This window comes from Candidatus Xiphinematobacter sp. Idaho Grape (assembly GCF_001318295.1).
Lineage (GTDB): Bacteria > Verrucomicrobiota > Verrucomicrobiia > Chthoniobacterales > Xiphinematobacteraceae > Xiphinematobacter.
Map to the genome: position 1 here is coordinate 173,014 of NZ_CP012665.1, position 115,343 is coordinate 288,356.

Genomic DNA, 115,343 nt, shown 5'->3' on the forward strand with positions numbered 1-115,343 from the left:
CTGTCAGTTGGCTGAGCAAAGCATTGGCCATAAGGCGCGCAGCTATTGGCAGCGCCTGACGCTCCTGAGAAATGAGGTCTGTCCCTACGAGGTAGCTGGTAGCTCCGGCCACAGTACCTTGTTGAAGAATTTTACCAGTAGTCCTGTCGAGGACGTGATAAGCCACTAGGATCCGCAGTTGAAGTCTTCTGGTAGTCATCCAATCGGTGGGAGAAACAAGAACGGCTACCCGGGAAACATCGGTGAGCTTACACCGAAGGACAGCGTCCGCTTTGCTTTCATTTATAATTTCGTAGGTGCCATCTACCTGAAACACACGCGTAGTAATATCTGCCAGGAGAGCTTCTGTCCGCGGGAGTAAAGTGTTATTTTGGAACACAGGAATTGCTAGCGTTCGAATACCGCGCATCGAGCTGGGATAAACTTTTCCCAGCCGGTAACAACCTGTAGACATCACTGGTAGGGAGAAAAGTAGAATGGAAAATATGCGTTTTCTAGACAAAAACAACAGCATAGCCCTTCCTGGAGAAGTGGACACAGCCAGCGTCCCACATTCACACGTACATCACACTAATCTAAGAGTCGCTGATTTGCTGCAGGGCAGGACATAGCATAAATCGAGAGAGCAGGTTCCATGCTTTGGGCCCGCGAATTTGCGTGAAAGCCGTCTTCACTCCATTCTTCTGGACTCAGTGCGGCCCCCCCACTCATACCCCAACTTTATTACGTATCACTTCAATCCTTGCCTTAGCTAACATGGCCTCCTGGGAGGCCTTTTGACACTGGAGCACTTCATTATAGTAAATGTAGGCAGACTTGTAACTCCGGCGGCGATCATAGAATTTAGCGATGCGGTAAATCATAGAAGATTCTTTGGAGTTGATCTTCCCTATATTTTCTAGAATTTGAGCCCTACGCTCGGTTTCCGGACATTGCAACAGATAGTCTTGAAAAGCATCCCTTGCCCGCGATAAAGTCATGAGGTCTTGTGAGTGCTTGCTGAGCCCAACACGCATGTAGACGTGGGCAATTTGGTATTGCGCATCACTCGCTAGTCTACTATCAGGATACCTCTCGAGTAAGGCCTGGTAGGCCTGAGTGGCATTGCGGGCGTGTCCCTGTCTCTCATGTGCAAGGCATAGATTAAACTGTGCAAGGGGAGCGTAGTATCCAAAGGGGGCAGAGGTAAGAACTTTCTCATACATTCCTTGGGCGGTTTCTGCATTTGACATTAGAATGCGTGTGAAGGCACTGTCAGGCTTTTCTAGATAGAAGTTAGCGATACGGATCTGCTCTGCTATCGAGTCGTTGAAGCGTTTGGCCCTGGGATAGCGCTTGATGAGGGTTTGATAGGCGATGAAGGCCTTTTGCAGTTGGTTCCTCTTCTGAAGGAGCTTAGCGAGGCGAAAGTAGGCCTCCGGTGCGTCCTGTTTGGAGAGAACAGGCTGCCTGACAAGCAAGCGGTATTTGCGAATGGCCTGATTCAGTTTTCCAGATTTTTCATCCTGGTCCGCTCGCTCCAGCAAAAGGTGGGCCATGGCTTTCTTGCTAAGTGACCTTGCTGGCAGTTTTGGATGAGTCGCCTTTTCCTTTTTTCTGCCCTCCATGGCATGCGATGATAGTACCCCGAGGGGGAAGCACATAAAAAGGAAGATTGAAAAAAATAGTGGGTTCTTCCGCATGGAAAACACGAGTGGGAAACTTTCTCTTTTTCTTTTATGTCTGGAATGTAAAAGCTAGAAGCCGCTCTTTACTGTTTCCTATACAAGACATGCGCCTGCTCCTTATCGACGGTCACTATTATCTTTATCGCTCCTTCCATGCAATTGGAAATCTTCGTAATTCACGAGGTGAACCTACTAACGCCATTTATGGATTTATCCAGGCAGTACGACGTATGATGACGGACCTGTGTCCGGATCTAGGGGCGATAATTTGGGATGCGGGGCTATCCACACGCAGGGTAGCATTGCAATCCAGTTATAAGAAAAACCGGCCGGCAATGCCTCAGCCGCTTCTAAAACAAGAGCTACTCCTTAAGGAACTGTGTCCGCATCTAGGTTTTGCCAGTTTAAGCCTTCCTCAAGTGGAGGCAGACGACCTTTTGGCCTCCTACACTGAGGCTGCAGTGAGCGATGGAATAGAAGTGAACATTGCCACTAGCGACAAAGATCTCTTTCAGCTGGTTCGCCCAGGAGTTTTTATTTATACCACTAACAAGGCAGATTTGGCCGATAAAGGCTTCTCCCTTTTGGGAGAGGAAGCCGTTCGCAGAAAGTGGGGGGTTGCTCCTAGCTTGATAGGAGAGATACTAGCACTAACAGGGGATGCGGTGGATAACATTCCAGGAATAAATGGGGTGGGACCCAAAACGGCAGCGTTTTTGGTACAAGCTTATGGGGGAATAGCAGGACTTTTAGAAAATTTGGATCAGGTAAAGAATAAAATACTGCGAGCAAAGCTGGAGGCGAACCAGTCCCAGATCTTGAAAAATTTAGGAATGGTTCATCTAGACCCCCACATTCCCTTACCCTTTCCTCTGGAGGAGCTGCGCATTCAACCACGTTACGCTGAGTTAATCCATATATTGGAGAGATATGAATTGAAGTTCCTCTCTAAAGCAATGGAGAGAGAAGCATCAAAAGAAAAGGAGAAGACAGAAGTTATTGCTCTTGCACAAGGGTGGCTTTTCAAGAATGCATAGAGCGTGCAGCCGGTGCTTGGCAAGAAACGAAAGTTTGGTACACTCCGTTAGCCTTTATGCCGCTTGATTTGCACTCTCTTGAAATAGCAGCCAGAGACGCCCGTGGCTTAGCTATTGATGCAGTGGTCACTTGTAGGTCCGGTCACCTCGGCCTCCCTCTTGGCGCCGCAGAGATAGGAGCAGTACTTTTTGGTTATGCACTCTCTATCTGTCCAGAGGAACCCAAATGGATTAACCGCGATAGGTTTATTCTCTCCGCCGGGCATGGAAGCATGTTTCTCTATAGTTGGTTGCACCTGTGTGGGTTCGCCATCTCCCTAGAGGACTTAAAGAAATTCCGCTCCCTACGTAGTGTTACGCCGGGACATCCCGAATTTCGTGACACTCCCGGTGTAGAAGCTACGACAGGCCCACTAGGGCAGGGGGTGGCCAATGCACTCGGGTATGCCATTTCGGCAAAAATGGCCGAGGCGCGATTTAACACGCGCCGGCACTGTATCTTTAATCACCACATTATCGTTTTAGCAGGAGATGGCTGCCTTCAAGAGGGAGTCACACAGGAATCTTCTGCACTGGCTGGTCACCTAGGCCTTGATAATCTGATTCTCATCTACGATTCTAATGATGTTACCTTAGACTCTCTGGCATCTGTCACTCAAAGTGAGGATACAGAGGCCCGTTACCGTGCTTTGGGATGGGAAGTCTACAGGACTAATGGCCACGATTTACAGGAGTTTTTTTCTGCTTTCGAAAAAGCGAAAGCAACTAGTTCAGGAAAGCCTCAACTGATTATCGCGAGGACGTTAATCGGGAAGGGTATACCAGAGGTGAGTGGCAGTTCTAAGGCTCATGGAGAAGGTGGGGCAAGGTTTAGTAGGGAAGCCCGAAGAAGGCTCGGGTTACCAGAGGAAACTTTTTACGTTTCTGTGGAAACCCGCACGTATTTTGCTCGACATAAGGAAAGACTGCGCTGCAACTATGAAAAATGGGTGGAAACTTATAAAGCTTGGAGGAGTACTAACCATGGTTTAGCCACTGTGCTAGATAGTAGCGCAAAGGCGGTATCTGGTGATGATCTACTGGCAAGCGTTCCGACCTTTGATTCCAATGCTGTCCTAGCCACTCGTAAAGCCGGCTCTACAGTTCTCCAGCCAGTTGCAAAGGAGCTCCCTCTACTTGTTAGTGGCAGTGCCGATCTACACGGCTCCACGCTAAACTATATACAGGGCGGAGGGGACTTTAGCCGTGAAAACCGGTTGGGACGTAACCTCTATTTTGGAATCCGTGAGCACGCTATGTGCGGCGCTCTCAACGGAATTGCCTACGACGGAATTTTTCATGCCAGCGGGGCCACATTTTTGGTTTTTAGTGACTATGGAAGGCCCTCCATCCGCCTCGCCGCAATATCGCAAGTTCCAGTAGTATATCTCTTTACTCACGACTCTATTGGGGTCGGTGAGGACGGTCCTACACATCAACCTGTAGAGACGCTTGCGGCTCTCCGCTGTATTCCAAATCTAGACGTTATTCGCCCTGCTGACCCAGAGGAAACTGCAGGAGCCTTTGCGGCAGCTTTTTCCAGAAGAGACGGCCCTACCCTTTTGGCACTATCTCGCCAGAATGTTCCCAACCTTCATAACGTCCCAGTCCAAGACCGCAGAGATGGTCCCTTCCTTGGTGGATACGTCGCAAAGAGGGAAACGACATCCCTCGATCTCATCCTGCTTGCGTCTGGAAGCGAGCTCCAACTTGCGTTGCAGGCGGCAGAGCAATTAGGCAGAGGGACGCGAGTAGTTTCCATGCCATGTTTTGAGCGGTTTGAACGCCAGTTGCCCGATTATCAGGAGGAAGTGCTGCCTAAATCGGTCCGTCAGAGGCTTTCCGTCGAAGCTGGCGTTTCAGATCCTTGGTTTAGGTATATTGGACTAGATGGGAAGGCAATCTCCGTCAGGCAGTTTGGACTGAGCGCTCCTGGTGCTGTAGTGCTTCAAGAACTGGGTATCACGACAGCAGCAGTAATAGAAGCAGCGCAGTCGCTGGCATCATCTGTATTGAACACACATTAATTAGCCTGGAAAGTTCCTTTGAGCCTGTGCTTTTAAACACAGACAGTAGGCAAGATATAATAAGAGAATGGGGGAATGTGCCACAAGTAAGTGGTATCCTTAGCGGCTAAGCATTATGTAATAGCGTACAGCCCATTTTGCCATGACTTGGATTCTCTCTTTCACTCTTGTTTTTCTTCTCGTAAGTGGCGTAGCGTTCTGTACCTGGTCCATCTGTAGAGAGCGCTTTCTGGAGGAAACTCGCCGGTTAGACATAGAGCTTGCTCAATTGCGCAAGACACTGGAGTGTGAACGTAGTACTGCTACCGAAGGTGCATCCCTTCTGGGGGATGCTCGTAAAATGTTGTCGGACGAGTTTAAAGCGCTTTCTCGTCAAGCACTGGTGGAGAATAACAGATCGTTTTTAGAAATTGCTGATCGGGACTTGGCCGAGCACCATAGACGCATCGAGGAATCTGTAAAGCCTATGCGTGAAACGCTGGATAAATTCCAAGCTGAAGTCCACAGTGTTGAAAAACAACGTGTCGGTGCTTACGAAAAGTTGGTTGAACAGCTACGTAGTTTGGGAGAAAGTCAACTCCGCCTTCAAGGGGAGACTGCTAATCTGGTTCGAGCCTTGCGTGAACCACAAGCCCGTGGTCGATGGGGGGAGATGCAACTGCGTCGCGTTGTTGAACTGGCAGGCATGCTTGATAAATGTGACTTTACTGAACAGAAAAGTGTTCAAGCTGAAGAGAAACAGTTTCGACCAGATTTGGTGGTTCATCTTCCTGGGAACCGGCAAGTAGTAGTAGACTCTAAGGTACCTTTGGCAGCTTATCTGGACTCCTTGAATCTACAAGAGGGAGAGGCCCGGCAAGCAGCCTTGCGTCGACATGCCAACCAGTTAAGGACGCACATCCAGCAACTTACGCGCAAAGCATATTGGCAGCAATTTGAAAACACACCGGAATTTGTCGTACTCTTCTTACCTATGGAAGCCGTCTTTGGCGCCGCTTTGCAAATTTACCCGGAACTTATTGAGGAGGCAGCAAGTGGTTGCGTCATTCTGACCACCCCTACCACTCTCATTGCCTTGCTGCGAGCAGTCTACTATAGCTGGCAACAGGAAAAAACTGCGGATAATGCCCGCTCCATTGGTGAATTGGGCCGCGAATTATACAGCCGGTTGACGGTCTTTGCTTCACACATGGATAAGACAGCTACAGGGCTTGCCTCAGCTGTCCGTTCTTTTAATGAAGCCTCACGCAGTTTGGAGAGCCGTGTATTAGTGAGTGCACGTAAATTTCGCACTTTGGGAGTTGTGAGTGGTGACAAAACCCTTGGCTCACCAAAGCAGGTTGAAGATACACCCTGTTTAGCAGCTCCGGGAGTTATAATAGACCGAGATCTTGCAGAGAAAAGGTAAAACCGTAGAGAGGCTGACTAGCCTAGAGTGAACAGTGCATCTCTGTGGTCTCAGCATATTATCATTTTCCGTCCACCATAGTTCTCCCCAATTTTCTTGGTACACAGCAGCTACTAGAGCTGACAAGCTCTCTTATGCTTGTCTTTGGTCTCACTATGCTAAAGTTTCTGGTAGCCTTAATTCCATGGCGATGGCTACAACTTTGTTGCTCTCCCTCCCGAAACCGCTCTCTCTTTCTTAGAGGTGGCATAGGAGTCAGCATTTATAACCCCCGTGGAATGAGCTCCTCCTACATACAATGCACACTCACCAGAGATAGGCATAAATCTAATAGAGGTAGTTTGTGCAATGAGCTCACAACTAGGCAGGGAATGATTGCGATGTAGAAGACCCCCTGCAGAGAGGTATACTGGGAATACAGATAAATATTGTGTGGCTCCCAAGGATATTTTTTGCAAACAGCAGGAGTCCGCACAGTCTTAGCTGACGGTCGTTTTAATCAAGAGCCCGCTTTTATTACGGCGCCCCAGTACACCCCTCGATAAGAGGGTTTTGTAAACCGGAGTGCCAAGATACCACGGAAGGATGGCTGCGTGCACATGAAGCCAGAAAGCACAAGGAACTCTCGACCGTCTCACCCCATGCGGAGCCTACGGGGCTCGAACCCGCAACCTCTGCCGTGACAGGGCAGCGCTCTTACCAGTTGAGCTAAGGCTCCCTCGACCCTGAGCAAGCTATGCTTCCCATGCCATAGATAGCAAGTTTTTTTACGGCGGATCAAAAGTGTACAATGAGGAAGCGTGTGCATAAAAAAGTCTATCTGTCTGCTTAGAAGGCGAAATCCCTTATGGGTAGGGGAAGTCGTTCCACTCGGAAAGCTTGATGGGCTATGCTAACTCAGTCGGTAGTTGTCACCTTTCAGGATTGGTTCTGCGGAGATTTTAGCAAACATTCTGCAAGGAAGTGACACGCCCCTTCTCCCCTCTAAGGGGAACGCCAAAGTTCAGTAGACCTGGACGGATAGAGATTTCGGATGAAGAAGTTTTGCTGCCCTGAAAAAATTGCCCTTCCTTTAGGCTTGTTGGGACGGTACAAGTGTCACGTGTCGTGTAGACTATTATCATACACATCCTTTTCTAGGTTCTTGCAGACTTTGGAGGCTGCCGGTGAGCTTAAACGCATTGTGACACCGGTGGATACCAATCTACAAATCACTGAATTAGCAGATAGGGAAATGAAGGCCTCGGAAGGGGGAAAAGCCCTGCTGTTTGACAAGCCTCTTATTGATGGAAAACTATCCACCTTTCCGCTAGCAATTAACACAATGGGCTCGTATCGACGCATAGCTTTAGCGCTGGGCAGGAGCTCTGTGGAGGAATTGGCTGAGCAGATACGTTCTCTCCTTAAGGTTAAACCCCCAAGGGGATTACGCGAGGCCGTTGCAGTACTACTGCGCAAGGGATGCAGCTTGATCCGTGCCCATCCTAAGCGTGTCTCAGGAGGCCCATGCAAAGAGGTAATCCATCGCTTTGATGGACTCACGAACGTGCAGGCACTGCCTTTCTCACTTAAGGCCTTACCAATCTTAAAGTGCTGGCCCCAGGATGGGGGTCGGTTTATTACCCTTCCAACAGTATACACACAGGACCCGGACAGCGGGGCGAGAAACATAGGTATATACCGGATGCAAGTGTACGATGGTGTTACAACCGGCATGCATTGGCAAGTTCATAAGGTTGCAGCTCGCCATGGAAAACGCTACCTCGAGAGAAAGGAACGTATGCCAGTAGCCGTAGCATTAGGTGGAGATCCTGCTCTTACTTTGGCAGCAACTGCACCTCTGCCAGACGGCTTAGATGAGCTGCTCTTTGCTGGATTGATTCGAAGGCATCCTATAGATCTCGTGAGATGTGAAACAGTGGACATCGACGTACCAGCCCATTCTGATTTCGTCTTGGAGGGCTATATAGAACCGGGAGAGCTACGTCCAGAGGGCCCCTTTGGGGATCACACTGGGTTTTATACCCCAGTAGATGACTATCCTGTCTTTCACCTGCAAGCAATTACACATCAGCGAGAGGCGGTATATCCAACAACTATTGTCGGAATGCCTCCCATGGAGGACTTCTACGTAGGTAGCGCCATTCTACGTATTTTTCTACCAATTCTCCAGATGCACTTTCCTGAGATTATAGATGTTGCTCTTCCTGCAGAAGGCGTGTTCCACAACCTTCTCTTTGTGAGTATCCGCAAACAGTATGCCTGGCAGGCATATAAGATTATGCACGGTCTATGGGGAATGGGACAAATGATGTTCAGCAAGTATGTCGTAATAGTAGATGAGGACTGCGATGTTCACAATACAAGTGAGGTGCTTTTTCGCCTCTGTGCTAATACAGATCCCCAAAGGGATACAAGTCTTGTCAAAAATCCGAGTGATGCCTTAGATCATGCACCAACAGCTGCTACACTTGGAACACACATGGGGTTTGATGCAACACGCAAATTTCCTACTGAAGGGTACACACGTGGATGGCCGAACCCTGTCTGTATGTCGCCAGAAATTCGACTTTGGGCAGACAAATTCATGGAAACCCCATGCAAAATAATGTGAGAGTTTTTCCTGGTCTAGCCAATAGCAGCGCCCCAGAGTACAGCGTAGTCCTTACATGAGCGCACAGCGCATATGCATATATACTTGTGTGATTGAAGCTAGGTTTATAGCCGGTGTGGCGGAATTGGCAGACGCGCCAGACTCAAAATCTGGTGTCTATAAAAGGATGTGTGGGTTCGAGTCCCTCCGCCGGCAAAGCCTAACGGCGTCCGGGTTTATGTATTAGTGCGATCCAAAAAACCCCTCATGAGTTAAAAGAATGGCGCTCTCTCTTTCCCGATGCCTCTCAGAGGCTATAGGGAAAAGAGGACGAGGCAGACCAGCATTCCTCCTGTCTAACTGATATGACGTGACAACGCTAAGCCTATTGGGTTTGTTATGCGACCGTACTCTTTATAGGTTGTGTAGATTCCAAAATCCGTGTTTCCTAGTGTTCAGTAGGCAGGATTAGAGGGGGGGTTGCAGCAGAGTAACGAGGTGTTGCTTATAATTTATTGTCCGAGTCGCCCCAGAAATTGGGAGGGTACGGCGTGTCGATATGAAGAAGATTGAGGTCATTATTAAGCCCTTCAAGTTGGAAGAGGTAAGGGATGCATTGTCCAGCCTAGGGATTGAAGGAATGACCATTACTGAGGTGAAAGGATTTGGACGTCAGAAGGGTAGTACAGAGATTTATGGGAGAACTGAGTACACAGTGGAATTTCTGCCAAAAATTAAAGTTGAAGTAGTTTTGTCCGACTCCGCGTTGGAATCTGCTGTATATGCTGTGACGAAAGCTGCTCAGACAGGAAAAATTGGGGACGGTAAAATATTTGTCTCTCCTATCGAGGAGGTTATCCGCATCCGGACAGAAGAAGTAGGAGAGAGAGCTCTCTAACTACCCTTCAAGAAAGCTTGCGAGCAAGAATTTCTCCAACAAGGCTTGGATTAGCTTTTCCTTTAGAAAGCTGTATTACCTGGCCCTTAAGGAAGTTAAGAGCTGTAGCTTTTCCAGCTTGAAAATCAGCCACAGGGTTCGGATTTTGAGCAATTATCTCCTCGCACAGCATCTCAATGACGGCAGTGTCACTAACTTGCCGGAGTCCCCTTTCCCTAACGATGGTGTGAGGGGATTTGCCTGATTCAAACATTTCTGCAAACACTTCCTTGGCCTGTCGACTGCTGACAGTTCCTGCTTCGATTAAGTCAACGAGTTCAGCAAGTGATGAGGGCGGGAATTTACAATCAGACACTTTTGATGATGCCGCAGAGAGGGCACTGAGGAAGTCATTAAGTATCCAATTGGCGACAACCTTCGGTTTTGTAACTGTTCTTGCTGCCTCCTCGAAGAACCTGGAAAGTGCTAGGTCGCTTGCAAGTACTCCAGCATCATAGGAGCCGAGGTTGTATTGCTGGAGAAATCGAGAACGCTTGGCTTCTGGTAATTCAGGCAGTTGGTGAAGGACTTGCTCAATCAACTGAGTTGTCTGGACAGGCATTAGGTCTGGATCCGGAAAATAGCAGTAATCATGTGCTTGTTCTTTAGCGCGCATGAGCTGAGTTTCCTCTCGCACATCATCCCACCTCCGTGTCTCCTGCTGTAAGATGCCACCGCTGGCTAAAATTTCTGTCTGTCTCCGAATTTCAAAGGCCAGAGCGCGGCGGACTCCACTAATAGAATTAAGGTTCTTAATCTCCACTTTAGTCCCAAACACACCGGAATTTTCGTGGCATAAAGAGACATTAATGTCACAACGCAACTGGCCCTTTTCCATATCTGCGCTGCTTACATTTCCATAGAGAAGAACTTGTTTAAGAGCTGTAAGGCAGGCAAAAGCCTCCTCAGGAGAGGTAATGTCCGGTTCAGAGACGATTTCTAGCAGAGGAGTTCCAGATCGGTTAAAGTCTATGCCGGTAGATGTCTCTAGGTGAAAGCTCCTAGCTACGTCTTCCTCAAGGTGAATACGAGAAAGTCGGATGTGTTTATTAGGAGCAGTAACAAATTTTTGTACATCCTTGGGATACGCTTGCTCGTGAAGAAGAACACTACCTCCACGACAGAAAGGTTGTGTATATTGGGAAATTTGGTAGTTCTTGGAGCTGTCCGGGTAGAAATAATTCTTTCGATCAAACCTGCAGATGGGGGCGATTGTGCATCCAAACATAAGACCAGTGAGCACAGCCATCCTAAGGGCTTCCTCATTCATTACAGGGAGAGCACCCGGCAGACCAAGACACACAGAACAAAGGTTGGTGTTTGGCTCGGCTCCAAATCGTACCGGGCACGAGCAAAACATCTTTGAGCACGTTTTGAGTTGGACGTGGACTTCAAGTCCAATCGTAGCGATGTATGGAAAGGGCATGTACGGCTCGTCACTGTGAAGCAGGCTGTGTTTTATTGGAAGAGAATTTCATTAGAAACGCTAAAGAGCTCTTGCAACAATCCGCGTTGCGTTAGTTCCCCCCCCTCCCGTCCTGGGTCCCTCTTCGCATCTTCCCCTGCTCATTTTTGCACCTGCTTAAAGAGCCCCCTCCCTAAGGGGAGGTAACTTGGCGCAGTGGCCCTACACAACTCTTCCCAGAGAGTTAACAAAGGACTTTGGCTATGTGGGGAGCTGGTGTAGGTCTCCTAATATGGGTCTCCATAGAGAAGGAAGAAGGCCTAGAGACTCACTATCTCCTTATGGCAAGGGGGGTTTCGCACTATTTAATCCAGTAAGCAACTCACGCCTTGCATTCGTGCAAGATGTTTTGTGCCTTCTGACGCATAAGATGATCGCAAAGTACCAATGCTGTCATTGCCTCTACCAGAGGAACAGCACGTGGGAGAACACACGGATCGTGGCGACCATGCACAGCTAAGAGTGTATTTTCTCCAGAGACAGACACGGTATTTTGCTCACGTGCAATGGTAGCGGTAGGTTTAAAGGCAACACGAAAGAAAATCGGCTCTCCGTTAGAGATGCCTCCCTGCACTCCACCAGAACGGTTGGTAAGGGTACGTATCGTTGCCCCTTCCATCTGAAAGGGATCGTTATGGCTTGACCCCTTAAGCTGGGTTCCAGCAAATCCAGATCCGATTTCAAACCCCTTAGTAGCCGGCAAACTAAGCATAGCTTTGGCTAGGTCAGCTTCCAATTTGTCAAAGACTGGTTCTCCTAACCCCTGTGGAGTTCCGCGTACAATGCACTCAAGAATGCCACCCACAGAATCCCCTTCCAGACGAACTTCACGGATTCGTGTCTCCATAGCGGAGGAGATCATCATATCTGGACATCGAACCATGCTTTTCTCTATGGATTCTCGCTGAACAGAGTGTATATCCACCTGGGCATGAATGTCGTGAATGGATGCCACGTAAGCTAAAACTTCCCAATGGGGATACAGGGTTTGAAGAACCTTCTTTGCTACTGCCCCTGCTGCTACACGGCCAATAGTTTCCCTCGCAGATGCACGCCCTCCCCCTTGCCAGTTGCGGATACCATATTTCGCTTGGTAGGTGTAGTCAGCATGGGAAGGACGATAAACAGTTTCCATCTCGCAGTATGCCTCAGGGCGTGCGTCTGTATTCGGCACTAAAATGGAAATAGGTGTACCCAACGTTTTCCCCCGAAAAACGCCAGAGAGAATGGAGCATCTGTCTTCTTCTTTGCGGGGGGTCACAATGTCACTTTGACCAGGGCGCCGACGATCCAACTCTATCTGGATATCCTCCTCAACAAGAGGAAGGCGAGGAGGGCAGCCATCAATAACGACTCCTACACCACCTCCGTGGGATTCGCCCCAAGTGCCAACCCGAAACGCCTCTCCGAACCAGCTACCCATCTTAGGGAGTGTATACAGAGACTTCCTTTATTGAAAGTCCACAATTTTCTCTTTTTTAGGGGAAGGTTTTTCTAGATGAAGGAATACGACATATCCAAGCAAGGGAAACTGTGTCTCTCCGGTAACTTACACTCGCTTTTCATATTTCGATCACATTTTTTTTGGGGAATTGATTCCCAACAAGGAAAGCCCTTTACCCAATATCTGCTTGGAAAGTCGGCAGAGAACCAGGCGAGATTGACGGAGCTTCTCTTCCACATTTAGCACGGGACACGCTTCGTAGAAGCTGTGGAAGGCATTTGCAAGCTCAAAGAGATAATTTGCTAAAATATTAGGCCGAAAGTCTTCTAGTACTCTCGGGACTGTTTCTCCAAATTGAAGAAGCCTGAGAGCAAGGATGCGCTCTTCAGGAACATGGAGACAGAAGGCAGGAGTTTCCGGTAAGGTACCTTGTAATTTTCTAAAAATCGACCGGACGCGCACATAAGCATTCTGGAGATACGGAGCGGTATTGCCCTGGAAAGAAAGCATTTTTTCCCAAGAGAAGACGTAGTCGGTAAGACGATTTTGGGAAAGCTCAGCGTACTTTACTGCGCCGATACCAATTGTACAGGCTACTTCTGCCTTCTCTTCAATAGAAAGTGAGGGATTTTTTTGTCCTATGACCTGAGTAGCTCTAGTAATAGCCTCCTGTAGGAGATTTGCTAGCGGGACATTATCACCAGCTCGAGTTTTCATCATCTTGCGATCCTTTCCAAGAATGCTGCCAAAAGCGACATGAGTTAGTTCAGCCCGAATACCTAACCGGCGTGCTATCTCAAAAACCTGTTGGAAATGAAGGGATTGTGGAGCACCTGCTACATACCAAATGGCATCCGGATTCCAGGCTTTGATGCGGTACTCCAGCGTGGCGAGATCCGTCGTAGCATACAAGAACCCTCCGTCGCTTTTTCTAACCATGCACGGCTTATCTGTCAGCTTAGGAGTCTCTGGGAAAAAGACGCAGACAGCCCCTTGGCTTAACCGAGCAATACCAGCGGCTAGCAGACGCTCTACCAGGGGGGAAAGCGCATGGTTATAGAAGCTTTCCCCCAACTGATGGTCAAAACGAATACCGAGAACCCTATAGACATCCTCAAATTCTTTCCATGAAAACTCTACAATTTTACCCCAAATGGAAAGATTTTCAGGGTCGCCTTGCTGTAACAGGACTAGCTCCTCACGTATTTTATCAGAAACATTTGGGTTTTCCTCCTCTAGACGACTAACCTCTCGATAGAGACGTACTAACTCAGCTATTGGCTTGCAAGCTAAGCGGTCCGAATCCAAGAGGTGCTTCCAGCCGTAAATCACCTTGCCAAACTGAGTACCCCAGTCTCCAACGTGGTTATCAGTAATGACTTTATGTCCGAGAAATTGAGCAATACGAGCAAGAGCATCACCTAGGACCGTAGTTCGGATGTGTCCAACATGCATAGGTTTGGCTACGTTAGGGGAACTAAAATCGATCACGATACGTCTAGGGGAAGATGTACAAGGAACACCAAGGCGGGGATCGTAGGAAAGCTGTACCAGATGTTGAACAAGGTGACTATTCAAGATGCGAAAGTTCAGAAATCCTGCTCCAGCGATTCTCGGCCGGAGGCTAAGGTCAGAAACGTCTATCTGGGAGAGAATTTGTGCAGCAACTGTTTTTGGGTCTTCCCGGAGGGACTTGGCTAACACCATAGCAGTATTTGACTGATAGTCCCCAAAGTGAGATGCTGCGGTCGGGGAGATTTCAGCAGAATTCTCCGGGAGCCCAAGTTTTGTAAGAGCTTTACTAAGCCGAGCTATCAGCTCCTTGCGTAAGGAGAGGTTCATAGAGAGAGCAGTCAACGGGACTTATGCACGGTTTGTAAACACGCCCAAAACTTGTTGTACATCTTTAGCCTTAGCTAGACCATCCCGCACGGTTTTGTCGTTCAGAAACTTAGCAATGGCTGCAAGAGTACGAAGATGAGTCTGGAACTGGCTACTTGGCACAATAAAAAGGACAACGAAATATACTGGAGCATTGTCCAAAGCATCAAAAGAGATGCCTTTAGAGGATCTTCCGAAACCAGCGACTACACTAGAGACACACTCCAACGAAGCATGAGGGATAGCGATACCATAACCGATCCCAGTGCTCATCGTTTCTTCCCTTCGCCGCAAAGCCTCCAAGACGTTTTGCTTGTCTTTTTTCTCAATCTTGCCTTGCTGGATTAAAAGGGACGCTAATTCTGTAATGGCGTCCCACCGCTTAGTGGATTTCATCTCCAGGATGATCTGCTGGGCAGATAAAAGATTAGCTAACATCATTGCTCGGAAAACATCTGCAGGTTACTAGTGGCCTCCTTGATTACAAGCATGGATTCTCTCCACAGTCAGTGCAGACTCAACAAGCTATACTCAGGTTAATTGGGACTCTCCAAGAAATATCCATTGATCTTCTCGTAATAGGAAGAAGGCAATAGAGAAACTGGGCCCAAGTAAACCCAGTGTGGGATCGCCGGACATTTTTGGGAATGACATGATGGCTGGTCGCCTTCGTCTGCTGAAGGAAGGGTATAAAAATTGCTTCCTCCCTTTTAGTTTAGGTATCGTAGCCGGAAGAGTTCCGGGCAGTAACTGATACTCTCCTAACTGGATAGTAAAACATTAAGGAAAAATCCCTCCCATAAGGGACTGCTATTGCATAATAGTAACCATCTCCTACGGCTTTCCGATGAGAGCTTCTTGCAAACACCCTCGCACTTCCCGCGCCTACAACCAGATATAACACGCTACGCCATCAGACCGAGAGGGACACTGTAGGGGGGATAAAGCATCTTAGGGGAACGCGCCCCAACCAACCTCGGGGCCCCCTACGGTAAGCAGCAGGTAGAAGAGGAACAAAGAATATCCAAGCGATAACTGTTGCATCCCCTGCTGAGGAAGAGTCATTCGTGCACCAGTAAACAAAGTAGTTGTGCGTACCCGCACGGAAAAGGAAAAGGGATTCTAGCCCCAGCAAAGACAGCGCATGGGAACGGCCCCTTATGGCAGAAGGACATCTCTCTCTTGCCAAGCGGATACTTCTGGAGACAGGAAGAGGGAATATCCGTCTGCTAAAGATAGCACGCCTGGACTTACACCTACAGTGGTAGATGCACGGAGAGAGAAGGGTAGAAAGTCATCTCTCTGGAAGGAAATTTTTATGGAGCCCTACGTAGCGCACTCGCATGGAACGAAGCCTCCCTCTAACGAAATAGGCGAATTCCTGCCCTTACGTTGTGGTGTCTTATGCTTCAGCCAAGCTCTTAAGCTTAGAGAGAACGGAATGCCTCCATAACACGCAAAGGATCACCAACAAGGGGGTAGTATGTAATAGCCTATCTATTAAATTAACATTTAGATAGAATTCTAAACGATTGAAGAAAGCTTGGTTTTACTATCCTAACATCACCGGCCGTCTGTCATATGACGGGCAATTGATAAACACCATGTCTAATATAAGTGTTTTTGGTCCTAAGGAGACACCATGTGACTTTGTTTGTGGTAGTGTGTGACATCGGCACACTTTACTCCCTTATAGAGAGGGGATTTGCCTAACTATCCAAGGAACTGGACCGCCTCTTTCTTAGTCTCTCTCATTGGAATTCTTCTTTAGTTTCTCAGTCCTTAGCATTACGCGTCGTTGCATAACCCTGCCTGGTCTAAATTTTACCGTCGCTCGGGCTGGGATAACCACATCTATTTCTGGCTTGTTAGGGTTGCGACCGATCCTTGCTTTTGTCAGCTTGACCTCGAATACGCCAAAGTTGCGTAGTTCTACGTCTTGCCCCTTAGCCAGAGATTCAACGATGTAGTCCAGAGTCTTTTGTATCACTTGGGAAACATCCTGCTGTACCAGATTAAGTTCTTCACTGACGCTCAGTACCAGACTGCGCTTAGTAAGGTTACCTAGTTTCATTACCTCAATTGCTAATTCAATAGTTCACTTTGTTGTCGTCTGTGAGCGTTGAGTATAAGTCACATGATATGACGTTGCAACACTGGGACTATACCCGCATCCAATCTGGTATAGGGAGCGAGCTTGGTCCGCTCTGACACAAGAAAAGATGGAATCTAAAATGTCAAGACTGCTTGTCGATACGCCACCCGGTAAAACTGGTGACAGGGAAAGAATAACTAGACCATTGGTAGCAAAAAGACCTTTTCAGATAGAACGAATGCGTTGCCCTGTAATTTCTAGGGACCTGCATGCTTAACTCGGCCAAGCATAATACCGTAGAAGTTCAGCAGGTCCATCCCTGGTGGAACCACCAGGCTAGTTACTCTTCTATTCCGTATTGGCCCACACATGGAAGGGACACTCCGAGTGCATAAGAAGTCTACCACAATAATTCTATCTGTTGCCTCCCCTCAGGCACTTTGGTTTATTGAATATGCAATCTTTTTTTAGACGAAAGAGCCGAAAGTAAAATCGCCCGAGGTGAGAACACCTCAAATGGAGTAGAGCCGTCTCGCTTTCAATGAAAATTAGCCCTTGAGTTTCAGCTCTTTCCACAGTATCTTTGCTATTAGATGGGAGGCTTCTCCCCTTCCCCTTTCTGCAAGAAAGTTAGGAGTACAAGTTTTCGGGGAAAAGGAGGAAGCGCTCGCTTGCCCCTTCACAGCACTCGATGCTGCCTAACCTGCCGTAACTTCAGAAGGGGAGAAGCCTTCCACTCGTCTTGCTTGATGGATCCAGTTTGCAATTCCTCAGCAAAAAGTGGCCACCCAGTGGTGCACAATGTTGTCCAACGGCGTTTCTTGCTCCATACTGCTATTTTTTTCTGAGAGAGCCCTCTTTCCCCTATTGCAAAAGGAAAAAGTGTTGTCTTTCCTTTGTGCTCCCGCGTAATGACTTGAGGATGGAGGTTATCGAGGGTACGGTCACGCAGTGATGCAGGCGATGTTTTGCAAATGCCGCGTGGTACTCACTGCTCTCCTACTTACCTGGACACTTTGGATTCCTAGGCTGGCTATGTCCGAGGTCAATACAGTTCCGAGTAGTTTTCACCCATGTTCTGTGCCTGCACGCGCCATTTACGAGCTCTCCGTACTGGTGTTAGCAATTTGCTCTGGGATTTTTGTGGTGGTTACAGCGATGCTTCTATTTGTAGTGGTACGTTACCGTAGACGTCCTACGGATAGTGCGCAGGAGCCTCCTCAAATTTACGGCAGTTCACAAATTGAATTAGCTTGGACAGTAGTTCCTATTATAATTACACTCGTGCTGATCTTAGTGACGGCCCGCACTATTGGAGAAATCCAGAACAAAAATCTTCCAGAAGATGCATTGATGGTAGAGGTGATAGGACATCAGTGGTGGTGGGAGGTGGGCTATCCCCAGTACGGAGTGAGGACAGCAAATGAAATTCACGTGCCGGTCAGTTCTTCTGCTCATCCAGCACCCACTCGAATCATATTGAAATCTGCAGATGTACTTCATAGCTTTTGGGTGCCGCAGCTTGCTGGGAAGATGCAATTGGTCCCCAACAAAATCAACATGACCTGGATTGAACCTCTGCAAACGGGAGTGTACTTGGGCAGCTGTGCCCAGTACTGTGGAGCCCAGCACGCTTTCATGCTACTGCGTGTGATAGTACATACCCCAGAGGGATTCCAGCGTTGGGTCGCCAGTCAAAAGGGACTTTTTGCTGGGTCATTGGCTACGGCAGCCGCAACTACTTCGCGTAGAGTCTCGAGCAAAAATAGTACAGACCTAGCAGCTAATGGGAGGAAGACGTTCTTTTCAACTGCTTGCGTAAGCTGTCATCGAATTGATGGGACCACTGCGCAGGGTACCTTTGGACCGGATTTAACACACTTAATGAGTCGACATACTATCGGGGCAGGAGTGGCTAAAAATACACACCAAAACCTTGCCACCTGGGTACGTGACCCACAGCTCCTAAAGCCAGGTTGCTTTATGCCAGACATGCACTTAACTCCATCCCAAATCCACGAAGTTGTAACCTATTTGGAGACCTTGCAATAGGGAACAGCCGTAGAAAATAGAGTGAGTACCCATACTAATACTATTCCTACAAAGATGGGGGCGGGGAGGAAAGCCCTTCCTGGTTTAGTTCAGGAGCTTGTTTATACAGTTGACCATAAGAAACTAGGGATGATGTACCTAGGATCAGGCCTAGTATTTTTTATGCTAGCAGGGATAATGGCGGTCGCCATTCGTGTTCAGTTGGCTGTGCCCAATAACCATTTTCTCAATCCGAGTGCGTTCAATCAGTTCTTTACTATGCACGGCACTACTATGGTCTTCCTGGTCGGTATGCCACTAATACTAGGACTAGCAAATTACCTTGTCCCCATCATGATAGGCACAAGAGATATGGCTTTCCCACGATTGAATGCATTCGGTTTTTGGATATTTTTATTCAGTGGATTTTTACTTTACTTTAGCTACCTGGGGGGTTCTGGAGTTTACGGTATAGGATCTGCCCCGGATGTTGGTTGGTTTGCCTACTCACCTCTAACGGCTAAAGCATTCTCTAAAGGACACAGTACAGATTATTGGACTCTTTCCCTATTGGCTGGTGGTATTGGGAGTATAGCTACAGCTATTAATCTGATAGCCACCATTTTTTGTTTGCGCTGTAGGGGAATGACGCTTAACCGTATGCCCCTTTTTGTGTGGCTTAATGCGGTTGTGGCATTTCTCATCATTCTCGCGATGCCTCCGCTTTCCGCCTGCCAGATCATGTTATGCCTAGACCGTTACCTAGGAGCCAAGTTTTTCGACACTCAAGCAGGAGGCTCTGCCATTCTCTGGCAGCATTTTTTCTGGATCTTTGGGCATCCAGAGGTCTATATTCTGATCCTTCCCGCGTTTGCTATTATCTCAGAGGTCATCCCGGTATTTTCGCGTAAGCCCATTTTCGGCTACCCAATTATGGTAATGGCAAGTGTGATGATCGCATTTATCAGCCTTGGGGTTTGGGCGCATCACATGTTCACTGTGGGGATGAGCTCCGTTAGCAACACCTTCTTTTCAGCCTCTACCTTTGTCATAGCTGTCCCGACTGGCATTAAGATTTTTAATTGGATTGGCACAATGTACGGGGGTAAGCTCCGCATGGAGCTTCCGTTACTATTTTCCATTGCATTCCTGTTCCAGTTTCTCATTGCTGGCTTAACAGGGGTCATGCTTGCTACCACACCCTTCGATTGGCAGCTTAATGATTCTTATTTCGTAGTTGCCCATTTCCATTACGTTCTTGTTGGAGGACTACTTTTTTCCATCTTTGCAGCCTTTTATTATTGGTATCCGAAAATGATTGGCCGCATGTTGGATGGGGCGATGGGGCGTTGGCATTTTTGGCTATTCCTCGTTGGCTTCCACCTGACTTTCTTCCCCCAACATATCATGGGTATTCTAGGGATGCCCCGGCGTATTTATAGCTATCCTGCGGATCGTGGATGGGAGATCGGGAACCTACTTTCCAGTATAGGTGTCATCTTTCAGGCTACAGGGATCCTGATTTTTTTAATTAACCTGCTTTATTCCTACTACAGGGGAAGAAGGGCTGGAGACGATCCTTGGGATGCATGGACACTAGAGTGGGCGACCACCTCTCCGCCTGCTGAGTATAATTTTGAAAAGCTGCCAGAAGTCCATAGTGCACGTCCACTCTGGGATTTAAAGCATCCAGATGAGCCGGATTGGAAACATAACTGAAAAAACGCAGCTTATCCATTTTTGTGTTATATCCATGAGTGACGACGGACCAGGTGGAGCATCATCTCCTGCCACTGAGTGGAAGCTACCCTCTGTCAGAAAGGTAGCTATGATTTCTCTTATCACTGCGGAGAGTGCTTTATTTTGCATCTTTCTCGTTGCCTATGCGTTCTACATTGGCAAAAGCCTGAACCCACCTTCTCCAAAAGAAATCCTTGAGTGGCCTATCCTCGCTTCTATAGCTTTGTTGTCAAGTAGTGGGACTATCGTTTTCGCTGAAAAGGCACTTTATGGAGGTCGATTAGCAAGGTTCCATTGCTGGTGGCTAGTTACTATCCTCCTTGGAATGACTTTTCTAGGATACACGGCTCGTGAGTGGTATGAGTTCATCCACCATCGCCACTTTACGCTTGCTACGAACGTTTTTGGCTCCACCTTCTATTCACTGATAGGGCTTCATGTTAGCCATGTTATTGCCGGTTTGGTCCTGCTTTTGCTTGTTTTCGCCATGAGCCTTGTAGGAAAGGTCAGGGCGGAGCATCATGAGCATGTGGAAATGGTGTCTTGGTATTGGCACTTTGTAGATATAGTCTGGGTAGTTGTCTTTGTTGTTGTCTATGTAATTGGCCGTTAAAGCTAGGGTTTTCTATGTCGAAACTACGTGATTCTCAAGAGCTAGATTGCATTCAGCTGCCTGTACCGACGCCGTGGCCTATGGCAGCTGCATTTGCCATGGTCCTTATCTTTGCTGGGTTGGTAACCAGCCTAGCAGTCTCCTTTACCGGACTCCTTTGTGCAATAGTAGCATTCGTTGGTTGGTTCTTGGACGTTTTTCCACATCCACAACATGGAGCGGTAGAATTGAAACCTCTGGAGGAACGAGCTGCACCAGTGCTGATGACAGAACGCACTATCTCTTACCTGCAAGGAGGTAGTTATCGAGTTCATGTTCCGGTGCATGTACACAGCTATTCTTCCGGAATTCTCGGCGGAATATCTGGCGGGATTGCCATGGCAATTGTAGCTCTGACCTTCGGGTGTCTGGAGGGAAGTGTTTGGTATCCAATCAATCTGGTCGCTACGGCCGGTTTGCCCAATCTAGGAGCCATGGATAAGGAGGGTCTTAAGCAATTCCACTTCTGGGCGCTTTTGGTGGGCTTTATAGTCCATGTTTCTTTTTCCGTCTTAGTCGGGCTTTTGTATGTGGCCTTGCTACCAACCTTACCAGCAAAGTTTGGATGGCTTTGGGGGAGTATTGCAGCACCTCTTATTTGGACCTCTCTAGTCTATTCCTTTCTAAGTGCTATCAATCCTGCACTTGCAGCGCACGTCTCTTGGCCCTGGTTCATTCTTAGCCAGGTAATGTTTGGTTTGGTGGCAGGGATTGTAGTATATAGAACTGCCAGAATCAGCATCATGCAGACCTGGTCTCTCGTAGATAGGATGGGTGTAGGAGGGATGCGAAAGAGGTAAGTGAGACACCTCTACTGGAAAGCTGTGGATACTAGTAGGTTGCTTAAGTTGTCAGTAATGGCGTCGTGGCTATGTGTTACGATAGGTGAGACTTTCTTCCTAGGTGGATGTAGGTTACCTGGCAAGCCGGCCGTTACCGACTTATGGCGACCACCAGAATCCAATTTAGACTTCCATAGCCTCTACACAACTAACTGTATCGCCTGCCATGCAGATCAGCGGGGAATAATTTCCCCTTCCATCAATCTGAACAATAGTGTGTACCTCTCTTTGATTACTCCGGAGAAAATGCGCCAAATTATTTCCGATGGAGTCCCTGGGACAGCTATGCCAGCTTTTTCGGAAAAAAGCGGAGGCCGGTTGACCGAAGCACAGATCAATGTGCTCGTAAAGGGGGTTTATGCATGGAGGCTTCCTGGAGAAACGTTCCCCTCGTCACTACCTGCGTACACCGCTCCTTTAGGAGATGCCAAGCACGGAGCAGCCGTGTTCTCTACATATTGTGCTGGTTGTCACGCAGAAGACATAAAAGCCAAAGTAGAGGGATCGATTATAGGATCTTCCTATCTTGGGTTGGTATCTAATCAGTATCTACGGACAGTAATTATTTCTGGTCGGCCAGAGATTGGCCAGCCAAATTGGAAAGAATTATCACCAATGTCCGATCAAGACGTATCGGACGTAGTAGCCTGGATGTCTGCACAACGTTGTAACGGTAGACAAAAGAGTTCTTTCCTAAATGGGATAGATTACACGTCAGGGCGTACCTCCCGGCTAAGAAACAAGAATGTAACAGAGAAGTGAAAACGAATAACAGCAAGACCACTGAGATAGAGAGAGATACTAGGCTCTGTAAGGGGGGTAACCAGTCATCTCGGCGTGACTTCCTATTAAAGGTGGGTATTGGACTAAATATCGCTGCCGGAGTTATGGTAGGTATTCCAGTAATAGGATATGTTTTTTCTAGCCTTATCAGGAGGCCCAAACTCCATTGGATCGCACTTGGAGAGACCGATTCTTTCCCAGAGGAAGAAACACGCTTATCAAAGTATAGAAACCCAAGCCATCGCCCCTGGGATGGGGCAATTACGGACATTCCTTGCTGGGTCCGCCGGCTAAAGGGGGATGTTTTTCAGGTTTTTGCCATTAACTGCACCCACTTAGGCTGCCCCGTGCGTTGGTTTGCCGAATCCAAGCTCTTCTTTTGTCCGTGTCATGGAGGAGTTTACTACCAAGATGGTTCCAGGGCGGCTGGCCCTCCTCCACGGGGCTTGTTTGAGTATGAAACCAAGATTGAGGAAAAGAAGCTTTGGATTAAGGGCGGAATCCTGCCGACTCTAGCGAATACTCCTCAGAAGGTTTACTTGAATGACTTCACTAAGGAACAAGGAGAAGAAACAGCGAGTGTAAAGTAAGATTAAACACTTTTAAACATTGGCTAGTTGATGCGAATACTGCGAAATGTAGCTTTTTGGCTTGATGATCGCCTGCATATTACCCACCTTTTTAAGGAAACGGCAGGACATCCTATCCCTAAAACTTCTGCAAGTTGGTTCTACGTTTTTGGCAGCGCAACGCTCCTATGTTTGGGTGTCCAGATTGTGAGCGGCATCTGTCTGGCCTTAGTTTACATACCCTCCGGTTCAGAATCTTATTCTACGCTACGTTATCTAACCCTCTATCAAGAGTTGGGATGGCTCTTGCGAGGTATGCACTGTTGGGGATCCAACTTCATGGTTGTTATCATGGCATTGCACATGACTCAAGTGTTTCTCTGGGGTGCCTATAAATATCCTAGAGAGATGACATGGATTTCTGGGTGTGCTCTACTGGTTATCACTCTTGGACTGGCATTTACAGGGCAGATCCTCCGTTTTGATGAGGATGCCTATTGGGGGCTAGGTATCGGTGCTTCCATCCTTGCACGCGTGCCCCTTGTGGGGGACCAGCTTGTCCATCTTGTGTTGGGGGGAGCCATTATTTCAGCGGACACTCTTTCACGCTTCTTTGCTTTGCATGTGTTTGTACTACCAGGATTAGCGTTGGCTATCGTCGGGCTCCACTTATATCTGGTAGTTTTGAAGGGGATCAACGAGTACCCTCAACCGGGAATACAAGTTAGAAAGGATACCTATGATGCTGAGTACCGCACCATTTTGGCAAAGGAGAGTATTCCATTTGTTCCAAAAGCGATTGGTAAGGACTTAATAGCTGCTGCAATTGTCCTTTTTGGTATTGTCAGCTGTGCAGCAATCTTTGGGCCTAAGGGTCCAATGGGACCGCCTGTCCCAACGCAGATTGATTCCGTACCACGTCCAGATGCTCCTTTTATGTGGATTTTTGCTTTGGCAGCATTACTGCCAGACTATATGGAGGATGTAGTCATTTTGGGTGCGCCCCTGCTTTTTGGAGGCCTGTTACTGTCGCTTCCATTCCTTTCGAATGAGGGAGAAAAGAGTTGGAGAAGACGTCCTATTGCCATCTTAGCTGTAATTCTTCTTTATCTCTCTGTTGGACTATTGACTTACTTAGGATACACTGCTCCATGGTCACCAGATATGAATGCTTGGACAGCTGCACCTATTCCCCAAAAGTTTTTGGAGGGCCGTACTCCTCTTGAGCTTGCCGGTGCTTCCATTCTACAGTTCAAGCAGTGTCGTAATTGTCACGCTCTTGGTAGCGTAGGAGGTTGTCGTGGACCAGATCTATCAGATGTGGGAACTCGCTTGACAGCACCACAGCTAGCCCGCCAAATCCTTCAGGGAGGCGGAAATATGCCCGCCTATGGAAAAAACCTTAGCCCTTACGAAATAAAGGCACTGGTGGACTATATGGTTACCCTGCGTCCAAAACATATTCCAGCTACACGTGGATCTATTGCATCCCCGTAAGGCTTCTCAAAAAGCCTGTGTTACAGTTGTTCTCCACTAGAAAATGAGGTTGCAGAGCAGTGTGCCTGGTTTTTTAGAGGAAATGATTTTTTCATCTGCTGACTTTAGTTGTGTGGAGTCTATTGCTCAACACGAAGGGCCGTGTGTTCCATGGAACAGGTAGCAGAAGCCGCAATATTTTCCTGGAATTGGGAGCCAGCGGTTCTGCTTCCCCTCTCCTTCTCCCTGTGGGTTTACAGACGTGGGTGGAAGAAGCTACGTACCTTGGCTCCCTCTCGCTTCCCACTCTGGCGTTTCCTCTGCTTCCTGGGAGGCTCAGTGGTCCTGTTTTTAGCTATTTGTTCGCCACTAGATACTTTTGGGAACCTTCTATTGCAGGTGCACATGGTGCAGCACCTGCTGCTTACGATGATAGTACCCCCGCTCTTACTTCTCGGGTTTCCCTATCTACCTATTCTTCTTGGGCTGCCTCGTGGGTTGGTTGCCAATGTGCTGGGGCCGTTCCTTTCCTGGAAGATATTAAAGATACTTGGAAAATTTCTGACCCATCCAGCAATATGCTGTGGCTTGTTTCTTTTCTCCAATATCCTTTGGCATGTACCTTTCTTCTACGAAGCGGCACTTAAGTTTCCCGTTTGGCACAAAACAGAACACGCTTGTTTTGTGTGGACCTCTTTACTCTTCTGGTGGCCAGTTATCCAGCCATGGCCCAGTCGTGCTTGTTGGCCTCGCTGGACGATGGTTCCCTATTTACTCATAGCAGACCTTCAAAACACCATCCTCTCTGCCTTTCTCTCCTTTTGTGATCACGCCCTTTACCAAACATACGCCATAGCTCCACGCATAGGCGGGATTAGCACATTGGAGGACCAAGCAGCCGCTGGAGCCATTATGTGGGTGCCTGGATCCATTGTTTTTCTGGCACCTGTCAGTCTGATTGTCTTCCAGTTTCTAAGTCCACAAAGATCGGTGATTTACCAACCTGCGATAGTTATTCATAAACCTTTGCCCAATAGTCCTTTTGACCTTCTAAGAGCTCCACTAGTTGGCAGCCTCCTGCGCAGAAAGGCCGTTCGCCGATTTCTGCAGGTGACTCTATTAATGCTAGCAATCTTAGTCATGATAGAAGGATGGTGGGGACCCCAGTTTGGTCCAATGAATCTTGCTGGAATTTTGCCTTGGACACACTGGAGGGGATTAACTGTGATGGGACTATTGATTGCTGGAAATTTTTTTTGCATGGCTTGTCCTTTCACCCTAACACGCGACTTGGCACGGAGGATTCTGCCATTCCAGCGTTGGAGCTGGCCAAAGTGGCTGCGCACCAAGTGGATTGCAGTAGGACTCCTGGTTCTTTTTTTCTGGGCCTATGAAGCCTTCAGCCTATGGAACTCCCCCAGGCTAACGGCAGGGATAATAGCGGGATATTTTTCGTTAGTGGTGCTGATAGATGTTCTCTTCAAGAATGCGGCTTTTTGCAAGTACGTTTGCCCAATTGGGCAGTTCCATTTTGTGCAATCCCTTAATTCTCCCCTACAAGTACAGGCACGAGACGCAACTGTGTGCGCATCATGTCGCACTTATGATTGCATTCGGGGAAGCACCATAGAAAAAAAGAGAAAAAATCGTGGCTGTGAGCTACACCTTTTTCAGCCGCACAAGCATGGGAATATGGATTGTACATTCTGCCTGGACTGCGTGTACGCGTGTCCCAAGGACAACGTCGGTTTAGTTATGTCACCTCCATGGAAAGAATTAGCGCTAGACCATAAACGCTCTGGAGTAGGCAGATATTCACATCGCTTTGACCTAGCAGTACTCGTTGTGGTTTTAACATTTGGAGCATTTGCGAATGCCATGGGCATGGTAACGCCGGTCCTCCAATTGGAAAATACGATAAAAACCCTGTGTGGGATTACTTCTACACTTCCAATAGTTACAGCGTTCTATATCTTGGCACTTCTCGTTTTACCGGCAATCACAGTAAGCCTAGCAGGCTGGTTAAGTCTACGCTTAGGTAAACCCCAAGCAGGCTGGAAGCAAATTTTCTCACAACTCTCCATGAGTTTAGTTCCTGTGGGGTTTGGGATGTGGCTCTCCCATTTTCTTTTCCACTTCTTTACAGCCTCTCACACATTTATCCCGGCCTTTCAGAGATTTTTTTCTGATATAGGACTTCCTCTGCTGGGAACACCGGATTGGTCCATACGTTCCTGGGCCTTTCCGGGGTTATTAGGCTGGGAACTGCTTCTACTTGATCTTGGACTTTTAATGGGACTCTTTGTGGCATGGGAACGTGCAGGCCTTTTAGGTTTAAGTACTTCTCGGTTGGGAATATTTCTTCCATGGGGAACACTCATCTTACTGCTTTACTCAGTCGGTGCATGGATTCTCCTTCAGCCTATGGACATGCGCGGCACTATCTGACAAACCGAAACGCAAGCAAGAGCTCTCCTGGCATCTGTCTCTATACGCCTCGCTGTCTTAGTTTACTCTCCTTCGATAGACACTCCAAATTTTGATTCAAGATTGACCGGCATTCAGTTTTTGTAGAGCTGGTAAAACAAATAAGCCATCTTTGCGAACAAGTTTGTCGTCAAACCATACCTCCCCTCCGCCATAATCTGTCCTTTGGATGGATATCATATCCCAGTGGATACGACTCTTGTTACCGTTTCCTCCTACAGAATAGGCCTGACCTGGAGTAAAGTGAAAAGAGCCTGCGATCTTTTCATCGAAAAGGATGTCACGGATAGGATGAAGAATGTAAGGATTAAACCCTAGCGAGAATTCCCCGATATAGCGGGCACCAGTATCAGAATCCAAAATTTCATTGAGCTTCCTTGTATTGTTAGAGGCAGCCCTTACTATTTTGCCTGCTCTAAATTCTAGATGAATATTGTCAAATGGAGCGCCCTGATAGATCGTTGGCACATTAAAATGCACGTATCCTTCCACGCTACGCTTTATTGGACAGGAAAAAACTTCTCCGTCTGGAATATTCCTCTCCCCGCCGCATATCACAGCCCCAATCCCTTTTATACTGAAGCGGAGATCAGTTTCCGGTCCAACTAGGTTTACCTTGTCAGTTTTCTCCATTAGGCCCTTCAGGGCCCCCATAGCAGGCAGCATGCTCGAGTAGTCAAGCGTACAAACTCGAAAATAGAAATCTTCGAAAGCCTCGGTGCTCATCTGAGCCTGTTGAGCAAACGAGGATGTAGGGCAGCGGAGCACTACCCACTTAGTCTTGTTAATCCGGCAGTCTAGGACAGGGCGCATCATTCCGGCGGTAAGTGCCATATTGGCTTCTGGAACGTCTATCAGTTCTGTCATATTATGCCCCCCTCGTAAAGCGACATACGCTTGCATTTTTTTCATGCGAACCAGCGCCACAGCCCGGCAAACATCTAGCTGTGACTGGCTGACGCCAAGAGCCAATTCGCGAGCAATTTTTGCGCGATGTAGTTGGACAAAAGGAACACCCTCTTTAGAGCGCACTGCGCGAATAAGTGCAATAACTGCTTCATCCGAAACGTCAAAAGCATCTATTAGCACCCGCTCTCCCGCTTTTAAGCGTATGGAGTGTTCAACAAGATGTTTAGCTAATTGGTCATAGCGAGGATCACTCATATGCGCGGCACAGCTTTCAAACTGCTGTACCCCTATCACAAAGGGGCTTACTGCGGGAAACTTTTTCTTCAGTATAAGAACTCTGTGTACAACAGACTCGAGATTTAATGGTTCCTCATGCTCGTCATACTTCGCATGACATCCCAATGTGTCCTGCGAGGGCAATCCTGCAAACGACTATCTCTCCGGGATTCTCCGGACAGAAAAGAGGGGATGCTCCGTCGTTGCGGTAGTTTGTGACCTCCGATGTGTAACCGAGGTAAAACCTAGCAACTTGGCACAGGCCCCCTCCCTGAGGGCATTATGTTCGCGGGGAGACGCTGCGAGACGAGCTAACAGGGGAGACCAAGTAAATCTGAAAGTAAACTTGAAGTGCAGTTTTAAGAAACCTTGCACCAAGAGATACAAGAGGCGGCCAGTATATTACAGGATATCGATGTTTTTAAAGGATATTGACGCCAAAGCATGTTGTGTTTCCTCAAGGGAGATGTCATTGCCACAAAATAGGTCACTCATTCTGGCTTAAGTGCCGTTGCAATAATAGTCTGGAAGTGAGGGGCCTGTCTCTCCCTAGAGACAACGGAGATTTCTGTCTTTATGAACGCAGCTCTCTCCAAGAATTGGTGCAACTCGATTTCAGAAAATCCTAACCAGACATGTGCATATAACTCACGTGCCTGTTCATAGGTGTGGCTCACTAAGTCCAAAATCAAAACCCTCCCACCAGGTCGGAGAATACGTGCTGCCTCGTAGAGGGCGCGCTGCGGGCTGGAGGTGTGATGCAAGGCTTGGCTGAAAAGTGCCAGATCAACCTCTCCATCCTTTATGGGGAGGTTTTCAATATCTCCCAGGCGATATTCTAGATTTTGGCATCCATGGCTACGAGCCAAAGAAGAACCAAATTTTACCATAGCTGCAGAATTATCTACGGCAATTACCCTTTGAGCAGTACGTGCGAGTAGTTGCGAGAGGGTGCCTTCTCCTGCACCTAAATCTGCAATTACTCCTGGAGGAAGAATCCTTAAAAGAGCGTGTGCTAGTGCCTGCCAAGACCTTCCAGGAATATATGCACGGTCAAATTTTCCGGCTAATTTGCTAAAGTACTCCGTCGCCCTATCCTTCCTTTTTTGGAGGGCAAGGAGTAAAGCATTTTTATCGCGGTTAATATCTGGTAAGTCCTCAACAACTCTTCGCAGCAAAAAGTTCAGGGGCTCCAGCCTACCGTGCACGGCGGAGTAAAAAACGTTTTTTCCGACTCGACGCTGAGCAACCAAGGCTTCTCGGTGAAGCAATGCAAGATTAGCCGAAATCCTGGACTGGCCCATGCCAAGGATTTCTTGAAGCTCTGCTACAGTAAGTTCCTCTTCTAACAATAAGGAGAGAAGTCGGAGGCGAGTAGGCTCGGTAAGTACTTTAAGCACTTGAAGGAGGGAACCCATACTTAAGTTTATGAAGTTATTGACATGTTTTGATATGTAGATTTATCTGTTTAAGGACAATGCCCCGCCAATTCGTTTTTGCCTCCGAGTCTGTAGGAGAGGGACATCCCGACAAGGTATGTGACACAATTTCCGATGCCATCTTAGATGCGTGTTTGGTTCAAGATGAAGATAGCCGCGTTGCTTGTGAAATTTATGCCAAGAGCAACCTATTAGTAATAGGAGGAGAAATCACGACGCGGGCCAAGGTGGCTTACAACGACATTGCTAGGAGAGCAATCCGGGAAATTGGGTATGTAGATGACGATGACGTTTTCCATGCTGATAAAATCCTCATTCTCAATGCCATCACAAAGCAAAGTGAGGATATTGCCAGAGGGATAACCAAAAAGGCTAGCAGAAGGAGAGTTGCTGAACAATGCGCTGGTGATCAGGGCTTAATGTTTGGGTATGCTTGTATCGAGACCCCGGAACTAATGCCAGCACCCATTATGTTTGCACATCGTCTCGGCTACGAATTGACTCGTCTACGCAAGCAAGGTGGAATCGGCTGGCTGCGGCCCGATACCAAAAGTCAAGTCTCCGTCGTTTACACCGGAAATAAACCCACTGCTATTTCTAGCGTAGTAGTTTCCACTCAGCACACTCCGGATATCTCACAGAAAGAGATTAAGTCCTTTGTTACTGAGGAGGTGGTTTGGAAGGTACTACCTCTAGAATTGCTTAACAGCGAAACACGTCTTCTAGTTAATCCTACTGGGAACTTTGTGGTGGGAGGGCCTCAAGGCGATGCAGGACTCACAGGGAGGAAAATTATTGTGGATACTTATGGTGGTATGGGGCGGCATGGTGGCGGAGCCTTTTCCGGAAAAGATCCCTCCAAAGTAGACCGTTCTGCGGCCTATATGGGGCGATACGTAGCAAAAAACGTGGTAGCAGCTCAAATAGCAGATCAGTGTGAAGTCCAACTTGCTTATGCCATTGGATGTGCCGAGCCTGTTAGTCTACACGTCAATACTTTTGGAACATCAAAGATAGATGAAGCGCGTATTGAAGCCGCTGTAAAAGCTGTTTTTGGGTTTAGGCCAGCCGAAATTACTAAACAGTTAGGCTTGCTCAGACCTATCTATTCTAAAACCACCAACTATGGGCACTTTGGTAAAGTAGGTGGGGAATTTTCCTGGGAGAGGACTGATAAAATAGAGGCCCTCCGGGAAGCCATAAAATAAGAACTTGAATCCTATGAATACTGCAAACCTAATTTCCCATCAGGCGGACCATCAAGTAGCGAACCTTGCACTTGCCAATTGGGGGCGCAAGGAAATTACCATGGCCGAGCATGAAATGCCCGGACTCATGGCACTTCGGACAAAGTGGAGTAAAGAAAAACCCCTGCAAAACGTGCGGATTACTGGTTTGGTTCATATGACCGTCCAAACAGCGGTACTTATCGAGACTCTCTGCAGACTAGGTGCTTCTGTACGTTGGGCAAGCTGCAATGTTTTCTCCACGCAAGACCACGCCGCGGCTGCTATTGCTAAGGCGGGAGTGGCTATCTTTGCATGGAAGGGGGAGACGCTGGGAGAGTACTGGCAATGTATCTATCGGGCTCTCTGTTTCCCAGGGGGGCAAGGGCCCCACCTTATCATAGATGATGGTGGAGACGCTACCTTTCTTGTTCATAAAGGCTACGAGCTAGAAGAAGGCAGCGACTGGGTGAATGCTTCGTCTATAACCTCTGAAGAGAACATCATCAAAAATCTTCTGAAGCGAGTCCATATGGAAATCCCCTTCCACTGGCATGAGATTACCAAGGAGTGGTGCGGAGTTGCTGAAGAAACCACTACCGGTATACGCCGCCTTTATAAGATGTTAGAACAAGGAAGACTCTTGGTACCCGCCATCAATGTCAATGACTCCGTTACTAAGTCAAAGTTCGACAATTTGTATGGTTGCCGCGAGTCTATAGTGGACGGAATTAAGCGTGCCACTGATGTGATGATTGCTGGAAAGGTCGCAGTTGTTTGTGGATATGGGCCTGTAGGTAAAGGGTGTGCACACGCACTTTGTAGGTTCGGTGCACGTGTGATTGTCACAGAGATTGATCCTATTAATGCTCTGCAAGCAGCAATGGAGGGGTTTGAGGTTACTTGTGTGGAGCAATCGCTTGGAAAAGCCGATATCTATGTGACTGCCACTGGCAATTGTGATGTTCTAACCCTAGAGCATGTCTTTGAAATGAAGGATCAGGCCATTGTTTGCAACATTGGACATTTTGATAACGAGATCCAAGTGGACCGTTTGAACCGACACCCTAGGGTTACTAAGTTAAACATTAAGCCGCAACTAGACTGTTATGAACTCCCTAATGGCCACCAGATTTACCTGCTAGCAGAAGGGCGTCTAGTTAATTTAGGGTGTGCCACCGGACATCCTAGCTTTGTGATGTCTAATTCCTTTACTAACCAGGTGCTTGCACAAATTGATCTGTGGGAGAACCGCAAGCAATACAAAGCTGGGATTTATCGCCTGCCTAAGCATTTAGATGAAGAAGTAGCTCGTCTGCATCTGGGAAAAATTGGGGTCCGACTTACACGACTAACGCCTATTCAAGCAGACTATCTCGGTGTGCCTGTAGAAGGACCATATAAGCCTGAACGCTACCACTATTGAACTAATCCCTGAATTTCTGCCATCCGCTGATTGTGCAAGTTGCCCAATGGAATTTTCATCCATGGAGCCAGTTTGGTTCCTTGGAGAAGGGAGGCCACTTCAGACCAATTTTCATAGGGAAGGGAAGGCCAGTTTTTTCCTACTTAGGATTTTTATAACCAACGTGAGAATCCTAGTGAGGAGCCAGTTTGGAAGTGGCTTCACCAGAAGCTGGCAAAACGACACAACGCCAGTACAGAAGCATGCTACACTCGTCGTTCCATTTTCAATGGAGGCAGAGAGTTAAGCTGAGGAGTTATCGGAGTGCAAATTCTTAGAAGCCCGCTCCGTTCTTAGAGGGCAGAGACACATCCCCGCTGCCAGGCTTTTACAGTGCTTTACAAGTTACAGGTACCTACTTTGTCTGCCATATCATCCTAGGAAGAAGTGCCGAATTTGGCTGCAGACAAACTCAATTTGCTCTCCCGTCAACTCAGGATAGATCGGAAGGCTGAGACATTCGACTGAAGCACGCTCGGCTACCGGAAAATCGCCAACTCGATACCCAAGGGGAGTATAGCATTGCTGTAGATGCAGAGGCCGTGGATAGTGTATGGAACACTCTATTCCTTGCTGCAACAGAAATTTCTTAAGTTGATCACGTTTTGGGTGTCGTATGGTGTATAGGTGCCATGCGCTTCTGCAGCCTTGTGGTTCAATGGGAAGACGCAGCGGTACATCCGCCAGCATTTGGGAGTACAGTTCCGCTACCCGGCGTCTACCTTTGATCCAGGCTGTTAGATGCTTTAGCTTAACACAAAGCACCGCAGCTTGGAGCCCTTCCATCCGGTAATTATAACCGATTTCGTTGTGATAGTAACGTTGTTTTGTCCCATGCTCGCGGAGCGAACGAGCGCGAGCTGCGAGGGTAGCATCGTTAGTGAGAATAGCTCCTCCCTCCCCAAAAGCCCCAAGATTCTTTGCAGGATGGAAACTAAAGCAGGACAGCGTGCCAAATGAGCCTACCTTACGTCCACGATAGATGCCCCCATGTGCTTGGGCTGCATCTTCTACTAAAGGCAGTGAATGGGCACTGGCAACTTTTAGAAGATGAGAAAGGCTACAGGGTAGGCCATAAAGATGTACGGGAAGAATGGCCTTGGTTTTCGGGGTGATGGCCTTTTCCACTTGCGCAGCGTCAATGTTAAAAGTGGAGTCCTCAATATCTACATATACTGGTCTTGCACCCATATAGGAGATGGCCCAACTTGTGGACGCGAATGTGTATGGTGTAGTAATGACCTCATCCCCAGGTCCTATACAGAGGAGACGAAGAGCGAGATGTAAGGCAGAGGTCCCACTATTGACCGCCACAGCATGTTGTACGTTGCAGAACCTGGCAAATTGCTGCTCGAAATCTATGACGTCAGGCCCCAGGCAGAAGGTGCAGTGTTCTATAGTTTTCCCCATTGCCTTCTCAAGTTCCTGGCGTATAGAGGCAATTTGCAAAGAAAGGTTTAAACAGGTTATTTTCATGAAGTTCTCTTGTCTACGCCTGGAAGAAAAAGAGGCTCAATAAGCAAAAGATTGTTTTCATTTTTGATTATTTTAATAATCCACTTATTATGTCGTGCATGGTAAGATACGGGGCTCCGGTTTTAAACCGGCGCTACCGGACACTGTTGGTCAGCGTTGATTGTGCGATCTAAGTGTTCGTAAAAGGAATAAGGATGTGGGGTTTCCTAGAGGGGGGCCTTACTGGTAGACGGCTTTAGGTGTCTCGTATGCCTCTCCCCCTTCCAGGAGGGGGATCTCCGGCTTCACTCCAAAAGGGGATAATGGCATCCTAACATCCTCCCGTTTTTGAAACAAATCCTGTCGTTATTTCCTTCTTAATCCTGAGCAGTGCCTCAAGAGGTGATGATGCAGTAGTGATTGGACGCCCGATAACTAACCAATTAGCTCCTAATTGAGCTGCCTGTAGGGGGCTAAGAGTGCGCTTTTGGTCGTCCCCGAGAGCCCAAGTTGGCCGAATGCCCGGTGTTACGATTTGAAGAGAGTTCCCAAAGAAGTTCCTTAGGGGAAGAATTTCCAGCGGGCTTGCAACGACCCCTCCTCCCAGATATTGCACGGCGAGACCGGCAAGCCGGAGTACCTGTTCTTCCACAGTCGACGAAACTCCAGTGACGGCAAGAGTATTTGCGTCACAGCTTGTAAGGACACTTACTCCTACCAAAAGAGTAGAAGTTCCTTTCACACTTTGAGCGGCTGCTTCCAGCATGTCAGCCCCCCCACAAAGATGAACAGTTATCAGATCCGCTCCAAGGGAGCACGCAAGCGCTACAGCTTGAGCCACTGTATTAGGAATGTCGTGAAATTTTAGGTCTAAAAAGACCTGCACTCCTATAGCTTTCAATCTTCGCACTATTTCTGGCCCCTCACGCACAAAGAGCTGCGGACCTACCTTGAAGGCATCGGCTTCGGATCTAAGAATTTCTACGATTCGCACAGCGTCATGTAATGTATGTACGTCTAGGGCTACAACAATTTTTGTTTTTGTCAGGCTGTGCATATTTTTTTATATGAAACCGAGGAAAATAAAACTGCACCCTCCGGCTAAGATCAATCTCTTCTTGAAGATTATCGGACAAAGGACGGACGGATATCATGAGATTAAGACGCTAGTTACTCTCTTAACACTGGAGGATACCCTCCATATAGGGCTGACTCCAGGTCGGGGGATTGTTCTAGCATGCAATGATCCCGCCCTTCCATGTGGCAGAACCAACTTAGCTTTTATTGCTGCTAAATCCTATCTGGAAGCAGTCGGTTCCAGCCTTGGCGTCCGCATTACTTTGGAAAAACGTATTCCAATAGCTTCCGGGTTAGGTGGAGGTAGCAGCGACGCGGCTTTTGTACTGCTTGCCCTTGATATTTTGCATAGTCACTCATTGAGAGGAGAGGTTCTTCATTCCATTGCTGCGAGCATTGGCTCAGATGTCCCCTTTTTTTTAAGGCGGAGAACGGCTTGGTGTCATGGGCGGGGAGAAATTTTGGAAGCTGAAAATTTCCGTTGCTTCGAAAACCGTACGGCGGTGCTAGTAAAGCCTCCATTTCCAGTGGAAACCTCATGGGCCTATCAAAGCTGGGCCAATGCAAGGAAAATACCAGGCTTCCTTTACTGCCAGCAACCTTCGCCATGGAGTGAACTCTACAATGACTTAGAGGTGCCAGTTTTTGAAAAATTCCCTCTTCTAGGCCTTATTAAACAATGGCTCCTCAGTCGCCAAGAGACAGAGTTTGCCTTAATGTCTGGCTCAGGCCCGACACTCTTTGCAATTCTACGGCAAGGAGCTTCCTCACATGAGTTAGAGACCGCAGCTGCCTCAGAGCTTGGGGACGATCTTTGGGTGCACACTTGCAAAGTCCAGTTACCAAAATCTTAGGAGGGGAATCCACCATGTCACCCCCCCTTCTGGTAGTGGAGATCAGGCGCGATCTTTTCCCGCGTTGCAGGGTGTTACAACCAATAGCAAAAATGGGGCCTCCCTTGGCTAAGGGCTATCCTACCATCCAACAGGAGAACAACAAAAGGCCTGCGCCTTGACTGGGGATCCATGAAAATATTGCCTTGTTTCTCCTGTAATTTTTCCTTATCCCCCCGTTTTTTTACAAAAAAGAAGGTAAGTCATACATCAAATCGAGTGGCCGTGTTTGTGATGGGCCGTAGGTGGCGCGTTGTGCCTCCTAGCAGTGCAAGACGGCAAACCGACACACCCAAGGTGTGTCTAGGATCTAGGTCAGCTCGCTTCCAGAAGTCACCCTAGGATTGGTTTGATTTTCACGCTTGCGAATTAACCCAGAATGTCATGGAGGGCTTGGAGGAGACACAGGACCATACTGCTACTTCTCAGACGATCAAGTTTTGATAGTAAGTTGTCGATGGCGTTAGGCGATCCCTTCCGCACAGGGGGCGTTTTCGCTGAGCTTTTCTAGAATAAGCTCCTCCAAGAATGGGGGTTCTGGCAATGCGGCCGCTTGCTATGAGCCCACATAGATTCATTGTTTGATTCATTATTTTTTAGGTGCCGCTAAAATGAGAGATGCTAGGACGGAACCTGACAAAAGGGCGAGAATAACAGTGAGAGACCGCACTGCATTTATACACAGTGATGTGTGGCTGAGCATCATCTTTAATCCAATGAACACTAGAGCGGCGGAAAGCCCTAAGTGCAAGAAGCGAAACCGATCCACGCATCCTGCTAGAGCAAAGTACATTGCTCGCAGCCCTAAGATTGCAAGGGCATTCGACGTTAGCAAAATGAACGTGTCACGGGTTACCCCGAACACAGCAGGAATGGAGTCGACCGCAAAGATTAGGTCCGTCGCCTCGATGATCAATAATATGACGAACAAGGGGGTTACCAAGATTCTATCGTTTTCTCGGATAAAAAAAGAGCTTTTATGGAAGTCTTTTGAAACTGGAAAGCATTGTCTTGCCCACCTTTCCACCAGAAAAGCAAATGAATGTTCGTTCGGCCGCACAAGCATGCGTATTCCCGCTACTATCAGCACCCCGCCGAAAAGATAAGTAGCCCATTGGAAGAAATACAGAATCTGGAGTCCAGCGAGGATAAAAATACCTCGCATTCCTAGCGCTCCAAGCACCCCCCAGAGCAGGACACGGTGCTGCGCGGCACCTTCTACCCGGAAATGACGAAAAATGAGAGCGAATACAAACATGTTGTCTAGGCTTAAGACTATCTCTACTAGATAAGCAGCCAAAAATTCTAGTCCAGCAGACTGCTGTAGTTTTGGTGTCTCATATCCGCCAACCCATCCCATATAAATTCCTGCATTGAAGATTGCCGCCAATCCAACGCGGAGTGCTATAGCGGACAGAGCTGAATGAAAATCGATAGCACCTTTACATCGACCTAGCGCCCCTAGATCCGAGGCAAATAGAACTGCAACAAACCCTCCGAAGACTACCCACCAATACCAAGACACCACCATAGTGCATTTTATTGTGTAAGCCCTCTACCTACTACTTTCCAGCCAATTTCTGAGAGGCGATTCACACGACTCACAAAATTCCTCTTGCGGATACTGAGCTACTTGATCTACTCTAGCCTGGTGAATCGCGGGGTGGAGCAGTCTGGTAGCTCGTCAGGCTCATAACCTGAAGGTCGGAGGTTCAAATCCTCTCCCCGCAAATATGCCTCTTGTTTCTGCTTTCCCAATTCGGCTGCCGTGGGTCTTTCTTGGATGCAGTTGGATAGGGGGCACTTTGCCGCTCTGTTCCGGCTTGTAGTCACGAAGTTTTTCTAAAGTGGAATGTAGAGGTCCTCCTAATAGGAGTCATGCCTCTGTGTCCCTTTCATAGAGAGAAATTTGGAAAGGGCACAGCCCACTCGAGGCGCACAATGGCTGCAGATCACCAGAGACTCAAATCTATTGTGGGCTACTTTGCCTATTGTCCCTATTCTATGCTGTCATCGCGTCTATTTTGAACTTTATTTTATCCAGCTCCTAGTGGTTCCTCTATACCAAGGCAGGTTAGTTGTCCTCCCACTCCTTGCTAGTAGAATCTGCGCTTTTAACGTCATTTAGCTGCCTACTTTTCAGGAAAAAGTCAGGCTCAACAGAAAAAACGTTAAACGTTATTAGACAAATAAGTAGTGATCCTTCTGATTTCTGTCTCGATAGAAGATATTTATTGGTACGAAAGGGCTGCTTTCTATGATGGAATCTATGATGGAAGTAAGGCAAGGACAGAAAGCTCCTCCTTCAAAACTTTCGTTCCACCTTAAAAGAAGGACTACACTGTCAATTTTCCTCTTCCGGCGCCGCCGATGTCGACTGCCCATGTATCATAATATATTGATCCCTCTAGAAAACAGTATAGCAGACTCCACAATTTTAGAGCACGTTTGTCGGTTAGCTCACTCAATCGGTGGATACCTGCACCTTCTCCATGTAGCAAGTGGATGGGTAGCTAGAAACTATGATCAGCTAAATCTTACTGAGAGTGAAGAAATGAAAAACGATCTGAGGTACCTCGAGTCCGTGGCACAGGCTCTTCGAAAGGGGGGCCTCGAATGCAGTTATGAGCTTGCCATGGGAGAGCCCTCCAACGAGATTATCCGGATTGCCAAAGAGCGCGAGGTAGATCTAATTGCCATGTCTACCCATGGACACCGCTTTCTGGGAGATTTTATTTACGGAAATACTGTCGACCGTGTTCGCCATCTGGTGGGGGTTCCCGTACTGCTCCTCAAGGCCGCAGGTAAGGGGAAAGATTAGACTACACTTGTGAAAAAGGCCGTCCCATTTGGACAGATAACTATTGGTGTTACCGTGATTGTAATCCATCTCTTAAGGAGAGACCTAACTACTCTAACATCCTTCCAATATTTGTCCCCCAACCGTCAGAACTGGATGAGGGGTTTAAGCCGCTTAAGTCGCCAGTCCGGTCGCGAGAGCGTGCCCCTTGATTCGAATTCCAGCAGCTTACTTACTGGAAGAAGCACCATTCCAGGAACCCCTTGTGCATTGACTCGAACGGTCATGTTCATTTTTCCAGTAAAAAAGTCAACATCTCCGCAACCTAGAAGGTTAAATCCTGGCCCAGCTATCTGTAGATTCTTGGTACTTACTTTCCGATTTTCGACTTGAAAAGCTACGCAGGCCTTCCTTGCGGGTTCATACCCAATACCGGGAATAATCTGATTCAAGATAATAGAAAGAGGTCTAAGAAATGGGATTGAGAGAACACTGCCTTCCTCAATTCGAATATAACCACTTCCCAGCATGCCTTCTTCCCTATCTGTACAAGCCCGAAAACGATAGTTTCCAGTTAAAAACCCATTAGACCTGGTATAGCCGAAAAAGAGTTCTGTAAGACGCGAACACTCGATGTGGGAAAGACGAACATCTAGTTCGAAAGTTGGCGGAAGGGTGTCAGGATGAATACTGGCCTGGAGGGCTATCGAGCCCTGGAAGAGGGCAGCAGACGGGATCCGTATTTTTACTTGAGTCCCCTCTATGCACACTGTTGCTCGAGTTGGTCCGAAGCACAGTGTTCGCCCAAATAGATCATAGTCTAAACCAGACCGAGAATAGATTTGTACTGAAAGTGCATTAAGCTGAGGATCGGAAGGGTATAGGCACCCGTCTACTTGAACAATGGGAGGGGAGCGAAATCTGTAAGGAGAAACGACCTGCGCGAGTTGTGGGCTTATCCAAAGCATAACGTCCTGCGGCATCAGTGTGGAGACAACATTATATAGCTGTATCTGCCCCTTCCCAAAATTATAGGAAAGGGTTCCGGATCCTCTCCCTCTTTTGCATCTCACCTCAAAATCGCGACAGGTGACGGATTGGGGAGAAATTTCAATCTTGGAGGAGCCGTAATCTGCCCACGCGCCCCGCACAGCAGTGCGGCCAATGCTCAATTCCCCTTGACCGTGGAGAAAGTCTAGTGTGCGACCACTAAGCCGGAGAGTAAGCCTGGGTGAATCCAGAAATTGCGTCTGATCCAGAAGTTTGCGAACCTTTAAGCCGAAGAGGTCAGAGAACTCCTTAGGATTTAGCGTGCTACCCAGCCGGATTTGAAGAAGCTCCTTGATCTTTCTGACATCCGCACGGAGCACGCCAGAGCGACACTGAATGGATAGATCTTGTATAAACCACTGCCTATCCTCAAACAGAAAACCCAACTCTAGGCGTTGTAAGAATGACTTTCCATAAAAGAACTTGCACACGGCTGCAGAACCGAGAACTTTGTACCGTAGGTGATCTCCTTTCCAGGAGAGATGCGTTGTCAAGTCAATTTGTGAAGAAGCTCCTGTTTGCAGTTTGTGCACGACAAGCTTCTGGAGCCTATTGCGGGGGAAGAATTCTGTGAAGAACGGTTGTAGATTAAGAGAGCTACTTATTGCAAACTTCCCCTCTGAGGCAAGGAAATCTACCGTTCCAGATCCATCGAGGTTACCTTCTGTATCCCTCATATATAGTTTATAGATTTCTAAAACTCCGTTGGTACAACGAGCCCCTAATTCCATCTCCCGAAGAAAAATACTGCAATATTGAATATTCTTTGCATGAAGGGTTATCTTGTGCGCCCGGAACGTCTGAAAAGCAATAGGATCTCCCTCCACGACTATGTCTACTTGGGCTGGCTTATCTAAATATCGGATTTTTCCTAGCTCTCTGACTATACGCTCTATCATTTTCCAGTTAGTCCAGTCAGGCTGCCTTTTCAAAGTGCTTGCGAGAGGCTGGAGGAGTGGATTGCGAATGGAGCCACTGACCACAAAGCGGATGTTTCCAAAAGTAAACTCTGCGATAGAAAGTCTTAGATAATGGGATTGCAGGAGCATTCTAGCACTTAGGTCTTGAATAGATAAATGACTCTCCATTTCATTCAGTGGGGAAACATCCAACGAGGCTCCATCCAGTTGCACCTCATTGATAAGGATCTTTCCCCAAAGGAATTGGCTGATACTGAATGAGAAGGTAAGACGTTGAGCATGAATGCATACCCTTGCAGATTTTAGAACAGTATTTTTCGCAATAAAGCCCTGAAAGGGACTAAAAGAAAGGCGCTCGATCTGAGCCTGAAGGCCATCTCTTTTCAGAGCAAGCTCAACGCGACGTTTTATAATCTCTCCAAACCCAACACTCCAGAAGAAAGTTAGGCCTATTGGTAGACTAACAAGTAGAATAAGCAAAAGAGAAAGCACTAGCTTGACCATGGGTAAGCGCAGGAGGGAACTCCACAAGCCAAGGGGTCTGTGAGACAGAGGATTAAAAGGTCCCCCCTTAGTCGAGCTTTTAAAGAAGTTGATAAGGATCTACGTCTACAGAAAGAGCCACATCTGATGGAATGGGTAATTTACCCAAAGCAATCCGTAGAGCATGTACAACTGCGGAAACTCCTTTAGTGCGAATTGCAAGGTGGAAGCGAAATTTTCCCCTCGCCCTTTGTAGGGGAGCTGGTACAGCGTCGCCTATCCTAACTGTAGGCGGCAGTATCGCGGCTAATTTATGAGCTATTCTCTTGGCAATGGACTCAGCATGTTCTCGAATGCTGGAACGTAATGTGAGGAGAACGAGATGGGAAAATGGAGGGTGTCCGCAGTATCGTCTGAATTGTATTTCTTGCTCAAAAAAACCCTCGTAATTGCGGTGACAGGCGAATTGGATATAAGGACTAGAGGGGGTAAATGTTTGTACGAGGACCTCTCCCTGTGTTGCTCCTCGCCTAGCCCTGCTAGCTATCTGGGTGAGAAGCTGGAAAGTTCGTTCTCCCGCACGGAAGTCCGTTATATGAAGACTAAGATCGGCATTTACGATGCCAATGAGAGTTACATTGGGGAAATGGAGGCCCTTAGTAAGTATCTGTGTGCCAATCAAGAGGTCAATCTGGCCAAGTTTAAGGAGCCCTAACACTTCCTCGTAAGCATTCTTACGCTTCATAGAATCGGCATCTACTCTAACAATACGAGCAGTAGGAAAGAGTTGTTTGGAAATTTCCTCGATCTTTTGTGTACCCATTCCTGTATAACGAATGGAGAAATCTTCACAAGAGGGACACCTTAAAGGGGCTAAAGCTATGTAGCCACAAAGGTGACAGATTAGCCGAACCCCTATGTGATGATAAGTCATAGAGAGACTACAATCGGGGCACCGGCAGACGTGGCCGCAAATGGTACAAATCATTGCGGTAGAAAACCCCCGACGATTGAGAAAGAGAATGGTCTGCTCATGGCGATTCAGGCGTTCTTGAATGGCTGAGCATAGCGGTTCACTTAGAATAGACTGTAGCCTCCCTAAGCGTCTCAGTTGGCGGAGATCTAAAATACGCATGGTAGGCAGAGAACGGTTTTCTACATGGTTCTTCAACCGAAGGAGACGGTACTTGCCTTTACGCGTATTGAGAAAGCTTTCTAGTGAAGGAGTGGCACTGCCCAACAGAATGGCACATTTCTCCCGGGTAGCTCTCAGAACGGCCATATCTCTTGCGTGATATTTAGGAGATTCCTCCTGTTTATAAGAACCTTCGTGTTCATCATCCACGATGATGAGACCAAGATCGTTTAGCGGGGAAAAGACAGCACTGCGCGCCCCAATCACCACTAGAGCCTGTTTGGAATGGATTCTCTGCCATGCATCAACGCGGCTACCTCTAGAAAGGTGACTGTGTACCACTATTACTTGATCCTGAATAGAGGGGAGACGAGATCTAAGACATTCCGTTATTTGGGGAGTTAATGAAATTTCTGGTACAAGTATGATTGCAGTGCGACCGAGGCGCAGGGTTTCTTCAATTGCACCCAGATAAACCTCGGTTTTGCCACCTCCAGTTGCCTCATACAAAAGTATTGGCCTGGAGTTTTCAGGATCTCGAATGTATGTAACTACCTCTTGTAAGGCTATCTCTTGTTCTGCACTTAACGCAGATGTCCTGCTTTGTAAGTGCACCTTTCCACTGCAGGAATGTCGCCGGTGTGCTTGTGCCCTCTCAATACAAAGAAGACCACGCTGCTCCAAGCTGCGAGCCAGAGAACCAGCCCGCTTCAATTTTTTTTCTACGTCAGCAAGTGCTAGTTTCCCCTCCGGATCCTTTAAAAGACTGAGTAATAGTTGTGCTTGACAAGGGGCCTTCTCCCTCAAGAGCGAGAGTTCGTCGGCGTCTATCTTGCGTGCTAGTTTGAAAATATAGCGTTCTTTGGAGGGCGCCTGCACCTTGCGCATGATAGCCGGCAACATACATCGCAGCGCTGCCCCCAAGGGGCAATAGTAGTACTCAGCCATCCAATGCGCCAAGCTGATCAGTACAGGCTGAACTGAGAGGGTCTCACTTACTATTTCATAAATGGCACGCAATTTCCCCCCCAACTCATTTCCGACAGACTCAGAAACATCGATGACAACCCCTTGGGCAACACGTGTGCGAAGGGGGACAAGGACGCACATTCCTACCTTTACCTGATTTTGAAGCAGTTCCGGGACGAGGTAGCTTAGTATCTTTCCCGTAGACTGGCCCACTATAACTTTGGCAACAACTATGGGCATCCCAACTGGCTAACCCTGGTTAGCTATGCACGGAAAAGAGAAACGACACATAAGCCCTCTACGGATGTGGAACCCAGTCCGGCCTCTTCTAGAGCTAACTATCCCTCATTCGGTTAAGACATCCTTGTAGGTCATACCTGCAGGAATCATTGGGAGCACATGCTCTGTATACGGTACCATGACATCCAATACATAAGCCTCCTTACTGTCCAGCAAGCGTTGGATGGCAGCACAAAGATCTCTTTTATGACAAACACGCTCCGCCTGTACCCCAAATCCTTTACAAATTGTCACATAGTCGGGATAAATACGCTCGGGATCTCTGGGGTCACCAAGGAAAGTATGGGCGCGGTTGCTGCTGTGGAAGCGATCCTCCCACTGGACTACCATACCAAGATGCTGGTTATTGAGGATGATAATTTTAGCGGCGATGCCTTCGATGTGGGCAGTAGCTAATTCCTGGATGTTCATCAGAACTGACCCATCACCGTCGATGTCAATTACCTGTTTGTCCGGGCAGGCAATTTTGGCACCCATAGCAGCCGGATATCCAAATCCCATGGCACCGAGACCAGCTGAGGTCAGGAAGGTGCGTGGATGGGTAAATTGATAGTATTGAGCAGCCCACATCTGGTGTTGTCCCACTCCAGTAGTCAGGATGACCTCACCACAAGTTAGTTCATCAAGCAGACGGATGACGTACTGAGGCTGGATCAGATCGTCTGTATCCTTGAAAGCGAGCGGATGCTGCTTCTTCCATGCCCCAATCCGTTCGTACCACTGTGTGAAGCGGTCGAATCCTTTAGTAATTCGGCTTCTTCCCATCTGAGACAAGAGGTGGTTTGTTCTGGACAGGGCATATTTTAAATCGCTAAGGACAGCAACCTGTACTGTCCGATTTTTATTGATTTCAGAGCGGTCAATGTCAACGTGGACGATGGTGCCGTGCTTACAGAACTCTTCAAACTTGCCTGTAACGCGGTCGTCGAAGCGCACCCCGATTGCCAGGAGGAGATCAGCCTCATTTACCGCATTGTTAGCATAAACCGTACCGTGCATACCAAGCCACTTGAGGGAAAGAGGATGGGTTTCTGGGAAGCAGCCAATGCCCATAAGAGTGGTCGCAACAGGGATCTGCGTACGCTCGACAAATTCAAACAATTCCTGACTAGCGTTGCTAGAAACCACTCCGCCTCCACAGTAGATCATGGGGCATTGGGCCTTCTCAATTAGTTGGATCACCCTGTAGAGAACCTGGTCCTCGATTTGCGTAATCGGGTTATACCCGCGAAGATGAATCTCTTCCGGATGCTTCGGAGAGACTCTTTGAGTCTGAATGTTTTTGGGGATATCGATTAGCACTGGCCCGGGGCGTCCGGATTGGGCAATATAGAAAGCCTCTTTCACCACTCTAGGAATGTCTTGGATGTCGCATAACAAATAGCTATGCTTCACCACTGGTAGTGTCATTCCAACGATATCCGTTTCCTGAAAAGCGCCACGTCCAATCATTGATTGAGGGACTTGACCTGTGATAGCCACCAGTGGGATTGAATCCATGAATGCGTCAGCAATGCCAGTGACTAGATTTGTAGCTCCAGGACCAGAAGTAGCCATACAAACTCCCACGCGTCCACTTGCCCTAGCATATCCCTCCGCTGCAAATATGCCCCCCTGTTCATGACGTGGGAGGACTACGCGAATCTTTCGGGATTGGGTAAGCGCCTGGTGAATCACCATGGAAGCACCACCTGGGTAGGCGAAAATAACTTCCACTCCCTCCTTCTCTAAGCAGTCGACAAGTATTTCGGCTCCATTTGCCTCCCCATTGGGAGATGGGCTTTTGCATGCAGACTTGTTAGAGGCATCATGGGAAACGCAGAAATTCATAACGGTCTTTATAAGGATTTCTCACCGAAACTAGAACAACACTGTCCACGGTGCTAGGCGACAGCATAATGTGCAAACATCAGTAAGGGCAAGAGCTAAAGGTCTCGGGGCTAATCTGGTTCTAGCATTTATTTATTGCTATTGAGTCTAGATAAGAGGGGCTCATCTGCTAAAAATAGCACGCCAGAACCCGAAGCGTGGAGCTGTACAGAAGAAAGCCTGAACCCTAGTGACGCACGCTTTAAGTCTAGGGGGCTGACTAATTTTTCAATTTCCACGGCATCCAGGAACTCTACCAGCGGAATAATCGCTAGATACTTATCTCCACGAAGTAAACTTTTTTCAAAAAGGTTGACTATTCTAGCCTATTGGGCCATCCAATGGAGGCTTCTTGTGCGGGTATAGCTTAGTGGCAAAGTTCCAGCCTTCCAAGCTGGCCAGGAGGGTTCGATTCCCTCTACCCGCTCTCCCTTATATACTGTATCTTGCACAGCACAACTAGGCCCATGGAACGATGAGGCGCCTGCAAGTATGTGCGGGAGTTTACAAGAGTAGCGTGTAAATCACTCATGCAGCAGCCGACAGGGTCCCCTTTCCCAGGGGCTATAAAAAGTCCTGGCTGTATCTATATATTTCCCGTCAGACGTTCTTGTAAGAAGACTCCAACGATATCGACCCTATACCAGTCTCTCAACGCAAAAAAGCAGTGGATTCTGGAATTTAATTTCCAGTCTCAAGTTCCATTCTCTACTTATGGCCGGCAGTCATTAGTGGCTTATTTCACGCGATGCGTACCGTACCTACTGTTGCCATTACTGGAGGAATCGCTTCAGGAAAAACCTCTTTCTGTCGGCATCTCTCTGTCTTTTTGGAGAATACCGAGTGGTTTGATGCGGATGCTTGTGTCTCAAGGTTGTTAGATGGATCAGAGGAAGTACGGGTGGAAACCGCAAAAGTACTTGGGAAGGGGGTATACGTGGGAGGAAAATTGGACCGCGCGCAGGTACGTTCTCGCATTTTTTCTGACCCTCGTCGTCGGGTGCAATTGGAGCGTGTTCTACATCCTCGTGTGAGGAAAATATGGATGGCGCAGGCAGTCCGTTCTAAGGCAGTTGGACGTAAATTTGTAGCAGATGTTCCTCTGCTCTATGAAGCAGGTTGGGAAACGGCTTGTGACTTTATTGCAGTGATAGCCTGTTCCTCTGCTAAACAACTGCAACGCCTGACTTCACGAGGTGTTTGCGAGTCGCTTGCCCGCAAAATGATCGCTGTACAACTTCCAATGGAAGAAAAGATGCGCCGCGCACATGAGGTGGTATGGAACAATGGTCCGCTCCAACTGCTTACCGAGCAAGCCCGTATAACAGCTGACTACTTGAACGAGCACTATGGATAAAGCAAAGCTTCCCCCGGGATACGGGTCTTCATGCTCACCTCACTGGAAACAAGAAGTCTTTTCGCTAGATTTTCTGCAGAAAAAGTCCCTCCGGGAATTAGTAGATTTAGCAAAAAAGAAAAACATTCGCATGCGGCCAGAAGTATCCAGACACTATCTGGTTTTGGATCTCGCCCGTTCCGCCCTTACTGTTCAAGAAGTGTCAGGGGGAGGGATGTTAGAAATGAGTGGAAACCACGGTGTTTTGCGGTCATCGTTTTTTAACTTTAAACCTAGCGTAGAAGACATCCAAATTCCTGCTCCAATTATTCGGCAATTTTCACTCAAGCCCGGCTTGGAAATTCGCGGTAGCGTTTGTATGGCGATGGAAAGAGGATGTGGTTTCATCCTTAAAACTGTGCATACTATCGAGGGGGTTAAAGCTGCCAATTGGATGGCTGCAAAGGACTTTGAGAAGTTAACCCCTATTTTCCCACAACGGCGTCTCATTCTAGAGAACAGAGTGTATCCCTCCATCTCTGTCCGCGCTATGGATATTGTTGCCCCACTGGGGATGGGGCAGCGTGGGTTGATCGTTGCCCCACCAAGAGCAGGGAAAACCATGCTTATGAGAGACATTGCACGAGCAATTATTGCCAACCACTACGATGTCCACCTCATTCTCCTTCTTGTTGACGAGCGACCAGAGGAAGTTACCGACCTAAGAAGAGATGTTCAGGCTGAAGTCATCAGTTCCACTTTTGACGAACCGATTACTCGCCATATTCAGGTTTGTGAACTGGTTGCTGAGAGAGCCAAGCGGCTTGTGGAACTAGGCAAGAACGTAGTGATTCTCCTAGACAGCATTACACGGATGGCTCGCGGATACAACAATCTGCGACCAAAGAAAGACCGCACAATGAGTGGCGGCGTCGCTTCTCAAGCTCTCACCCGACCCAGAAAGTTTTTTAGTGCTGCAAGAAATATCGAAGAAGGAGGAAGCCTAACCATTCTTGCTACAGCCCTTGTCGACACCCAAAGCCGCATGGATGACCTCATTTTCGAGGAATTTAAGGGCACCGGGAATATGGAAGTACACTTAGATCGTACTATTGCCGAACAGCGCATCTTTCCCGCTCTCCATATTGTTAAGTCAGGTACTCGCAGGGAGGAGCTACTATATCATCCAGATGAGTATCAACGTGTGCTTCTCCTTAGGAGGCAGCTCTCTAGCCTACCTGCAATGGAAGCCATGGAAATTCTTGCTGCTAATCTCGAGACCACACGTACAAATGCCGAATTATTACTAGTCGGGCTGCGCGGAATTTAGGAGTCCGCGCGAGAGATTCATTCCCCTCTTCTCCCAACTCCCCCGAAAATTAAGATCAATTATCCCTCCGGGGTGAGGGATTCCTTTCATTGCCAGGAGCAGATGGTAGATGCTTTAAACAGTATTCCCGACCGTTAGAAGAAGAAACTCGGAAGTCCATATCTGGAGCAGAAATTTCTGTCGCGCCACAAGTGTAACAATAGTGCAGGGTTTCCTCTAAGTGCGAGTACGGAAAAAGTCGTACTCGGCGTTTGTAAGTCTTTCTCCCGTAAAGAGCTTCTTGCAGAACGGCGGGAACAAAGAAAACAAGGTAGTTTCCAAAAGAAAGGATCATAGCTATTTTACCTAAGATAGAAGAGAGACAGAAAGGGTAGGCGAGAATAGCAATGCTAATCCATGCCAGCCACTTGACTTTGCAAGGTAGAAAAAAGAAATAGACTGGATACTCTGGATCTAGAGTGGCAAATGCAAACAAGATTGAAAGATTGAGGTACCAATTGAACATGCTTCCACCATTCCCGGTTAAAAATGCAGCAGATACACCGCCTAACACGCCTAACCAAAAAAACATGTTTGTACGCAATGTACCCCAGCTGGATTCCAAAAAGTCTCCCAGAAACCAGAGCCACAGGATGGAAAACAGGATCCAAAGATAGCTCGTAGTTTGTGGGATAAACGTCCAAGAGACAATCCTCCACAGCTGGCCGCGCAGAACAGCAGAAGGATCTAAAGCTAGGTATTCCAAATATCCTGGTACTAGCTTAGCAAGGATAAACACTAGAAATTGGGCCGCCGATACATGTCGCAGTAATCTTGGGATAGCGATCCAACTTATTTTTTCCTCAATTTTATCTTTCCAATTCACGTAGGTTCTGCTAGCGAGACGGCTGCGCTCGGCTGTATATGACGAGTATACCCCCTCCCATTTTATCTAAGTAACTTGAGGTGTCCACCTCCTTGACAATTCTTCCATATCCCCTCTTGATTTTCGACGGTGACTGTCGCTTTTGCCAGCGGCAGGTGTTGCGTTGGCGTAGAGTTACTGGTGACAGAGTTTTCTATATACCTTATCAGTCCATCATCGTAGATCGGGAATATTTGGGGGTTTCTAGACAAGAATTTGAGAGTTCGATTCAGCTCCTGGAGAGCAAGAGAAAGCACCGTAGACAGGGAGCGGATGCTGTACTCCATGCGCTCGCTTGTGGGGATAGAATATGGAGAGGCTTCGCTACTCTCTATGATCGATGCCCGGCTTTTGCCTCAGCAAGCGAGCTCCTTTATCGTGTAGTTGCGCGTGCTAGGGGGGTCTTGCTGTAGGAAACCCCCCTTACTTCTTGCTTTGTAGGTACAACCCCCCCTTACTGTGTGACCTTCCTATGGCTTGTAGAGCTTCGCAAAGGACAAAAAGGATGGTAGAGCCAAAACTCCCTAGTGGCTCTCGCGTTTGTTAGTTCAAACATAGTTTTTAGATTCTTTGTGTCTATCGCAGGTTGAAGGTTGGCAGCAAGGTTAAGGAAAACCGGTCAGATAATGTCCTCGCAGTCTGCGCCTACGGATTCCCTCCCTACGTGGGCCCCACTCAAGGAGTGGGAACCAGACGGCGATTCTACCCAGAAACTCACAGAAGAAACTACACTCGTCGGGATTTGAACCCGAAGCCTTCGGCTCCGGAGGCCGATGCTCTGTCCAATTTGAGCTACGAGTGCATGCGAGGCTGCAACTCTGCTGGGTTAGGTACAATAAATTAAAGAGTCAAGTCACAGAGAAGAGAACACTGCCATTTTTAGTAGCAGTTTAGCGATTTTGCGAGAGGCTGAGGGGTAGCTCACCTTAACTATGTTTTTCTTCCAAAATTTCCATAGGATCGCGTCTTCAGAAAATGCTCTGACTACCGCATTGCCTATATTAGTAACAGATCCTGCAGCGAGAATTCCAATTTTAGCTTCCTCAATCAGTTGAATGTTACCTTCTTCTTGTCCTGGAACAAAATGACTCACGACCATCGGGCACTGAGCAGCTATGGCTTCCTGAGTTATTGCACCCCCCGCTTTACCAATGAAAAGATGGTGGGAAGCAAGTAACTGTGGTACTTGTTTTGTCCAGCTGAAAGTCCTTAGTCTTTCTGAATTAAGTCTAGCTCGGATGGTTTCTGCCACATGGGGGTGTTTACCCGAGAGAATTGTCAGGTAAATATCTGGCAACGCTAGGAGTAGCCTTGCAACACGAAGAGAGTGTGTCACTCGGGTTGATGGCAAAAAGAGGATTTTCCATGGAGGAGGCGTTGACTGTGGCAGGGGCACAATATTTTCAAAATCCAAACTAACGGGGAACCCAAGCACGTGTATCCTCCTGATCGCCACGCCATGCGATGAAAGAACCCTAGCCGTGGAAGCATCAGCGACGACAAAAGCGTCAGACGGATAACGATACCACACTGAGTTAATCATTGTTGAGTCTGTCACAACTGTAACAAATGGTACTTGAGCGGCTTCGGAGTGCTTACGCACTCCCCTAATAAGGAAGCTATAAAGAGGGTATGTGGAGATGATAATATCCGGGCCGAGTTTCTCTATCTGTCTATTGAGCTCACGCTTAACAAGCCCCAAAAAAGGAAGTGTGGCTTCTACGGTTCCCTCTCGGTCAAAAGCAAGAAATGCTACTTTCCACAAGAAAGTAAACTGATTGATAGCTAGAGAATAACAGCGTTGTATCCAGTGATTAAGATGAGGGAGGGCAATGCCAAAAAGGTCCATAACATGGACCTCAGCATATGGAGACTCACTCAGAATGGCATCACGAACATTCCTAGCAGCTGTATTATGACCCTCTCCATGGCTAGCGGAAAGAATGAGGAATTTCACGATATCGGAAGAACCAAAAAGAAAAAAGCGTAGAAGGTGAAAAGATGCGGGCTTACATGATAGCAGATTAATGTTAGGATTCCCATCCATCTTCCCCATTAACATCAGCTGAAGTTATGCGATGTCTGCCGCTTACGAAGAGAATTGAGGAAATAAATTACATCTGTGCAGCACGAAGCGAGTCAGACTGTGTGATCTCATTCTAATGAAATTCCTATATCGAGCCAATGTGGCCCTCATTTTAGAAAACACTGATGGAAAAATCCTCATCGGCGAGCGAAGTGATATAGCCGGAAGTTGGCAATTCCCCCAGGGTGGGGTTCGGCATGGGGAAAGCCTGGAAGAGGCACTCTATCGCGAGGTCGAAGAGGAAGTTCTTCTCCTCCCTTATCTTTACCGCATCCATCAGTCAAAAGGACCCTACCACTATCGCTTCCCAAAAACATGGAGGAAGGGCAAGATTATTGGTCAGCGACAGCACTACTTCCACGCCCTACTCCTCTCGGAGAGGACCTCTCTGAAGATGGGGGACACCTCAGGTGAATTCCGTTCCTTACGTTGGATTGATCCAGACGAATTTCAACTAAAGTGGCTACATCCCATGAAATGGGAGGTGTATATCCGGGTCTTCCGGGACTTCTTTAATATGAAACTTTCCTGATGTCACTTTCTTTTTGCATTGATCCAGGTCTTGTGGATGTTCTCAGGCTATGGAGCCATGGGGACTCGAACCCCAAACCACCTCAATGCCATCGAGGTGCTCTACCAGTTGAGCTATGGCCCCAATTACCCTTTTGGAGAAAAGTGGCACTCTTGCAGACAACTCCCTATAGAGATAGGCCTGCAGTTTCGTGGACCGGAAGGTGTCTACGAAAAAGCTAAAACCGCCTCCTTTTTCTCCAAAAGAAGCATCCCAGTAGGGATAAGTACACATCCCAAGCGAAGATCACAATTCCTATTTGGAATAAGGAAGGGCATCCGACTACAAGAAAAAAGGGCGATAAGGCACGTAAATCTAGGGTGAAATGCAAGAAAGAAATACGTAGGGTGGATCCTTGTTGGCATTTACAGCACTTCTTTCTCTTCCGCTGGCCGCCCAGCCTTTGGAAAGGGTATTACAGGATCAAAATGAGATCGATATGAGAAAGAAACTAGTGTAGAATGGGCAGGGGACAGTAAACAAATCATATTTCCTAAACACCGTGGCTCTCAGGTGTCCAACTACAAGTTGCGTAGCGATCATGCGGCAGGTGCCGCAGTAGTCTTATGCAAGAAGTTCGCTGTAGTGGAACTTGGCAATAGAAAGACATTTTTCTAAAATTGCAGCGCTTGAATGAGCTTGTACGGAAGCTTTGGCAAGGCTGATACATGTCCCCATGTCCAGACTTTGCACAGCTTTTTTAATACGGGGTATAAGTGAGGTGCCGACGCTTAGTTCGTCAAGGCCCAGACCAAGAAGAAGAGGAGTGAGGCGGATATCGCTAGCTATCTCTCCGCAAAGACCTATCCAGATGCCCCGTGCATGCGCAGCTTCGACCACCATTTGGATGAGACGGATAAGTGCAGGATGCGTGGGATCGTAAAGGTGCGCGATTTGTTCATTGACCCGGTCTACTGCTACTGTATACTGGATCAAGTCGTTGGTTCCTATGCTGAAGAAGTCTACCTCTTCAGCGAGGGTGTGAGCAGTCAGCGCAGCGCTGGGAACCTCGATCATTATTCCCACTTCTAGGTTTTGTTGGAATGGTATGCCCTCTTCTTGGAGTTCGGTTTGGGATTCTTTGAGTAGAGCGTTTGCTCTGCGAAGTTCGGTGATACCGGAGATCATTGGATAGAGCAGACGGATGTTTGTTTCGACGGCGGCGCGCAGAATGGCCCGAAGCTGTTTTTTAAAAAAATTTGGGTGCTGGAGACAGAAACGGATGGCTCGGCAGCCTAGGGAGGGGTTCTGTTCCTTTTCCGGATGCAAACTCTCGACGGTTTTGTCACCTCCGGCATCTACAGTACGGATGATAACTCCGTACGGTTTTGTGCGCTGCGCAACAAGGCGGTAGTTTTGGTATTGTTCTTCCTCAGATGGTGGGATAGATCGATTGAGAAAAAGAAATTCTGTCCGATAAAGACCAACCCCCTCAGCTCCGTTTTTATGGACGTCCTCTACTTCTGCCAATAGCCCAATATTGGCAGAGAGGATAATATGGAAGCCGTCTCTAGTGATAGAAAGTGTGTTGCGGATAGACTCTAGGCGCTCCTCCACTGCTTCTTTCTGGTTGGCAAGCTTTCCGTAATGGTCAAGCGTCTCTACTGCAGGATTATGGATGAGGCTGCCTCTGTAGCCATCTAGTAAAATTTCATCACCTGTTCTAACCCTGCTGCAAATACCTATTATCCCAAAAATGGAAGGAATATTAAGCGAACGGATAATGATTGCCGTGTGGGAATTTCTACTACCAACCTCTGTTGCGCAGCCTAATACGGCTTTCGTATAAAGGAGAACAGTATCGGCTGGAGAGAGACTATGGGCAATCACAATGTAAGAGCCTTTCGAAATCTCATCAAGCTTGTGGAGGTGAAACTTACCCAGCATATGCCGAAGCATCCGCCTGCGAACGTCTTCAATGTCTGCCACTCGTTCGCGGAGAAATGGATCACCGATGTCATGCAGGGTTCTGCAGTAACGTTCTACCACTCGATCGAAAACATGCTCAACGTTCTTCAGCTCGCGCTCTAACGTTTTTAGGACCTCATCAACAAGCGTGTGATCTTCTACTACAAGAAGATGAGCTTCAAAGATACTGGCATCCTTCGCGCCAATAGCGCTAGCAATTTTCCGTTGGATTCCCAAGATCTCAGCTCTGGTAGCAATACGAGCCATCTCGAATTTTTCAATCTCCTGTGGAAGATCCTCCAACGCAATTTGCCGAATCGGGGTTTGTTCATCCTCGTGTCGGTAAATGAAGGCTTTCCCATGGCAGATTCCTTCTGCGATGGGGATCCCATGAAAAGAATACTCCCCCACACCTCCACTCTGCATACTAGAGTGTTGTGTCACATTTTCTACCAGGTAAGTAAGTACTCTAACGCCATTCTACCAGTCATTCTTCACCGAAACGGCTTTCTATAAGCTCTTGGATCTCAGAAATAGCTTTTTCAGAGTCCGCTCCTTCTGCAAGGAGTTTCAACTTGGTCCCCTTACAAGCAGCAAGCATCATAAGACCCATAATTGACTTCCCATTGACCCGCTCCCCGTCCCTTTCTACCCAGAGGTCCACGTGGTGTTTGCTGGCAAGTTTAACAAAGAGGGCAGCTGGACGCACATGTAGTCCGTTCTGATTCTGGATAATGACCTCCTTTTCTAGCCGCGGAGAAACTACTATGTTAACCTTCTTTTGACGTGCGGGTGGTCTCATTTTACTTTGCTCGGTGAACGCTCATAATCTGTAGTAACCGCTGATTAAATTCCACTGCGCTGTTTGAACCCATGCTTTTTAGTTTCTGGTCCAGAGCAGCGACTTCCACTAATCTGCCCATATCGCGCCCCATTTTTACTGGCAGTATGACATGGGGAATTTTGACCCCCAAAATATCATAAAAATCTGTGTCTAGCCCAATTCTATCTACATCTTCTAGTTCGCGCCAGTCCTTCAGCGTAACAACAAGATCGACTCTTTTTTCAATGCGGACGCTACCGATCCCAAAAACTGCGGCTACGTTGATAATTCCAATCCCTCGAACTTCCATATGGAATTTGGTGATATCAGAGGCCATTCCAACTAGCTCACGTCCTTCTACAAAACGGATTCTTGTAATATCATCGCTGACCAAGCTGTATCCGCGTTCGATAAGGCCGAGCACACATTCACTTTTTCCAATTCCGCTTGCTCCACGTATAAGCACTCCAACACCCAAAATGTCCACCATGCTACCATGCTCGGTTAACGTTGGGGCAAATTCAAACTCGAGTGCAATGGTAGCCGCATTAATAAACCGCATGGTAACCATATTGGTACGGAAAACAGGTGTTCCATGGTGCTGTGCCTCTTCCAGTAGCAGCGAAGAAACGCTGAACCCTCGCGCCACTATTAAGCAAGGGATGTTATTGGCAAACAGACCGCGCAAGCGGCAAGCAAGAAGTTTTATTTCTAGGCTGCGCAAATAGCTCTGTTCGGCTGCGCCAATTACTTGTATTCGCTTGGAGGCAAAGTAATTATAGAATCCACTGAGAGCTAAACCGGGGCGGTTGATAGTAGGTTCCATGATCCGACGTTCCATCCCTTGTGAAACATTACCTTCCAAGGAGAGTCCCAAACGCTTCAGATGTGTAGCATAGAAATGCCCAACGGTTATAAAATGGGATCGATCTGTCACATGGTGAATGTCTCTCCAAGGTAAAGCTTTCGACTAATGGGATCATTGAGGAGAAAATCTTTGTTTCCCTCACTTTCTACCCGTCCTTCGTAGAGGAGATAAGCGCGGTCCACGATGTTAAGGGTTTCGCGTACGTTGTGGTCGGTAATCAGGATGGCCAGTCCAGAAGTGCGCAAGTTGGTAATAATCTGTTGGATATCATGAACTGCGATGGGATCCACTCCACTAAATGGTTCATCTAGCAGAAGGAGAGAAGGATTGGTAACCAGGGACCTGGCGATAGTAAGGCGCCGTTTCTCCCCTCCACTTAGCGTCAGGGCATAGTTTTTAGCAAGGTGTCCAATACCAAACTGATTGAGGAGTTGTTCACAGCGCTGTCTGCGCTCCTCAGCTCTCATGGAAGTTATCTCCAAAATAGCCAAGATATTCTCCTCCACTGTAAGCTTTCGGAAGATACTTTCCTCCTGAGGTAAATATCCCATACCCTGCCGAGCCCGACGGTACATAGGCATATTAGTGACATCTTTACCTCCGAGAAACACTCTTCCTCCATCTGGACGAGTCAACCCTACAACCATGTAAAACGTGGTAGTTTTTCCAGCCCCGTTGGGACCCAGCAGACCTACAATCTCTCCTGCCCGCACGCCAATGTCTACCCCATTGACCACAGTACGTCTGCCATATACCTTAACCAACCTCTCGGCATAAAGGATGTGCTGGTCAGAGACTAGATTGTCAATAGCAGTTGCTTGAGCAAGAGGAAAGGCGGTACCCATTTTTCATTTCTTAGTCAAAGGAAATTCTAGCTATCTTGCAACCCTTCAACAACTACTGTCTTACTTTGTCCAATGGTGCTGCTATGTCCGTCCTTATTAAGGATCATTCTAGTTTTTTTGCCCATAGCGATGTGGTTATTAGCCCCCTGCCGAAGTTGCGGCCACTCAGTAAGGAAAAGATTCCCAGTAAGGGAATCATAGTGAGCTCGCCCAGCACGGCCAATAGAGCGGACAGTTTGTCCCTCAGAGTTAGCATTTTCTTGGATGACAACTACATTACCAATTGCCTCAGCATGTTGGATACCTTGATGGTCCCTTCTCAAGGTAAGAATCAGGTGATCACAACAAAGTGCAAATTGAGGGCCCCTGACAATGACTCGACCAAAGAACTCGGCTATGTTGGTCTTATCTCTAAAAGTAGCCTCCCTTGTACAAGCGATCTCGATACTGTCTTTCGTTGCAGAACAACAACTGTCTTCCGGGTTCAGTTGGCTAGATACAGCACTCAAATGTGTGGTGGGAGTGATGAAAGTGTCACAATCGTTATCGACTAAAGTGTAGGCAGAGTGGCACTGAGAAGTGTAGGAAAGAAGGAACAGGAGGAACTGAGGGAAGGTCATTTCCAAGTTTGCAAAATTCCGGTTGGTTGACCACTATTGTGAATAGTTATCTTCACGTCTCCTTTGAGACTAACAAGGCGTTCCCTTGCCAGGAATACGACACTTTGGGCAACGGCACATATGCCGCGGCGATGGAGGATGATGCCGCCGCAGCCAGAAAGAATATGGGTGTAAAGGTCGAGGGTGCCTGAAGGTATGTCGATGTGGAAGGGATGGTTGTTTTCTTCAAGTAAATAGACTACCAAATCCGTAAAAATGGCATGGGTTTCATCTGTTTTACGAACAAGGTGGGCGTCAAACTGTGCCTCCAACCTTCCCATTTCATTGTAGTAGGGAACCCGGATACCAATAACGTCTTCATTTAGCGGGACAGGGAGATCCAGTTTACCGTTTGGAACAAGACGGGACGACTCTTCAAAAGGGAAGAGAGTAGAACAGAGGAAATTTGCCAGCAACAAAACTCTAGGCATTACATAAATGAATAGCCTGGAGAGTTCGGAGGAGAGAAGCCAGTCCCGAAAGGGGTAACTGGCTGAGACCATCGGAGAGGGCGCGTTCGGGATTAGGATGCGTTTCCAGAAAAACGCCGTCACAACCAGCGGCTACTGCTGCTCGAGCTAATACGGGGACTAGATGCCTATCTCCTGAGCTACTTGTTCCTGCACCACCTGGGCGCTGCACTGCGTGGGTGGCGTCAAACATTACATGGTAGTTCATTTCGCGTATCCAAAAAATGGAACGCATATCTGCAACCAAGTTGTTGTAACCAAAAGTAGTTCCTCTTTCGGTAAAGAGGTACCTTTTGCAGCCGCCTTTCTCCAATTTCTCAGCAATGTTTCGAATTTCCCAAGGGGAAAGAAACTGACCTTTTTTAACGTTTATGACACGCCCAGTAGAGGCAGCAGCAAGGATGAGATCTGTCTGCCGACAGAGAAAAGCAGGGATTTGAAGCATGTCAATGTAAGGAGCCGCAGTTTCAACCTCTGCTGGGGAGTGGACATCTGTAGTGACAGGTGCTCCAATGTCTCGTCCAACCTCTTGGAGAAGCTTACAACCTTCTTCTATGCCAATGCCTCGAAAGGATTGGAGAGAAGAGCGATTTGCCTTGTCGTAAGAAGCCTTAAAAATAAACGGGGCTCCTTCCCTGTCACAAATCTCACGGATCCTTTGGGCTACTTGGATGAGAAATGGGCGTGATTCAATTACACATGGACCAAGTATAAAAAGAAGTCTACCGCCGCCCAGCTGTCTATTACCGATAGAAATGACAGGCGCATTCACCGCAAATGAAGCAAAAGTACAGGGAGCCTCTCTTTGTTATTTTTACTACGTTGGACTAGCGGAGGGATGAAGTTTTCACTCGCTCGATGTGGGCTCCTAGGCCATTGAACTTCTCGTCAATCCTTTCATAGCCACGGTCAATGTGATAGACCCGGTGAACTTCGGTAATCCCTTCTGCTTGAAGTCCTGCCAGGATAAGAGCAGCAGAAGCCCGCAGGTCACTGGCCATAACTGGAGCTGCTCCTAGAATAGGTACACCCCGTATAGTAGCAGTAGCTCCTTCTAGTTCTATGTTAGCTCCCATGCGTTTTAATTCTGCAAGATGCATGAAGCGCCGTGGAAAAATATGATCCGTTACAGTACTTAGGCCCTCAGTGGTACTTAGAAGGGCGCACATCTGAGCCTGCATGTCCGTGGGAAATCCAGGATGTGGCTTGGCATCAACCTTAAGGGGTTGGCTTTTCCCCCTCTTATGAAGGGTGATGGAGTTTGTACCTATTTCTATCCGTAGCCCAGTCTTTCTTAGTGTTTCAGTGACACTTTGCAAGTGTTGAGGAGCAACATGCTGAACTGTGACCCCTTCTCCACAAATGGCGGCAGCTACAAGAAAAGTTCCAGCTTCAATCCGATCGGGAATAATTTCATGTTCTGCCCCATATAGCTCTTTGACACCTTCAATCACAATGCGAGAAGTTCCAGCACCTTCAATACAGGCACCCATTTTTACAAGAAAACTTGCTAGATCAACAACCTCTGGCTCTTCAGCAGCGCCCTCGATTACTGTAATACCGTCAGCTAACGCAGCTGCCATCATAACATTGTCTGTACCTAGAACTGTGGATCCGTGCTTACCGCGCAAAAAAATGGTGTTGCCCTTAAGTCGAGGAGCTAGGGCTTTTATGTTGCCTCCTTGCATTCGGATAGCTGTACCCAGTTTTTCAAATCCCCTCAGATGAAGGTCAATGGGGCGGTCCCCGATTACACATCCTCCTGGTAATGAAACCGTGGCTTCGCCCTCCCGCCCTAACAGGGGCCCTATGATGCAAATAGAGGCTCTCATTTTTCGAACAGTATCATAGAGTGCCTGAGTGCATATTTTTTGAGCGCAAACCCGAACAATTCCGCTGGCTCTTTCTACTTCACAACCCAGTGTACTTAGAATGGTAAGCATATAGTGGATATCGCTTAAATCCGGCACACGACTAATGGTACACTTACCCCGAGTCAGCAAGGTAGCTGCCAGGATAGGCAATGCTGAGTTCTTAGAACCTCCAATTTTTACTGTCCCTCGGAGAGGACGACCGCCATGGATAAAGATCCTGTCCATAGGGACATTATTTTCTCGCAGAAACGAACCGTGGAAACTTGTTGTAGTCCCTATGAACATTAATTTCGCCGAACCCACTTTTTCTTAGGAAGGATATAGTGACTTCTTTTTGTCGGCTGCCGATTTCCAGCCAAAGCCATCCTCCTGGGTGGAGACAGGTTGCTGCAGCTTCGATTAAGCGCTCGATCGTAGCTATTCCTCTTGGACCTCCATCTAGGGCCTCTACAGGTTCATGTTGGACCTCCAGAGGAAGCGTAGCAATTTCTTCAGTTGGAATATATGGGAGATTAGCGAAAACTGCCTCATAACGACGAATTCTATGCATTGGGAGAAGGTCTACTTGTTGAAGTTGAACACGTTCTGCAAGACGGTGTTTTTCTAAATTTTCTGCAGCAAGCATTAAGGCGTTAGGGGAAATATCTGTGGCATCTACGGAGGCCCATGGCAACTCCATAGCCAAAGTTGCAGCAATAACTCCAGAACCGGTCCCAACATCCAAGAGGGCAATTGGCCTATCCAAGTAGAGAAGAGATGGAAGGGCCAATTCTACAAGAAGCTCTGTCTCCTGACGGGGAATCATGGCCCGGCAGTCACAGAAGAACTGACGTCCATAAAACTCCGAGGTGCCCAGGAGATACTGAAGAGGACAGTGTTCTGCTCGAGAATGCACTAGCTCCCACAGGAGCCTGCATTCTGCTTCCTTCATGTGCTGACTAAATTCCAGATAGAGCTCAAGGCGTTTTTTTCCGAGGATATAGGCAAGAAGATATTCTGCATTGAGCTGAGGATCTTCCACTCCGTACTTGGCCAAATAGCGCGAACTAGAGGTAAGCGTGTCCAAAATGGTCATCTAATTGTGGTGAAGAATTGGTCCAAAGCTCTGCTTAACTCTTTCCTCAAGGTCTCGATTCTGGAGTGCTTCAATAAGCTCATGAATTTCCCCTTCGATAAAGCGGTCGAGACTATAGAGAGTGAGGCCGATGCGATGGTCAGTGACGCGATTTTGAGGAAAGTTATAAGTGCGTATTTTTTCCCCACGACCTCCACTACCAATGAGGTTTTTACGATGGGCGGAGTACTTTTTTTCCTCTTCTCGCCGCTTTTCTTCCAGGAGGCGGCTACGGAGAATTTGGAGTGCTCGTTCCTTATTCTGTTGTTGGCTGCGGCCATCTTGACAGCGGACAATTTTTCCGGTAGGGACGTGGAGTACTTGGACGGCAGAATCGGTGGTGTTCACACCTTGTCCTCCAGGACCGCCTGCCCGGCAGACCTCAATGCGTAGGTCTTGAGGGAAAATATCAATGTCGATTTCTTGTGCCTCTGGAAGTACTGCTACTGTCGCTGTGGAAGTGTGGATGCGTCCTTGGGTTTCAGTGGCAGGCACACGCTGCACACGATGAACCCCACTTTCATAGCGCAATCGGCGAAAGACTACCTCACCTGACATTTTAAAGGTAACCTCCTTGAGGCCACCTAGTTCGCTCTCGCTGACGTCCATAGTTTCTGTCTTTAGCTCATTGGCTTCAGAGTATCGACAGTACATACGGTATAGGTCGGCAGCGAAAAGAGTAGCCTCTAACCCGCCGGTTCCAGCACGGATCTCTATGATGGCGTCACGGCCTTCACCAACAGCTGGTGGAAGAAGACCGATCCGGACTTCCCGTTCGAGGTATTCCTTGTCGGATTCTAATACAGCAATTTCAGCAAGCGCTAGTTCAGCTATTTCTCGATCAGTGCCATCCGCAAATTCCCGATCTTCTGCAATGCGCCTGCGGGTATCCAGCAAGGCTTTCCAGGTCTTTACAAGATGCTTAGTGCAGGCGTGTTCACGCAAAATCTGACGTGCGTAGGCAACATTACTGAAAAATCCCGACTTTCCCAATTCATGTTCCAATTCAGTAAGTCGGGAGATTTTTTTTTCAATTAGCTGGGAAAGATCCATTAATTAAGTGCAGCGCGCGGGTGGAGAAGCGCCACGCTGGAGAAGCTGAGGGGAGAGTTTTCCCTACACACCGCAGCAAAAGCTGCTTCAGAGATGGATTTGAGCTAAGCCGAAACCCTCTTAGGTCTAGCAGGGCGAGAAGTGTGCAGGCTGCCATAACGGCGAGCAAATCTTTCCACACGCCCCGCGGTGTCTACAAACCTCTGTTCTCCGGTAAAGAGTGGGTGACATGCAGCACAGATCCCAACTTTAACATTCCTCCTGGTGGAGCGGGTGCGATACACTGCTCCACAGGCGCAGGAAATTTCTGTCATTTCATATCCAGGGTGAGTATCTTTCTTCATAGCTGAAGGGGGAAGTCCATAGGCCAATTTGGGATATACGTCAAAGCAAATTGGACAATTAATCTGGAGTTCAGGTGCACTGCTCATTCCACTCATTCCAGTGGTAAGAGAGTGCCGTACCGTAAAATTGTACATATCGCCGCAGACAGTAGGTAGAAAACGGACCCCACATGGCTCCGCGCAGACTGCTGGACTTTCGTTTGAGGAAAGAGGTCTTTTTTCAACTTAGAATTGTCCCTCCAGCCAAAACACAGGTGTTCCAGGAGAACAGATTCACCAGATCAGGAATGGAACTTTTTGCAACCGGGAGGTCCTCCCTACTCCCTAGAACGGAGAAAGATTGGAGGATAAGAACAATCAGCAGAAATTGCTATAGAGGCCCGCAGGTAAGGGAGGTAGGCTTATAGGTCGTCGCGGTAAGGTTTATATTCCCTCCTAGGCAAAATTCCAGCTGCTGGCCTTTCCTTATTTGATGCTTTGGATAAACGGAAGGGTTTTCTAGAAGCAAGAAAGGAAACGTTAGTGGTTACTCCAGCCGAAGTCGCTGAGATTTGTGGTGGGAAAAACATACACAGATGAAACGCGCTTTACTGCCCTGCCTATTTCTGACACATTCCGGGGATGGGGTGCAAGGGGCCAGGCCGTGTCTGTCTCGGTGCTCCTCATGTAAAGCTTTCTATCTCTGGGTCTCTGTATGTCATGGTTCGTTGTTTTATCCATCGACGCCGACGCTTTTCCTTCGTTTCCACATATCATATTGACTGAAAGATCCTCCGATAAATGGGAAAGAGCCTCGTTATTGCAGAAAAACCCAGCGTTGCAACTAGCCTAGCACGTGTACTTGGGAAGTTATCTAAAAAAGGCGATTACTTTGAGAACGAGCAGTATGTGATTACATCTGCTATCGGCCATCTTGTTGAGCTTTGTTTACCAAATGAGACAGACAAAAAAAACAGGAAATGGGATTTTTCTAACCTTCCTATTATTCCCTCCAGCTTTGGGCTGAAGCCGATTAAAAAGACGGTAGGCCGTTTTCAACTAATTTGTAAATTACTTCATCGCCAAGACGTTGTAGAAGTTATCAATGCCTGTGATGCTGGACGTGAAGGGGAGCTCGTTTTTCGCTACCTCATGCGGCTTGCTAAAAATCACAAGCCAACTCGCAGACTTTGGCTACAATCCATGACCGGTGAGGCAATTCGTGCAGGATTCCAAAACTTACGGCGGGAAAAGGATGTCTTTCCGCTAGGAGAGGCAGCTATTTGCCGTTCTGAGGGCGATTGGCTAGTGGGCATTAACGGAACACGTGCAATGACAGTCTTTAACTCCGGATCTGGGAGGTTTCGACTTACACCAGTAGGGCGTGTACAAACACCTACGCTTAGCATTCTGGTAGAGCGAGAGGAAAAAATCCACTCCTTTACACCGCGTGCCTATTTTGAAATCCTGGCCAATTTCAGTTGTAAAGAGGAAGAATACTGGGGACGATGGTTCGATCCCCTCTTTCAAAGAGGCGGCGATGAAGACGATCGCGCAGAGAGACTGTGGGACAGAAAAAAGGCGGAGGCTATTCAGGCTAAGTGTCAAGGCGGACAAGGAATTGCAGTTGAGGAAAAAAAGGAATCTTCGCAAAGTGCTCCCCTACTCTATGATCTCACCTCCCTTCAAAAAGAAGCAAATATCCGCCATTCTCTTAGTGCGCGTAGAACGCTTCAAATTGTGCAGACACTTTACGAGCGCCATAAGGCTTTGACTTACCCAAGGACAGATTCTAGGTACTTGCCGGAAGACTATCTTCCAGTCGTACGTTCCGCTTTAGAGTCTATCAAGGAAGGAAAGTTACACGTTTATGCTAAAAAAGCGTTGGCCCAAGATTGGGTCAAACCAATTAAGCGTGTCTTTGATAATGCAAAAGTGACCGACCACCACGCTATTATCCCTACTGGGGTAACACCTAGAAATTTAGACGAGATGGAAACAAGAGTTTATGACATGATTAGACGTCGGTTGGTTGCAGCTTTTTATCCTGCTGCCCAGTTCCAATTAACTACTCGTACTACCACCGTGGAAGGGGAAAGTTTTCAGAGCGAAGGAAAAACCCCCATCGATTTGGGATGGCTTTCTGTCTATGGCAAACAGCTCCCTAGCCAGGAAGTGCTTGCGCCGATACATGCAGGAACGCTTTTAGCTACGAAAATGGAAGTGGTTGAACACCAAACCAAACCGCCAGCTCGTTATTCGGAAGCCACATTGCTCTCCGCCATGGAAGGCGCCGGAAAATTGCTTGAGGAAGAGGCATTACGAGAGGCCATGCATCAACGTGGTTTGGGAACTCCTGCTACACGAGCACAGATTATTGAAGGATTGGTGACTGATGGCTACGTAACGCGCCAGGGACGCAGGCTGATAGCTACTGCTAAAGGTATAATGCTGATGACCTTATTACGCGATATTGGAATCCAGGACCTATGTTTCCCAGAACTTACAGGAGAATGGGAGTATAAGCTCAAACGCATAGAAGCGGACCAATTTGATCGTGACGCCTTCATGGGGGAGATACGCCGATTTGCAGAAAAAATTGTGGAGAAGACGAGAAGATTTTTTGAACTTTCTTCGAAAAAAAACTGTCAAGATCTAGAAGCTCGATGCCCCAAATGCCACGCTACGAGTTTTTCGGAATCCTTTCACACTTACGAGTGCAAAAGCTGCGGGCTTTTGTTCTGGAAAAACGTTGCTGGAAGACAATTCACTCCTGAAGAAATCCGTGGCCTACTTGAAACAGGATCCATTGGTCCCCTGGAGGGATTTCGCAGCAAAAATGGGAATTCCTTCGTAGCTAAAATCAAGCTAGATAACGCCTTCAAGGTAAGTTTTGATTTTGGAGATTCCTATTCGGAAATGGAAAGAAAACAGGCAATCCTCTCCTCAACCTCTATCGTTGGTTCTTGCCCAGTTTGCCATGAGGGGAAGGTTTATGACACTGGATTTTCCTATTGCTGTAATAGGATGCTCGCAAAAGAGTGCACCCTAAACATCGGGAAGGTCATCCTGCAGAAGGAAATTCCACAAGATCAAATGATCAAAGTCCTACAGACCGGCAAGACCGACCTTATTTCTCAATTTGTCTCTAGGAAAGGCCGTCGTTTTTCTGCCTACCTCATCCTAAAAAATGGGAAAGTGAAGTTCGAGTTCCTGGAACGCCAGAGGGATGCCTAGACCCCCTTCAGGCTGTCGCTCGTCAAGCAAAGCCTTCTGTCTCAACGCTGAAGCACTAAGAAAGAAGCAGGGAACCAGAGACGTCCTTTTAGGACCCCGAGAAGATGTCGATAAGGCCCAGCTTTCTGCCACATACCTTAATTCAGAGGCGGGGGGCGGAATCGAACCGTCGTATAGGAGTTTTGCAGACTCCGGCCTTACCACTTGGCTACCCCGCCACTGCTAGTCTTAAATACCTAAGATACACTTCACTGCAAGCATAACTTTGGGTTTCCCCCTGGCAACAAGACTCCGTAGCCAACTTGTTTATTAACTTTTACCCTCTCCTGCGATCAGACAGCCAAGTAGTCAATAGATCCTCGTGGCTCGCATGCGTTCAACATATTTTGCTACCATGTCAAACTCTAAATTAATATGCATTCCCGCGCGTAGACTGCCCAAGTTGGTACATTTATGTGTGTAGGGGGTGATGCAGACTGCAAAAGACCGCTCTTTCAGCTTGGCTACCGTTAGACTCACCCCATTCACCGCTATAGATCCTTTGAAGATCAGGTAGTGAGCAGCTGCCAGAGGAATTTCTATCTCAGCCCAGAAATCTTGGCCAAGGTAACGGGAGGAAAGCACGCGTGCAGTACAGTCAATGTGTCCCTGCACAAGATGGCCGCCTAGCCGTCCATTTGCAAGAAGAGGAAGTTCGCAATTAATGTGATCCCCCACTTGCAAATCCCCGAGGTTGGTACGGAAAAGAGTTTCTTGAAGCAAGTGAAACTCTATCTGATTTTCAGAAATTGCTACTGCCGTCAGGCAACAGCCATTAACAGCAACGCTGCTCCCGATTGGGCAAGAAGCTGCTGTTTTTGGAGCGTAAGCACTCAAGAGGGAGGCCTCAGCTTGTTTTTCTAAACCTATCACCCGTCCTACTTCTTCGATAAGGCCTGTAAACATACATTATCCCTCCTGAGAGGAACAGACCATCCCCTCTACTGTTGGATGGTAGACACTTTGCTGGAATCTTGTTGCAATAGCCTAACAAAGACATTTTGGAGGCAAATAGCTAATACTGACATACCTCCTACAGCGGCAGGGCCGCAATTTCCAGTAAGAGGAGAGTTCTTAGGGATCAAAAAGAAAGAAGAAATTCGTTCACTATCACTATGGAAATGCCGGCAGAAACAATACTAAGCTGGAAAGATACTTCTAGGGTTATCGCCTTTTTGCATGCATTTCAAGCGCCATATAATGTCCCCACCCCACCCCCCCGAATGGGCCTAGGGAGGCCCATGGATGAATTTTTATGATAGGGGGATTAGAAGAGCGCAGGACCTCGCTTCTTCAAATAGGGGTACAATCCATCCTCTTGCCTTTCCTGCCTTCTCTGAAGCGGTCTCCGATTTTCCGCCAAGGGACACAGAATTTTGTTGTACAGCGAAAGATGATTGCAAGCACACCATAGGGCATGGCCTGTGCAGGGGCAAAAGGTAACTACTTAGGAATATCCTGGTGAATTTCCATCACAACGCTACTTATGCTTTTCCGACTCTCCCACTCGGAACTATGGTGAGGCGATGATGATAGACATTCATCCGAGGGCAGGAATGTTGCGCTGCTGGACAGAAATACAACTAGACTTATTGACGCTTAATCTAAGAGAACTACGTTCACAACTACCCTGCAAATGTGGTGTTATTAGTGTCTTAAAGGCAGACGCTTATGGCCACGGGTTAGTTGAAGTCGCCCTGGCTCTAAGAAGTGAGTCTACAGCTTTCGCTGTTGCCTGTCTTCCAGAGGCCATCAAACTTCAGACGGGCATTCCTGACCGTGATATCATCATCCTCGGGTCTACTCTTCCCGAAGAGCGTCAGCGAGTGGTAGAATGCGGGTTTATCGCTACTGTCTCAAGCGTGGAAGAAGTAGTAGGATATGCAAAATATGCTAGAGTGCGTCCCGCGCGTATCTGCATAAAAATCGATACTGGTATGGGGAGGATTGGGATTTGGAAAGAAGAGGCAGGACGCTGCCTACAAGCACTTGCACGGATTCCTGGGATATCGGTTCATTCCATTGCGACTCATCTTCCAGTTTGGGAAGAAGACCTGGTGTTTAGCTGGCAGCAGCTGCAATGGATGAGGAACTATAGTGCTTTTTTTCGAAAACTCTTTCCGGGAGCCTACTTACATGTGCTCAGTAGCACAGGAATTTTGGAATTTCCAAGCAGTGCATTCGATTTAGTGCGACCTGGGTTGGCTCTCTATGGAATTGCCATACCTCGTCAGCATCAACACCGCCTAAAACCTGTTCTCGCATGGAAAACTCGCGTGGTAAGTGTGCGACAAGTTGAAAAAGGACGCAGCGTCGGTTATGGGAGAACATACATCACTTCAAAGGTGTCGCGTCTGGCCACTCTAGCTGTAGGCTACGCCGATGGTTATCCCTATTCCCTCTCTGGAAGTTCTGCTTCCGTGTTAATCCGCGGGCGCCACTGTCCCGTAGTAGGACGCGTGACTATGGACTCCACGGTTGTGGATGTTTCTGAGCTACCTGACATCCACTACGGAGAGGAGGTAGTTTTAATTGGGAGAGATAGGGAGGAAGAAATCCTCGCTTCCGATATGGCAGGTTGGGCGAGTACTATTGCATGGGAGATCTTAACCCGTATACATCCTGGGAGGATGACACGTTTATTTCTCGGCAGTTCAACAATTCAGTAGGCAAAAAGACAGGTACCCTTGTGAATGGCGGTACTTCATGAACTCAGGAGAACCCTTAACCTTCAAGCCGCTTCCAGTAAAACGCATATGGGGAGGGAGGAAGCTTAATTCCTACGGCAAAACCATTCCCTATGGGATTTCTGTTGGAGAACTATGGGAGGTGGCAGATCGTAAAGAGGTCCAAAGTACAGTACGTTATGGTCTACTGAAAGGGAAAACACTCAATGCCCTTTGGAGGGGTTACAGAGAGGAGATTTTCGGAGCACATCTTGTGACTTCTTCTTCTCCTCGCTTTCCAATTCTTTGCAAACTACTAGATGTGCGGGAATGCCTTTCTGTGCAGGTGCATCCTCCAGAAAGGGTTGCTAAAGCACTGAATGGGGAACCTAAGGCTGAAGTTTGGTATTTTCTAGACACCACTCCTGGAGCGAAAATCTATGCAGGACTTAAAAATGGTATATCGAAACGGTCTTTCAAAGCGCTTTTGGCTACGGGGCGTATAGAAGAAGCCTTACATAAACTCCCCGTAGAGGCAGGGGATTCGCTTTTTATCCCCAGCGGGAGACTACACGCTATAGGGGAAGGAAATGTCATTGTAGAAATTCAGCAGAATAGCGACACGACCTTTCGGCTCCACGATTGGGACCGGCTTGGATTTGATGGTCGTCCGCGCCGTTTGCACATCCGAGAGTCACTTGCATCGATCAATTTCTCTGATTTCGAGCCCAGGCTGCAACCACCAGGCCAGGCTATTATCGCTAGTTGCCCATTCTTCCGGGTCGACTTTCTAGAGATTGCTCGCCCAACACAGGCTCACTACGAAAAAAAGTTTTCTATTTACGTAGTAGTCAGGGGGTGCATCTCCTGTGGAGGAAACAGCTTTACTACTGGTCAATTTTTCTTTGTGCCCGCCCAGGCTTTCGAGATATCCATTCTTCCCCTTGATAGGAAGTCCTGCGTCCTGAAAACTACTCTCCCATAAATGTTGGAAAATATGCTTGCAGCCACTACACATAAAACCAGCACAGCGCATAGGCTGCGTGGCGAGAGAATAAGTGTATTGGAGGGCCATTCTGTCTGCTCCCAACATTTCTTTTCTAGTCTCTCCAGGCACCGCCGAGTCGCTTTCTAAGGAGCTAGATGGTGATTGACTCCTCGCATGCTCGTAAACGAATCGGTTCTCTGTCGATGTAAGTTTAGTTCCATCCCAACTGGGTATTCATAGGGATCGAACGGTTGCTTGAGATCCGGGTGGAGACATTGGAGCTGCTCTCTGACACGCCGGCGGATTGCTTGAATTCCTACATCTTGGTAAACCTGCTTTCCCTTCCGAAAAATGGGAACTAATAAGTCACTTATGATAGCATTGACCGGCATTAGCCTAGTTCGAGTCGTATCCGTAGGGTCAACAATAATATGTTCGCTGGCCTTCAAGATCGTCTCGTCATAGATCATATCTCCAACAAACTCTCGACCCATCTGAAAACGGCGAACTTGGAGAATTCCCGGAATTGACATCTTTTCTAAGTGCTCCGAAATCTTAATACAAGGGCGCCAAGTTCCGTCCTGCTTCTTGATAGCTCCTAATTTATAAACACTCCCCAATGCAGGCTGATCATAACCAGAAACCAGTTTAGTCCCAATGCACCAAACATGGATAGGCACCCTCTGACGCTTCAGCCTGGCAATGATGTTTTCATCCAGTTCGTTACTGGCAATGATCGCCATGTCAGCACATCCTGCTTGGTCAAGAATTTTCTGCGCTTCCGTACTGAAGTAGGCGAGATCTCCCGAGTCCAGTCGAATCCCTACGGCAGCATGGCCTTGCTCCCGCAATCTCTGGGCCATCCATACCGCATTCCGCACCCCCTCTAGGGTATTGTAAGTATCAACCAAAAAAACACAATTATTGGGTATGGCCTCCGCATAAGCTTGGAAGGCCTCTCTTTCTGTCTCAAATGCCATAACCCAGCTGTGTGCCTGTGTCCCTTTGACGGGAATATCGTAGTGCATACCAGCAAGAACATTGGAAGTGGCTACACAGCCGCCAATATATGCAGCTCTAGTAGCCGCCATCCCGCCATTAATTCCCTGGGCATGGCGCAATCCAAATTCAATAACTGGATCTCCCTCAGCAGCTAAACAAATTCTAGCTGCTTTCGTAGCAATAAGGCTCTGGGAGGCAATAAGATTGAGCAACACTGTTTCCAAAATCTGAGCTTGGAGAATTGGACCACGGACACGGAGCACAGGCTCATGGGGAAATACAATAGTTCCCTCCGGAACGGCATCTACATCGCAGGAAAAATTCATCTTTCTCAAATAGTCTAAAAAATCCTTCTCAAAAAGAGGTCGCTTGTCATTACCAACAAGACTCTGTAGGTAACAGCATTGTGCACCATCTATAGAAAGATGGCGAAGATGGTCAACGGCATCAGCCAAACCACAGGCTACACTATAGTTCCCCCGGAATGGATTTCTACGAAAAGAGAGGTGAAAAACCGCTTCACGTTCATGTATACGATGCTTCCAGTACCCGTAGGCCATGGTAAGTTCGTAGAGGTCCGTTAGCAGCAAGGAATGACTTCCACATTCAACTCTCTTCATGTCTTGGTATGTTCACGTTGAACTGCCCGGGCCAGCAGACTTTGGACTTCTTCATCTGTTATTTGCCTAAAGTCCCTATAGAACTGACTGACACTATAGAATGGGCTGGGTGTGGCTGGGCAAATGACCTCGTCGGTCTCCTCATCTTGAAATGAAGAACAGGCCTCTGAGGAACCTACAGGGGCTGCCACAATACAACCACTTGCCTTCATAGTGAAGCCTAATTACTCGTATAGCTGCATGCATGGTTGTACCTGTAGCAAGGCCATCGTCAGTTAAAATGGCCTTCTTCCCCCTAAAAGGCATGGAGGATACAGAGGAAAGAATCTGGTGCTGTTTTTCACACCGTCTCAGTTCTCGCTCTGCGACCTTCTTTAAAAGTTCTGTTTGTGGAGCAAGTACAGAACTAATAGCTGGATTAAGGACATACACACCACCTGAAGCAACTGCTCCTATAGCAAGCTCTGGGTGTTCCGGCGCGCAGAGTTTGCGCACAAAGCAGACTGCTAGAGGGATGTTAAGGGCAAGAGCAACTTCGTAGGCCACCGGAACTCCACCCCTGAAAAGACCAAAAGTAACTACATCTGGTCGGTTTCTATACTGGCTGAGACACTGAGCAAGTATACAACCAGCCGCTCGGCGATTATGATAGGGAAGCTGAAGATACATTCTTTATGATACTAGCTGCAGCCAATTCCAGCTAGGAAGTATTTATTTGAATGGAGTAATAGTGCGAGTCCTGAGCTAAGGAGAATCTTTATTCAAGGTGCTAAAATAGGAGGTACTTTTACTGAAGGGACTCTGCTAAACACCTCTGCATCCATAGATAAATAGTGGATAGTATCATGCGCCCTTTTTCAATGTTTCTACCGACTCTACTGCGTGTTTAATATCTTTCGTAAAAGACAATGTATCCTTGTAATAAGTGTGTCCATTTCAGCTATTTTTGTTTGCGTCTTTTACTTTCATACCTATGCAAATTCTATCATTGATCCCGGGTTGAAGGTAGCTTCCATCTACGGTCGGGACATTACTCAAGCGGAGGTCAACCACCTCGCGGAAAATTATTCACTCGCTGTTATGCTTGGACTCTACGACTTCTTAGAAACGCTCGGAGGAAGCGGTCCAGTTGTGGATGAGTGGGCTGCTCTGAATGAATTTGTGCTTAATCAGCTTGTTATGCAGCACGAGAGTAAGGCGTTAGCAGTTACTGTTCTAGATCGTCAGATAGCCCAGGCCATTGCAAAATGTCCCCTCTTTCGACAGAGAGGGGGATTCAGCGTAGCTAAATATCGAGAGTTTATACAGAAGCGGCTAGCTATACGAGGGCTGAACGGACGTCTTCTAGAGAACTTGTTTCGCGATTCTTTACAAGCCGCTCGTGTTCGTCAGATTGTCTCTGGATCCGTCGCGATATCCGACCAAGAGGTCCTTAGGGCTTTTCGCGCTTATCAGAAGGAGGATCTCCAGATAATAAAGTTTAACCTTTCTAAGTATGCTGCTCAAGCCCACGTTACGGTTGATCAGATGTGGAAGCTCTACACAAAGGAATTGGGAAACTTAAGAACTCCAGAAACCCGCTCAGTGCGCTATGTGGTATTTAAAATGTCGGAGGAAAAGAGATTGCCAAGGGATAAGGCACGAATTAGCACCCTACAAGACGCAGCTGATCGAGCAGCTACCTTCATAGAAACCCTTGCTGGAGGAAAGGTTTCTTTCGAGAAGGCCGCCGAGCAAGCCAGCGTTCCCATAAACTTACTGCCTCCATTTAGTGATGGATTCAGTGATAGCAAGGTGTTCAAGGAACTAAAAAGAGAACTTCCAGGACTAGTATATGTTACCTCTCGTCTTACCAAGGAACACCCCTACAGTGATGCACTAGAGGGAATAGATAAAGATCGGTTTTACGTACTGGAATTGCTTTCTGTCCAGCCCTCTCGTCCCCTCACATTTGAAGAAGCACGACCTCGGCTACAAGAAATATTGTGTGTTCGAGCTGCATCTAGAATGCTCCATGAGGAAGGAAGAGCCGTCGCGGCTTCTATTGCAAAACAGCTGCAAGAAGGAAAGTCATTTAAAGAAGCCGCCGCCCTAGAAGGGGTGAAACCCCAGAAGATTTTGGGTGTAACCCCATTCTCTAGAGTATCTCCTGAGCATTCTCTCTATGCTGAAGTAGCACTTCTGCTTTCTCCTGGGGAAATAAGTGCCCTCCAGAAGTCCGACGACGGTGGGGCATACACGGTCTTTCTGACAAGGCGGGAGGCTATCCGACCGACAGAGTTTACAAAAAGGAAGACGAAACTAAAGGCACAACTGCTTAAGGTGAAGCAAACGCTTCTTTTCCTTGAATGGATGCGAAGTGCAAGAGAGGCGGCTAATGTTCGTACCACAAGCTAAAAGCATTACATCCGTCTTGCCACCTACGAATCTTTCCGTTGAAGCACCCCTTAAGGGTGATGTTTCTGTTAGCAAAGTAGAGAAATCTGAAACCTCCATACCTACGGGAGGAATGCCGACAATGTGCAAAAAAAGATGCAACTAGATTAATTTGACGTCTCAGCATGTTTCTGGCACCCTGGCCGGGAGTTTTTTGGAGTGTACGATGAAGAAGGATGGTTTGGCAGGTTGTTACCGTAGTATTGATCCGGAATGACCAGGATCCGCCCTCCTCAGTGGGGATCTGCCAAATTCTAAGAGCTGGAACCACAGGCATTGGGTTGTATATTCATTCTTGGATTGGGAGCAGAGACGTGGAGAGGTGGGTCCCACCTTTCTTTCTACCTTTATCAACGTGATGGGGCAAGGCAGTGAGTCCGAAACCATTTACTTTAACCGCTGCTATCGACTATGCTAACGCCGATCCCCACATTGGGCATGCATACGAAAAAATCCTTGCTGATGTAATCGCTCGCTTTCAACGTTTATGTGGCCGTGGTGTATTTTTTATGACGGGGGTGGATCAACATGGTCAAAAGGTCGAGCAGGCTGCCGCAAGACTGGGGATGGATACTCAGGGTTTTGTTGACTCTGTCGCTGCTAGGTTTCGCACGCTCTGGGAAACTCTGGGGGTTGCATACGATTGCTGGGCAGCAACCACCCACCCGTTGCACCAGCAAATAGTCTGCAAAGTCCTTCGACAGCTCTTTAGTGCTGGCGATCTCTATAAGTCTACCTATCGCGGTTTTTACAGCGTAAGACAGGAACAGTTCCTAACTGATAAAGATCGGGACGCAACTGGCAAATTTGGACCAGAGTGGGGGGAAATCATTTTCTTGGAAGAAGGAAATTGGTATTTCCGCCTTAGCAAGTACTTACCTTGGCTTTCGAAATTTATAGAAACCCACTCGGAATTTGTGATCCCGGCATTCCGCCGGACAGAAATTACCCATGCCATTCAGCACTGGAAACAGGATTTATGCATATCTAGGCCCCGCTCTCGTCTGTCATGGGGGATTGAACTTCCTTTTGATCAAGAATTCGTAACCTATGTTTGGTTTGATGCACTGATTAGCTACCTGAGTTTCACTGGCTATCTTTCTGAAGATCCTGTGGAGGAGGGGAGATTTCGGCAGCGCTGGCCCGCACTACACATTCTTGGAAAGGATATTATGATACCGGCGCATGCTGTTTACTGGCCTACTATGGTTCACGCCATGGGATTTTCTGATCAACAAATCCCTCAACTGCTCGTTCACGGTTGGTGGAATTTTGACGGAACCAAGGTAAGCAAAAGTACCGGGAACACGGTAGATCCCTTCATACTCGCATCTCGATATGGGCCAGCGGCACTGCGATACTATCTTATGCGGGATATTTCCACCGGCCGGGATGCTAACTTTAGTGAGGAGAGGCTAATTCTGCTCTGCAACACAGAGCTGGCAAACGGTTTGGGGAATCTTCTCAATAGAACGTTAAGTATGGTCAACCTCTACCTTGGAGGCTCCCTCCACCCCGGATTCTATTCCCATGACACAAACACCATACGTGAACAGAATAGACGCTCTACATCTGAGTACTTTCTTCGAATGCAATCCTTTGAGATTGACCGCGCAATTATGGCAATCATGGACATCGTATCCCGCTCTAACGCATTCATAGAGGCTAGCTCTCCCTGGGAGCTTTACAGGAAACCAAAGCAAAGAGCAAAACTAGCGGAGGTACTCGCAACCCTCCACGAGAGCATCCGGCTGGCGGCTAGCCTACTTGCACCCATCCTGCCGAAAGAGTCCGCCGCCATGCTCAACCAACTAGGGATCGAAGCCATTGACTTCTCCCATCCAGATCCCACTCTCCGCACATCGCTGGCAGTGAGCCCACCACAACCGGTCTTTCCAAAATTCCCCTAGGAAAGACTAAAAACGACGGGACTTGCTAAAACGTCTGGCATTCCCACCACCAGGCGGGCGATTTTCCAGAGGACGAGCTTCGTTGACGGTCAAGTTACGCCCATCCAGATCGGCACCATTAAGCCCATTGATAGCTGCCTCACCCTCACTTTGGGTAGACATCGTAACAAAACCAAACCCACGAGGCTGATTTGTATTGCGATCTTGCATAATTTTTACATCCGTCACTGTTCCGAACTTCTCAAAAGCTGCGCGCAGCTTGTCTTCTGATGTATCGTAGGAGAGGTTCCCCACATAGAGTCTCTTATTCATAAATTTTCAGGCGAAAGAAACAACTGACTGCCGCAAAGCCGTTCCCGGGAGTCGGGTTTCAAATCACCATCGAGACTAACTCACCTGACGATCCACCAAGCTGCTAACACACCAATCGGTTCCAACGGGAGCCAGTCTGCTCTGCGGCTGCGAAATTTGCAAGATAAACTTTTGACAAAAGGGGAGACAATAATTCGTTGTTTTGCAACAATTCCCTTGCCAAATCTACCCAATACTTCAACAAGCTATTCTCCCGTCGCTACCGGAACTGTGAGAGTCCTGTGAAAATCCAAATTCTAACACTCTTCCCGGATGTATGTGAGGGGATGCTTTCCCAAAGCATTCTAGGGCGTGCGAGAAAGCGTGGGTCGATAGAAATTCAAGCCTTAGATCTGAGGCAGTGGGCTGTTGGCAAACACCGTGTTACAGATGAAGCACCCTATGGTGGAGGCCCGGGGATGGTAATGAAGATAGAACCCTACGCTAGTGCTCTGGCTGATTTATGTAGTCCTCATACTCGTACGGTGTTGATGTCTGCTCAGGGACGGCGTTTTCAGCATACCATTGCCTATGAGTATTCTTTGGAAAAGGAGGTTATTTTATTGTGTGGTCACTATGAGGGAGTCGACCAACGTGTTGCCGACCACCTAGTAGACGACGCAATTTCGATAGGAGACTATGTTCTGACCAGCGGTATTCTCCCAGCATTGGTGTTTGTGGACGCAGTAGCCCGGCTGATCCCAGGTGTATTAGGAAATACGGATTCTACCGGCCAAGAGTCCTTCATTACCGGGCTTTTAGATCACCCTAGCTATACAAGGCCGGAAACGTTTCAAGGATGGAAGGTGCCCTCTATCCTACTCTCAGGCAATCACGCTGAAATTCAGAAGTGGCGTGCTGTTGCTGCTTTGGAATTAACGAAACAGAGGAGACCTGATCTGCTGGGCTTCCATCTCGCACAAGAGGGGGGATATCCCCACGGGTGAGAATGTGCGCAAAAAGGGGTGCCGAGCAGACAACGAAGACGCGTCCTGCAATGTTTTCTGCAGAAAGCGGCTTGGGCTGGGCCTTCTTTGGATTTTCTCACTGGACAAAGAGACGTTTAATGCTATCATTCCGGCGTGGCTTTGACTTTGCGGTGTGTCGACCACATGTTGTTGTATTGATATGAATGGAGCACCTCTACAGCGCTTGGACTATCCCTCGGTAGGGCTCAATCCGGCGGAAGTTATCAATGCCGTTGGTCCACAGGCAAGGGGGTATTATTCAACTATTATGCAAATGTTGCCTGCCCTGGATACTGCTAACGCAGGGGTGTTGGCAAAGTTCAACGTTTACTGGGCGATGTACAGCGCTACCATTCAGTTTATGTCTCAGTTCACTGTGGCAAACCAGGCCTTGTGGAAGGAATGCATCCAAAACATTCGTTGAGTGGCTCCACAGTACTCACTCCAAAAGGCGAGCAGTGGGAGGTAGGTCCGATTCCGGCTGCGTTACGACGCTTGTTGATGGAAATTAGCCTGATGGGATTGGGTTGTGGGTTGCGCGTAGAAGCTTTTCAGCTCCTTCAGTTGCTTCGTGCCGTGGAGCCGGATGCGGCCTACCCGTTACTTGGATTATCTCAGTTTTATATGCTCAATAATGAAATGGAAAAAGCTAGAGAGCTTCTGTCGGAATTGGCGCTTCGCCAAGATCTTCTGGGCACGCCACTTCTAAAGATGGTACAGGCGCTCCAAACTTCAGGAGCCCAAATTTTGCGAACCTGTCCAGTAGAGACTGTTTAACCGGCTAGGTTTGGCGAAGATACACACCTAGTGTAAGCTGGGTGGTTATTGAATCCGTGGTGCAAGCGGCCAGCCTCGTTCTAAAAAGAGATGTCTTCTTCCATTTTTCACTCCGTACTTGCAACCGGAAGATGGGTTCTTAGGTCAGAGGGAATCCCTCCCCAGAAGCTGTCAGAAGCTGTCATCCGTCAGAAGTTGGTTAACGAGGGCAAACTTGGTGAGACTCAATCCCTAGAGGAATATTTTTCCAACATACCAGAAGGGGAGATAATCAGAGACCTCCAGCAGAGCATCCTTAGGCACTTGCAGGACCAGATACGAGTGGAAATACAAGAAAGGGAAAAGGAAATTGCAGAATTGAGGAAGGAGAGAAAATGAAGTCGTTTCTATTATTTGCTGTACAATCCAGGGTCCTACTCGTGTAGGAAGATGCATGGCCATTTCCCTTTTGCCCATATCTGGGAAAGAAGCAGTGGGATCTATGTTCTTCCCAGAGGGCTATCAAAGAAGTATCGATCACGATGAGCAAAAGAGGGTTCTTGATCAGATTCTAGATGGAGAATTGACAGCGGAGAGGCTAGTTGAGATAGAGCAGCGGTGGGGACTGCATGCCTACCAATGGAGTCTCGTGTCTGCGCTTTCTGGAAAACTTGCAGCTGGGGTGCAAACCCTTTTTAGTAACCAGGTTTAGATTACACACGTCTCCCAAATCGGCCTGGGAAAATGCGATGGGAGTTAATTTAGGTAAAGATGCCTAGGGTAAGCCCCGAAGGGTTTGAAGTAGGTGCAGGTCGGTTTGTCGTGAGAGTACTAAACGGCCCTCACGAGGGTGCTGAAATGGAAATTCCGAGGGATGGAGTTACCATCGGAAGTGGTGAAGAATGTGATTTGATTCTGTTTGACACTCAAGTAGTTCCCAGACACGCTCAGCTTACTCTCGGGGGGCAGAGGGTGGTTTTGTGCCCGCTGCAAGGGGCAGTCTGGTTGGATATGGTCTCTATCAAAGACAAGGTGGAGCTACTCGACGGTGCCAAGCAGATAATTACCGTAGGGAACACGCATTTGGCAGTAGGATCTCTCCTGCCAGGAGAGGGAGAGGCGTGGTGGCCTGCTGCTGGCTTAAGCGGTGGACTTCCTTCCGGGGAGGAGAGCGCTTCTAGCATGGTGGTCCAAACGGCCTTTCCAACAGAAAAGAGTAGGAGGCGTAACGCTTTGTTGTTCATTGCTGTGGTAGGTGCACTGCTCATTTTCACTACCTTGGAAATGTCGAAGCATCTAGGAAGAGAAAAAGTGGCAAGGGTGCAAGAAATGGACAGGCCTGTTTTTTTAGGAACAGTTACTCCTAAATCAATGCCGGGGCACTCAGGCTCAGTGGTTGTCCCTCACCTTCCCATTCCCAAGCCTATTGATCCAAGCTTGTTCCCCCTGGAGGCCAAAGTAGCGACTCAGCTCTCTAATGAAGGGGTGGTCTTTTCGTGGAAAATACAGGGCAGCAAGCCACAACTTAGGATATGGGCCAGGGGGGGGGCTGAAAGTGCTGTTGCACGCAGAATTATAAGTAGATTTTCACCCCCCTTGCATTATCACATTTTCGATCTTTCCCAAGTAGAGGCCTCAGCAGCTATGCTGGCGCAACTTTCCGGACTATCTCTCCGAGTACGCATAGAGCCAGAAGGGGTCGCCTTCTGGAGTGGTTATCTACAGCATGAAAAAATGTGGCACGACTTCTTCCTACATATCGTTCGTGAGTTACCCCTTATCCAAAACCACCGCTGTAAGATTGTCTTCGGAAACCAGTTAGTTAAGATTCTGCAGAAAGAGTTACGCCAACATGGACTGAAAGTGCAACCTGTTGCATCCACAGGCAGTGTGCTCCTGGTCGGAAGCTTACCAAAAGAACAAAAGGAGGAATGGGACTCTTGGATGACCAAAGCATATGAAAGATATGCTTCACGGGTCTCTCTTATTGATAGAGTAAATAGTAGTATCGTGGCGGGAGTTGCCTCTAAGGATTTTTTTCCATCACGTATTGTAGGGGTTGCTGGCGCAGAAGGACCATGGGTTACTCTTGCGGATGGGTCAAAGTTCTTCCAAGGTGCTAAGCTGAAAGATGGACATGTTTTGGAAGAGATTACCTCTAGTATGCTTCTGTTGAGTGGTCCAGAAGGTGCATTAGAGCTCCATCTTTCTACGTTGGACTAGGATTATTTATGCCGTGGTGCCTTGTTGTCTCCCGTAGAGGATGGAACTAGAATGGAATCTACCTCCGAGCCAGTTTTTATCTTTTTTACAGAACTTGCCATCCGTATTCATGGGGATCGCACAGATTCTGAGCGCAAGAGGGTGATTCATTTGCTAGAGCGTTGGCGTCGGGAACAGGCTGAGGAGGCTACGTCCAGTCTATCCCAGAGCCGACCCATAGTGCAGGCGATCGATTTAGCTATAGAAATTACCAGGAATGCCTTCATCCCACCCTGGGAACGTTGACGAGTAAGGTAGCAATTAGAGCACAGTAGCAAGTTTGCATACTTTTATTCCCTCATTCCCCATCAGGGGAGTGTGCAGCGCTCGTATGGTCTGCAGGTTGTTTTGCATGTTGAAAAAGAACTGCACTTGCCAATTTTCCTGCAGCCGGTGCATTCGGTGCATTGGTAGATTCTGATACATCGCTTGTCAATAAGCGTGCAAGCTCTGACATTGTCTGACATTGGAATATACAAGAAGTGACGCATAGCCTCACATATGGGACAGTGGGTGCTGTGAACATCGTATCCTCTCAAAGTGGAGACTTCAGACTTCTTGCGTTAGTACTCGAGATACTCGGAGTCAAGGAACTGGATAGAAGTGTACCCCTCCCGGTTGATCTCATAGTAGATGGACACTTACCGGTCCAGGTGTGCCGACACAAGCGCCAATGGTTTGTTAGCGGGACAATCGCTACGGAGATCTCTAGCTGTGAGGGCAAAGCACTCTTTCACCTTGTAAACGAGGCTTCCAAGACATGGAACAGCCTAGTAGGTATTATGTCCTATGAAAAGGATAAAGATATGTTAGTTCTATGGACGCAGGTGTCATGCCTTGCGCACCGGAAGGACTTGGAATTAAGCATTAGTCTGTTTTTAAAAGACCTTAAATTTTGGCGTGCAGAGGCTGATGGAGCTGGTTGCACAGGGAGAGATAGTTTTCTGTGAGGAGACTTTGACTCTATTACGTTCACTGTTTAGATCCGCTCTGGTCTTAGCGAGCGCTGCGGGTACTGGAACGCCTACTACTTGGTCGGCATCCTCCTCCAGGTCCACTGGATCGGCACCGGCAGCCGAGATTCAGTCGTCTTCCGAATCTAACCCACGGAACAGTAATAGTGGTGTTCACTGGCTATCAGGCTCCATCAACATTTTAGCTGATCAAAGTGCCATAGAGGATATCCTGCGGGAATTTGGGGACCAAACAAATCTCAGAATTGTCCTTAGCCCAGCCATTCATGGAAAAGTCAGCGGGAAGTTTATGGGCTTAGGACCGAAACAATTCCTGCAGCAAATCTGCCGTGCATACGGATTAGATTGGCTCTACTATAACAAGCAGATCTACTTCTATTCCAACACGGAGAGCAAAACAGCAGTATGCACTCTAAGATATTTGCCCGTTGTACATGCAATAAGGACAGTAGAACAGATCGAGATGCTCTCCTTGGGAGCCTCTATCCACCCTATCCCTAACACTCCTATGGTAGTTCTAAATGGCCCTCCAAAATATATAGAAATTGCCCAAGCGGTACTCCGCACGTTGGAGGCGCAGAACGCTCATAGACAGACAAATGAATTGGTGATCCAAGTATTCCCTCTTAACTATGCCTGGGCTTATGATGTAGAGCTTTCTAACGGTGTACGTGTTGAAGGAGTCGCTACTACTCTCTCCAAACTTATCTTAGGAGGTTCGCACTATGGGCATACAACGACAGGAGAAAAATTTCCAGTTTCTTTAGGAACTCTTGGGCATGTTGCCAATCCAGTCCTTGGTGTTAACGATGAATGGCCAAGACAACGGCGGGTGGCAGCCCCCCGTGCCCTCTTCTCTCTTGGAGGAGGGCAGGAGGGCGCCAAAAATGCTCCTATTATCCCTTCAGCTAAAAGCCCAGCACCAAATGATGTCTACAATCCAGCCTCTTCCCCCGACAGTAGCCCTTCCATTGCGGCAAGTGTACGTGCCAATGCTATTGTCATTCGAGATGTTCGGGAGAACATGCCGTTTTATAAAGCAGCCATTGCCAAATTGGATGTTCCTATACGGGTAATTGAAATTTCAGCTGCTATTGTAGACGTGGACATCCATGCCTCTCGGGCCTTAGGGTTAAGTGGTATTAACGCAAGCATAGGGGGAGTCACTGGGGCAGCAAGTAGCACAACAGGAGAGCCTATTAGACATAGCGGTAATTTGAATATAAAAGGCGTCTTCGGCACTAGCGTTGTTACTGCGGCGCTGAACTTTCTAGAAAGAAACAAGAAGGCAAAAATTTTGTCGCGCCCTACTATAGTTACGCTGGATAACTTTGGCGCCTCCATCGGAAGTGCGGACACATTTTACCAATCCGTACAGGGCAACTACGTTAGTAACATGTTTAATGTGAGTGCCGACCTAAGGCTAGAAGTGGTTCCACACATAATGATGCACAAAAAACAGCCGCAAATTTATATGCAAGTCAAAGTAGAAGATGGCTCCTTCGACTCAAAACAAAAGGCAGCCTCCTTGCCCATGGTGCACCGCTCCCAGCTTGTTACGCAGTCTATCGTCCGCAAGGATCAAAGCCTTCTCATCGGAGGGTTGTACCGCAAGGTAGATGTACGGGAGCGCAGCGGATATCCTTGGCTGAATCAAGTTCCCATTCTAAGCTTTTTCTTCTCCTCAAATACTCGTAGAAACCTGGTAGTAGAGCGATTGTTTCTTATTACACCGAGGATCGTCGATATTAACTCCAGGAGTTTGAGAGATTACAGCCAATACTTTCATCCTCATCCCGCCACGGAGAGTACGCGGAGGCTCTCTACAAGAGCCCCTCGAAAATGCAACACCGTCTACGTACGCTAGCACTGGGAGCAGCGAAGGAGGACAGTCGAAAGTATTGATATTTCTTAGAGCTTGCTTAGCGTACTTGCTGCTAAACCGGCAGTTAAAACTCTCTCGAGCGCGAGCCAAGGCGTACTGGAAAGCTAACCAGCCTGATTAACTTGATACAAGGAAGCTGTCCTTTCAGACTAATCGATAGCTTTGTCTTGTCTTTGTCTGCGCGATTTGATCACCCCCAACGGGATCGCTTGTATGTGAAAGTTGCACTTGCCTTCGGTCATCACCAAATGTGATGACATGTACCAAAAAATTTACTCTGTTAGCACTATTCAACCATCGTGTTGGGGTGTACTCCCATCAGGGAACTGATAATAGACAATTTGAGCAACTGAATGGTATTATGGTTGCCTTGTGGGGTTGTTTCTCAATACCATGCCTTGTACGCGGGAGGCGTGTGCCCAGTGTGGCTAGGAGTTCACTAATGGGCCCGTTCTGGTGTGGTGTTGCGTGATGTCAAAATACATGGAACCGCCCGTCTAGGAGACTATAAGGGGCTTAGCTAATAACAACATAATAAGGTCAATGAATATTGAGTCGTTCACGCCAGCGACCGTTCGAGCGCTCGTTTCCTTGGCAGAGAAACGGAAGAAGCTTTTAGAGCAGGTGCAGTCCCTAGAAGCTGAGATCGCTTCTCTTCTGGATAAACTGCCTCCTGGAATTACTGCTGGAAAAGGTGGGCGTCCACTTAAGAATTCGACGAGATCCGCTAGAACTAAAAGAGGGGATGGGAAAGGACAAAAGCCGGGTGTATTAAAGAAACGCATCCTGGAAATGTTACGGTTAGCCGGTGCTACCGGAGTTACCGTGTCGGAAATAGCCAAGGAACTTTCCATTCGCCCAGCAAATGTTCATGTGTGGTTTAGCACGACTGGCAAACGTTTAGAGGAAGTAGCAAAAGTTGCACCAGGTCGTTTCTGCTATCATGCGACGACTTCCAAAAAGGGGTAGTGGGGAGTTTTAGTGAGACAGTGGTTTGTTAGTGCATGGTGCTTTTCCTCCCGTTGGATGTTTTAAAATTTTCAGTACTGCTTCTTTTACTTGTCTTGTACTAATCGCCTTCATGCACCTAAAGTCGGTGGGACAGCTTTGTAGAAAGCAGGGGCTACACTCCACATGTTGGCGCAACACACAATGTTTGCTCCCAAGAGGGGAAGTTAATAAAGGCTCTGTAGAGCCAAAAATGGCCACCACAGGGATCCCTAATAGGGCAGCTAGGTGCATAGTCCCTGTGTCATTTGTTAAAAGAAGGCGGATAGACAAAAGCTCTGAGATCAGCATGGCAAGATCGGTTTTCCCTACATAGTTCAGTACGACGCCTTTTGGAAGGCCAGCTACAATTTCCTGGACAATAGAAACGTCCTTGGCGGTACCAAGGACTTTCCAACGGTATCCTGTTTTCTCAAAAACTTCCTTAATCACCTCTCTGAACCGATCTGTTGGCCAACACTTGGCGGCACCATATGCTGCACCTGGGCATAGCCCGAGAGTGGGAGCAATTAAGCGACTCAACGGAAAAGGAAGGCTAAGTGTGGAAGGTTGGTGGGGTGGTGCCCCAAGTACTTTTGCTATATGTAGATAATGTTCTGAGTGATGTTTTGGAATTGCGCCCACCCTTTGCTTTGGTGTCTCTATAATCTGATTGAGTAACCAGGAACGGTAGTGTCCTTGGTAGCCAACTCGACGTGGAATACCAGCCAGAAAAACTTCCAATGCACATCTGCAGGAATTGGGAAAAAGTATGGCAACTTCGAAACAGCCTCGTAGCTTATCCGCAATACTCCAGAGGCTTTCTTCCTTGGAGATCAGTACTACTTCATCGACCTCGTCTACCGTATACCAGAGTGCAGCTAGCTTTTCTGATACCAAGACGGAAATTCTAGCATCCACTCTCCCTTGTTTGATGGCCTGTACCGCTGGAATGCTCATAGTAGCATCTCCAAGCCAGTTGCTGGAGCGGACAAGTATGCGAAAGGGATGTAGGTGCTCTTTAGTTCCTTTAGGCAGATAGGTCCCCCGCTTTTTCTGGAAGAGCAAGAAGTCTGGATTGGGTACTTTCCAACGATCATGAACCCAGAACCAATCTTTTGGCGATTCCTGGATTTGCGATTCGAGAACGCGGTTAATATCCGCAGTCAACTGGTTAGAATTGTCTGGCTGGTACGAAATGGGGTGTCGGACTGAAATTCTCCAATGAGCAAACCCATCTGTGAAGATGGCCATGGGAAGTACTATTGCTCCAGTTCTACATGCAAGCGTAGCAGCGAGGGGAGATGTTGAGGCTAATCTGCGAAAAAATGGGGTCCAAATTCCCCCATCGCCAGCATGCTGGTCCACAAGTACTCCTACGACTCCTCCCTGGCGCAGCATAGCAGCAGGAGCAGCAAATCCCTTTTTTCGGTTAAACAGAACCAAACCGCGTCTACAGCGGTCTCTGTTGACCAAATTTTCAATCCACCTGTTCCGCAGAGGCTGGTAAACGGCACCAGTAGGTACATCTGGGAGGAAAAAACTCAACTGGGCAAAGAGTTCCCAGTTTCCTATGTGGCTAATAGCCACCACTATTCCTCTACCTGTTTCCGTGCAAGACTGGATTAGCTCCTCGTTTTCCATAGAAGAACAGGCACGGATTTGTACCTCGCTGAGAGCAGGGATCTTTAAGGCGCTGAGGAAGTTTGCGCCAGCCGTTATAAAGTGTTGCAGAACCAGTAGACTGACCTGAAAGTCAGAGTGCTTATCTAGAAAAGCATAGGCTATATTTTTCCTGGCTAGTCTGCGGTACTTTGGTAGCGCCATCCAAACGATTAATCCTAGCACTTGCCCAATAAAAAAGCAGACAGAGAGAGGAAACAAGCGGAGAATACTTACTACTCTATAGCCTATCCAGGAAAAGGCATCATCATGGTGCATACTGTGATTTCTGGTAAAGAAGCTGCTTGGGTGAATACTAACGCGGATACAAGGTGCGAGGTCTAGACTAGCAGACCAAGGGAGTCAACCCCTGAAGGGTATAGTCTCCAATTTTCGGAGCGCGTGGTAGACCTACTCAATGTCTGTTGCCCTGATAAGCAAATAGTTCATTTCTTAACCACTCCTATCGTCAAGCTGGTGTGGATGATGGCGTAGCTTGCTGTTATTGCCATCTCACCAGAGGTCAACGGGGTCTTTTGCTACCGCGCATCGCTCATTTAAACTCTGCGGGATACTCAGCCATTTCATGGGGGATCCGGGAGAAGGTGTGCAAAGTTGCAGCTTAAGACTGATAGACGTTGTGCTGTTTCCAGCAGAATGATTACCCTGCAACGGTTGTTTTTGGTTGGTATGAAAGGAAAGTCGATTTGCGGCCCCGGCAAGGGGGGTGAGATTTTCTTGGTATAAAAAGCGATTATATACTGCGGAGGACGCATATGGTAAGCTTTGCAACGGATGGATATGTTCTCGGAGTTAGACGAGCAAGTTCAGGAGGCTAGGCACTGGATACAGCCCTTACTTGATGAAGTTAGCAAGGTGATTATTGGTCAGCGTGTGCTACTTCAACGCTTGTTGATAGGTATTCTAACTAACGGGCACATTTTGTTAGAGGGTGTGCCTGGTTTGGCTAAAACATTGGTGGTACGTACTCTAGCCTCGGCAGTTCAGACGGGCTTTCAAAGGGTACAATTTACTCCTGATCTCTTGCCTGCTGATCTGCTAGGAACGCCCATTTACAACCCACGTACCGGTGAATTTGCTACAAAGCTAGGCCCTATATTCTCCAACCTGATCCTTGCGGATGAGATTAATCGAGCTCCAGCTAAAGTGCAAAGTGCCTTGCTAGAGGCTATGCAGGAGCGGCAAGTGACCCTAGGTGGACAGACTTACCCCCTTCCAGACCCATTTCTGGTTTTAGCAACACAAAACCCTATTGAGCAGGAGGGTACTTATCCGCTACCTGAAGCTCAGTTAGACCGCTTCATGCTTAAAATTAGAATAAGCTATCCGAACCGAGAAGAAGAGCTTGCTATTCTAGATACGATGGCCACTTCTGCACCACGGCTCTCTGTGTTGAATACAGTGAGTATGTCGGAGATTGTTCGTGCCCGCAGTGTGGTAAACGGGATTTATGTGGATGAGCGTGTAAGAGATTACATCGTAGATATTGTTAGAGCTACTCGTGCTCCAGAAGCCTTTAAGCTTAAATTGGATAATCTAATCCGCTATGGTGCATCTCCGCGTGCCACTATTTTCCTTACACTGGCTAGTAAGGCAAATGCGTTTATGACCGGCAGAGCGTATGTGACTCCACAGGATGTCAAATCTGTCGGATTGGACGTGCTGCGCCATCGGATTGGGATAACCTACGAGGCAGAGGCAGAGCTAGTAACTAGCGAGGATATTGTAAAAAAAATTTTTGCCGGCCTTCCAGTACCCTGACTTGCACTTGACCGGAGGATATAGGCTAGGGTCTTGGCATCTTCATCAAAGGATGTAGGGCGTACTATATGCATAAGCCAGATGAGATCTTTCGAGCGGTTCGGCAGCTCGAGCTGCACACACGGCATCTCGTGAGGTCTTCTTTTTCTGGCTACTATCGTAGCGCTTTCAAGGGAAGTGGAATGCATTTTGATGAAGTGCGTGAGTATGCACCTGGCGATGAAATTCGTACCATCGACTGGAATGTGACTGCACGTATGGATATGCCTTATGTGAAAAAATTTGTGGAAGAGCGAGAGCTGACGGTTATGTTAGTGGTGGATGTTAGTGCCTCTGGAACTTTTGGAAGTGCATGCCTAAGTAAGCGAGAATTTGCTACGGAGATAGCATCTATCTTAGCCTTTAGCGCTTCCCAGAATAACGATAGAGTGGGTCTTGTCTTGTTTAGTGATCGCATGGAGCTTTTTATCCCTCCAAAGAAGGGACGTCTTCATGTATTGAGACTTATTCGAGAAATGCTTCTTTTTGAGCCTAAGGGCAGATGCACAGACTTTTCTGCAGCATTTAAGACACTCAATCACGTGATTCATCGACAGGCTGTAGTATTTGTTCTTTCCGATTTTCTCATCTCAGATCTTTCAAAGCAGTTCATTACAGCAAGCTATAGGCATGATATTATCGCTCTATTCATCGTAGATCCTGGTGAAATCCTCCTACCAAATGTAGGTATTATCACTTTTGAAGATGCTGAAAGTGGTTGCCAAGTAGAGTTTAATACTTCCAAGAAGAGGGCGGTGGAGGAATTTGTAAGGCTTGAGTCTAGGCGCCGCAGTGCCCAGAGAAAAATGCTGCAGAATCTTGGGATTGATGTTGTACTCTTCCGAAGCAACGAAGGCGTCGTTCCGCCGCTGCGTACTTTTTTTAAGCAAAGAAAAAGGAAATTGTTATGACTTCCGTTGTCTCCTCTTCACTAGAGCCAGCGCCGCTTCATGATATTGATCCTCCAATTCCTATTTCTTTATATCCAGCTTGGATAGCCCCGTTGGCCATTTTAGGTATTCTGGTCCTCGCTGCTCTGTTTTTCTGCAGTAGGAAACTTTCCTTTCCTAAAAGGAAACAACTCGTCAATCCTAAAAACGCTGCGTTAGAGGCATTAGCAGTTCTCCATTCCCATATAGAAGTACTTTCTCCGCACGATTTTGGTGTTGAGGTTTCCGCTCTCCTCCGTCGCTATATACAAGATGAATATGGGTTGCGCGCGACAACTCAAACCTCCGTGGAGTTTTTAGTATCCATTCGAGACAGCCCTATATTTTCCTCTGAGGAGAAGATCATATTAGGAAAATTTCTCGAGATGGCCGACCTTCTTAAATTTTCCAGGAGAGATGCAAGGCGAGACGAGACCTCCTCATTGCTGTTACAAGCGGAGCAGCTCATATACATGCGAAACCGAGGCATAGCTTTATAGGAACTGCAAGAAAAGCAACTGCAAATAGAGAGTGGAATGATACATCCGCTTCGCTTTGGCAACTTCACAATTCTATATCCCTGGGTCCTCCTTTTTTTGTTGGCCGTTCCAGTACTGTTCCTCCTAGGCAGGAAAGTGAGGAGTGCTGCTCAGGCAGTACAGTTTCCTTCCACAGAGATAATGTTGGCTTTGAGCCGAGGTGGGAAATCGCGAGCCAGAGGTTTCCTTGATGCAATTACCTTCTTAGCAGTGGCCCTTTTACTGCTAGCGGCATCTCGTCCACAACTGGAGAGGAGTAACATTCATATTCAGGCAAGCGGTGTAGATATCATGTTGGCTTTCGATGTTTCTAGCTCTATGGCGGCGGAAGATATGACCATCGCTAACAAACGAGTAAGTCGAATAGAGGCCGTCAAGAGGATTGCGCAGCAATTTATTGCTGAACGCCTGAGTGATCGCATTGGTATTATGGCGTTTGCCGGACACCCTTTTTTAGTTAGCCCACCTACACTAGATCATGGCTGGTTGCTAACAAACATAGACCGCATGCAGGCAGGCATGATGGAAGAGGACAGCACCGCTATTGGTTCAGCAATTGCTGCTGCTGCGCGGCGCCTTAGGGGCCATTTTGCTAAATCAAAGGTTCTGATACTACTTACGGATGGTGCAAACAACGCTGGCTGCATCTCTCCACTAACTGCTGCAGAGGCAGCTAGGGTACTTGGGATAAAAATTTATACTATCGGTGCAGGTTCCAGCGGTCCCGTACCTTACCCAGTGTTAGATATATTTGGCGGAACTAGATATCGAATGGTTAAGTTTGATAGTGATTTAGATACCCTAAAGAGAATTGCGGAGATGACGGGTGGGCAATTCTTCCGCGCGTCAGATAGTCAGTCTCTGACGAGAATTTTTCAAAAGGTTAACCGAATGGAAAAGTCAAGAGCAGTGATGACCAAAATATCGTCTTATTGGGACTTATTTCCATGGCCTGTAAGTGTAGCACTCGGGCTGCTCCTAGCAGAAATTCTTCTTTCTCAAACGGTGTGGAAACGGCTTCCCTAAGCTTTGGTGAGCCATCCTGGTTTGCCGCTCTGGCCATCCTACCAGTAATTACCTTGCTTCTGTGGTGGGCAAATCGACGGAACAAACTGCTTCTACAGCAAGTGGTAGCTCTGCGTCTATTTGATCAACTTGTAGGTTCCATAAGTAGAAGGCAGCAATCTATTCGAACAGCCCTCTTACTAGGCAGTCTTGCTCTACTAATTATAACCCTTGCTAGGCCCCGGCTTGGGGCCTCTCCTATAAAGACCCTTCAAGAAGGGAGGGACATTATCGTTGCAGTAGACATCTCTAGAAGTATGCTGGCGGTTGATTCTGCGCCCAACCGGCTGACACACGCAAAGTTTTTCGTACAAGACTTCGCTGATTTCCTTCAAGGAGACCGTTTGGGGTTAATCACTTTTTCCGGAATAGCTTTCCTACAAATCCCGCTGACAACTGACTATGCTGCTGTAGCCAACGGAGTTAAAGAATTGGACACCAACTTTATTCCCAGAGGTGGAACTAACATTGCTTCCGCTATTCGAGTAGCTAGAAAGACGTTTGGTCACTTTAGTGGAGTAGTCCGTGCGTTGATCCTTGTATCTGATGGTGAGGAATTGGAAGGGAGGGCTGTCATCGAAGCAAAAAGGGCAGCCTCTCAAGGAATCCGCATCTACACTGTCGGTATCGGCACTACGGGTGGATCCTTACTCCCCATTGCTGCTGCACGAGCTGGAGAGCAGGATCTCGTGCGGAGTACTGATGGGAAGCCAGTAACCAGTTATTTAGATGCGGCGCACCTCAAAGAAATTGCAGAAACCACTGGCGGCTTTTACTGCCCCTTTAAGCCATTCTCATCTGCTCAACGGATCTTTCACAAGGGCATACTTCCTTCACTTGTCGCAAGGGAGGGTCAAGCTTCAATTTCAAGCCGCCCCGTTGAGAGGTTTGAGTGGACCCTAATTCCGGCGATTCTGCTGTTATCAACTTGGTGGCTAACAGGTAACCGAAAAGGGAATGTTTTCCAGGGTAGGCCCACTATTCTCTTTTTAGATCTAGTTTTATTAGCTGTCTTATCAACAGTAACGTCGATAAATGCTGCACAAAATGGTCTGGAAAGTTATCGGAGGGGAGACTATCAAAAAGCTCTCAAGGATTTCGAAAGTTACCTACAGAAAAGGCCAAATCTTGCGGAAGCCTCCTTTGATGCAGGTACAGCAGCTTATAAGCTTGGGGATTATGATAAGGCCCTTAACTTCTTTGGGAAGGCTATCCTGGGAAAATCTGTACAGCTTCGTGTCAGTGCCCAATACAACATGGGTAACAGCCTAGTACGAAAGGGTGAAGCAAGTCCTTCGGATGACCAGAAACGAGCACAGTGGAAGGCTGCCATCCAGCAATATGATCAAGTGCTTAGACAGAAGCCTAAAAACAGGGCCGCTGCAGATAACAGGCAACTGGTACAGAAGATGTTAAAAGAACAGGAGCAAAAGGAAACCCGACAGGAGCAAAAGGAAACCCGACAGGAGCAGAATTTACATTCTGGCGTTTCTCCTGCTCTTTTCTCTATTGCTTCAAAGTCAGACAGAAATGAGAAAGCTGGTGGAAGAGAAAAGTCCTTTTCCCACAGGAAGACAGTCCCTTCTGTATCACTGACAAAGGAGCAGGCAAACGTGCTGATAGACTCCATGAAGGAGGATGAGCAACACTTTGAGGTCCACGGACAGGACTTCTCTCAAGACATCTATAGAAATTGGTGAACTGTCAGGTTATTCCTCTAATTGAAATAGGGGTATCATGGGAATGTAAGCCCTGATTCTCGTTCCCTACATCAGCTTTATCTTCCTCTACCTGATAAAGATTCGATAGGAAGAGGAGCAAGGTGTCTTGTGAGAAGCTTGTTAAATGTCTGTTTGAAGGAGTGCATGGTGGGTTCAGTAATCTACTGTTGGTGGTTATGGTGTATCTTTTTCCCTTGTGCCCAGGCAGCAGATATTCAGGCAAGTGCTCGAATTTCCGATGGGGAGACGCAAGTGGGACAGTCTGTCCGTCTAGACATTATTGTCCAGGGAGCAAGAAATGCAGAAGTGCCCAATGATATAAAAATAAAGGGCTTACGACTGAGTTATATTGGGCGGTCGATGCAGGTTCAAATGCTTAATACGCAGGTAACTTCAAGCGCCACTTACACCTTTTCCGTGTATCCGTTGCAGGCTGGGAATTTCATTATTCCCTCTTTGCAAATCAGGGCGGATGGTGAAATCTTTCAGACTCAGTCATTTTCTCTGAAAGTAGTAGATGCTCCTTCACGGAAGGGAATAAGTAGAGAAAAGACACCTCGGCGATTCCGATCGTCGCATTCTGCCGGTACAAAGCTTACATTTGGAATACTTTCCCTCCCTGGGAGGGAAGCCTACGTAGGGGAAAAAATCCCCATCAAAATCCAATATTATTTGCACCCTTATTTTTCCGTACGATCTATTAGTTCTACACCATCTCTCCTCGGAGAGGGATTTATGGTTCAGAAAATGGAAGAGCCTAAGCAGGGCTATCAAGAAACCAATGGAGTTAGGTATACAGTTCTCACTTTCCATAGTTCTGTTTTCCCGCTAAGAGCAGGGACTCTGCAAATTCCCTCCGCATCCCTTGTCTGTCAGGTACTGACTCAGCCACTTCCTGATATCTCCCAACAGTGGAACGTGACGGATACTTTTTTTCAGCGCTTTTTTGGCACGATATCAGCTGCTTCAGCCATGCAGAAAATAGAGGTGAAGTCAGATTCTGCCACCATACAAGTGCTACCCTTGCCGGATAAGAAACAGCCAGTTTCTTTTCATGGTGCTGTCGGAAACTTTACTCTACGTGCAGAAGTCTCCACAAAGGATCCCTTTCCGGGAGACCCAATTACCTTGCGGGCGATCATTTCTGGGAAGGGGAATTTTGAGCAGATTAGAGAGTTAGACTTGGATGCTAAACGGGGGTGGAGGTCCTATCCCACTCTAACGGAGTTTAAAAGATTGGGGGAATATGGTGAGAAAGTGTTTGAATGGATGCTGGTCCCCAATGTGGAGAAAAATTCCACACCAGAAGTTGTTTTTTCTTATTTTGACCCTACCCTTGCAAAGTACATAACGCTGCGTACTACCCCACAGGTAGTAAAAGCAAATCCAGCGCCTCACTCAATCCCTGTGCCGACAATGGCATCCTCCCCCTCCCTCACTGAGAAAGAAAAATGGAGGGTCGTGAGAAAATTCGTCGCTGAATCTTATCAACCAATCACTAGACGTCCTGAGTTTGCGGTCGCTAACGGAATAGCCATCCTAGCATTGTTGGCTTTTGTTGGAGTTCAATCCACACGGAATTTTAAAAAAGCTGGTGTTGGGAAAGTGGGATTACATCGCGCTTTAAAAGCGTCCTTAGATAAGGCCTCTGATCCTTACACTTCTCCAGAAGAGCTCTATTCCTCCGCTGCAGAGTTTCTTCGCTTATGGGCACAATTAGCCTCCGGGAAAGATATGAGGGGGGAATCAGCACAAGAGATTGTGCGTGCCATTGGTCTGATAGGTAAGGAATCTGAGTTGGCGTTGGAAATTTTTGCCCTTTATGAGGAATTGTCCTATGGATTCCGTCGGGTAGGAAATCCTTCTACTGCAACTCGCGCCTCTATCCTGGAGCTCTTGAGGCGTCGGAGATAATGAAGACTCACCTTTCTTTTCGTGTGTTGCTGTTTGCAGCGTGCCTTGTTGAAATGCACGCTACTACACAAGCTGTCTCTTTTGAAGAAGCAACTGACAGATTGCTAAAGGGGGATATAGATAAAGCAGCTACAGCATATGAGGCACTACTCACCCAAGGTATTTGTGGATCAGCAATTTATGCAAATCTAGGATTTACTCTTCAGAAAAGGAATAAATTAGCTGAGGCGGCACTTAATTACTACCGGGCATTAATGTTAAATCCTCAATGCATTGAGGCTAAGGCAGGATTAAATCAATTGCGTGTGCAAACAGGACTTCCAGAACTTACTCCTACCTGGATACAAAGACTTTCAGAGATAGTTGCACCCACCTTTTTACTTATTGCTGGTGAGATTCTTTTTTGGATAGGGACCTTTCTGCAGGTTAGGGGGGGGGGTAGAAAAAAACTATCGCTTTTTCTGAGCAGTAGCGGCCTCTCGTTATTGGGTGCCACAGTGTTTTTGGTTGGTTGGTTGAGCGATCCACGTGTGACGAGAAAACACCTGGCTATTGTAACTGCCCAGGAGGGGGAGCTGGCCTTGGCCCAACCGGTAGCTACAGCTCCCCGCATAGCTCCTCTTCCATCAGGCACTCCTGTGACAGTTCTTTCTGAACGAGGAGACTGGAGCTACTGTCGACTTGCTGATGGGAACCAAGTCTGCTGGATTCCAACTTCGAGCCTGTCCTACGTATACCAGAAGCCTGCCTTTTAGGCTACTAACTTAACACGGGTCCTTACTCTATTTTTCAGTGGGGGCCGCACGTTTTCTCTAAAAACAGGTAGACTTTTGGCATAAAGCTGAAGTGAAACATCTTTTTTCTTACCAAGGCACGCCTGGAATGATACCCCGGCAGCAGACTCTCAAACAGTGCCAAGGAAGTTTGGGAGGACTTAAGGGAAGTAAAGAAAGTGGTCTAGTAGCCTCAATCTCTCCTAAGAGGACCAAAATGCCAGAAATGGAGACACGATAAGAAGTATTCCAGTAAGAACTATGACAATTAGCGCTATATTTCGATACCTTGCAAGTTCCGGTACTCGTAGAACTAACCATGCGGGAATTAGGCATCCAACCAGTCCAAAAATGGGGCTGGACACTGATGTAAAGTATAGAATGGGGATGTTTAAACCGACCACTCCCCAGGCAAGTACGATGGTAAACATCTGCACTCCTCGGTTGATCCATACCGAGCTGATTTCTCCGTTTGGAAAAAAGCGTTGAAAAATGTTGAGCACTAATCCTCGACATACCTCGTGAAAGCCTAGGTAGATACTAAAAAATGCCGTCACTATGGCAAATATATTAAGAGTGATGCCCAGTGTTGTCGCCAATCCGGATGGCAAAAACCTCGCGGCCATTGCCAGGGCAGAGATGTTGTTACGGAAGGCGAATTCGGCCTCCTCGTACCCAAATGCCAAAGTAAACGATAGGGCATAGAAAAAGACTGTTCCAAACAAAATTAGAAACGCGATATTCATCACCCGGAGCGACTTATAGCGTGCTACTTCTGGAAATTTTTCTCGGGCTCGATAAGATATTACCATAGGGCTCAAAGTCTGTATGAATAATATCGAAGTTAGAGTGAACGGGAGGGTAATAATACCTTGCTTAACAAGCACATGATAGGGGTCGACTGGGCCAATATTATATAAATTCCAGAACTTGATCATTGCCACTCCTAGAAAAATAATAATGCCTAGTTTGATTAGAACCATGAGTACAGATACCCTGAAAAGGAACTGTTCTCCCTTGGCTGCAATCGATACGAGACTGCCAATCAAGACTAAGGAATAGAACGGGTTTCTGGAGAGTAAATTCTTGGTCACCCCAAACGTTTGGAGGTAGGAAGCACTATCGTTAGTAATGTCGGTAAAATAGACAAAGATCCAAATGACCAACATGAAGAAATACAAGACACCTAGGGCTATACCCCAATTCTTACCGAGATATCCGGAGATTACTGCAGGATAATCGCTGCAAATTTTTGATTCCGCTAGCGTATTGATGAAAAGTCTTTGAAACAAGTATAGGGATGGATAGGCCACTATTGCAGAGGCAAGAAAGCACCATATCCCTACCCTCCCTGCCTGGACCGGTAAGAAAATTATTCCTGCGCCTATCGCCATTCCTATGCTTAGGATAACCCACCCTACGTCCACTCGGCTAAAGCGTGTTGCTTCTTTCCACTCTTCCGGTGACAGCCCCCCTCCAGAGGCCTGATCTGGCGAAGGATCTTCACGAGTCATGGCAGCAGTTTCATGTGGTAACCGCGAACTATTCATAATGACTAACGATTTGACCGGAAAGCCCCTGCTGTCTGCTAAGTTCTACAGCATGGGACAGGCAGCTTAATTGAGAAACTAGTTCTTGTAGAAGAAAAAAGTACCTCCGTCCCGTTTAACCCAAATAACCATCTCTTTCTCTCGGTCGTAACAACTATTGGGTCCCCCGCTCAGCCGCTGCGTTTTAGGTTATCGCAACCTATTTTGGAAAGCTGCTACTAGATGGAGAAAAACCGCCACCTCTCCCAATTTCTTGAAGTCTCCAACCAAAGAGGGCAGAGTACCCTACAGTTTTTGGTCGGAATAGGAAAATTTTTCCATACTCGTGCATTTTTTGAGGGATGAATGAAGTTTTTTATCTGCTTCTACCCCTGGGCATTTTGCTGGTGTTCACCTCAGCTCTTCTTTCTATGGCGAGCGCGTCGTTTTCTGCTTTGACAGAAACCATGAAACAGATTGCACAGAAGAAGGATAGAGTGCTTGCACAACAGCTGGAAGAATGGATGTGCTCTCGTAGAGAAGTTTTAAGCGCTATTAACATAGCAGATGGTCTGGTGACGCTTCCGCTTATTTTCTTCTGTCTGTGGTGGGTAGATGCTCAAGGCCTGAGTGTTTACTTGCCGGGATGGATGTTGGCCATGCTGCTCTTTGTGGCAGTCACTCTTCTCTGTGAACTTCTACCCAAGCTTGTTGGTCTGGCACAACCAGTGTTTGTTTTGTCCATCTGTTGGCCAATTGTATCTGGCGTCTACTGGTTGCTAGGACCCATTGTTCTCCGAGTGCTAACGTGGAATGACCTCTGGATGGATAGATCTAGCGATAATCTCATTTCTCCTGATGGCACACTTTCTTTGGAAGAGCTACAGTCGCTACTCGAAGTAACTGAAGAAGAGGGGGGAGTGTACCATGAAGAGGCTGAACTACTCCAAAAGATTATCAAACTATCATCTGAGGTGGCTAATCACTGCATGATCCCACGAGTAGACACTTTTACGCTGCCTGATAATCTCTCAAACGCTCAGGCGGTGGTTCTCATCCGATGGAATAGGCACAGGCAAGTGCCAATACGAGGGGAAACACCGGACGAAATCCTTGGCGTTTTAGACGCCAGAGATTTTCTTCTATTTCCTGAGAGACACTACACAGGCATGCTTAAGCCGCCTTCTCTTGTGCCGGAAACGATCCAAGCTTTAGATCTACTCGTTGCTTTCCAGATTCAGCAAAAAAACATGGCGATTTTACTGGACGAGTACGGAGGGATTGAAGGACTTGTAACTTTTTCCGACCTCCTAGAGGAAATTTTTGGCGAAGATGGCCATGAGCACAGAAACTCCCCCTCCATCAAGAGGATAGAGGGAGGAAGATTTTTGGCAAGTGGCGGGCTACATCTCGATGAGCTTGGAGAGGTATTAGGTATCGACACTTCCGACTTTTCTGCTCATACCGTTGGGGGGCTGCTGATCGAGCATTTTGGGCAACTACCTAAGGTTGGAGCTTCTATGCTACTAGCAAACTGGGAAGTCTGTGTTCGACAGATTTCCAGAAAACGTGTTCTAGAGGTTCTTATTTCCCCACTGCAACAAACTCAAACCAGTTCAGCGGCATCTTTGCCACTGCTCAAATGATTTTCATTACAATTTTTGCCTGTATGTTCTTCAGCTTTACGCTCTCTGGTGTTGAGTCTACCCTTAATACCAATCGAGCTCGGCTACACCACTATGCTAAACTCGGCGACGCTACAGCGTCTACTCTACGTTCACTTCTAGTACAGAGAGATTGTTTGTTAGTTACGGTAATAACGTTTTCTACACTCCTTCGAATTCTCACCCTTGCATTACTATATTCCTTTCTTGCACCAAGAACTGGTGTCCTCGGCGCTGCAGCGGCAATAACGTTGAGCATCCCATTGCTTACGTTGTTCTTAGTAAAACTTCCTCAGATATTATTCCAGCGACTTCCAATTTCTGCTGCGATAGCTTTTGTCAGTGTTCTTTCCATTTTTCAAAGGATCACATGGCCACTTGCCTCTTTGCTTACTTGGCTAGCCAGTCCCTTTGTAGCCTATAACAAGCGGGAGCAGTTATCTATGCAGACCCTTGCAGCTACTGTGGAAATTGGGCGTGCTGTCTCACGTCTCATGGAGATAGGCCAGCTAAGCCATACAGCTTTTCAGCTGGTCCAGAATCTTCTCAGATGCAGAAATCAAAGGATCTCCTCCTTTATAATTCCCCCCCAGGACGTAGTACATGTTGGTCCAGATACGCTGGTTCCCGAACTCCTAGAACTTTCCCGCCATACTGGAACGGAACAAATCCTCGTTTTAGGAGAACACAAGCAGATTATGGGGATAGTAGATGTTCTTGACCTTCTACTCGAGGGCATTCGTGTTGGAAAATCTAAATCTCATGCCAGAAACATTGCCTCAGTTTCTTCCACTGAGAGCATCCACACGGCCATCCGAAAAATGCGAGCTGCCCAAAGTAGCATTTGTGCCGTCACCGCACAGATCTCTGGGGATGTACTAGGTGTTGTCACCATAGATTCTCTTCTTCAGTGCCTCCTTATAGGAAAAAATCGAGCCACCTCCCCTGGAGAGGCAGCACTTTCATTGTAAAAGCTCGGTAATTTTCTCTTCTAACCGTCGTACTCGTGCATAGAATTTCTCCAGACGTTCCACGTAAAAAAATTTACGTTTGTAGACCTCGATTGGACGGGCCGGTACTCCAATCAATACCTCTTTTGGAGAAACGGACTTGACCACTCCGGACTTTGCAGCAATGACCGCCTCATCTCCCACTTCTATATGACCATTGATTCCCACCTGTCCTGCAATAGTCACGCAACGCCCTACCTTGGTGCTTCCTGCAATCCCTACTTGACCACAGAGAATAGAGCATTCCCCGACAGTAACATTGTGGGCAATCTGAACAAGGTTGTCAATTTTAGTCCCCTTCTGAATCCAAGTACGCCCAAAACGAGCACGATCTACCGTAGTATTAGCACCAATTTCTACATCGTCATCTACTTGCACAATACCTCTTTGTGGAAGTTTGACATGTTTTCCTCTCAAGTATTCAAACCCAAAGCCATCTGAGCCCAAAACTACACCGGGATGGAGAACTACCCTATTTCCAACCAAGCACCGTGCCAGGATACTCACACGAGGATGCAGAAGACACTTCTCTCCGATAACGACTTTTTGTCCTATGTAACAATGTGCCCCTATCACCGTTCCAGTGCCAATTTGAGCTCCTGATTCTACCACAGCAAACGGCTGGATGCTCACTCCCTGAGAAATGTGTACCCCTTCTGCAATGCAGGCAAGCCGATGCACTCCCGGCGTGTAAGAGGGATCTGGCTCGGAAAAGAAATCGATCAGCTTTCCAAAAGCAGTCGTTGGACTTTCTACACGGAGAAGAATTGGCGGAACTGGCTCCTCAAAATTCATGGGAACCAGAACGGCAGAGGCACGGCTAGAGCGTAGGGCGGGCAAGTATTTGAGATTCCCCAAAAATGTTACATCACCCCTTTCTGCGTCTCCTACAGCAGAAATCCCGCGAATCTCTACGGCCGCGGAACTCAGCGAAACTTCTGTACCAACGAGCCGTGCAACCTCTTCAAGCCTCATAACCTCCCCCCCCCTCAGACAAGGGAGGACACAACAATCTCTGCCTGTGAACAGACGGGAGCCACATGCATGTCAACCTTCTCTTCCTGGAAGAAAGGCAGCAACTAGGTTTTTTTGGGCTTCTTTGTCTTTGGCATCCCTTTATTTAGATCATTTAGATCAGAGATAACCTGAACAGTTAAATCAACATCATCGGGTGCGTGGAGCACTACTGGAATTCCTCCAAAGCCCAGCCCAGATTTATCAAAAACAAAGTCGTAGCTGTCAGATTTCACCTTGGCGATGACTACCTTCATGATGTCCTGGACGATATCCGCTCGCATATGCCCAAATTTCTCCTGGAGCTGCTGTTCCTTCATAGCTCGAAAACTGGAGCATTCACGGTCCAGCTCCCTTGCTTCTTTAACTTTCACCTCCCGCTTTTTGGTCTTTGCCTCCTTAGTCAGCCTGCTAAGCTCAGGCTTCTTGATATCCTGACTTAGGCTTTCAATCACCTTCATAGTGTCCTTCAGTTTCGTAAGACGCTCCTCTAAGTGTCGCTTGGAGGTCTCTCGCTCGGCATTGAGCTGACTTTGGGCTTCCTTCGTCTTGTAATACTCCGTGAAAACACGGTTCATATCCACGGTGCCAACTTTAACGGCGTATGCAGAGGTCCCAAATAAAAGGATACCTGCTGCAAGGAGGAATGAGGAAAAAGGGGATCGAGGCATATCGCTTTGTGTAGTGCTAAATTTTTTGGTTGTTCTTCAATTTATAGACGATTTAGAACTGGTATCCAATATTGAATTGGAATCTCCCTTTGTTGCGGTTGTACTTATCGCATTTGATCGGGTATCCAAAATCGAAACGAACAGGCGTACCTGCGAGAAAATCTAGATGAAGACCGACGCCAATGTCCCCGTTTGTGTTTTTTGCTGAAAAGTCATAGTTGCTCACATTCACTCCTCCCCAATCCGTAAAGAGGGCTCCACGAATCCTAGGCAGGACAGGGAATGTAACCTCCAGCGTACCAAAAAAAAGCGAGCTCCCTCCAACGGCGTTTCCGAACTTATCCTTCGGCCCTACATCCCGAAAATCAAATCCTCGGAGGTCACCTGACCCTCCCAGATAAAGCCGGTCAAAAATTGGAACATCTCTGTGCATCCTTCCCCAACTGGTTGTAACAGCAATTCTAGCTTTTGCCATAAAAATCAAATCCCGCGGCAGTAGCACATACCGTGTGGCATCTAAACTCAGTCCGTAATCCTGAACGCTTCCACCCAACATGCCTCCGGAGAGGAAGTTAGTGTATCTAATTATGGCGCCGTGCCTGGGCAAAAAAAGGTTATCACGTGTGTCATAATCCAATCCTGCAGAAAGAGAGTTTCTCGTATATCTGCCTTTGGAGTTCTGAATATATAGCCCAGTGTTTTTAGCAACACTGTGGACATAAATCCCCTCCCTGCGACATTCACCCCGCATGGAAATAAACGAGGTGATAGGTAGACGAAAGTGGAACGCGCCCCCATAGTACATTTGATCGTAAACCGTACTGAGATAATCGGCATCGTGGTAGTAACCCTCTATGCCTACCAAGAGCCTACGGCCCAGGAACCAAGGCTCCGCCAGTGAGACTATAAAATCTTTTCTCTCAAGGCCATACTGCATTCGAATTCGAAGACGTTGACCAGCACCATAGAAAGTTGGCCAGCCAAACAGGTCAAAGTTGGTTTGTTGCAGCTCTGCGAAACCAACCAAGCTATCGATGCTGCTATAACCTGCGCCTATATTGAAATTTCCTGTATTTTTCTCTTCCAGAAGAACGTGTAAATCTTTCCGGTGAGGAAAGAGAGTAGATTGTGGAAAAAGATCTACACGCGAGAAGTAATTCAAGTTCTGCAGGCGAGCCCGGCTAATATCCATCCGTTGCGTATCGAAAATTTCCCCCGGTTTTAGGGCAAGCTCACGCCGAACTACAAAGTCTCTGGTACGGGTATTGCCCTGAATCCTGATGAGGTTGACGTAAGACCGTACCCCCTCGTCTACATCGAACAGAAGGTCGACTCGGGAAGCTCCAACGGGGAAAACGTGAGGATTCACGCTATGGTCTAAGAAGCCACACTTCCCATAAAAGCCATTAATAGCCCTAAGATTACCATGCAAACCCTTTGGGGTGTAGAGGGCGCCTTCCCGCATCCTAAGGAGGCCAAGCAGCTTCTGCGATCTATTGGAGGGAATACCACTAAATCTAATGGCCCGAACATGATACTGTGTTCCCTCCCTAACCTTGTAAATAACCTCCACCCTTTTCCGTGGAAGAAGCTTTACCTGTACACCGATACATTCAGCATCTGCAAAACCACGATTTTGGTAGAGGAGACGGATTCTGCGCTTATCTTCATCCAACCGCTCTGGGGTCAGTCTGCCACTCCCATTAATGAAGGAAAGTAGATTGCGGCTCTTTGTCCTTAAAGAGGTACGCAATTCTCTACTTGAGAGAGAACTGTTGCCGACGAAGGAGATCTTCCCCACGACTATACGGGGTCCCTCTACGATATTAAATGTAACCCGAACATAGTTTTTCTTAGGTGTAGGCTGAACGGAAAATGACACTCGTACCTGCCCAAAGTTTTTGCTCTCGTAGAGTCTGATGATTCTCCGTCGAGCTTCCGCTAAACGCTCCTCACTTAAAGCCTGGTCCACCTTAGCAGAAATTTCCCTACGCACACGGGCAGGCGGCACCTGATTAGTGCCCTTGATATGGATAGCAGCTATGGAGGGTAATCCCTGGATGAAGACCACCACCTTTACTCCATTGAGAAGAGGTTCTGCGGAGATGCGCACGTCTGAGACCAATCCCGTTGCGTAAAGGGAACGCACATCCTGCTTCGCAAGTCGCCAGCTATAGGGTAGCCCTTTTTTCATGCTTAGGTTTGCGAGAACACGTTCCCTGCTGATCCTGGGGGGGGGGCCAATAAATTGAATGTCGATTCCTTGCACCAAAGGGTCTCCTTGTGCCAAAAGGACATCCGACACCGGCAGGAGAAAATAGCAAAGAGACCAGCAAAAAATGATAACCAGACGTGAGAGATAGGTAGTCACAACGGTCAATGGGTTAAGGCAATGCATTACACTAAAGGTTTCTATGCTAAAGGTTTCTATGCTATGAAGTGGCGCCACAGGCCACACTACTCTGGACATACCGAGTCACACCAAGCGGCTGTTGAAAAAACTGCAACGTCAGCAGCCCCATCGTCGTAATTCAGCCGGAACGTTTATTCCGTTTATTCATCTCTTCAACTAAGGCTGGAAGCTCGCGCAGAGTAGAAATTTCCGCATAGGGCCATGGCTGCAAAAAATCTCCTGCTGCCTCAGAAGCACGAAGCCAGACGCTACGGATACCCGCATTGCAAGCTCCCGCAATATCTCGTTCCTTACTGTTACCGACCATAACCACCTCCGACGGGAGCGTACCTAACTCTGCTATCAACTGGAAGAAGATTTCTGCCCTTGGCTTTCCTATTCCTCTTTCTCCGGAAATAGTAATTGCCTGAAAAAACGGCTCCAATCCAGAAGCAGCTATCTTTTCTCCCTGCAGGGAGGGCGCCCCATTCGTCAGCATTCCCAGATGATAGCGAGGGTGCAAGTATGCCAGAACTTCCTTAGCATCCGGCACCAATCTCTGGAATTTACGGCGGGCTTTGCTAAAGCCTTCGGACAGTTCTAAACCCACAGCAGGAGAAACACTGGGTAATTGTTGATGCAACGCACCAGAAAAAACGGCTTCCCGGAAGGGGATAGTCCAATTTCGGAGTTTCTGCAACTCTTCCTGTTCATCGCCAAACTTACCCCATAGGCACTCGAAAGCACTAATTCCGACGCTGTCACAGTAAGCAAAGCAAGGCCCCGCACTCCAGAGTTCACAAGCCAGGATTTGGCAGTCCCTGACAAAATCTTCTTTTTTAACTCCAAAGCGAGTGACCTTTGTGCCAACTTCCTCGAAGGCCATCCTAGAGACCTCCTCATCTGCTATTAACGTGTCGTCTAAGTCAAAAATGATAGCCCGAATCTCCATACAAATCCAACCCTAGTACCCCCAAGGCTTACAGGGCTAACACCCTCTTCACAGCAGCCGATATGCAGGCCGAACAAGGAAAGAGAAGGTTTTCTGAACCCCTAGGGCAGGAGCAAGATACTCTAATCCTAATCCAAAAAAGTGAACAAGCAAAAGATACTCTACGATTTTCTCTAGCCACATTACGAGAGGTATGTTAATTTCTTCCTGAAGAGTCTGTTCTAACTGAGCTGCAGATATGTCATGTTTTTTTCTGAAACGTCGTTCGTGTCGAGGAGTACGTAGGCGCAGATTTACGCTGTCCCTCTTATGTGGGGTGGCGCTTGCATTAGGCGCTAGCAGCAATAGCGATAGCGGGTATGCCAGCCAGCCGGATGCCATCAGGCGTTGGTGGGAAGGTTCCCACCTTACAGGAGGCTGGTGGAGCGGCCGTCAGTTTTTAGAGAGCCGCGGTCTTAATCTCGTCGGGGATTTCTCTGCTGTTCATCACGGAGTTCCTATAGGAGACTCCAGGGAGATTTCCATTTTCTGTCACTGCATTTCGCTGACAGCTAGGTTTGATTTTGGAAAAATGCTAGGGGTAGAGGGCCTTACCGGCCAGGCCGGGGTCCAGTGGCAGACGGGGAAGGACATTAACGGAAAAGTTGGCGCAGGAAGTGCCTTTAGCCCTGCGGCCTTTACTGGACATTGGAGGTGGCGCTTAAGGCCGATAGACCTTACATACGTGACACCGGAAGTTTTTGGTATCAAGGAGTTCTTCACTATTTCTGGTGGTTGGCAAAACCCAAAGAACTACTTCATGGTGCAACCAGACGCGAATGTGTTTCAGAATTGTGCATTCGGCGGGGGGGGGCTGGCCGCAAACGATGTTGCTTTCGACGGAGCCTACATAGCCTGGGGGGGATATACCAGAATCCGACCAACCAGTTGGTCCTATGTGCAAGCAGGTTTCTGGGGCGCGGTCCCGGAGGCTCTAAACTGGAGAAACCGAGGAGTGTACTTTCGACTGGCGCGTCCGTTTAGGCATAACGGGGTGTTTGTTATGGGAGAGATGGGTGTGAGCCCGGAGTTGGGTGCTGCGTCGCTTCCGGGCAAATATGTCTTCGGAAGTTATTACTGGGGTCTACCCAATCGTTCCTTTCTTGGAGCTACCTATCCGGGTCGGTTCGGCTTTTACTGGCAAGCCGATCAGATGCTTTATCGAGAGCCCGCCCCCCTCACTGAGGAATATCCGCTAGATGCCGGTCTTTCTCAGAGAGACAGTGCACGATCTCAGCAAGGACTTTTCTCTTTTGTCTGTGTTAGCCATGCTCCTAAGTTCAACAATGTCGTACCAGTTTTCCTGCGCGCAGGGCTGGTTTATAAGGGTCTTTTCCCGAATCGGGATAGGGATGACCTTGGCGTTGCCTTTGCATTTGGTAATTATAGCTATTACAGTGTCCTTGCACGCCGTACACAGGGTAGATTTCTCCAAAGGACGAGCGAGGCCGTGTGGGAGGTTGACTACCGCTTCCAAGCCAATAAATGGTTGCGCGTGCAACCGTTCCTAGAATACCTCTTCCGGCCAAGCGGTAGTGGCCATCTTAAAGATGCTCTAGTACTGGGAGTTGCTGCTCAGCTAACTTTCTAATTCTTCGCTAGCTCCTCCTCTCCTCCTCCACCTCCCCTCGCGGCGGTGAGGGAGGGATTCGAACCCTCGGAGCTTTTCGAGCTCGGAGCTTTAGCAAAGCTCTGCTTTCAGCCTCTCAGCCACCTCACCGTACTTGGGACAGCTAAGTTGTTTAAGTTGCTCACACTGGGTTATTTATGTGTGAAGGTCAAACATCCATTTTACAACCTATAAGGCTGTTGAGGAGGTTCCCCATCTATGACGCAAAAAAGCCTCCCAAGGAGAAAAAAGAGTGCGATCTACAAGCAGCCCAATAAGCACAATAACGAGCATAACTCCAAACACTTGGTCCATTGCATTAAGATCCCGTCCATAGTGAAGGAGCTGCCCCAATCCAAAGCCAGTTAAAACGGTGACGAAAATTTCTGCAGCCATTAGAGACCGCCAAGCGAATGCCCATCCTTGTTTCATCCCACCCACAAGGTGTGGAAGTGAGGCAGGAAGGACGACATAGATCCACGTGTGGATTCCCCTCGAACCCATGGTTAATGCTGATCGCACATAAACAGGCGATGTAGTATATACGCCGCTTTCTGTGGAAGTTATCACAGACCAGAGGGTCCCCATCACTACTACAAACAACAGTGCTGGTTCGGCTTGACCGAACCAAAGCAATGCCACTGGAATCCAGCAAACACTCGGAAGGGTCTGGAACCCTAAGGAAAGGAGGCCGATCGTGTCGTGGAAATACCGATGGCGAGCGCTTAAAAAACCAAGTGGGATTCCAACAGCTAAACTAATGGCATAACCGATAAAGAGACGACCCAGAGTAATTTTTATGGCTCCTAACAGAGATCCGTCACACAGCGCCTGCCAAAGGTAGACAGCAATCTGTTCACATTTTGGAATAAGAACAGGAGGAAATTTTCCAGAATAAGCAACAACCTCCCATAACCCTATAAGGGAGAGAAAAAACAGTGTTGAAACTGCTATGCGGCGAATCATCCCATACCCCCCCCCATTTCTCTACTAGTTGAGAAACTTTTTAGAGCCGCAGTAACATGCGAGGAATATTGAGCCAAAGTAATACTGTTGATGTCCCTTGGGCGGGACAGTGGAATGGCAAATTCCCGGAAAATTCTTCCGGGATTGGGAGAGAAAAGAATCACACGATCCCCTAGGCACACAGCTTCGCGTACATTGTGGGTTACAAAAACAACGGTCTTCTGCCTTGTTTCCCAGAGATGCTGGACATCGCCATAGAGCTGTTCACGGGTAATCGCATCCAACGCACCAAACGGCTCATCCATCAAAAGTACGTGCGGGTTTGGGGCTAGAGCCCGTGCTAGCGCGACACGCTGCTTCATTCCGCCAGAAAGCTCATGGACATTGCTCTTTTCACAGTGTGCCAATCCCACTAGATGCAAATAGTACCGTGCAACTTCTAACCGTTCTTTGGAAGAGAGTTCTGGCTTGAGTTTAAGGCCAAAGAGAACATTGCCCAAAACGTTAAGCCAAGGAAAAAGAGCGTGCTCCTGAAACATGACCATCCTGCTTCTTCCCGGTCCGTTAATATGTTCACCGCTCAACAGTGCTTCACCCGAATCTGGACGCTCCAAGCCAGCAATAATGTTTAGTAGGGTAGTTTTCCCACAGCCACTAGGACCAACCATGCAGACAAACTCCCCATTATAAACGGAGAGTTGAATGTCCTTCAGAGCAATGGTAGTCTTCCTATGTGTTGCAAACGTCTTGCAGATCGCGCGCAGTTCAATGCGTGCTGATGGCGCGTGGTTAATAGAAGTAACGTTCTTCCATTTATTTAGGCTCATGGCGCGGATATGCAGGGAGGGTTATTATCAACTTTGAAAGATCAAAACATACTCTGGATAGCTTTGATAGACGGGCATCAGCCATAAATTGCTCAAAATCCCGCAGCCGGATAGCATTATTAAAATGCATACCCCTCCATACTTCACAGATCAACTCCGCAGAAAAGTCCTGCCCAACGCATTCAAAAAGCTCTCGACGGATTTTCTCTTGTGCCTTTCTTGGATTTTCAGTTACCCAAGTTGTGAGCTCTTGATGTGCAGTTAAAAATCTCCGTGCGATGGCCGGTTTTTCTTCTAGAAAACGCACGCTAGTTACTAGTACCGTTGCCACGGTGTCTCTTGGCCGGTAGAGAACATGCCCACCAGCCTCTGTAAGAAGGCGGCTCACCCATGGTTCAACTGTCCACGCCCCGTCAATGGAGCCTCGAGAAAATTGCGTGAAAATGTCAGGGTTTTCCAATGGGACGACATGGACATCTCCACCAGTTAAACTAACCTGCATCCCATTGCGGATTAGCCAAGCACGGCAAGTAACGTCTTGGGTATTACCTAACTGGGGGGTGCAAATAGTTTTCCCCCGCAGATCCCTGGCGGATTTCCATTCTGGACTGCGTACAACCAATGCCTCTCCGCCATTAGCAGCTCCTGAAAGCACTCGGATATCTTCTCCACTGGAACGTAGGTAGCCATTTAGTGCCGGACACGGGCCAATATAAGTCAAGTCGATGGACCCAGCAAAAATAGCTTCCACCGCAGATGGTCCGGCATGAAATACAAACCACTGCACATCAACTCCTGACCCTAGACGCTTCTCAAACCAACCCTCCCCATCTCTACTCATATTTGAAGCTACCAAAGCCTGGGCATGGGCAACGTTTGGAAGAAGCCCAACTCTAATCACTTCCCTACCGGGGCTAGTGTAGACTCCACATAATGGAAACACTATGCAAAAGAGAATAGCTAAGCGGTGGCTAGACTGCATTACACTCGTAGTATTGTACCCCCGCATGCTATAAATTCCTCCGTGCACAAGGGTCGTCCGTCATTGTAATCAGAGGCGGTTTGGTCCGCGCCAAATACCCCATGAAAGAAGAAGTCTTTGTCCACATTCCTGCTACCACAGCCAATCTGGGACCAGGATTTGATTCACAAGCCATTGCCCTCAGCATACATAATCGTGTCGTACTCCGTCGAGTATTGAGATCCTCTCAAGAGGAGATGATTGAGGAAGTAGCGCATGCCTTCTTTGAAAGATCACATCAAGAACCTTTCGAGTTTTCATGCACTATTGACGGAAAGGTGCCACAGGCCAGAGGATTAGGTAGTAGTGTCACTGTACGCCTTGGTGTACTTATGGGATTGAATAACCTCTCAGAGAGTTTTCTTTCCGTGGAGGATCTCTACAAAATTTGCGCAAAACTTGAGGGACATCCAGACAATGCTGCTGCTGCAGCATTTGGGGGATTTGTCATCGCCAGGGAGGATCTCAGCTTCCAGAAGTTTGAACTCGCCTTGAGTCTCCATTTTTTACTGTTAATTCCAGATTTTGAAGTTCGCACCCCGGATGCACGTAAAGTCATTCCGGCCTCTATTTCCATAGAAGACGCCACACTTTCTGCAGCACATGCTGCTTGGACAGCAGCTGCCTTTGCATCTCGAAACTATCATGTGCTCCGCGGAGCATTTAGGGATAGATTTCATCAGCCATATCGTCAATCTCTCGTGCCTTTCCTAGATGAGGTTATCTGTGAAGCAGAAAAAGCCGGTGCCCTAGGAGGATGGCTGAGTGGCTCAGGATCTACTGTCACCTGTTTAACTCTAAGTCACCCTGACCGAGTAGCAAATGCTATGCAAAAAGCTGCTCCTAGTGGTTCATACCTACTACACACAGTTGTGGATAATCTCGGTGCTCGTTTAATCTCTTGCTCATGATTATGAGCCGTTGGTTGGAAGCGCTAGAAACTTTCGCAATGGACGTTATCCTAGGACACCGCTGTGGTAGGCGTGCTGGGTTACTCCGAATGACTTTATGGATTTTCTCTTCACTCACCTTTTTGACTGTTCGATTACGCCTTGTCCTTTTTCAGAAAAGAATTTTTCGCCGGCGAGCAATGGGCTGTCTCGTCGTCAGCGTAGGAAACCTGACTATAGGTGGCACTGGGAAAACTCCGGTAGTTGAGATGCTCGCTCGCCAGCTACAAGCTGGAGGAAGGAAGGTAGCTATCCTCAGTCGGGGATATAAGAGTACACCTAAGTCTTGCTTGCAAAGAGTCCTAAACAAGGTGTTGTATAACACGCGACTTCTTGCTCCCCGTATTGTTTCTGATGGAAAATCACTTCTCCTAGACCCACATACGGCTGGTGATGAGCCATTTATGCTGGCAAATAACCTGCATGGAGTGATAGTACTCGTCGATAGCGACCGTGTGAGAAGTGGTCTCTTTGCCATTAAGCACTTTGGAGCTGATGTTCTGCTGTTGGACGACGGATTGCAGTATCTCAAAATGCGGCGCACCGTTGAAATTGTCCTAATTGACCGCGATGCACCATTCGGCAACGAATTTTTGCTTCCACGTGGAACGTTAAGGGAACCAGTCAAGCATCTATACCGAGCCACTCATATCTTAATTACTAAATGTACCGGAGAGGATAATTCCTTGCTTATTTCCCGCATACGGAAGTTGAATAGGACTGCAGAAATTGCGGAGTGTGCCCACCATCCACAACATCTTATTAACCTTTGGACCGGTGAAATCCGACCTCTGAAGTTTCTGGAGGACCTTCCCATTGGTTCTCTCTGTGGGATCGCAGTACCAGAAAACTTCGTGAATGTTTTGGAAACATTAGGGGCGAGAGTGGGGCTGACTAGAAATTATGCGGATCATCATCGTTACTCTGTTAAGGAGGTACAGGCGTTTATACGACGATGCGCCCAATGTAATCTCCAAGCTATTCTAACCACAGAAAAAGATGCCGTCCGCATTCCACATGTCCTAGATCCTGAAGTGCCTATCTATTTTATGCGTGTTGAGATCAAAATCCTTCGTGGAAGCAAAGTCTGGAAGAATTTTTTTAACCGCCTTGCCTCTCTTCAGCAGGTACGGACACCAAAAAGGTTTTTTGATTCAGGAGATGGTTTATGAGCGAGTCTACAGAGACTATTGTGGCGATTTCTACCCCCCCCGGTGAAGGGGCGGTTGCCATGCTGAGAGTCTCTGGCCCAGAGGCTTTTGTTGTTGCGAAGAGACTTTTTCGTTCTAGAGTTTCCTTTGAAAGGATGCTGCCTCGCCATCTCTATTTTGGTCATATTGTGGAAGAGGCGGTCCCAGTAGACGAAGGTTTATGCGCTATTTTCCACGCCCCAGCTAGTTATACCGGAGAAAATTTGGTAGAGTTAAGCCACCACGGAGGGATGATGGTCGCAGCACAAGTTCTTCGGCTTGCCCTAGATTCTGGGGCCCGTCTGGCTCATCCCGGCGAATTTACTCAGCGGGCATTCCTGAATGGAAAGATGGATTTAACGCGAGCTGAGGCAGTCATGGACCTTATTCGAGCACAAACTCTTCAGGCTATGCGGGCTGCGGCTCTGCAATTAGATGGGAGCCTCAGTCGTGCGATAGAAACTATTCGTAGCGAATTAATTCATATTCTCTCTCATATAGAGACTTCTATCGATTTTCCTGAGGATGGGCTTGAGCCTGATACAGGAGGAACTCTTTTGAAGAGAATTTTTCAGGTCCGGCAGCAGATAGATACGCTCTTATCCACAGAAAATCAGGGGCGCCTACTTCGGGAAGGCATTCGGCTTACGATCTGTGGACCTCCTAATGCAGGGAAATCTAGTCTTCTCAACCAACTTTTAAAGTGTGACCGTGCTATCGTTAGTCAATTTCCAGGTACTACGCGCGATACATTAGAAGAAAGCGCAAGCCTAAAAGGAATGCTTTTCCGCATCACGGACACTGCAGGAATCCATCATACTAGCGATCTTATTGAACTGGAGGGAATACGTCGATCCTTCGCAGCTGCTGAAAGGGCCGACGTCATTCTTTATGTTGTCGATGCTGCACAGCCACAACCTCTTCCACCACCTGCTGGCTTACCAGAGGACAGGCTGCATCTAGTCTGGAATAAAATCGACCTGCTGAGAGAGCCCTTTTCCTATCTACCGACGTCAGCAGCAGTCTCTTGCCGAACAGGAGCTGGTGTTCCACAACTAATCTCTAGAATTGTAGAGTGGGCAGGCGGTCTAGGACATAGCAGCGGACAGTTAGTTGCTATCAATGCCAGACACCAGTCCTGCCTAAAACGCGCTGTGGCCTCTTTGAAGCATGCTAGTGACTTGGCCAATGGAGTGGAGCTTGTTGCCTTTGAACTCCAGACCGCCCTTAGTGCTATAGGTGAAGTGACGGGTGCTGTAGACCATGAGGAGATTCTCGATTCAGTCTTTAGTAATTTCTGCATAGGAAAATAACCATGGCCTTCTACAGTTTTCTCCTGCACCAGCTACTATTCAGAATGGATGCTGAGACAGCACATCAGCTCATCCTTTCCTGCCTTTCACATCATCGGCTTCTTTCTCTAATAGAGAAATGCTTCTTTAGAACGACGCCACCTGGGGGTCCGACAATTTCCTTGTTTGGTCTCCAGTTTCGTAATCCCGTAGGGCTTGCTGCAGGTATGGATAAAAATGGAGTAGCCTTGGTTTCTTGGGAAAAACTAGGGTTTGGGTTTGTAGAGGTCGGAACTATAACTGCGTACCCACAAAGCGGCAACCCTCGACCACGTCTATTCCGATTTCCAGAATTGGAAGCTCTAGTTAATCGTATGGGATTTAATAATGAAGGAGCAAAAAAAATCGCACTTCGTATGGAACGCTTACGGCGTTCAGGCAGTTGGCCCAGTATTCCAATCGGAATCAACATTGGCAAATCTCGGCTTACTGCCCCCCATTTGGCTCACGACGACTACTTGCGGAGTTTTCAGTACCTCTACCCATATGGAGACTATTTTGTTCTTAATGTCAGCTCTCCTAATACTCCTGGACTCCGTGCTCTCCAGAATGCAGAGCATCTAACTAGGATCATAAGTACACTGCGAGACTGGGAGGGAAGTCATAAGCCTCTCTTAATTAAAATCGATCCAGACCTCTCTTCGAAAGAGATCGTTTCCATCGTGAAGCTTGCAGAGCGAGAGCATGTCGCCGGCCTCATTGCTACGAACACTACTCTGGATCACTCCTCCCTGCCGCCGGAACGTAACGAAGCTGGTGGTCTCAGTGGAAAACCGCTTCAGGCACGTTCTGACACTATAATCCGGAGGATTCGGCGGGTCTCCTCTATCCCCATTATTGGGACAGGCGGAATCCTCAGCGCAGGCGGAGCACATGCTAAATTCTCCTCTGGAGCTAATCTAATCCAGATATACACGGGTTTTGTTTACCGAGGCCCAGCCTTGATCCAAGAGATCTTGCGGGCCTATCCATATCTATGTGATCCCCACAGATTAAGTGCTTAACTCTCTCGAGGGGAAAGAACACTGCGCAAGTCACCCTTAATATGACCATCATAAAGAGCCTTCCCAATAATAGATCCGTGGAGGCGCGGCATAGCATTAAGTCGCTGCAGATCTGCCACACTAGAGATTCCACCGCTAGCTATTAACTGACAAGAGAGTAGAGAAAGTAGTAGAGAAAGTCCCCTAAAATTAGGACCTTGCAACATCCCATCGGTAGTGATATCCGTATAGATAATTGTTGAGGCGCCGGCTTTCTGGACAGCTAATGCTAGATCGGAAGCGTGCTGGTCGGTACGGTGCGTCCAACCGTTGGTGGCGACGAGGCCGTTGTAGGCGTCAATGCTAATAGCAATACGGTTGTCCCCAAAGGCGAGGCACATATCGCGCACGAATTCTAGGGACTCGCTGGCGCGTGTGCCGAGTACAATTCGAGAAACACCTGCATCTAGGGCTGCCCTGATGGAGGTTTTGCTGCGCATCCCTCCTCCAAGCTCGCAGGGGATGGTCACTGCTTGGCAGATAGCACGGACAGAGGCCAGGTTTCTAGAGCTTCCCTCGAAGGCGGCGTCCAAGTCAACAAGGTGCAACCAATCTCCTCCGATGGTTTCCCATTGTCTTGCAACTTCTGCCGGGTCTCCTGAATATACGGTCTTTTCAGTAACCCTTCCCTGTTTTAGGCGTACGACTTGACCAGCCATCAAGTCAATTGCTGGGAGAAGTAGCATAAGATGGGAGTGAGACAGGCTGGAGAGAATGGAGAAAATTGGTAATGAATCGAAGCCCTGCAGACTGACTCTTTTCCGGATGGAACTGAGTAGCTACTACTTGACCTTTTGTAACACTGGCGGCGAAGCGCACTCCATATTCGCACTCGGAGGAGATAACCTTAGAGTCCTTTGGAACTGGATAGTAGGAATGTACGAAATAGACATTTATGGGAAGCATGACTCCATCGAAAAGAGCTGGTTGTCTTACAGTCAACTCATTCCACCCTATATGAGGAACTTTGACCTTCTGCTTGGGCAGGGAGATGACTTGCCCGGCTAAGAAGCCAAATCCCTTTATTTCTGGCGATTCCTCGCTGGACTCAAAAAGGAGGTGATAGCCCAGGCATATTCCAAGATATGGACGTTCCCCCTCAATCCAACGGAGGATGGGGAACCACAGTTTTTTTTCGTGAAGGCTTTGCACACAACGCCCAAAAGAGCCCACCCCTGGTACCACCAGGGCGCTCCACCGAGATGAGTCAAAGGCCACAGGTTGATCAACCAGATCTACTACAGCTCCGCAGGTTTCTAATGCCCTTCGCACACTGCGTAAGTTACTACTTCCATAATCTATCAGACCTATAACAGTGCCCCACTTCATTGGGAGTGTTGTTTCATAATAATCCTTTAGTGCTTGGGATGCCAGGCATACCTGGGTTAAGGCTAGTAGCAGCGGCAAGCGCTTGCGCTAGAGATTTAAAAATACCCTCTACCATGTGGTGAGAATTACGACCATAAAGGATTGCTGTATGGAGAGTAAGGGCGGCATGAGTAGAGAAAGCCCGGAGAAATTCTCCCACAAGCTGAAATGAAAAGGAGCCAATACCTTCCGCTCCAAATGGGGCATGGTAGATCAGAAGAGGGCGCCCACTAATGTCTACAACTGACCTTATAAGCGCTTCATCCATGGGAATATAGCTACACCCATAGCGCATAACTCCACTTTTACTTCCAAGTGCTTGAGCAAGTGCTGCTCCTAACGCGATCCCTATATCTTCTACCGTATGGTGGAAGTCCACAGCCGTGTCCCCCTGAGCCACAATCTCCAAACCGAAAAGGCTATGAAAGGCAAAAAGGTCTAACATGTGGTCAAAGAAGGGAATCCCGGTGGCAATCCCTAGATTCCCACCGCCATCCACATTCAGAACCAAGCGCAACTGAGTTTCCTTAGTAGAGCGCTCTATTTTAGCAACGCGTGGCATAAAGAGCAAACGGAAGACTAAAGCCGAAGGGAGCAATCGGAAAACCCGCTTTCTGCCGGACAGCCCAGCCATCCCAGCTCACCGAGTTCCAACCTACCGCTAACTCACTGGGGAGAGTAGCTCCTTTTTGCTCTACAAGTCCACCAAATATATTTGACTTTCCTGGAATGCCACAGCTGATCAGTCTCTATCCCCCTCCCTGGGAGGGGGATATAAGAGGACCAGATTTCAGGATTTGTCTCGTGCGTTCTGTAGCTCCGTGGTGACGCCTCATGCATTCTACAGCATTCTTGCAGAGTGAATCTGCCCAGGCGGGATCACTAAGCATTCGTAGGAGATTGCCCTGTAATTCTTGCTCGTTATGGCTGATTACGGCCCCTCCTACCGAGAGAAGTTCCTGAGCAAGAGCACTAAAATTTTCCATATGTGGGCCGAAGGTAACTGGCTTTCCAGCTGTAATAGCTTCAGCAGGGTTTTGTCCGCCGTGAGCTGTGAGGCTTTTTCCAATGAAAACGGCATGAACACATGAGTACCAATCTTGGAGTTCGCCAATAGAATCTAGGACCAGGCAATTGATCCTGCTTGGAAGAAATGACTGAGCACTACGCAATACAGGGTATAGCCCACAGCCAAAAAGGTCCTTTAAAACCCTTTTAGAGCGTTCTGTATGGCGAGGTGCAACGAGAAGAAAAGTATTGGGAATAACCCGCTGAATAGCAAGAAAAGCTCGGCCCAGAATTTTTTCTTCTCCAGTGTGTGTGCTACCGCCAAGTAGAACAAGGGCATTTTTGGGACAACCAATAGATAAGAGCAGCGGGCGAAGATCTCTTGGAGGGCGATAGACTGCTCTCGCATCATCAAATTTAATACTCCCCGTAAGGTGGATTCGCGTTGGATGGACACCGATTTTTTCCCACCTGAAGGTATCCGAAGGATTTTGCACGCATATGATGTCAAGCGTGTGGAGAATCGGTTTAATGACAGGTCGGAAGAAGAGATAACGTCTCTCAGAGCGTGGAGAGAGTCTGGCGTTAACAAGTGCGACAGTCGCTCCATACTGCTTTGCTGCCCAGACAAGATTAGGCCATACCTCTGATTCGACAAGAATGAGTTGTTGGGGACGAATAAGGTAGATAGCGCGCCGTACAGTTATAAAGAGGTCAATGGGGTTGTAAATAACTTCGGTCGTCTTGCTCTTTTCTCTTTCTGCTAGCGTCAAACCTGCGGTGGTAGTGGTAGACAGGACAAAATGGCATCTAGGATCTTTTTTTTCCATGCAACGAATGAGCTTTAGGGCAACAAGAACTTCTCCCACGCTGACAGCGTGAATCCAAGTCCAGGGCCGTAGTGCGACCAAGCGAGACCGTACACTCCGTGAGTAGAGAGCAAATCTCTGGCCAAATTTGTGTCCACATTTTCCTCTCTCAAAGAGTTGTATGAGGAGACGCGGCAGGAGGATAACTAGAAAAAGCGGAAGGATAAGATTATAGAAAAATCGGGTCCAAGTCATTTAGGTTTGGTTAGGAAAAAGATAGCCGTTTCGTTCAAGCGTTTTTCCTGTAGTAGAACCCAGCTACAATTCTTTGGGAGGTGAAACTCCCGAAACGCCTCTAGCACAAAAATCCCCCGAGGAGAAATAGCTTGGACGAGGGATTGAGAGTTACAAAGTTGGGAAGCGAGATCTTTCTCGTCTATTGCACATCTGGCATAGGGAGGATCTGCAAAGATTAGATCAAAGCTATTGGACTCTGTGCGAAAATTAATAAACCGAAAAGCATCCACAGTTTGAATGACAGCGGAAAGTTTAGTTCTTATTAAGTTACGTCGTATGCATTTCGAACAATGCATTGTGCGTTCTACAAGAACGGCGGAGGTTGCACCTCGGCTGAGAGCTTCAATTCCAAGCGTTCCTACTCCAGCAAAAAGGTCTAAAACACGGGCACCGACAACAGTTTTGCCTAGGCTAGAAAAAATCGCTCCGCGTACTCGATCTGTCGTAGGACGTACACCCCTAGGAATCGCCTGAAACCTAATACTTCCTGCTGATCCTGCAATGACGCGCATATGGGAATAGAA

Annotated in this window: 96 protein-coding genes and 8 tRNA genes (1 of these 104 running past the window's edge); 53 read left to right on the top strand and 51 right to left on the bottom strand. The window is 47.7% G+C overall.

Going from position 1 to position 115,343, the window contains the following annotated elements; genetic code table 11:
- Positions 1-514: the 5' portion of an LPS assembly lipoprotein LptE gene (gene lptE, locus AMD24_RS00785; RefSeq protein WP_148565158.1), read on the bottom strand. It extends 11 nt beyond the left edge of the window; only the first 514 of its 525 coding nucleotides appear in the window; it begins with the start codon at positions 512-514; its stop codon lies beyond the left edge, outside the window.
- Positions 515-707: 193 nt separating this feature from the next.
- Positions 708-1,538, bottom strand: coding sequence for a tetratricopeptide repeat protein (locus AMD24_RS00790; protein ID WP_158404312.1), 831 nt, complete (start codon positions 1,536-1,538; stop codon positions 708-710).
- Positions 1,539-1,771: 233 nt separating this feature from the next.
- Here AMD24_RS00790 and AMD24_RS00795 point away from each other — a divergent pair, with 233 nt between their 5' ends.
- From AMD24_RS00795 to AMD24_RS00805, 3 genes are all read left to right on the top strand, one after another.
- Positions 1,772-2,704 (top strand): 5'-3' exonuclease, encoded by a 933-nt coding sequence (locus tag AMD24_RS00795; RefSeq protein WP_148565159.1) that lies wholly within the window; start codon positions 1,772-1,774, stop codon positions 2,702-2,704.
- A gap of 56 nt (positions 2,705-2,760) precedes the next feature.
- Positions 2,761-4,770, top strand: a complete 2,010-nt coding sequence (locus AMD24_RS00800) for a transketolase family protein (RefSeq protein ID WP_062100833.1) — start codon at positions 2,761-2,763, stop codon at positions 4,768-4,770.
- A 142-nt stretch (positions 4,771-4,912) separates the two neighbouring features.
- Positions 4,913-6,178, top strand: a complete 1,266-nt coding sequence (locus AMD24_RS00805) for a DNA recombination protein RmuC (RefSeq protein WP_062100248.1) — start codon at positions 4,913-4,915, stop codon at positions 6,176-6,178.
- A 644-nt stretch (positions 6,179-6,822) separates the two neighbouring features.
- Here AMD24_RS00805 and AMD24_RS00815 read toward each other — a convergent pair.
- Positions 6,823-6,896 (bottom strand) — tRNA-Asp (locus tag AMD24_RS00815).
- A 315-nt stretch (positions 6,897-7,211) separates the two neighbouring features.
- On the opposite strand from AMD24_RS00815, the gene AMD24_RS00820 reads away from it, so the two are divergent.
- The 3 genes from AMD24_RS00820 (at position 7,212) to AMD24_RS00830 (ending at position 9,669) form a co-directional block, all read left to right on the top strand.
- Positions 7,212-8,792, top strand: coding sequence for a menaquinone biosynthesis decarboxylase (locus AMD24_RS00820; RefSeq protein WP_082382985.1), 1,581 nt, complete (start codon positions 7,212-7,214; stop codon positions 8,790-8,792).
- A gap of 109 nt (positions 8,793-8,901) precedes the next feature.
- Positions 8,902-8,987 (top strand) — tRNA-Leu (locus tag AMD24_RS00825).
- Positions 8,988-9,330: 343 nt separating this feature from the next.
- Positions 9,331-9,669 (top strand): P-II family nitrogen regulator, encoded by a 339-nt coding sequence (locus tag AMD24_RS00830; protein ID WP_062100251.1) that lies wholly within the window; start codon positions 9,331-9,333, stop codon positions 9,667-9,669.
- Positions 9,670-9,676: 7 nt separating this feature from the next.
- Here AMD24_RS00830 and gatB read toward each other — a convergent pair whose 3' ends face one another.
- From gatB to AMD24_RS00860, 5 genes are all read right to left on the bottom strand, one after another.
- Positions 9,677-11,134 (bottom strand): Asp-tRNA(Asn)/Glu-tRNA(Gln) amidotransferase subunit GatB, encoded by a 1,458-nt coding sequence (gene gatB / locus AMD24_RS00835; RefSeq protein ID WP_062100252.1) that lies wholly within the window; start codon positions 11,132-11,134, stop codon positions 9,677-9,679.
- Positions 11,135-11,495: 361 nt separating this feature from the next.
- A complete protein-coding gene (gene aroC, locus AMD24_RS00840) occupies positions 11,496-12,596 on the bottom strand; it encodes a chorismate synthase (protein WP_062100253.1) in 1,101 nt (366 codons plus the stop codon).
- A gap of 150 nt (positions 12,597-12,746) precedes the next feature.
- Complete coding sequence (gene argS, locus AMD24_RS00845) at positions 12,747-14,459, bottom strand: arginine--tRNA ligase (protein ID WP_062100254.1); 1,713 nt, start codon at positions 14,457-14,459, stop codon at positions 12,747-12,749.
- A gap of 21 nt (positions 14,460-14,480) precedes the next feature.
- On the bottom strand, positions 14,481-14,939 hold the full coding sequence (locus tag AMD24_RS00850; protein ID WP_062100255.1) for a PTS sugar transporter subunit IIA: 459 nt from the start codon (positions 14,937-14,939) through the stop codon (positions 14,481-14,483).
- 1,300 nt (positions 14,940-16,239) lie between these two features.
- Positions 16,240-16,572 (bottom strand): HU family DNA-binding protein, encoded by a 333-nt coding sequence (locus AMD24_RS00860; RefSeq protein ID WP_062100257.1) that lies wholly within the window; start codon positions 16,570-16,572, stop codon positions 16,240-16,242.
- A gap of 984 nt (positions 16,573-17,556) precedes the next feature.
- Between AMD24_RS00860 and coxB the strand changes: the two genes are divergently transcribed.
- The 8 genes from coxB (at position 17,557) to AMD24_RS00905 (ending at position 27,134) form a co-directional block, all read left to right on the top strand.
- Entirely contained in the window at positions 17,557-18,645 is a 1,089-nt protein-coding gene (coxB, locus tag AMD24_RS00865; protein ID WP_148565160.1) for a cytochrome c oxidase subunit II, read from the top strand.
- 54 nt (positions 18,646-18,699) lie between these two features.
- A complete protein-coding gene (ctaD, locus tag AMD24_RS00870; RefSeq protein ID WP_062100835.1) occupies positions 18,700-20,343 on the top strand; it encodes a cytochrome c oxidase subunit I in 1,644 nt (547 codons plus the stop codon).
- Positions 20,344-20,377: 34 nt separating this feature from the next.
- Entirely contained in the window at positions 20,378-20,977 is a 600-nt protein-coding gene (locus AMD24_RS00875) for a cytochrome c oxidase subunit 3 (protein WP_062100258.1), read from the top strand.
- A 14-nt stretch (positions 20,978-20,991) separates the two neighbouring features.
- Positions 20,992-21,816, top strand: coding sequence for a hypothetical protein (locus AMD24_RS00880; RefSeq protein WP_062100259.1), 825 nt, complete (start codon positions 20,992-20,994; stop codon positions 21,814-21,816).
- The gene (locus tag AMD24_RS00885; RefSeq protein WP_158404313.1) at positions 21,817-22,620 is read left to right on the top strand and encodes a c-type cytochrome; all 804 of its coding nucleotides are present in this window, start codon (positions 21,817-21,819) and stop codon (positions 22,618-22,620) included.
- Positions 22,617-23,231, top strand: coding sequence for a QcrA and Rieske domain-containing protein (locus AMD24_RS00890; RefSeq protein WP_235503196.1), 615 nt, complete (start codon positions 22,617-22,619; stop codon positions 23,229-23,231). The genes AMD24_RS00885 and AMD24_RS00890 overlap by 4 nt, the downstream gene beginning before the upstream one ends.
- 30 nt (positions 23,232-23,261) lie before the next feature.
- Complete coding sequence (locus AMD24_RS00895) at positions 23,262-24,707, top strand: cytochrome b N-terminal domain-containing protein (RefSeq protein WP_062100261.1); 1,446 nt, start codon at positions 23,262-23,264, stop codon at positions 24,705-24,707.
- A gap of 150 nt (positions 24,708-24,857) precedes the next feature.
- Positions 24,858-27,134 (top strand): cytochrome c oxidase assembly protein, encoded by a 2,277-nt coding sequence (locus AMD24_RS00905; protein WP_082382987.1) that lies wholly within the window; start codon positions 24,858-24,860, stop codon positions 27,132-27,134.
- 96 nt (positions 27,135-27,230) lie between these two features.
- Here the strand turns inward: AMD24_RS00905 and AMD24_RS00910 are convergent, their stop codons facing one another.
- Together AMD24_RS00910 and AMD24_RS00915 are read right to left on the bottom strand one after the other, a co-directional pair.
- Complete coding sequence (locus AMD24_RS00910) at positions 27,231-28,337, bottom strand: aminopeptidase (protein WP_062100837.1); 1,107 nt, start codon at positions 28,335-28,337, stop codon at positions 27,231-27,233.
- A 512-nt stretch (positions 28,338-28,849) separates the two neighbouring features.
- A complete protein-coding gene (locus AMD24_RS00915) occupies positions 28,850-29,776 on the bottom strand; it encodes a metalloregulator ArsR/SmtB family transcription factor (RefSeq protein WP_062100264.1) in 927 nt (308 codons plus the stop codon).
- Between the two features lie 59 nt (positions 29,777-29,835).
- Between AMD24_RS00915 and metK the strand changes: the two genes are divergently transcribed.
- Together metK and ahcY are read left to right on the top strand one after the other, a co-directional pair.
- Positions 29,836-31,005, top strand: a complete 1,170-nt coding sequence (gene metK / locus AMD24_RS00920) for a methionine adenosyltransferase (RefSeq protein ID WP_062100265.1) — start codon at positions 29,836-29,838, stop codon at positions 31,003-31,005.
- A gap of 13 nt (positions 31,006-31,018) precedes the next feature.
- Positions 31,019-32,449, top strand: a complete 1,431-nt coding sequence (gene ahcY, locus AMD24_RS00925) for an adenosylhomocysteinase (RefSeq protein ID WP_062100266.1) — start codon at positions 31,019-31,021, stop codon at positions 32,447-32,449.
- A 411-nt stretch (positions 32,450-32,860) separates the two neighbouring features.
- Here the strand turns inward: ahcY and AMD24_RS00935 are convergent, their stop codons facing one another.
- Positions 32,861-33,964, bottom strand: coding sequence for a DegT/DnrJ/EryC1/StrS family aminotransferase (locus AMD24_RS00935; RefSeq protein WP_062100268.1), 1,104 nt, complete (start codon positions 33,962-33,964; stop codon positions 32,861-32,863).
- A gap of 310 nt (positions 33,965-34,274) precedes the next feature.
- The gene (pyrF, locus tag AMD24_RS00940) at positions 34,275-35,000 is read right to left on the bottom strand and encodes an orotidine-5'-phosphate decarboxylase (protein WP_062100269.1); all 726 of its coding nucleotides are present in this window, start codon (positions 34,998-35,000) and stop codon (positions 34,275-34,277) included.
- A gap of 10 nt (positions 35,001-35,010) precedes the next feature.
- Here pyrF and ispE point away from each other — a divergent pair, with 10 nt between their 5' ends.
- Positions 35,011-35,874, top strand: coding sequence for a 4-(cytidine 5'-diphospho)-2-C-methyl-D-erythritol kinase (gene ispE, locus AMD24_RS00945; protein ID WP_062100270.1), 864 nt, complete (start codon positions 35,011-35,013; stop codon positions 35,872-35,874).
- A 628-nt stretch (positions 35,875-36,502) separates the two neighbouring features.
- Here ispE and AMD24_RS00950 read toward each other — a convergent pair.
- Positions 36,503-37,444: a TerC/Alx family metal homeostasis membrane protein gene (locus AMD24_RS00950; protein WP_062100271.1), complete on the bottom strand. Its 942-nt coding sequence runs from the start codon at positions 37,442-37,444 to the stop codon at positions 36,503-36,505.
- Positions 37,445-37,570: 126 nt separating this feature from the next.
- Between AMD24_RS00950 and AMD24_RS00955 the strand changes: the two genes are divergently transcribed.
- Both AMD24_RS00955 and AMD24_RS00965 read left to right on the top strand, forming a co-directional pair.
- Positions 37,571-37,644, top strand: a tRNA-Met gene (locus tag AMD24_RS00955).
- 652 nt (positions 37,645-38,296) lie between these two features.
- Positions 38,297-38,734, top strand: a complete 438-nt coding sequence (locus AMD24_RS00965; RefSeq protein ID WP_062100273.1) for a universal stress protein — start codon at positions 38,297-38,299, stop codon at positions 38,732-38,734.
- A gap of 125 nt (positions 38,735-38,859) precedes the next feature.
- On the opposite strand, the gene AMD24_RS00970 is transcribed toward AMD24_RS00965, so the two are convergent.
- The 3 genes from AMD24_RS00970 to ilvB all read right to left on the bottom strand — a co-directional run bounded on the left by AMD24_RS00970 (position 38,860) and on the right by ilvB (position 45,400).
- Positions 38,860-41,175 (bottom strand): hypothetical protein, encoded by a 2,316-nt coding sequence (locus AMD24_RS00970; RefSeq protein WP_158404318.1) that lies wholly within the window; start codon positions 41,173-41,175, stop codon positions 38,860-38,862.
- 91 nt (positions 41,176-41,266) lie between these two features.
- The gene (gene priA / locus AMD24_RS00975; RefSeq protein WP_062100275.1) at positions 41,267-43,510 is read right to left on the bottom strand and encodes a replication restart helicase PriA; all 2,244 of its coding nucleotides are present in this window, start codon (positions 43,508-43,510) and stop codon (positions 41,267-41,269) included.
- A gap of 105 nt (positions 43,511-43,615) precedes the next feature.
- Positions 43,616-45,400 carry a biosynthetic-type acetolactate synthase large subunit gene (ilvB, locus tag AMD24_RS00980; protein WP_062100276.1) on the bottom strand — a complete coding sequence of 595 codons (1,785 nt, stop codon included), beginning with the start codon at positions 45,398-45,400 and terminating at the stop codon, positions 43,616-43,618.
- Between the two features lie 395 nt (positions 45,401-45,795).
- Between ilvB and AMD24_RS00985 the strand changes: the two genes are divergently transcribed.
- The 3 genes from AMD24_RS00985 to rho all read left to right on the top strand — a co-directional run bounded on the left by AMD24_RS00985 (position 45,796) and on the right by rho (position 48,105).
- Positions 45,796-45,866 (top strand) — tRNA-Gly (locus AMD24_RS00985).
- A 321-nt stretch (positions 45,867-46,187) separates the two neighbouring features.
- Complete coding sequence (coaE, locus tag AMD24_RS00990; protein ID WP_062100277.1) at positions 46,188-46,796, top strand: dephospho-CoA kinase; 609 nt, start codon at positions 46,188-46,190, stop codon at positions 46,794-46,796.
- Positions 46,789-48,105 (top strand): transcription termination factor Rho, encoded by a 1,317-nt coding sequence (gene rho / locus AMD24_RS00995; protein WP_082382988.1) that lies wholly within the window; start codon positions 46,789-46,791, stop codon positions 48,103-48,105. Before coaE ends, rho begins: the two co-directional genes overlap by 8 nt.
- Before the next feature lie 55 nt (positions 48,106-48,160).
- Here the strand turns inward: rho and AMD24_RS01000 are convergent, their stop codons facing one another.
- A complete protein-coding gene (locus tag AMD24_RS01000; protein ID WP_148565162.1) occupies positions 48,161-48,970 on the bottom strand; it encodes a rhomboid family intramembrane serine protease in 810 nt (269 codons plus the stop codon).
- A 116-nt stretch (positions 48,971-49,086) separates the two neighbouring features.
- Here AMD24_RS01000 and AMD24_RS01005 point away from each other — a divergent pair, with 116 nt between their 5' ends.
- Positions 49,087-49,422 (top strand): thiol-disulfide oxidoreductase DCC family protein, encoded by a 336-nt coding sequence (locus AMD24_RS01005; protein WP_158404320.1) that lies wholly within the window; start codon positions 49,087-49,089, stop codon positions 49,420-49,422.
- Positions 49,423-49,736: 314 nt separating this feature from the next.
- Here the strand turns inward: AMD24_RS01005 and AMD24_RS01010 are convergent.
- Both AMD24_RS01010 and AMD24_RS01015 read right to left on the bottom strand, forming a co-directional pair.
- Positions 49,737-49,811 (bottom strand) — tRNA-Arg (locus tag AMD24_RS01010).
- 51 nt (positions 49,812-49,862) lie between these two features.
- The gene (locus AMD24_RS01015) at positions 49,863-51,056 is read right to left on the bottom strand and encodes an MGDG synthase family glycosyltransferase (RefSeq protein ID WP_158404322.1); all 1,194 of its coding nucleotides are present in this window, start codon (positions 51,054-51,056) and stop codon (positions 49,863-49,865) included.
- Positions 51,057-51,195: 139 nt separating this feature from the next.
- On the opposite strand from AMD24_RS01015, the gene AMD24_RS01020 reads away from it, so the two are divergent.
- The gene (locus tag AMD24_RS01020; RefSeq protein ID WP_158404324.1) at positions 51,196-51,627 is read left to right on the top strand and encodes an NUDIX domain-containing protein; all 432 of its coding nucleotides are present in this window, start codon (positions 51,196-51,198) and stop codon (positions 51,625-51,627) included.
- A 50-nt stretch (positions 51,628-51,677) separates the two neighbouring features.
- Here AMD24_RS01020 and AMD24_RS01025 read toward each other — a convergent pair.
- The 12 genes from AMD24_RS01025 to rpmE all read right to left on the bottom strand — a co-directional run bounded on the left by AMD24_RS01025 (position 51,678) and on the right by rpmE (position 61,624).
- Positions 51,678-51,750, bottom strand: a tRNA-Ala gene (locus AMD24_RS01025).
- A gap of 480 nt (positions 51,751-52,230) precedes the next feature.
- Positions 52,231-54,000, bottom strand: coding sequence for a phosphoenolpyruvate--protein phosphotransferase (gene ptsP, locus AMD24_RS01030; protein WP_062100282.1), 1,770 nt, complete (start codon positions 53,998-54,000; stop codon positions 52,231-52,233).
- Positions 54,001-54,061: 61 nt separating this feature from the next.
- Positions 54,062-54,376, bottom strand: a complete 315-nt coding sequence (locus AMD24_RS01035; RefSeq protein ID WP_062100283.1) for an HPr family phosphocarrier protein — start codon at positions 54,374-54,376, stop codon at positions 54,062-54,064.
- A gap of 1 nt (position 54,377) precedes the next feature.
- A complete protein-coding gene (gene hprK, locus AMD24_RS01040; RefSeq protein WP_082382989.1) occupies positions 54,378-55,334 on the bottom strand; it encodes an HPr(Ser) kinase/phosphatase in 957 nt (318 codons plus the stop codon).
- Positions 55,331-56,110 carry an LPS export ABC transporter ATP-binding protein gene (gene lptB / locus AMD24_RS01045; protein WP_082382990.1) on the bottom strand — a complete coding sequence of 260 codons (780 nt, stop codon included), beginning with the start codon at positions 56,108-56,110 and terminating at the stop codon, positions 55,331-55,333. The genes hprK and lptB overlap by 4 nt, the downstream gene beginning before the upstream one ends.
- A gap of 26 nt (positions 56,111-56,136) precedes the next feature.
- Complete coding sequence (locus tag AMD24_RS01050) at positions 56,137-56,730, bottom strand: LptA/OstA family protein (protein ID WP_062100285.1); 594 nt, start codon at positions 56,728-56,730, stop codon at positions 56,137-56,139.
- Positions 56,727-57,200 (bottom strand): hypothetical protein, encoded by a 474-nt coding sequence (locus AMD24_RS01055; RefSeq protein ID WP_062100286.1) that lies wholly within the window; start codon positions 57,198-57,200, stop codon positions 56,727-56,729. Before AMD24_RS01055 ends, AMD24_RS01050 begins: the two co-directional genes overlap by 4 nt.
- Positions 57,193-58,011, bottom strand: coding sequence for a 3-deoxy-8-phosphooctulonate synthase (gene kdsA, locus AMD24_RS01060; protein WP_062100287.1), 819 nt, complete (start codon positions 58,009-58,011; stop codon positions 57,193-57,195). Before kdsA ends, AMD24_RS01055 begins: the two co-directional genes overlap by 8 nt.
- A gap of 55 nt (positions 58,012-58,066) precedes the next feature.
- Entirely contained in the window at positions 58,067-59,338 is a 1,272-nt protein-coding gene (gene murA, locus AMD24_RS01065) for a UDP-N-acetylglucosamine 1-carboxyvinyltransferase (RefSeq protein WP_062100288.1), read from the bottom strand.
- A 7-nt stretch (positions 59,339-59,345) separates the two neighbouring features.
- On the bottom strand, positions 59,346-60,188 hold the full coding sequence (prmC, locus tag AMD24_RS01070) for a peptide chain release factor N(5)-glutamine methyltransferase (RefSeq protein ID WP_062100289.1): 843 nt from the start codon (positions 60,186-60,188) through the stop codon (positions 59,346-59,348).
- Positions 60,189-61,280, bottom strand: coding sequence for a peptide chain release factor 1 (prfA, locus tag AMD24_RS01075; protein WP_062100290.1), 1,092 nt, complete (start codon positions 61,278-61,280; stop codon positions 60,189-60,191).
- A 104-nt stretch (positions 61,281-61,384) separates the two neighbouring features.
- Positions 61,385-61,624: a 50S ribosomal protein L31 gene (gene rpmE, locus AMD24_RS01080; RefSeq protein ID WP_062100840.1), complete on the bottom strand. Its 240-nt coding sequence runs from the start codon at positions 61,622-61,624 to the stop codon at positions 61,385-61,387.
- A gap of 780 nt (positions 61,625-62,404) precedes the next feature.
- On the opposite strand from rpmE, the gene AMD24_RS01085 reads away from it, so the two are divergent.
- Positions 62,405-64,840 carry a DNA topoisomerase III gene (locus AMD24_RS01085; protein WP_062100291.1) on the top strand — a complete coding sequence of 812 codons (2,436 nt, stop codon included), beginning with the start codon at positions 62,405-62,407 and terminating at the stop codon, positions 64,838-64,840.
- Between the two features lie 146 nt (positions 64,841-64,986).
- On the opposite strand, the gene AMD24_RS01090 is transcribed toward AMD24_RS01085, so the two are convergent.
- Positions 64,987-65,058, bottom strand: a tRNA-Cys gene (locus tag AMD24_RS01090).
- A gap of 130 nt (positions 65,059-65,188) precedes the next feature.
- Positions 65,189-65,785, bottom strand: coding sequence for a riboflavin synthase (locus tag AMD24_RS01095; protein ID WP_062100292.1), 597 nt, complete (start codon positions 65,783-65,785; stop codon positions 65,189-65,191).
- 620 nt (positions 65,786-66,405) lie between these two features.
- Here AMD24_RS01095 and alr point away from each other — a divergent pair.
- Complete coding sequence (alr, locus tag AMD24_RS01100) at positions 66,406-67,548, top strand: alanine racemase (RefSeq protein WP_082382991.1); 1,143 nt, start codon at positions 66,406-66,408, stop codon at positions 67,546-67,548.
- Between the two features lie 37 nt (positions 67,549-67,585).
- Positions 67,586-68,530 carry a type I phosphomannose isomerase catalytic subunit gene (locus tag AMD24_RS01105; protein ID WP_062100294.1) on the top strand — a complete coding sequence of 315 codons (945 nt, stop codon included), beginning with the start codon at positions 67,586-67,588 and terminating at the stop codon, positions 68,528-68,530.
- Between the two features lie 146 nt (positions 68,531-68,676).
- Here the strand turns inward: AMD24_RS01105 and AMD24_RS01110 are convergent, their stop codons facing one another.
- Positions 68,677-70,155, bottom strand: a complete 1,479-nt coding sequence (locus AMD24_RS01110) for a nicotinate phosphoribosyltransferase (RefSeq protein WP_062100295.1) — start codon at positions 70,153-70,155, stop codon at positions 68,677-68,679.
- Between the two features lie 141 nt (positions 70,156-70,296).
- Positions 70,297-70,824: a phosphoribosyltransferase gene (locus AMD24_RS01115; protein ID WP_062100296.1), complete on the bottom strand. Its 528-nt coding sequence runs from the start codon at positions 70,822-70,824 to the stop codon at positions 70,297-70,299.
- A gap of 213 nt (positions 70,825-71,037) precedes the next feature.
- On the opposite strand from AMD24_RS01115, the gene AMD24_RS01120 reads away from it, so the two are divergent.
- A complete protein-coding gene (locus AMD24_RS01120) occupies positions 71,038-72,552 on the top strand; it encodes a SurA N-terminal domain-containing protein (RefSeq protein ID WP_062100297.1) in 1,515 nt (504 codons plus the stop codon).
- A gap of 410 nt (positions 72,553-72,962) precedes the next feature.
- Entirely contained in the window at positions 72,963-74,501 is a 1,539-nt protein-coding gene (gene metG / locus AMD24_RS01130) for a methionine--tRNA ligase (protein ID WP_062100299.1), read from the top strand.
- A gap of 6 nt (positions 74,502-74,507) precedes the next feature.
- Here the strand turns inward: metG and AMD24_RS01135 are convergent, their stop codons facing one another.
- Positions 74,508-74,813 (bottom strand): RNA recognition motif domain-containing protein, encoded by a 306-nt coding sequence (locus tag AMD24_RS01135; protein ID WP_062100300.1) that lies wholly within the window; start codon positions 74,811-74,813, stop codon positions 74,508-74,510.
- A gap of 281 nt (positions 74,814-75,094) precedes the next feature.
- Between AMD24_RS01135 and trmD the strand changes: the two genes are divergently transcribed.
- The 10 genes from trmD (at position 75,095) to AMD24_RS01185 (ending at position 82,666) form a co-directional block, all read left to right on the top strand.
- Positions 75,095-75,799, top strand: coding sequence for a tRNA (guanosine(37)-N1)-methyltransferase TrmD (gene trmD / locus AMD24_RS01140; RefSeq protein ID WP_062100301.1), 705 nt, complete (start codon positions 75,095-75,097; stop codon positions 75,797-75,799).
- A 181-nt stretch (positions 75,800-75,980) separates the two neighbouring features.
- Positions 75,981-76,244, top strand: a complete 264-nt coding sequence (locus tag AMD24_RS01145; RefSeq protein WP_062100302.1) for a hypothetical protein — start codon at positions 75,981-75,983, stop codon at positions 76,242-76,244.
- Positions 76,223-76,597, top strand: a complete 375-nt coding sequence (locus AMD24_RS01150; RefSeq protein WP_148565163.1) for a tetratricopeptide repeat protein — start codon at positions 76,223-76,225, stop codon at positions 76,595-76,597. Before AMD24_RS01145 ends, AMD24_RS01150 begins: the two co-directional genes overlap by 22 nt.
- 90 nt (positions 76,598-76,687) lie before the next feature.
- Positions 76,688-76,975: a hypothetical protein gene (locus tag AMD24_RS01155; protein ID WP_062100304.1), complete on the top strand. Its 288-nt coding sequence runs from the start codon at positions 76,688-76,690 to the stop codon at positions 76,973-76,975.
- A 55-nt stretch (positions 76,976-77,030) separates the two neighbouring features.
- Positions 77,031-77,288 carry a hypothetical protein gene (locus AMD24_RS01160; protein ID WP_062100305.1) on the top strand — a complete coding sequence of 86 codons (258 nt, stop codon included), beginning with the start codon at positions 77,031-77,033 and terminating at the stop codon, positions 77,286-77,288.
- Between the two features lie 59 nt (positions 77,289-77,347).
- A complete protein-coding gene (locus AMD24_RS01165; protein ID WP_082382993.1) occupies positions 77,348-78,799 on the top strand; it encodes an FHA domain-containing protein in 1,452 nt (483 codons plus the stop codon).
- Between the two features lie 51 nt (positions 78,800-78,850).
- The gene (locus tag AMD24_RS01170) at positions 78,851-79,084 is read left to right on the top strand and encodes a hypothetical protein (protein WP_148565164.1); all 234 of its coding nucleotides are present in this window, start codon (positions 78,851-78,853) and stop codon (positions 79,082-79,084) included.
- A gap of 236 nt (positions 79,085-79,320) precedes the next feature.
- Positions 79,321-79,788, top strand: coding sequence for a hypothetical protein (locus tag AMD24_RS01175; RefSeq protein WP_062100308.1), 468 nt, complete (start codon positions 79,321-79,323; stop codon positions 79,786-79,788).
- A gap of 313 nt (positions 79,789-80,101) precedes the next feature.
- Entirely contained in the window at positions 80,102-81,679 is a 1,578-nt protein-coding gene (locus tag AMD24_RS01180) for a secretin N-terminal domain-containing protein (RefSeq protein ID WP_158404326.1), read from the top strand.
- Positions 81,680-82,240: 561 nt separating this feature from the next.
- On the top strand, positions 82,241-82,666 hold the full coding sequence (locus AMD24_RS01185; RefSeq protein ID WP_148565165.1) for a hypothetical protein: 426 nt from the start codon (positions 82,241-82,243) through the stop codon (positions 82,664-82,666).
- 9 nt (positions 82,667-82,675) lie between these two features.
- On the opposite strand, the gene waaF is transcribed toward AMD24_RS01185, so the two are convergent.
- On the bottom strand, positions 82,676-84,625 hold the full coding sequence (gene waaF, locus AMD24_RS01190; protein ID WP_062100311.1) for a lipopolysaccharide heptosyltransferase II: 1,950 nt from the start codon (positions 84,623-84,625) through the stop codon (positions 82,676-82,678).
- Between the two features lie 516 nt (positions 84,626-85,141).
- On the opposite strand from waaF, the gene AMD24_RS01195 reads away from it, so the two are divergent.
- From AMD24_RS01195 to AMD24_RS01225, 7 genes are all read left to right on the top strand, one after another.
- Complete coding sequence (locus AMD24_RS01195) at positions 85,142-86,128, top strand: AAA family ATPase (RefSeq protein ID WP_062100312.1); 987 nt, start codon at positions 85,142-85,144, stop codon at positions 86,126-86,128.
- A gap of 68 nt (positions 86,129-86,196) precedes the next feature.
- A complete protein-coding gene (locus tag AMD24_RS01200; RefSeq protein ID WP_062100313.1) occupies positions 86,197-87,078 on the top strand; it encodes a DUF58 domain-containing protein in 882 nt (293 codons plus the stop codon).
- A complete protein-coding gene (locus AMD24_RS01205) occupies positions 87,075-87,596 on the top strand; it encodes a DUF4381 family protein (RefSeq protein WP_062100314.1) in 522 nt (173 codons plus the stop codon). The genes AMD24_RS01200 and AMD24_RS01205 overlap by 4 nt, the downstream gene beginning before the upstream one ends.
- A gap of 36 nt (positions 87,597-87,632) precedes the next feature.
- A complete protein-coding gene (locus tag AMD24_RS01210) occupies positions 87,633-88,661 on the top strand; it encodes a vWA domain-containing protein (RefSeq protein ID WP_148565166.1) in 1,029 nt (342 codons plus the stop codon).
- On the top strand, positions 88,643-90,400 hold the full coding sequence (locus AMD24_RS01215; protein WP_062100315.1) for a vWA domain-containing protein: 1,758 nt from the start codon (positions 88,643-88,645) through the stop codon (positions 90,398-90,400). Before AMD24_RS01210 ends, AMD24_RS01215 begins: the two co-directional genes overlap by 19 nt.
- A gap of 165 nt (positions 90,401-90,565) precedes the next feature.
- Positions 90,566-92,335 carry a BatD family protein gene (locus AMD24_RS01220; RefSeq protein ID WP_062100316.1) on the top strand — a complete coding sequence of 590 codons (1,770 nt, stop codon included), beginning with the start codon at positions 90,566-90,568 and terminating at the stop codon, positions 92,333-92,335.
- Positions 92,335-93,090: a hypothetical protein gene (locus tag AMD24_RS01225; protein WP_062100317.1), complete on the top strand. Its 756-nt coding sequence runs from the start codon at positions 92,335-92,337 to the stop codon at positions 93,088-93,090. The genes AMD24_RS01220 and AMD24_RS01225 overlap by 1 nt, the downstream gene beginning before the upstream one ends.
- Positions 93,091-93,311: 221 nt before the next feature.
- Here the strand turns inward: AMD24_RS01225 and AMD24_RS01230 are convergent, their stop codons facing one another.
- Positions 93,312-94,622, bottom strand: coding sequence for an amino acid permease (locus AMD24_RS01230; RefSeq protein ID WP_148565202.1), 1,311 nt, complete (start codon positions 94,620-94,622; stop codon positions 93,312-93,314).
- 377 nt (positions 94,623-94,999) lie between these two features.
- On the opposite strand from AMD24_RS01230, the gene AMD24_RS01235 reads away from it, so the two are divergent.
- On the top strand, positions 95,000-96,283 hold the full coding sequence (locus AMD24_RS01235; RefSeq protein ID WP_062100319.1) for a hemolysin family protein: 1,284 nt from the start codon (positions 95,000-95,002) through the stop codon (positions 96,281-96,283).
- Positions 96,280-97,272, top strand: coding sequence for a CNNM domain-containing protein (locus AMD24_RS01240; RefSeq protein WP_062100320.1), 993 nt, complete (start codon positions 96,280-96,282; stop codon positions 97,270-97,272). The genes AMD24_RS01235 and AMD24_RS01240 overlap by 4 nt, the downstream gene beginning before the upstream one ends.
- On the opposite strand, the gene lpxD is transcribed toward AMD24_RS01240, so the two are convergent.
- The 4 genes from lpxD to AMD24_RS01260 all read right to left on the bottom strand — a co-directional run bounded on the left by lpxD (position 97,264) and on the right by AMD24_RS01260 (position 102,340).
- Positions 97,264-98,286 carry a UDP-3-O-(3-hydroxymyristoyl)glucosamine N-acyltransferase gene (gene lpxD, locus AMD24_RS01245; protein ID WP_062100321.1) on the bottom strand — a complete coding sequence of 341 codons (1,023 nt, stop codon included), beginning with the start codon at positions 98,284-98,286 and terminating at the stop codon, positions 97,264-97,266. The two genes, AMD24_RS01240 and lpxD, sit on opposite strands and share 9 nt — an antisense overlap.
- A gap of 104 nt (positions 98,287-98,390) precedes the next feature.
- Entirely contained in the window at positions 98,391-98,996 is a 606-nt protein-coding gene (locus tag AMD24_RS01250; RefSeq protein ID WP_062100322.1) for an OmpH family outer membrane protein, read from the bottom strand.
- 52 nt (positions 98,997-99,048) lie between these two features.
- Positions 99,049-101,394, bottom strand: coding sequence for an outer membrane protein assembly factor BamA (gene bamA, locus AMD24_RS01255; RefSeq protein WP_158404328.1), 2,346 nt, complete (start codon positions 101,392-101,394; stop codon positions 99,049-99,051).
- 133 nt (positions 101,395-101,527) lie between these two features.
- Entirely contained in the window at positions 101,528-102,340 is an 813-nt protein-coding gene (locus AMD24_RS01260; RefSeq protein WP_062100324.1) for an HAD family hydrolase, read from the bottom strand.
- A gap of 238 nt (positions 102,341-102,578) precedes the next feature.
- On the opposite strand from AMD24_RS01260, the gene AMD24_RS01265 reads away from it, so the two are divergent.
- The gene (locus AMD24_RS01265; protein ID WP_062100325.1) at positions 102,579-103,970 is read left to right on the top strand and encodes a carbohydrate porin; all 1,392 of its coding nucleotides are present in this window, start codon (positions 102,579-102,581) and stop codon (positions 103,968-103,970) included.
- A 43-nt stretch (positions 103,971-104,013) separates the two neighbouring features.
- On the opposite strand, the gene AMD24_RS01270 is transcribed toward AMD24_RS01265, so the two are convergent.
- The 4 genes from AMD24_RS01270 to AMD24_RS01285 form a co-directional block, all read right to left on the bottom strand.
- Positions 104,014-104,099: transfer RNA gene (locus tag AMD24_RS01270), tRNA-Ser, on the bottom strand.
- 78 nt (positions 104,100-104,177) lie between these two features.
- Entirely contained in the window at positions 104,178-104,954 is a 777-nt protein-coding gene (locus AMD24_RS01275) for an ABC transporter permease (RefSeq protein WP_320408896.1), read from the bottom strand.
- Positions 104,951-105,781 carry an ABC transporter ATP-binding protein gene (locus AMD24_RS01280; RefSeq protein WP_062100326.1) on the bottom strand — a complete coding sequence of 277 codons (831 nt, stop codon included), beginning with the start codon at positions 105,779-105,781 and terminating at the stop codon, positions 104,951-104,953. The genes AMD24_RS01275 and AMD24_RS01280 overlap by 4 nt, the downstream gene beginning before the upstream one ends.
- A complete protein-coding gene (locus AMD24_RS01285) occupies positions 105,768-106,682 on the bottom strand; it encodes an ABC transporter substrate-binding protein (RefSeq protein WP_158404330.1) in 915 nt (304 codons plus the stop codon). The genes AMD24_RS01280 and AMD24_RS01285 overlap by 14 nt, the downstream gene beginning before the upstream one ends.
- 182 nt (positions 106,683-106,864) lie before the next feature.
- Here AMD24_RS01285 and AMD24_RS01290 point away from each other — a divergent pair, with 182 nt between their 5' ends.
- Genes AMD24_RS01290 through AMD24_RS01305 form a run of 4 tightly spaced genes read left to right on the top strand, consistent with a single transcriptional unit; the run spans position 106,865 to position 111,298 of the window.
- Positions 106,865-107,713 (top strand): homoserine kinase, encoded by an 849-nt coding sequence (locus tag AMD24_RS01290; RefSeq protein ID WP_062100328.1) that lies wholly within the window; start codon positions 106,865-106,867, stop codon positions 107,711-107,713.
- A 2-nt stretch (positions 107,714-107,715) separates the two neighbouring features.
- Positions 107,716-108,924 (top strand): tetraacyldisaccharide 4'-kinase, encoded by a 1,209-nt coding sequence (lpxK, locus tag AMD24_RS01295; RefSeq protein WP_062100843.1) that lies wholly within the window; start codon positions 107,716-107,718, stop codon positions 108,922-108,924.
- Positions 108,921-110,255 (top strand): tRNA uridine-5-carboxymethylaminomethyl(34) synthesis GTPase MnmE, encoded by a 1,335-nt coding sequence (gene mnmE, locus AMD24_RS01300; protein ID WP_062100329.1) that lies wholly within the window; start codon positions 108,921-108,923, stop codon positions 110,253-110,255. Before lpxK ends, mnmE begins: the two co-directional genes overlap by 4 nt.
- A 2-nt stretch (positions 110,256-110,257) precedes the next feature.
- Complete coding sequence (locus AMD24_RS01305) at positions 110,258-111,298, top strand: quinone-dependent dihydroorotate dehydrogenase (RefSeq protein WP_062100330.1); 1,041 nt, start codon at positions 110,258-110,260, stop codon at positions 111,296-111,298.
- On the opposite strand, the gene hisA is transcribed toward AMD24_RS01305, so the two are convergent.
- The 5 genes from hisA to AMD24_RS01330 form a co-directional block, all read right to left on the bottom strand.
- The gene (gene hisA, locus AMD24_RS01310) at positions 111,295-112,023 is read right to left on the bottom strand and encodes a 1-(5-phosphoribosyl)-5-[(5-phosphoribosylamino)methylideneamino]imidazole-4-carboxamide isomerase (RefSeq protein ID WP_062100331.1); all 729 of its coding nucleotides are present in this window, start codon (positions 112,021-112,023) and stop codon (positions 111,295-111,297) included. The genes AMD24_RS01305 and hisA overlap by 4 nt on opposite strands.
- A complete protein-coding gene (gene hisH / locus AMD24_RS01315; RefSeq protein ID WP_062100332.1) occupies positions 112,001-112,666 on the bottom strand; it encodes an imidazole glycerol phosphate synthase subunit HisH in 666 nt (221 codons plus the stop codon). The genes hisA and hisH overlap by 23 nt, the downstream gene beginning before the upstream one ends.
- Positions 112,667-112,679: 13 nt before the next feature.
- A complete protein-coding gene (gene hisB / locus AMD24_RS01320) occupies positions 112,680-113,267 on the bottom strand; it encodes an imidazoleglycerol-phosphate dehydratase HisB (protein ID WP_062100333.1) in 588 nt (195 codons plus the stop codon).
- Positions 113,268-113,454: 187 nt separating this feature from the next.
- Positions 113,455-114,777, bottom strand: coding sequence for a 3-deoxy-D-manno-octulosonic acid transferase (locus AMD24_RS01325; protein ID WP_062100334.1), 1,323 nt, complete (start codon positions 114,775-114,777; stop codon positions 113,455-113,457).
- Positions 114,774-115,331 (bottom strand): RsmD family RNA methyltransferase, encoded by a 558-nt coding sequence (locus AMD24_RS01330; RefSeq protein ID WP_062100335.1) that lies wholly within the window; start codon positions 115,329-115,331, stop codon positions 114,774-114,776. Before AMD24_RS01330 ends, AMD24_RS01325 begins: the two co-directional genes overlap by 4 nt.
- Positions 115,332-115,343: the final 12 nt, after the last annotated feature.

What these genes read in the sequence shown, in the direction of transcription:
- AMD24_RS01170 (WP_148565164.1), top strand. Translation starts at nt 78,851, where the DNA reads ATGGAATCTACCTCCGAGCCAGTTTTTATCTTTTTTACAGAACTTGCC.
- hisH (WP_062100332.1), bottom strand. Translation starts at nt 112,666, where the DNA reads ATGAAGTGGGGCACTGTTATAGGTCTGATAGATTATGGAAGTAGTAAC.
- AMD24_RS00830 (WP_062100251.1), top strand. Translation starts at nt 9,331, where the DNA reads ATGAAGAAGATTGAGGTCATTATTAAGCCCTTCAAGTTGGAAGAGGTA.
- AMD24_RS01210 (WP_148565166.1), top strand. Translation starts at nt 87,633, where the DNA reads ATGATACATCCGCTTCGCTTTGGCAACTTCACAATTCTATATCCCTGG.
- AMD24_RS01110 (WP_062100295.1), bottom strand. Translation starts at nt 70,155, where the DNA reads ATGAAGAGAGTTGAATGTGGAAGTCATTCCTTGCTGCTAACGGACCTC.
- AMD24_RS01330 (WP_062100335.1), bottom strand. Translation starts at nt 115,331, where the DNA reads ATGCGCGTCATTGCAGGATCAGCAGGAAGTATTAGGTTTCAGGCGATT.
- hisB (WP_062100333.1), bottom strand. Translation starts at nt 113,267, where the DNA reads ATGCCACGCGTTGCTAAAATAGAGCGCTCTACTAAGGAAACTCAGTTG.
- AMD24_RS00895 (WP_062100261.1), top strand. Translation starts at nt 23,262, where the DNA reads ATGCGAATACTGCGAAATGTAGCTTTTTGGCTTGATGATCGCCTGCAT.
- AMD24_RS00965 (WP_062100273.1), top strand. Translation starts at nt 38,297, where the DNA reads ATGTATCATAATATATTGATCCCTCTAGAAAACAGTATAGCAGACTCC.
- coaE (WP_062100277.1), top strand. Translation starts at nt 46,188, where the DNA reads ATGCGTACCGTACCTACTGTTGCCATTACTGGAGGAATCGCTTCAGGA.
- AMD24_RS00935 (WP_062100268.1), bottom strand. Translation starts at nt 33,964, where the DNA reads ATGAAAATAACCTGTTTAAACCTTTCTTTGCAAATTGCCTCTATACGC.
- AMD24_RS01200 (WP_062100313.1), top strand. Translation starts at nt 86,197, where the DNA reads ATGCATAAGCCAGATGAGATCTTTCGAGCGGTTCGGCAGCTCGAGCTG.
- AMD24_RS01185 (WP_148565165.1), top strand. Translation starts at nt 82,241, where the DNA reads ATGAATATTGAGTCGTTCACGCCAGCGACCGTTCGAGCGCTCGTTTCC.
- AMD24_RS00795 (WP_148565159.1), top strand. Translation starts at nt 1,772, where the DNA reads ATGCGCCTGCTCCTTATCGACGGTCACTATTATCTTTATCGCTCCTTC.
- AMD24_RS00950 (WP_062100271.1), bottom strand. Translation starts at nt 37,444, where the DNA reads ATGGTGGTGTCTTGGTATTGGTGGGTAGTCTTCGGAGGGTTTGTTGCA.
- AMD24_RS01050 (WP_062100285.1), bottom strand. Translation starts at nt 56,730, where the DNA reads ATGACCTTCCCTCAGTTCCTCCTGTTCCTTCTTTCCTACACTTCTCAG.
- AMD24_RS01135 (WP_062100300.1), bottom strand. Translation starts at nt 74,813, where the DNA reads ATGAATAAGAGACTCTATGTGGGGAACCTCTCCTACGATACATCAGAA.
- mnmE (WP_062100329.1), top strand. Translation starts at nt 108,921, where the DNA reads ATGAGCGAGTCTACAGAGACTATTGTGGCGATTTCTACCCCCCCCGGT.
- AMD24_RS01265 (WP_062100325.1), top strand. Translation starts at nt 102,579, where the DNA reads ATGTCATGTTTTTTTCTGAAACGTCGTTCGTGTCGAGGAGTACGTAGG.
- AMD24_RS01095 (WP_062100292.1), bottom strand. Translation starts at nt 65,785, where the DNA reads ATGTTTACAGGCCTTATCGAAGAAGTAGGACGGGTGATAGGTTTAGAA.
- AMD24_RS01325 (WP_062100334.1), bottom strand. Translation starts at nt 114,777, where the DNA reads ATGACTTGGACCCGATTTTTCTATAATCTTATCCTTCCGCTTTTTCTA.
- AMD24_RS01260 (WP_062100324.1), bottom strand. Translation starts at nt 102,340, where the DNA reads ATGGAGATTCGGGCTATCATTTTTGACTTAGACGACACGTTAATAGCA.
- AMD24_RS01180 (WP_158404326.1), top strand. Translation starts at nt 80,102, where the DNA reads ATGGGCTTAGGACCGAAACAATTCCTGCAGCAAATCTGCCGTGCATAC.
- AMD24_RS00860 (WP_062100257.1), bottom strand. Translation starts at nt 16,572, where the DNA reads ATGAAACTAGGTAACCTTACTAAGCGCAGTCTGGTACTGAGCGTCAGT.
- AMD24_RS01280 (WP_062100326.1), bottom strand. Translation starts at nt 105,781, where the DNA reads ATGAGCCTAAATAAATGGAAGAACGTTACTTCTATTAACCACGCGCCA.
- AMD24_RS00800 (WP_062100833.1), top strand. Translation starts at nt 2,761, where the DNA reads ATGCCGCTTGATTTGCACTCTCTTGAAATAGCAGCCAGAGACGCCCGT.
- bamA (WP_158404328.1), bottom strand. Translation starts at nt 101,394, where the DNA reads ATGCATTGCCTTAACCCATTGACCGTTGTGACTACCTATCTCTCACGT.
- waaF (WP_062100311.1), bottom strand. Translation starts at nt 84,625, where the DNA reads ATGCACCATGATGATGCCTTTTCCTGGATAGGCTATAGAGTAGTAAGT.
- AMD24_RS01155 (WP_062100304.1), top strand. Translation starts at nt 76,688, where the DNA reads ATGTCTTCTTCCATTTTTCACTCCGTACTTGCAACCGGAAGATGGGTT.
- AMD24_RS00915 (WP_062100264.1), bottom strand. Translation starts at nt 29,776, where the DNA reads ATGGGTTCCCTCCTTCAAGTGCTTAAAGTACTTACCGAGCCTACTCGC.
- AMD24_RS01225 (WP_062100317.1), top strand. Translation starts at nt 92,335, where the DNA reads ATGAAGACTCACCTTTCTTTTCGTGTGTTGCTGTTTGCAGCGTGCCTT.
- AMD24_RS01290 (WP_062100328.1), top strand. Translation starts at nt 106,865, where the DNA reads ATGAAAGAAGAAGTCTTTGTCCACATTCCTGCTACCACAGCCAATCTG.
- AMD24_RS00880 (WP_062100259.1), top strand. Translation starts at nt 20,992, where the DNA reads ATGTCGAAACTACGTGATTCTCAAGAGCTAGATTGCATTCAGCTGCCT.
- AMD24_RS01230 (WP_148565202.1), bottom strand. Translation starts at nt 94,622, where the DNA reads ATGACTCGTGAAGATCCTTCGCCAGATCAGGCCTCTGGAGGGGGGCTG.
- AMD24_RS01165 (WP_082382993.1), top strand. Translation starts at nt 77,348, where the DNA reads ATGCCTAGGGTAAGCCCCGAAGGGTTTGAAGTAGGTGCAGGTCGGTTT.
- AMD24_RS01105 (WP_062100294.1), top strand. Translation starts at nt 67,586, where the DNA reads ATGAACTCAGGAGAACCCTTAACCTTCAAGCCGCTTCCAGTAAAACGC.
- rho (WP_082382988.1), top strand. Translation starts at nt 46,789, where the DNA reads ATGGATAAAGCAAAGCTTCCCCCGGGATACGGGTCTTCATGCTCACCT.
- rpmE (WP_062100840.1), bottom strand. Translation starts at nt 61,624, where the DNA reads ATGAAGAAAGATACTCACCCTGGATATGAAATGACAGAAATTTCCTGC.
- ptsP (WP_062100282.1), bottom strand. Translation starts at nt 54,000, where the DNA reads ATGCAGAGTGGAGGTGTGGGGGAGTATTCTTTTCATGGGATCCCCATC.
- lpxK (WP_062100843.1), top strand. Translation starts at nt 107,716, where the DNA reads ATGAGCCGTTGGTTGGAAGCGCTAGAAACTTTCGCAATGGACGTTATC.
- AMD24_RS00805 (WP_062100248.1), top strand. Translation starts at nt 4,913, where the DNA reads ATGACTTGGATTCTCTCTTTCACTCTTGTTTTTCTTCTCGTAAGTGGC.
- metK (WP_062100265.1), top strand. Translation starts at nt 29,836, where the DNA reads ATGCCCCGCCAATTCGTTTTTGCCTCCGAGTCTGTAGGAGAGGGACAT.
- alr (WP_082382991.1), top strand. Translation starts at nt 66,406, where the DNA reads ATGATGATAGACATTCATCCGAGGGCAGGAATGTTGCGCTGCTGGACA.
- lptB (WP_082382990.1), bottom strand. Translation starts at nt 56,110, where the DNA reads ATGGGTACCGCCTTTCCTCTTGCTCAAGCAACTGCTATTGACAATCTA.
- ahcY (WP_062100266.1), top strand. Translation starts at nt 31,019, where the DNA reads ATGAATACTGCAAACCTAATTTCCCATCAGGCGGACCATCAAGTAGCG.
- prfA (WP_062100290.1), bottom strand. Translation starts at nt 61,280, where the DNA reads ATGGATCTTTCCCAGCTAATTGAAAAAAAAATCTCCCGACTTACTGAA.
- AMD24_RS01035 (WP_062100283.1), bottom strand. Translation starts at nt 54,376, where the DNA reads ATGAGACCACCCGCACGTCAAAAGAAGGTTAACATAGTAGTTTCTCCG.
- AMD24_RS00875 (WP_062100258.1), top strand. Translation starts at nt 20,378, where the DNA reads ATGAGTGACGACGGACCAGGTGGAGCATCATCTCCTGCCACTGAGTGG.
- AMD24_RS00910 (WP_062100837.1), bottom strand. Translation starts at nt 28,337, where the DNA reads ATGAGTGATCCTCGCTATGACCAATTAGCTAAACATCTTGTTGAACAC.
- gatB (WP_062100252.1), bottom strand. Translation starts at nt 11,134, where the DNA reads ATGCCCTTTCCATACATCGCTACGATTGGACTTGAAGTCCACGTCCAA.
- AMD24_RS01250 (WP_062100322.1), bottom strand. Translation starts at nt 98,996, where the DNA reads ATGCCTCGATCCCCTTTTTCCTCATTCCTCCTTGCAGCAGGTATCCTT.
- AMD24_RS01085 (WP_062100291.1), top strand. Translation starts at nt 62,405, where the DNA reads ATGGGAAAGAGCCTCGTTATTGCAGAAAAACCCAGCGTTGCAACTAGC.
- ispE (WP_062100270.1), top strand. Translation starts at nt 35,011, where the DNA reads ATGAAACCGAGGAAAATAAAACTGCACCCTCCGGCTAAGATCAATCTC.
- AMD24_RS01235 (WP_062100319.1), top strand. Translation starts at nt 95,000, where the DNA reads ATGAATGAAGTTTTTTATCTGCTTCTACCCCTGGGCATTTTGCTGGTG.
- AMD24_RS01145 (WP_062100302.1), top strand. Translation starts at nt 75,981, where the DNA reads ATGAATGGAGCACCTCTACAGCGCTTGGACTATCCCTCGGTAGGGCTC.
- AMD24_RS00790 (WP_158404312.1), bottom strand. Translation starts at nt 1,538, where the DNA reads ATGGCCCACCTTTTGCTGGAGCGAGCGGACCAGGATGAAAAATCTGGA.
- prmC (WP_062100289.1), bottom strand. Translation starts at nt 60,188, where the DNA reads ATGACCATTTTGGACACGCTTACCTCTAGTTCGCGCTATTTGGCCAAG.
- AMD24_RS01205 (WP_062100314.1), top strand. Translation starts at nt 87,075, where the DNA reads ATGACTTCCGTTGTCTCCTCTTCACTAGAGCCAGCGCCGCTTCATGAT.
- AMD24_RS01115 (WP_062100296.1), bottom strand. Translation starts at nt 70,824, where the DNA reads ATGTATCTTCAGCTTCCCTATCATAATCGCCGAGCGGCTGGTTGTATA.
- AMD24_RS01275 (WP_320408896.1), bottom strand. Translation starts at nt 104,954, where the DNA reads ATGATTCGCCGCATAGCAGTTTCAACACTGTTTTTTCTCTCCCTTATA.
- murA (WP_062100288.1), bottom strand. Translation starts at nt 59,338, where the DNA reads ATGGACAGGATCTTTATCCATGGCGGTCGTCCTCTCCGAGGGACAGTA.
- AMD24_RS00850 (WP_062100255.1), bottom strand. Translation starts at nt 14,939, where the DNA reads ATGATGTTAGCTAATCTTTTATCTGCCCAGCAGATCATCCTGGAGATG.
- aroC (WP_062100253.1), bottom strand. Translation starts at nt 12,596, where the DNA reads ATGGGTAGCTGGTTCGGAGAGGCGTTTCGGGTTGGCACTTGGGGCGAA.
- coxB (WP_148565160.1), top strand. Translation starts at nt 17,557, where the DNA reads ATGTTTTGCAAATGCCGCGTGGTACTCACTGCTCTCCTACTTACCTGG.
- AMD24_RS01150 (WP_148565163.1), top strand. Translation starts at nt 76,223, where the DNA reads ATGCATCCAAAACATTCGTTGAGTGGCTCCACAGTACTCACTCCAAAA.
- pyrF (WP_062100269.1), bottom strand. Translation starts at nt 35,000, where the DNA reads ATGCACAGCCTGACAAAAACAAAAATTGTTGTAGCCCTAGACGTACAT.
- ilvB (WP_062100276.1), bottom strand. Translation starts at nt 45,400, where the DNA reads ATGAATTTCTGCGTTTCCCATGATGCCTCTAACAAGTCTGCATGCAAA.
- argS (WP_062100254.1), bottom strand. Translation starts at nt 14,459, where the DNA reads ATGAACCTCTCCTTACGCAAGGAGCTGATAGCTCGGCTTAGTAAAGCT.
- AMD24_RS01240 (WP_062100320.1), top strand. Translation starts at nt 96,280, where the DNA reads ATGATTTTCATTACAATTTTTGCCTGTATGTTCTTCAGCTTTACGCTC.
- AMD24_RS00820 (WP_082382985.1), top strand. Translation starts at nt 7,212, where the DNA reads ATGAAGAAGTTTTGCTGCCCTGAAAAAATTGCCCTTCCTTTAGGCTTG.
- AMD24_RS00905 (WP_082382987.1), top strand. Translation starts at nt 24,858, where the DNA reads ATGGAACAGGTAGCAGAAGCCGCAATATTTTCCTGGAATTGGGAGCCA.
- AMD24_RS01305 (WP_062100330.1), top strand. Translation starts at nt 110,258, where the DNA reads ATGGCCTTCTACAGTTTTCTCCTGCACCAGCTACTATTCAGAATGGAT.
- AMD24_RS01015 (WP_158404322.1), bottom strand. Translation starts at nt 51,056, where the DNA reads ATGGATGGGAATCCTAACATTAATCTGCTATCATGTAAGCCCGCATCT.
- priA (WP_062100275.1), bottom strand. Translation starts at nt 43,510, where the DNA reads ATGCCCATAGTTGTTGCCAAAGTTATAGTGGGCCAGTCTACGGGAAAG.
- hisA (WP_062100331.1), bottom strand. Translation starts at nt 112,023, where the DNA reads ATGCTACTTCTCCCAGCAATTGACTTGATGGCTGGTCAAGTCGTACGC.
- lpxD (WP_062100321.1), bottom strand. Translation starts at nt 98,286, where the DNA reads ATGAGGCTTGAAGAGGTTGCACGGCTCGTTGGTACAGAAGTTTCGCTG.
- AMD24_RS01195 (WP_062100312.1), top strand. Translation starts at nt 85,142, where the DNA reads ATGGATATGTTCTCGGAGTTAGACGAGCAAGTTCAGGAGGCTAGGCAC.
- AMD24_RS01055 (WP_062100286.1), bottom strand. Translation starts at nt 57,200, where the DNA reads ATGCCTAGAGTTTTGTTGCTGGCAAATTTCCTCTGTTCTACTCTCTTC.
- AMD24_RS01220 (WP_062100316.1), top strand. Translation starts at nt 90,566, where the DNA reads ATGGTGGGTTCAGTAATCTACTGTTGGTGGTTATGGTGTATCTTTTTC.
- AMD24_RS01160 (WP_062100305.1), top strand. Translation starts at nt 77,031, where the DNA reads ATGGCCATTTCCCTTTTGCCCATATCTGGGAAAGAAGCAGTGGGATCT.
- ctaD (WP_062100835.1), top strand. Translation starts at nt 18,700, where the DNA reads ATGGGGGCGGGGAGGAAAGCCCTTCCTGGTTTAGTTCAGGAGCTTGTT.